General features: G+C 68.4%; 101 protein-coding genes and 2 tRNA genes (1 of these 103 cut by a window edge). 46 read left to right on the top strand and 57 right to left on the bottom strand.

Going from position 1 to position 113,011, the window contains the following annotated elements:
• Positions 1-657: the final stretch of an acyl-CoA synthetase gene (locus IEW34_RS11625; protein ID WP_188609358.1), read on the top strand. 984 nt of this gene lie to the left of the window's left edge; 657 of the gene's 1,641 nt are visible here — the last part of the coding sequence; its start codon lies off the left edge, out of view; its stop codon occupies positions 655-657.
• 169 nt (positions 658-826) lie between these two features.
• Here the strand turns inward: IEW34_RS11625 and IEW34_RS11620 are convergent, their stop codons facing one another.
• Positions 827-1,015 carry a DUF465 domain-containing protein gene (locus IEW34_RS11620; RefSeq protein WP_188609357.1) on the bottom strand — a complete coding sequence of 63 codons (189 nt, stop codon included), beginning with the start codon at positions 1,013-1,015 and terminating at the stop codon, positions 827-829.
• 361 nt (positions 1,016-1,376) lie between these two features.
• Here IEW34_RS11620 and IEW34_RS11615 point away from each other — a divergent pair, with 361 nt between their 5' ends.
• From IEW34_RS11615 to IEW34_RS11590, 6 genes are all read left to right on the top strand, one after another.
• Positions 1,377-1,592, top strand: a complete 216-nt coding sequence (locus tag IEW34_RS11615) for a YdcH family protein (protein ID WP_188609356.1) — start codon at positions 1,377-1,379, stop codon at positions 1,590-1,592.
• 255 nt (positions 1,593-1,847) lie between these two features.
• Complete coding sequence (gene purE, locus IEW34_RS11610; RefSeq protein WP_188609355.1) at positions 1,848-2,342, top strand: 5-(carboxyamino)imidazole ribonucleotide mutase; 495 nt, start codon at positions 1,848-1,850, stop codon at positions 2,340-2,342.
• Positions 2,342-3,415 carry a 5-(carboxyamino)imidazole ribonucleotide synthase gene (locus tag IEW34_RS11605; protein ID WP_188609354.1) on the top strand — a complete coding sequence of 358 codons (1,074 nt, stop codon included), beginning with the start codon at positions 2,342-2,344 and terminating at the stop codon, positions 3,413-3,415. The genes purE and IEW34_RS11605 overlap by 1 nt, the downstream gene beginning before the upstream one ends.
• A 139-nt stretch (positions 3,416-3,554) precedes the next feature.
• Positions 3,555-3,794 carry a 30S ribosomal protein S21 gene (rpsU, locus tag IEW34_RS11600; RefSeq protein WP_188609353.1) on the top strand — a complete coding sequence of 80 codons (240 nt, stop codon included), beginning with the start codon at positions 3,555-3,557 and terminating at the stop codon, positions 3,792-3,794.
• Positions 3,795-4,301: 507 nt separating this feature from the next.
• On the top strand, positions 4,302-5,117 hold the full coding sequence (locus IEW34_RS11595; RefSeq protein ID WP_244641938.1) for a tetratricopeptide repeat protein: 816 nt from the start codon (positions 4,302-4,304) through the stop codon (positions 5,115-5,117).
• 395 nt (positions 5,118-5,512) lie between these two features.
• Complete coding sequence (locus tag IEW34_RS11590) at positions 5,513-6,277, top strand: class I SAM-dependent methyltransferase (RefSeq protein ID WP_188609351.1); 765 nt, start codon at positions 5,513-5,515, stop codon at positions 6,275-6,277.
• 192 nt (positions 6,278-6,469) lie between these two features.
• Here the strand turns inward: IEW34_RS11590 and IEW34_RS11585 are convergent, their stop codons facing one another.
• From IEW34_RS11585 to IEW34_RS11540, 10 genes are all read right to left on the bottom strand, one after another.
• Complete coding sequence (locus tag IEW34_RS11585; protein ID WP_188609350.1) at positions 6,470-7,864, bottom strand: NAD(P)(+) transhydrogenase (Re/Si-specific) subunit beta; 1,395 nt, start codon at positions 7,862-7,864, stop codon at positions 6,470-6,472.
• Positions 7,865-7,869: 5 nt separating this feature from the next.
• Complete coding sequence (locus IEW34_RS11580) at positions 7,870-8,316, bottom strand: proton-translocating transhydrogenase family protein (RefSeq protein WP_188609349.1); 447 nt, start codon at positions 8,314-8,316, stop codon at positions 7,870-7,872.
• 22 nt (positions 8,317-8,338) lie between these two features.
• On the bottom strand, positions 8,339-9,517 hold the full coding sequence (locus tag IEW34_RS11575; protein ID WP_188609761.1) for a Re/Si-specific NAD(P)(+) transhydrogenase subunit alpha: 1,179 nt from the start codon (positions 9,515-9,517) through the stop codon (positions 8,339-8,341).
• A 165-nt stretch (positions 9,518-9,682) separates the two neighbouring features.
• The gene (locus IEW34_RS11570; RefSeq protein WP_188609348.1) at positions 9,683-9,838 is read right to left on the bottom strand and encodes an aa3-type cytochrome c oxidase subunit IV; all 156 of its coding nucleotides are present in this window, start codon (positions 9,836-9,838) and stop codon (positions 9,683-9,685) included.
• A 289-nt stretch (positions 9,839-10,127) separates the two neighbouring features.
• Positions 10,128-10,943, bottom strand: a complete 816-nt coding sequence (eutC, locus tag IEW34_RS11565; protein WP_188609347.1) for an ethanolamine ammonia-lyase subunit EutC — start codon at positions 10,941-10,943, stop codon at positions 10,128-10,130.
• Positions 10,940-12,328 carry an ethanolamine ammonia-lyase subunit EutB gene (locus IEW34_RS11560; RefSeq protein ID WP_188609346.1) on the bottom strand — a complete coding sequence of 463 codons (1,389 nt, stop codon included), beginning with the start codon at positions 12,326-12,328 and terminating at the stop codon, positions 10,940-10,942. Before IEW34_RS11560 ends, eutC begins: the two co-directional genes overlap by 4 nt.
• A 113-nt stretch (positions 12,329-12,441) precedes the next feature.
• Positions 12,442-13,818: an ABC1 kinase family protein gene (locus tag IEW34_RS11555; protein WP_188609345.1), complete on the bottom strand. Its 1,377-nt coding sequence runs from the start codon at positions 13,816-13,818 to the stop codon at positions 12,442-12,444.
• 176 nt (positions 13,819-13,994) lie between these two features.
• Positions 13,995-14,408, bottom strand: a complete 414-nt coding sequence (locus tag IEW34_RS11550) for a RidA family protein (RefSeq protein WP_188609344.1) — start codon at positions 14,406-14,408, stop codon at positions 13,995-13,997.
• A gap of 124 nt (positions 14,409-14,532) precedes the next feature.
• Complete coding sequence (locus IEW34_RS11545; RefSeq protein WP_188609343.1) at positions 14,533-15,048, bottom strand: hypothetical protein; 516 nt, start codon at positions 15,046-15,048, stop codon at positions 14,533-14,535.
• A gap of 16 nt (positions 15,049-15,064) precedes the next feature.
• On the bottom strand, positions 15,065-16,921 hold the full coding sequence (locus tag IEW34_RS11540; RefSeq protein WP_188609342.1) for a M3 family oligoendopeptidase: 1,857 nt from the start codon (positions 16,919-16,921) through the stop codon (positions 15,065-15,067).
• A 173-nt stretch (positions 16,922-17,094) separates the two neighbouring features.
• Between IEW34_RS11540 and IEW34_RS11535 the strand changes: the two genes are divergently transcribed.
• The 4 genes from IEW34_RS11535 (at position 17,095) to IEW34_RS11520 (ending at position 22,906) form a co-directional block, all read left to right on the top strand.
• The gene (locus IEW34_RS11535) at positions 17,095-18,132 is read left to right on the top strand and encodes a sigma 54-interacting transcriptional regulator (RefSeq protein ID WP_188609341.1); all 1,038 of its coding nucleotides are present in this window, start codon (positions 17,095-17,097) and stop codon (positions 18,130-18,132) included.
• A 185-nt stretch (positions 18,133-18,317) separates the two neighbouring features.
• A complete protein-coding gene (locus tag IEW34_RS11530) occupies positions 18,318-20,285 on the top strand; it encodes a L,D-transpeptidase family protein (protein ID WP_188609340.1) in 1,968 nt (655 codons plus the stop codon).
• A gap of 419 nt (positions 20,286-20,704) precedes the next feature.
• Positions 20,705-22,432: a peptidoglycan L,D-endopeptidase MepK gene (locus IEW34_RS11525; RefSeq protein WP_244641937.1), complete on the top strand. Its 1,728-nt coding sequence runs from the start codon at positions 20,705-20,707 to the stop codon at positions 22,430-22,432.
• 198 nt (positions 22,433-22,630) lie between these two features.
• Entirely contained in the window at positions 22,631-22,906 is a 276-nt protein-coding gene (locus IEW34_RS11520; protein ID WP_188609807.1) for a hypothetical protein, read from the top strand.
• A gap of 289 nt (positions 22,907-23,195) precedes the next feature.
• Here the strand turns inward: IEW34_RS11520 and IEW34_RS11515 are convergent, their stop codons facing one another.
• Both IEW34_RS11515 and IEW34_RS11510 read right to left on the bottom strand, forming a co-directional pair.
• Positions 23,196-23,462, bottom strand: coding sequence for a DUF2312 domain-containing protein (locus IEW34_RS11515; protein ID WP_188609338.1), 267 nt, complete (start codon positions 23,460-23,462; stop codon positions 23,196-23,198).
• Between the two features lie 247 nt (positions 23,463-23,709).
• Positions 23,710-24,015, bottom strand: a complete 306-nt coding sequence (locus IEW34_RS11510) for a DUF1244 domain-containing protein (protein ID WP_188609337.1) — start codon at positions 24,013-24,015, stop codon at positions 23,710-23,712.
• Between the two features lie 383 nt (positions 24,016-24,398).
• Here IEW34_RS11510 and IEW34_RS11505 point away from each other — a divergent pair, with 383 nt between their 5' ends.
• Positions 24,399-24,824, top strand: coding sequence for a DUF1036 domain-containing protein (locus IEW34_RS11505; RefSeq protein WP_244641971.1), 426 nt, complete (start codon positions 24,399-24,401; stop codon positions 24,822-24,824).
• A complete protein-coding gene (gene pyk, locus IEW34_RS11500; RefSeq protein WP_188609336.1) occupies positions 24,821-26,269 on the top strand; it encodes a pyruvate kinase in 1,449 nt (482 codons plus the stop codon). The genes IEW34_RS11505 and pyk overlap by 4 nt, the downstream gene beginning before the upstream one ends.
• A 282-nt stretch (positions 26,270-26,551) precedes the next feature.
• Here pyk and IEW34_RS11495 read toward each other — a convergent pair whose 3' ends face one another.
• The 4 genes from IEW34_RS11495 to cpdR form a co-directional block, all read right to left on the bottom strand.
• Entirely contained in the window at positions 26,552-27,184 is a 633-nt protein-coding gene (locus tag IEW34_RS11495; protein ID WP_244641936.1) for a tetratricopeptide repeat protein, read from the bottom strand.
• 203 nt (positions 27,185-27,387) lie between these two features.
• Complete coding sequence (ykgO, locus tag IEW34_RS11490) at positions 27,388-27,513, bottom strand: type B 50S ribosomal protein L36 (RefSeq protein WP_188609335.1); 126 nt, start codon at positions 27,511-27,513, stop codon at positions 27,388-27,390.
• A gap of 54 nt (positions 27,514-27,567) precedes the next feature.
• Positions 27,568-27,642: transfer RNA gene (locus IEW34_RS11485), tRNA-Val, on the bottom strand.
• Positions 27,643-27,927: 285 nt separating this feature from the next.
• The gene (gene cpdR, locus IEW34_RS11480) at positions 27,928-28,290 is read right to left on the bottom strand and encodes a cell cycle two-component system response regulator CpdR (RefSeq protein ID WP_188609334.1); all 363 of its coding nucleotides are present in this window, start codon (positions 28,288-28,290) and stop codon (positions 27,928-27,930) included.
• A gap of 184 nt (positions 28,291-28,474) precedes the next feature.
• Here cpdR and IEW34_RS11475 point away from each other — a divergent pair, with 184 nt between their 5' ends.
• The 3 genes from IEW34_RS11475 to IEW34_RS11465 all read left to right on the top strand — a co-directional run bounded on the left by IEW34_RS11475 (position 28,475) and on the right by IEW34_RS11465 (position 31,067).
• Positions 28,475-29,365, top strand: coding sequence for an N-formylglutamate amidohydrolase (locus tag IEW34_RS11475; RefSeq protein WP_188609333.1), 891 nt, complete (start codon positions 28,475-28,477; stop codon positions 29,363-29,365).
• Between the two features lie 321 nt (positions 29,366-29,686).
• Positions 29,687-30,478: a histidinol-phosphatase gene (hisN, locus tag IEW34_RS11470; RefSeq protein WP_188609332.1), complete on the top strand. Its 792-nt coding sequence runs from the start codon at positions 29,687-29,689 to the stop codon at positions 30,476-30,478.
• 148 nt (positions 30,479-30,626) lie between these two features.
• Positions 30,627-31,067, top strand: a complete 441-nt coding sequence (locus tag IEW34_RS11465) for a translation initiation factor 2 (RefSeq protein ID WP_188609331.1) — start codon at positions 30,627-30,629, stop codon at positions 31,065-31,067.
• On the opposite strand, the gene IEW34_RS11460 is transcribed toward IEW34_RS11465, so the two are convergent.
• Positions 31,064-32,041, bottom strand: a complete 978-nt coding sequence (locus IEW34_RS11460) for an alpha/beta fold hydrolase (RefSeq protein ID WP_373288242.1) — start codon at positions 32,039-32,041, stop codon at positions 31,064-31,066. The genes IEW34_RS11465 and IEW34_RS11460 overlap by 4 nt on opposite strands.
• Positions 32,042-32,212: 171 nt before the next feature.
• Between IEW34_RS11460 and IEW34_RS11455 the strand changes: the two genes are divergently transcribed.
• The 3 genes from IEW34_RS11455 (at position 32,213) to IEW34_RS11445 (ending at position 39,407) form a co-directional block, all read left to right on the top strand.
• A complete protein-coding gene (locus tag IEW34_RS11455; RefSeq protein ID WP_188609329.1) occupies positions 32,213-32,707 on the top strand; it encodes an Hsp20 family protein in 495 nt (164 codons plus the stop codon).
• A 450-nt stretch (positions 32,708-33,157) separates the two neighbouring features.
• A complete protein-coding gene (gene gltB / locus IEW34_RS11450; RefSeq protein WP_188609328.1) occupies positions 33,158-37,855 on the top strand; it encodes a glutamate synthase large subunit in 4,698 nt (1,565 codons plus the stop codon).
• Between the two features lie 142 nt (positions 37,856-37,997).
• Positions 37,998-39,407 (top strand): glutamate synthase subunit beta, encoded by a 1,410-nt coding sequence (locus IEW34_RS11445; protein ID WP_188609327.1) that lies wholly within the window; start codon positions 37,998-38,000, stop codon positions 39,405-39,407.
• A 30-nt stretch (positions 39,408-39,437) separates the two neighbouring features.
• On the opposite strand, the gene IEW34_RS11440 is transcribed toward IEW34_RS11445, so the two are convergent.
• Both IEW34_RS11440 and IEW34_RS11435 read right to left on the bottom strand, forming a co-directional pair.
• Positions 39,438-40,823, bottom strand: a complete 1,386-nt coding sequence (locus tag IEW34_RS11440) for an SGNH/GDSL hydrolase family protein (protein ID WP_188609326.1) — start codon at positions 40,821-40,823, stop codon at positions 39,438-39,440.
• Positions 40,824-41,015: 192 nt separating this feature from the next.
• Positions 41,016-42,158, bottom strand: a complete 1,143-nt coding sequence (locus IEW34_RS11435; RefSeq protein WP_188609325.1) for a lytic murein transglycosylase — start codon at positions 42,156-42,158, stop codon at positions 41,016-41,018.
• A 193-nt stretch (positions 42,159-42,351) separates the two neighbouring features.
• Here IEW34_RS11435 and galU point away from each other — a divergent pair, with 193 nt between their 5' ends.
• On the top strand, positions 42,352-43,230 hold the full coding sequence (gene galU, locus IEW34_RS11430; protein ID WP_188609324.1) for a UTP--glucose-1-phosphate uridylyltransferase GalU: 879 nt from the start codon (positions 42,352-42,354) through the stop codon (positions 43,228-43,230).
• A gap of 62 nt (positions 43,231-43,292) precedes the next feature.
• A complete protein-coding gene (locus IEW34_RS11425; RefSeq protein ID WP_188609323.1) occupies positions 43,293-44,300 on the top strand; it encodes a KpsF/GutQ family sugar-phosphate isomerase in 1,008 nt (335 codons plus the stop codon).
• A 141-nt stretch (positions 44,301-44,441) separates the two neighbouring features.
• On the opposite strand, the gene IEW34_RS11420 is transcribed toward IEW34_RS11425, so the two are convergent.
• The 3 genes from IEW34_RS11420 to hemH all read right to left on the bottom strand — a co-directional run bounded on the left by IEW34_RS11420 (position 44,442) and on the right by hemH (position 47,102).
• Positions 44,442-44,906 carry an NfeD family protein gene (locus IEW34_RS11420; protein WP_188609322.1) on the bottom strand — a complete coding sequence of 155 codons (465 nt, stop codon included), beginning with the start codon at positions 44,904-44,906 and terminating at the stop codon, positions 44,442-44,444.
• A gap of 30 nt (positions 44,907-44,936) precedes the next feature.
• On the bottom strand, positions 44,937-45,920 hold the full coding sequence (locus IEW34_RS11415) for an SPFH domain-containing protein (RefSeq protein ID WP_188609321.1): 984 nt from the start codon (positions 45,918-45,920) through the stop codon (positions 44,937-44,939).
• Positions 45,921-46,028: 108 nt separating this feature from the next.
• Complete coding sequence (gene hemH / locus IEW34_RS11410) at positions 46,029-47,102, bottom strand: ferrochelatase (RefSeq protein WP_188609320.1); 1,074 nt, start codon at positions 47,100-47,102, stop codon at positions 46,029-46,031.
• A 199-nt stretch (positions 47,103-47,301) separates the two neighbouring features.
• On the opposite strand from hemH, the gene IEW34_RS11405 reads away from it, so the two are divergent.
• Both IEW34_RS11405 and ung read left to right on the top strand, forming a co-directional pair.
• Positions 47,302-48,834 (top strand): bifunctional metallophosphatase/5'-nucleotidase, encoded by a 1,533-nt coding sequence (locus IEW34_RS11405; protein ID WP_188609319.1) that lies wholly within the window; start codon positions 47,302-47,304, stop codon positions 48,832-48,834.
• On the top strand, positions 48,809-49,537 hold the full coding sequence (gene ung / locus IEW34_RS11400) for a uracil-DNA glycosylase (RefSeq protein ID WP_188609318.1): 729 nt from the start codon (positions 48,809-48,811) through the stop codon (positions 49,535-49,537). The genes IEW34_RS11405 and ung overlap by 26 nt, the downstream gene beginning before the upstream one ends.
• Before the next feature lie 9 nt (positions 49,538-49,546).
• Here ung and IEW34_RS11395 read toward each other — a convergent pair whose 3' ends face one another.
• Positions 49,547-50,800: a Zn-dependent hydrolase gene (locus IEW34_RS11395; RefSeq protein WP_373288248.1), complete on the bottom strand. Its 1,254-nt coding sequence runs from the start codon at positions 50,798-50,800 to the stop codon at positions 49,547-49,549.
• Between the two features lie 8 nt (positions 50,801-50,808).
• Positions 50,809-52,095, bottom strand: a complete 1,287-nt coding sequence (locus IEW34_RS11390; protein WP_188609316.1) for an ArgE/DapE family deacylase — start codon at positions 52,093-52,095, stop codon at positions 50,809-50,811.
• Positions 52,096-52,428: 333 nt separating this feature from the next.
• Between IEW34_RS11390 and IEW34_RS11385 the strand changes: the two genes are divergently transcribed.
• The 5 genes from IEW34_RS11385 (at position 52,429) to IEW34_RS11365 (ending at position 58,213) form a co-directional block, all read left to right on the top strand.
• Positions 52,429-54,171 (top strand): alkaline phosphatase, encoded by a 1,743-nt coding sequence (locus tag IEW34_RS11385; RefSeq protein WP_188609315.1) that lies wholly within the window; start codon positions 52,429-52,431, stop codon positions 54,169-54,171.
• A 79-nt stretch (positions 54,172-54,250) separates the two neighbouring features.
• Positions 54,251-54,664: a hypothetical protein gene (locus IEW34_RS11380; protein WP_244641935.1), complete on the top strand. Its 414-nt coding sequence runs from the start codon at positions 54,251-54,253 to the stop codon at positions 54,662-54,664.
• Between the two features lie 3 nt (positions 54,665-54,667).
• Positions 54,668-55,336: an ABC transporter ATP-binding protein gene (locus tag IEW34_RS11375; RefSeq protein ID WP_188609314.1), complete on the top strand. Its 669-nt coding sequence runs from the start codon at positions 54,668-54,670 to the stop codon at positions 55,334-55,336.
• A 12-nt stretch (positions 55,337-55,348) separates the two neighbouring features.
• Positions 55,349-56,599 (top strand): FtsX-like permease family protein, encoded by a 1,251-nt coding sequence (locus IEW34_RS11370; RefSeq protein ID WP_188609313.1) that lies wholly within the window; start codon positions 55,349-55,351, stop codon positions 56,597-56,599.
• A gap of 99 nt (positions 56,600-56,698) precedes the next feature.
• Positions 56,699-58,213: an AMP-binding protein gene (locus IEW34_RS11365; protein WP_188609312.1), complete on the top strand. Its 1,515-nt coding sequence runs from the start codon at positions 56,699-56,701 to the stop codon at positions 58,211-58,213.
• Positions 58,214-58,581: 368 nt separating this feature from the next.
• On the opposite strand, the gene IEW34_RS11360 is transcribed toward IEW34_RS11365, so the two are convergent.
• The gene (locus IEW34_RS11360) at positions 58,582-59,523 is read right to left on the bottom strand and encodes a cyclase family protein (RefSeq protein WP_188609311.1); all 942 of its coding nucleotides are present in this window, start codon (positions 59,521-59,523) and stop codon (positions 58,582-58,584) included.
• Between the two features lie 222 nt (positions 59,524-59,745).
• Positions 59,746-61,068 (bottom strand): MFS family transporter, encoded by a 1,323-nt coding sequence (locus IEW34_RS11355; RefSeq protein WP_188609310.1) that lies wholly within the window; start codon positions 61,066-61,068, stop codon positions 59,746-59,748.
• Positions 61,069-61,286: 218 nt separating this feature from the next.
• Here IEW34_RS11355 and IEW34_RS11350 point away from each other — a divergent pair, with 218 nt between their 5' ends.
• Positions 61,287-61,919 (top strand): DUF1007 family protein, encoded by a 633-nt coding sequence (locus tag IEW34_RS11350; protein ID WP_244641934.1) that lies wholly within the window; start codon positions 61,287-61,289, stop codon positions 61,917-61,919.
• Positions 61,910-62,935 (top strand): nickel/cobalt transporter, encoded by a 1,026-nt coding sequence (locus IEW34_RS11345; protein ID WP_188609308.1) that lies wholly within the window; start codon positions 61,910-61,912, stop codon positions 62,933-62,935. Before IEW34_RS11350 ends, IEW34_RS11345 begins: the two co-directional genes overlap by 10 nt.
• Positions 62,936-63,070: 135 nt before the next feature.
• Here the strand turns inward: IEW34_RS11345 and IEW34_RS11340 are convergent, their stop codons facing one another.
• Positions 63,071-64,267: an amidase gene (locus tag IEW34_RS11340; RefSeq protein ID WP_188609307.1), complete on the bottom strand. Its 1,197-nt coding sequence runs from the start codon at positions 64,265-64,267 to the stop codon at positions 63,071-63,073.
• A 293-nt stretch (positions 64,268-64,560) separates the two neighbouring features.
• On the opposite strand from IEW34_RS11340, the gene IEW34_RS11335 reads away from it, so the two are divergent.
• A complete protein-coding gene (locus IEW34_RS11335) occupies positions 64,561-64,824 on the top strand; it encodes a hypothetical protein (protein WP_188609806.1) in 264 nt (87 codons plus the stop codon).
• Between the two features lie 20 nt (positions 64,825-64,844).
• Here the strand turns inward: IEW34_RS11335 and IEW34_RS11330 are convergent, their stop codons facing one another.
• From IEW34_RS11330 to IEW34_RS11310, 5 genes are all read right to left on the bottom strand, one after another.
• Entirely contained in the window at positions 64,845-65,804 is a 960-nt protein-coding gene (locus tag IEW34_RS11330; RefSeq protein WP_188609306.1) for a 2-hydroxyacid dehydrogenase, read from the bottom strand.
• 213 nt (positions 65,805-66,017) lie between these two features.
• On the bottom strand, positions 66,018-66,509 hold the full coding sequence (locus IEW34_RS11325; RefSeq protein ID WP_188609305.1) for a MarR family winged helix-turn-helix transcriptional regulator: 492 nt from the start codon (positions 66,507-66,509) through the stop codon (positions 66,018-66,020).
• Positions 66,510-66,814: 305 nt separating this feature from the next.
• Positions 66,815-67,609 carry an ABC transporter permease gene (locus tag IEW34_RS11320; protein WP_188609304.1) on the bottom strand — a complete coding sequence of 265 codons (795 nt, stop codon included), beginning with the start codon at positions 67,607-67,609 and terminating at the stop codon, positions 66,815-66,817.
• Positions 67,606-68,412 (bottom strand): ABC transporter ATP-binding protein, encoded by an 807-nt coding sequence (locus IEW34_RS11315; protein WP_188609303.1) that lies wholly within the window; start codon positions 68,410-68,412, stop codon positions 67,606-67,608. Before IEW34_RS11315 ends, IEW34_RS11320 begins: the two co-directional genes overlap by 4 nt.
• Positions 68,396-69,394 carry an ABC transporter substrate-binding protein gene (locus IEW34_RS11310; protein WP_188609302.1) on the bottom strand — a complete coding sequence of 333 codons (999 nt, stop codon included), beginning with the start codon at positions 69,392-69,394 and terminating at the stop codon, positions 68,396-68,398. Before IEW34_RS11310 ends, IEW34_RS11315 begins: the two co-directional genes overlap by 17 nt.
• Positions 69,395-69,495: 101 nt before the next feature.
• On the opposite strand from IEW34_RS11310, the gene IEW34_RS11305 reads away from it, so the two are divergent.
• The gene (locus IEW34_RS11305) at positions 69,496-70,371 is read left to right on the top strand and encodes a creatininase family protein (protein ID WP_280516278.1); all 876 of its coding nucleotides are present in this window, start codon (positions 69,496-69,498) and stop codon (positions 70,369-70,371) included.
• A 261-nt stretch (positions 70,372-70,632) separates the two neighbouring features.
• On the opposite strand, the gene IEW34_RS11300 is transcribed toward IEW34_RS11305, so the two are convergent.
• Complete coding sequence (locus tag IEW34_RS11300) at positions 70,633-72,237, bottom strand: OpgD/OpgG family glucan biosynthesis protein (RefSeq protein WP_188609301.1); 1,605 nt, start codon at positions 72,235-72,237, stop codon at positions 70,633-70,635.
• A 713-nt stretch (positions 72,238-72,950) separates the two neighbouring features.
• Here IEW34_RS11300 and IEW34_RS11295 point away from each other — a divergent pair.
• The 3 genes from IEW34_RS11295 to IEW34_RS11285 all read left to right on the top strand — a co-directional run bounded on the left by IEW34_RS11295 (position 72,951) and on the right by IEW34_RS11285 (position 76,651).
• The gene (locus IEW34_RS11295; RefSeq protein WP_188609300.1) at positions 72,951-74,096 is read left to right on the top strand and encodes a type III PLP-dependent enzyme; all 1,146 of its coding nucleotides are present in this window, start codon (positions 72,951-72,953) and stop codon (positions 74,094-74,096) included.
• 231 nt (positions 74,097-74,327) lie between these two features.
• Entirely contained in the window at positions 74,328-74,909 is a 582-nt protein-coding gene (locus tag IEW34_RS11290; protein WP_188609299.1) for a GNAT family N-acetyltransferase, read from the top strand.
• A 299-nt stretch (positions 74,910-75,208) separates the two neighbouring features.
• Positions 75,209-76,651 carry a homospermidine synthase gene (locus IEW34_RS11285; RefSeq protein WP_188609298.1) on the top strand — a complete coding sequence of 481 codons (1,443 nt, stop codon included), beginning with the start codon at positions 75,209-75,211 and terminating at the stop codon, positions 76,649-76,651.
• Positions 76,652-76,729: 78 nt separating this feature from the next.
• On the opposite strand, the gene IEW34_RS11280 is transcribed toward IEW34_RS11285, so the two are convergent.
• The 10 genes from IEW34_RS11280 to egtB form a co-directional block, all read right to left on the bottom strand.
• Positions 76,730-77,416 (bottom strand): GNAT family N-acetyltransferase, encoded by a 687-nt coding sequence (locus IEW34_RS11280; protein WP_188609297.1) that lies wholly within the window; start codon positions 77,414-77,416, stop codon positions 76,730-76,732.
• Positions 77,417-77,438: 22 nt separating this feature from the next.
• Positions 77,439-77,714 (bottom strand): hypothetical protein, encoded by a 276-nt coding sequence (locus tag IEW34_RS11275; RefSeq protein WP_188609296.1) that lies wholly within the window; start codon positions 77,712-77,714, stop codon positions 77,439-77,441.
• 10 nt (positions 77,715-77,724) lie between these two features.
• Complete coding sequence (locus IEW34_RS11270; RefSeq protein ID WP_188609295.1) at positions 77,725-78,726, bottom strand: WD40 repeat domain-containing protein; 1,002 nt, start codon at positions 78,724-78,726, stop codon at positions 77,725-77,727.
• Positions 78,727-78,808: 82 nt separating this feature from the next.
• Positions 78,809-79,771, bottom strand: a complete 963-nt coding sequence (locus tag IEW34_RS11265; protein ID WP_188609294.1) for a CobW family GTP-binding protein — start codon at positions 79,769-79,771, stop codon at positions 78,809-78,811.
• Positions 79,772-79,929: 158 nt separating this feature from the next.
• A complete protein-coding gene (locus tag IEW34_RS11260; RefSeq protein WP_188609756.1) occupies positions 79,930-80,754 on the bottom strand; it encodes a metal ABC transporter permease in 825 nt (274 codons plus the stop codon).
• Between the two features lie 62 nt (positions 80,755-80,816).
• Positions 80,817-81,617, bottom strand: coding sequence for a zinc ABC transporter ATP-binding protein AztA (aztA, locus tag IEW34_RS11255; RefSeq protein ID WP_188609293.1), 801 nt, complete (start codon positions 81,615-81,617; stop codon positions 80,817-80,819).
• A 297-nt stretch (positions 81,618-81,914) separates the two neighbouring features.
• Complete coding sequence (locus IEW34_RS11250) at positions 81,915-83,498, bottom strand: OpgD/OpgG family glucan biosynthesis protein (RefSeq protein WP_188609292.1); 1,584 nt, start codon at positions 83,496-83,498, stop codon at positions 81,915-81,917.
• Between the two features lie 220 nt (positions 83,499-83,718).
• Positions 83,719-84,918, bottom strand: coding sequence for a tellurite resistance TerB family protein (locus IEW34_RS11245; protein ID WP_188609291.1), 1,200 nt, complete (start codon positions 84,916-84,918; stop codon positions 83,719-83,721).
• A 105-nt stretch (positions 84,919-85,023) separates the two neighbouring features.
• Positions 85,024-85,998, bottom strand: coding sequence for an L-histidine N(alpha)-methyltransferase (gene egtD / locus IEW34_RS11240; protein ID WP_188609290.1), 975 nt, complete (start codon positions 85,996-85,998; stop codon positions 85,024-85,026).
• Entirely contained in the window at positions 85,995-87,266 is a 1,272-nt protein-coding gene (gene egtB / locus IEW34_RS11235; protein ID WP_188609289.1) for an ergothioneine biosynthesis protein EgtB, read from the bottom strand. Before egtB ends, egtD begins: the two co-directional genes overlap by 4 nt.
• Positions 87,267-87,793: 527 nt before the next feature.
• Between egtB and IEW34_RS11230 the strand changes: the two genes are divergently transcribed.
• Positions 87,794-88,045: a hypothetical protein gene (locus IEW34_RS11230; RefSeq protein ID WP_188609805.1), complete on the top strand. Its 252-nt coding sequence runs from the start codon at positions 87,794-87,796 to the stop codon at positions 88,043-88,045.
• On the opposite strand, the gene IEW34_RS11225 is transcribed toward IEW34_RS11230, so the two are convergent.
• Both IEW34_RS11225 and IEW34_RS11220 read right to left on the bottom strand, forming a co-directional pair.
• Positions 87,983-88,138 (bottom strand): DUF3309 family protein, encoded by a 156-nt coding sequence (locus IEW34_RS11225; protein ID WP_188609288.1) that lies wholly within the window; start codon positions 88,136-88,138, stop codon positions 87,983-87,985. The genes IEW34_RS11230 and IEW34_RS11225 overlap by 63 nt on opposite strands.
• Positions 88,139-88,446: 308 nt before the next feature.
• Entirely contained in the window at positions 88,447-88,713 is a 267-nt protein-coding gene (locus tag IEW34_RS11220) for a hypothetical protein (protein ID WP_188609287.1), read from the bottom strand.
• Between the two features lie 235 nt (positions 88,714-88,948).
• Here IEW34_RS11220 and IEW34_RS11215 point away from each other — a divergent pair, with 235 nt between their 5' ends.
• From IEW34_RS11215 to IEW34_RS11200, 4 genes are all read left to right on the top strand, one after another.
• Positions 88,949-89,803, top strand: a complete 855-nt coding sequence (locus IEW34_RS11215) for a DUF2092 domain-containing protein (protein WP_188609286.1) — start codon at positions 88,949-88,951, stop codon at positions 89,801-89,803.
• Between the two features lie 11 nt (positions 89,804-89,814).
• On the top strand, positions 89,815-90,279 hold the full coding sequence (locus IEW34_RS11210) for a DUF6515 family protein (RefSeq protein ID WP_188609285.1): 465 nt from the start codon (positions 89,815-89,817) through the stop codon (positions 90,277-90,279).
• Positions 90,280-90,439: 160 nt separating this feature from the next.
• A complete protein-coding gene (locus IEW34_RS11205) occupies positions 90,440-91,105 on the top strand; it encodes a glutathione S-transferase family protein (protein WP_188609284.1) in 666 nt (221 codons plus the stop codon).
• A 119-nt stretch (positions 91,106-91,224) separates the two neighbouring features.
• Positions 91,225-92,433, top strand: a complete 1,209-nt coding sequence (locus tag IEW34_RS11200; protein WP_188609283.1) for an ABC transporter substrate-binding protein — start codon at positions 91,225-91,227, stop codon at positions 92,431-92,433.
• 267 nt (positions 92,434-92,700) lie between these two features.
• Here the strand turns inward: IEW34_RS11200 and IEW34_RS11195 are convergent, their stop codons facing one another.
• Positions 92,701-94,434: an AMP-binding protein gene (locus IEW34_RS11195; RefSeq protein ID WP_188609282.1), complete on the bottom strand. Its 1,734-nt coding sequence runs from the start codon at positions 94,432-94,434 to the stop codon at positions 92,701-92,703.
• A 310-nt stretch (positions 94,435-94,744) separates the two neighbouring features.
• Here IEW34_RS11195 and IEW34_RS11190 point away from each other — a divergent pair, with 310 nt between their 5' ends.
• Both IEW34_RS11190 and IEW34_RS11185 read left to right on the top strand, forming a co-directional pair.
• Positions 94,745-95,317 (top strand): MarR family winged helix-turn-helix transcriptional regulator, encoded by a 573-nt coding sequence (locus IEW34_RS11190; RefSeq protein WP_210324487.1) that lies wholly within the window; start codon positions 94,745-94,747, stop codon positions 95,315-95,317.
• Positions 95,318-95,502: 185 nt separating this feature from the next.
• Positions 95,503-97,119 (top strand): AMP-binding protein, encoded by a 1,617-nt coding sequence (locus IEW34_RS11185; RefSeq protein WP_188609281.1) that lies wholly within the window; start codon positions 95,503-95,505, stop codon positions 97,117-97,119.
• Between the two features lie 18 nt (positions 97,120-97,137).
• Here the strand turns inward: IEW34_RS11185 and IEW34_RS11180 are convergent, their stop codons facing one another.
• The 4 genes from IEW34_RS11180 to IEW34_RS11165 all read right to left on the bottom strand — a co-directional run bounded on the left by IEW34_RS11180 (position 97,138) and on the right by IEW34_RS11165 (position 101,139).
• The gene (locus IEW34_RS11180) at positions 97,138-97,539 is read right to left on the bottom strand and encodes an ASCH domain-containing protein (protein ID WP_188609280.1); all 402 of its coding nucleotides are present in this window, start codon (positions 97,537-97,539) and stop codon (positions 97,138-97,140) included.
• Between the two features lie 67 nt (positions 97,540-97,606).
• A complete protein-coding gene (locus tag IEW34_RS11175) occupies positions 97,607-98,503 on the bottom strand; it encodes a polysaccharide deacetylase family protein (protein WP_244641933.1) in 897 nt (298 codons plus the stop codon).
• Between the two features lie 39 nt (positions 98,504-98,542).
• Positions 98,543-99,796 (bottom strand): MFS transporter, encoded by a 1,254-nt coding sequence (locus IEW34_RS11170; RefSeq protein WP_188609279.1) that lies wholly within the window; start codon positions 99,794-99,796, stop codon positions 98,543-98,545.
• A 122-nt stretch (positions 99,797-99,918) separates the two neighbouring features.
• Positions 99,919-101,139: an alpha/beta hydrolase family protein gene (locus tag IEW34_RS11165; protein ID WP_188609278.1), complete on the bottom strand. Its 1,221-nt coding sequence runs from the start codon at positions 101,137-101,139 to the stop codon at positions 99,919-99,921.
• A gap of 151 nt (positions 101,140-101,290) precedes the next feature.
• Between IEW34_RS11165 and IEW34_RS11160 the strand changes: the two genes are divergently transcribed.
• Positions 101,291-101,920, top strand: coding sequence for a cupin domain-containing protein (locus IEW34_RS11160; protein WP_188609277.1), 630 nt, complete (start codon positions 101,291-101,293; stop codon positions 101,918-101,920).
• Between the two features lie 63 nt (positions 101,921-101,983).
• Here IEW34_RS11160 and IEW34_RS11155 read toward each other — a convergent pair whose 3' ends face one another.
• From IEW34_RS11155 to dctP, 3 genes are all read right to left on the bottom strand, one after another.
• The gene (locus IEW34_RS11155) at positions 101,984-103,351 is read right to left on the bottom strand and encodes a TRAP transporter large permease (RefSeq protein ID WP_188609276.1); all 1,368 of its coding nucleotides are present in this window, start codon (positions 103,349-103,351) and stop codon (positions 101,984-101,986) included.
• A 3-nt stretch (positions 103,352-103,354) separates the two neighbouring features.
• Positions 103,355-104,482 carry a TRAP transporter small permease subunit gene (locus IEW34_RS11150; RefSeq protein WP_188609275.1) on the bottom strand — a complete coding sequence of 376 codons (1,128 nt, stop codon included), beginning with the start codon at positions 104,480-104,482 and terminating at the stop codon, positions 103,355-103,357.
• Between the two features lie 81 nt (positions 104,483-104,563).
• A complete protein-coding gene (dctP, locus tag IEW34_RS11145; protein ID WP_188609274.1) occupies positions 104,564-105,676 on the bottom strand; it encodes a TRAP transporter substrate-binding protein DctP in 1,113 nt (370 codons plus the stop codon).
• Positions 105,677-106,062: 386 nt separating this feature from the next.
• Here dctP and IEW34_RS11140 point away from each other — a divergent pair, with 386 nt between their 5' ends.
• The 3 genes from IEW34_RS11140 (at position 106,063) to budC (ending at position 108,706) form a co-directional block, all read left to right on the top strand.
• Positions 106,063-106,629: a histidine phosphatase family protein gene (locus IEW34_RS11140; RefSeq protein WP_188609273.1), complete on the top strand. Its 567-nt coding sequence runs from the start codon at positions 106,063-106,065 to the stop codon at positions 106,627-106,629.
• 205 nt (positions 106,630-106,834) lie between these two features.
• Positions 106,835-107,854, top strand: coding sequence for an alpha/beta fold hydrolase (locus tag IEW34_RS11135; RefSeq protein ID WP_188609272.1), 1,020 nt, complete (start codon positions 106,835-106,837; stop codon positions 107,852-107,854).
• 63 nt (positions 107,855-107,917) lie between these two features.
• Positions 107,918-108,706: a meso-2,3-butanediol dehydrogenase gene (budC, locus tag IEW34_RS11130; RefSeq protein ID WP_188609271.1), complete on the top strand. Its 789-nt coding sequence runs from the start codon at positions 107,918-107,920 to the stop codon at positions 108,704-108,706.
• A 129-nt stretch (positions 108,707-108,835) separates the two neighbouring features.
• Here the strand turns inward: budC and IEW34_RS11125 are convergent, their stop codons facing one another.
• From IEW34_RS11125 to IEW34_RS11115, 3 genes are all read right to left on the bottom strand, one after another.
• Entirely contained in the window at positions 108,836-110,902 is a 2,067-nt protein-coding gene (locus IEW34_RS11125; protein WP_188609270.1) for an elongation factor G, read from the bottom strand.
• Between the two features lie 210 nt (positions 110,903-111,112).
• Positions 111,113-112,225 carry an S-methyl-5-thioribose-1-phosphate isomerase gene (gene mtnA, locus IEW34_RS11120; protein ID WP_188609269.1) on the bottom strand — a complete coding sequence of 371 codons (1,113 nt, stop codon included), beginning with the start codon at positions 112,223-112,225 and terminating at the stop codon, positions 111,113-111,115.
• A gap of 272 nt (positions 112,226-112,497) precedes the next feature.
• Positions 112,498-112,574 (bottom strand) — tRNA-Met (locus IEW34_RS11115).
• Between the last annotated feature and the right edge of the window lie 437 nt (positions 112,575-113,011).

Here is a 113,011-nt window from a genome sequence, read left to right as displayed (position 1 = left end):
GGCCTCACCGAGACCTACGGGCCGGCGGTGGTCAACGAATGGCACGAGGCCTGGAACAGCCTTCCACCGGCGGAGCAGGCGGCCCGCAAGGCGCGCCAGGGCGTCCGCTACGCGGCACTCGACGCGCTCGACGTGGTCGATCCCGACACCATGGTTTCCGTGCCCGCCGACGGGACGACGCTTGGTGAAGTGGTCATGCGCGGCAACGTGGTGATGAAGGGCTACCTGAAGAACCCGTCGGCCACCGCCAAGGCATTCGCCGGGGGCTGGTTCCATACCGGCGATCTTGGCGTGAAGCATCCGGACGGCTACGTCCAGCTCAAGGACCGCTCGAAGGACATCATCATTTCCGGCGGCGAGAACATCTCGTCCATCGAGGTGGAGGATGCGCTCTACAAGCACCCGGCCGTGGCCAACGTCGCCGTCGTGGCCAGGCCCGACGCGAAATGGGGCGAGACGCCGTGGGCGTTCGTCGAGCTCAAGACAGGTCACAAGGCGACGGCGGAGGAGTTGATGGACTGGTGCCGCCAGCACCTGGCCCGCTACAAGTGCCCGCGCGGCATCGTCTTTGCCGACATCCCGAAGACGTCGACGGGGAAGATCCAGAAATTCAAGCTGCGGGAAACGGCCAAGGCTATGCCCACGGATGGCGGCTGATGCCGCAAGGGCGGGCGGCCGGACCGGCGCGGAGGGCACGCTATGCAAGGCGGGGCGGACGTCGATGGACGCTCGCCACGCCCGGCCACAGCTAATCCGGCCGGCTCGGCGCGGACCGGAGCGAATGCACAGCCACGCCTCTGCGGCCGGCTGCGCTCGTTCGCCAATTCTAGTGGATCGAAGCGCTCGCCGAGGTCTGGCGCAGGCGGGCAATCTGATCCTTGAGCAGCAGTTTCTTGCGCTTCAGCTCGGCCAACTTGAGATCGGGGGTTGCCGGCTGGCTGGTCGCGGCTTGGAGTTCAAGCTCGATCGCGCGATGTCGCCGTTCAAGTTCCGCGAGATGGGACTGCACACTCATAGAGGGGCCTCCTTTCGTCGGTTACGGACATGACAAATGTGACACAACGATTCGGCGCCGCAAGGGCTGTTTGAGCGCCACGCCCCCTATTCGAGGATGGAGCCGTCCGACGCGGCGACCCGGCGGGACGGAACGCGAAGCCCCTTTGCCGCATCGGCCGCGGACGCTGCCGGCGCGTCGTTCCGCCGCCGGCAACCCGGCGGTGCTTGCCGTGGATCAGGCGGCGCAGCATACTCGGCGCGCCACGAAGGCTATTGTCTGCAAGGGGCAAGCGCGCGGAAGCCGCGGCCGTCGACAGACATGCGGCCGGGTGGCGCGTTGCTGCGGTCGGCTGCGTCAGGGACGGTTTGCGGAATCCCAGATGATTCATTCCAGTGAGCCAGATATGTCGGAGCTGGCTGCCGAGCTGAGCCGTCTGAAGCAGGAGCACCGCGACCTCGACTCGGCAATCGAGGCGCTGGCATCGGCCGGCACCGGCGACCTGCTGCAGCTGCAGCGCCTGAAGAAGCGCAAGCTCGGCCTCAAGGACAGGATCATCCACCTGGAAGACCGGCTCACACCCGATATCATCGCCTGAGACCTTCCGTTGCCGGCTCCAGATTCAAAGGATGATGAGCATTTTGGCGCCATTGGAGGGGTCCATCCAAGGGCGCAGAAATGCTCGAGCGCCGAAGCGTCCGGGCATGCCGTCCGCGTCGGAATGGATCGCGCGACGATCGCAGGGCTCCGCCCGGTCGCACGCCACACGGAACCGCCGTAAATTCTTGCAGGCCAACGCTTGCGCTCGGGCCGGCGGACCTATACGAGCGCCTTTTTCCTGCGCGAGGCTTTGATGGGCACACCCAGGCCGGTGGCCATTATCATGGGCAGCCAGTCCGACTGGGCGACGATGCGGCATGCGGCGGCGACGCTCGACGAGTTCGGCATCGGACACGAGGCCCTGATCGTCTCGGCCCATCGCACGCCGGAGCGGCTGTTTGCCTTCGCCAAGGGCGCCAAGGCGGCCGGCTTCAAGGTGATCATCGCCGGTGCCGGTGGGGCCGCGCACCTGCCGGGCATGACCGCCGCCCTGACCTCGCTTCCGGTGTTCGGCGTCCCGGTCGAATCCAAGGCGCTTTCGGGCGAGGACAGCCTGCTGTCCATCGTGCAGATGCCGGCCGGCATTCCCGTCGGCACGCTGGCGATCGGCCGCGCGGGAGCGGTCAATGCCGCGCTGCTCGCCGCGGCCGTACTGGCGCTATCCGATCCGCCCCTGGCGGCGCAGCTCGAGGCGTGGCGCGCGCGCCAGAGCGAGGGCGTGGCGGAGCGCCCGGTCGACGGCCCCTGATGCTCGCCCCCGGCGCCTCCATCGGCATCCTGGGCGGCGGCCAGCTCGGTCGCATGCTCTCGATCGCCGCAGCCCGCTATGGACTCAAAACCCACGTCTTCTGCCCCGACGACGGCAGTCCCGCCTTCGACGTGGCGCACGCCCACACGGTGGCCGCCTATGAGGACGAGGTCGCGCTCGCCGCGTTCGCCGAGAGCGTCGACGTCATCACCTACGAGTTCGAGAACGTGCCGGCGGCAACGGCGGCCTTCCTGGCCGGTCGGCGCCCGCTGCGCCCTGGCCTTACGGCGTTGTCCACCGCCCAGGACCGGCTCGTGGAAAAAAGCTTCGTCGCTCAGCTCGGCATCGGCACCGCCCCGTTCGCGGCGGTCGACAGCGTCGCGGACCTCGAGGCCGCGCTCACGCGCCTCGGGCGACCGGCGGTCCTGAAGACGCGGCGCATGGGCTACGACGGCAAGGGCCAGGCGAAGATCGGCGTGGACGACGACGCGGCGGCGGCGTTCGCCGCCATCGGCTGCGCGCCGGCGATTCTCGAGGGCTTCGTGAGCTTTGCCCAGGAGATCTCGGTGATCGCGGCGTTCGGCGACGGGGGCACCTTTGCCGCCTTCGATGTCTGCGAGAACACCCACCGCGACCACATCCTCGATGTCACGCGGGCGCCCGCCACGATCGCGCCGGCCACCCGCGACGCGGCCATGGCAGCCGTGCGAGCAATCGGCGATGCGCTCGGCTATGTCGGCGTGCTGACCGTCGAGCTGTTCGTGCTCGCCGACGGTGCCACGCTGCTCGTCAACGAACTGGCGCCGCGGGTCCACAATTCCGGGCACTGGACCATCGAGGGAGCGGTGACCTCCCAGTTCGCACAGCATGTCCGGGCCATCGCCGGTTGGCCCCTGGGCGACGCCGCGAGCCTGGGGCAGGCGACGATGACCAATCTGGTCGGCGACGACATCGACGGCTGGCTCGAACTGTTGCGCGAGCCGGGGGTTCATCTGCACCTCTACGGCAAGGGCAAGGCGCGGCCCGGCCGCAAGATGGGCCATGTCACGCGGGTCACGCCGCGGCCGGCATAGGCCCGGCCCGGCGCCGCATGTCGGCTCGCTTTTTCACTATGGACAAAGCCTCTGTTTTCTGATACGCGCAACCAACGGTGCGATCTGTCGTTCGCGCCGATGACGGCCTATTCTCAACTTCAAGGCAGGACGATCGGGCGTGCAGGTACTTGTCCGTGACAATAACGTGGACCAAGCTCTTCGGGCGCTGAAGAAGAAGCTCCAGCGCGAGGGCGTCTTCCGCGAGATGAAGCTGCGCGATCACTACGAGAAGCCCTCGGAGAAGCGCGCCCGCGAGAAGGCGGAAGCGGTTCGTCGGGCTCGCAAGCTGGCGCGCAAGAAGATGCAGCGCGAGGGCCTGTTGCCGATGAAGCCCCGGCCGGTGGCGGCCGGACGCTGAGGCGTCCGCGCGTCTCACGGCAGATGGGCAGATGGTTTGAGCGGCACTTTCCGGCGACGGAAGGTGCCGTCTTGCGTTCGGCGCCTCCCACCGCGGCGCCGCGGCAACACTCGCCGCAAAATGCAACGGCAAAGGCCGGCGGCGGCGAAATTGCCACCATGCCGCCGTTGTCGCCGCTTTGTTAAGGAAACGACGGCATTAGACGGACATGGAAGCCACGTGCGCCGCGGGCCCACATGGCGAGCTATGCGCGGGGGTCGATGGCCGGTGCGGCTACGGTAGGGGTCGAGCGCATTTTGAACGCAAAGGCGCGTCAGTTGCGCGGCACCGGCAAGGTCTCGAGCGATAGCTGAGGCCGCCGGCGCACCCTCGGTCTCGCACATGGTCAGTTCCTCCCCCGAGCACCGCACGGGCGGGTGTCGTCATTGGACCACGGTGCGCCCGAGCGGGCCGGGCTGAGGGAAACTTGAAGAGGTGGCCGTGCAGGTGTGTTATCGGGGATCGGGCTTGGCGCTATCGGCGCTCGCCCTCGCGCTCGCAGTGGCCGGCTGCGACACGGTCGGCTCCGCCAGGCCGACGGCAAGCGTGGCCGAGGTCGTCAAGGGCGATCCCAAGCTCGCCGAGACCAACATCGCGTCGCTGAGCGAGGTCGTCCGCAACCATCCCAATGACGCGACGGCCTATAATACGCGCGGCGCCGCCTACGCGCGCATCGGCAATTACAGAAACGCCATCGACGATTTCGGCCAGGCGATCCGTTTGGACCCCAACGATGCCCCCGCCTACACCAACCGAGCGCTGGCGCTGCGGCAGACCGGCAACGATAGCGCCGCGCTCGCCGACTTCTCCCGTGCCATCAGCGCCGACGCCAATTATGCCCCCGCCTATATCGGCCGCGGCAACCTGCTCAGGGCGCAGGGGAATGCCGAGGGCGCCCGGACCGACCTGAACCGCGCCATCCAGCTCAATCCGGAATCGGCCGAGGCCCACCATGCGCGCGGCCTGGTCGCCCAGCGCCAGGGCCAGAGCCGCCAGGCCGTCGCCGACTTCGACGCGGCCATCGACCGCAACCCCTTTGTCGCCGCGCCCTACGCCGCACGAGGACAGAGCGAACTGGCCCTCGGCCAGTATCAGAAGGCGGTCGAAGACTTTAACGCCGCGCTCAACGTCGACAACAAGCAGAGCGAGTCGTGGGCGGGCCGCGGCGTAGCTTACGAAAAGCTCGGCGACCGTCAGGCCGCGCTCGAATCCTTCCGCAACGCGCTGTCTTTGGACCCGCGCAACCAGATCGCACGCGAAGGCGCGTCCCGCGTCGGCGGCTGACTCGGCGCGACCTCGGCGAGAAAATTCACGGGTCGCGACGGTTGCCTGGAGCGGATCGCGCCGCTCGAGAGCGATTGCGATCGGATGGAGGCCACTCGGTCAGAAGAAGCGCTACAGCTTCAAGTGAAGCATGTCCTGTTCGGATGGTTGCATCTGAGGAATGCTCCAAGGCTTGCGGCAATGGGATGAGACCACTCAATTGCACCGGAAAGCCTTAGGCCTTTGAGTCTTGGGAACCACTCAGCGATCGGTTTGTTTCCACCCCATCGCGAAGCGCCCTAGAGAATTTCCGCGTTTCTTCGAATCGCCGAAATGCTCTATCTGTTTGGTTTGTCGCATTTTCTTCACGCGAACCGGCGTCCACTTCGCTCGAAACGCTCTAGGAGCGCCGTCTCATGCCGCACGACGACGAACCCACTTCGGTGGCGCGTCTGGATGGCTTCTGCCCAGGCTGCGAACAGAAGGTCACGTTCGTCGCCAGCGGCCCCTATCTCAGAAACACCTTCAGATGCAGCAATTGCCACTCGCTGCCGCGGCACCGCGCGCTGAAGCACGTGCTGGCCTCCTACTATCCGAGTTGGCGCGACCTCGTCGTCCACGAGGCCTCGCCGGGCTGGGACATCGTCAGCCGCCGGCTGGCAAGCGAATGCGCCGCGTATACGGCGTCATACTACGACCCGGGGAAACCACGCGGCTCGATCGTCGCGGCGCCCGAGATGCCATGCGGCAGCTACCGGATCGAGAACCTCGAGAATCTGACGTTTGCCGATGAGACCTTCGATCTCGTGCTCGCCCAGGACGTCTTCGAGCACGTCTTTTTTCCAAACCTGGCGATCATGGAAGTGGCGCGGACGCTGAAGCCGGGCGGCGCCGTCATCATGACCGTGCCCATCGTGCGGCGCATGAACGCCTCGCGGCGACGCGCGGCGCTGATCAAGGGCGAGGTTCATCACCTCGTCCAGCCCCCCGACTACCACGGCGATCCCCTGAAAGACGGCGCGCTAGTGACCCTCGAGTGGGGCTACGACATCGCCGGCTACCTCAGCTACCACTCGGGACTGTCGTTCACGCTGGTCCAGGTCGACAACATCGCGCTGGGCATCCGCGCCGATTTGAACGACGTGCTGATCGGCATGAAGCAGCCGGTTCCGGCCCTATAAGCGCGGGAGACGTCGTTCAGCGTCGGCCGCGACCCTCGGAGTTGGCGAGCGACCCGGAACGCCTGGAAGCGGCCGCCAAGGCACATGCGCCCCGGCGCGCCTCGCGATCGAGTGGCTCACCCGATCGCGAAGGAAGCGCTCGAGGCCCTCACCCGACGTTGCCGCCGATCGTTGCGGCTGCCGGCGCACGACCTACAGCGACTTGATGATCTCCTCGACCATCTTCTTGGCATCTGCGAACAGCATCATCGTGTTGTCCTTGAAGAACAGCTCGTTCTCCACGCCGGCATAGCCCGAGCCCATGCCGCGCTTGATGAACAGCACGGTCTTGGCCCTCTCCACATCCAGGATCGGCATGCCGAAGATCGGCGAAGCCGGGTCGGTCTTGGCCGCCGGATTGGTCACGTCGTTGGCGCCGATGACGAAAGCGACGTCGGCCTGGGCGAATTCCGAATTGATGTCCTCGAGCTCGAACACCTCGTCGTAGGGCACGTTGGCTTCGGCCAGGAGAACGTTCATGTGCCCGGGCATGCGGCCCGCCACCGGGTGGATGGCGTATTTCACGTCGACGCCCGCTTCCTTGAGCTTTTCGGCCATCTCGCGCAGCGCATGCTGGGCCTGCGCCACAGCCATGCCGTAGCCCGGCACGATGATGACCTTCTCGGCGTTCTTCATCAGGAACGCGGCATCGTCGGCGGATCCCTGCTTGACCGGACGCTGCTCGACGGCGCCGCTGGCCACGCTGGTTTCCCCACCGAAGCCGCCGAGGATGACGGAAATGAACGAGCGGTTCATTCCCTTGCACATGATGTAGGAGAGGATCGCGCCCGACGAGCCGACCAGCGCGCCGGTGATGATCAGCGCCAGGTTGCCCAGCGTGAAGCCGATGCCCGCAGCCGCCCAACCCGAATAGGAGTTGAGCATCGACACGACGACCGGCATGTCGGCGCCGCCGATCGGGATGATGAGCGTCACACCCAGGACGAACGAGACGAGCACGATCAGCCAGAACAGGATGTGGCTTTCCGAGCCCACGAAGCCGATGATCAGCAGCAGCAGCAGCACGGCCAGTGCGATATTGAGGGCGTGCCGCGCCGGCAGCATGATCGGCTTGCCCGACATGCGGCCGTCGAGCTTGAGGAAGGCGATCACCGAGCCGGTGAAGGTCACTGCGCCGATGGCGACGCCCAGCGACATCTCGACCAGCGAGCCCCCGTGGATGAGGCCCGCCTGGCCGATGCCGAAGGCGGCCGGCGCATAGAGCGCACCGGCCGCGACGAGCACGGCGGCGAGACCGACCAGCGAATGGAAGGCAGCGACGAGCTGCGGCATCGCCGTCATCGGCACACGGCGGGCCGTGACGGCGCCGATGGTGCCGCCGATGCCGATGCCGGCAATGACCAGAACCCAGGCCCACCCCCCGGCCGGCGGCGCGCCGACCACCGTCGTGAGACCGGCGATTGCCATGCCGATCATGCCGTAGAGGTTGCCCCGGCGCGACGTGGCCGGCGACGAGAGGCCCCTGAGCGCCAGGATGAAGAGGACGCCGGCGGCGAGGTAGAGCAGCGCGGAGATATTGGCGGCCATCGCGCTCAGACCTTTTTCTTGTACATGCCGAGCATGCGCTGGGTCACGAGGAAGCCGCCGAAGATATTGATCGAGGCGAGGATGAGCGCGATGAAGCCGAAGGCGCGCGCCCATAGCGGGCCGCTGCCGAAGCCCTGGGCGACCTCGACACCGACGGCGAGCAGCGCGCCGACGACGATGACCGAGGAGATGGCGTTGGTAACGGCCATCAGGGGCGTATGCAGGGCCGGGGTCACCGACCAGACGACGTAATAGCCGACGAAGACGGCGAGCACGAAGATCGCCAGTTGGAAGACCGTCGGGTCGACGGCGCCGCCGGTGGCCTGGTGCGCGACGGTGCCCACGGCCAGGGCCGCCTGGTCGGCATAGTGCTGCGCCGCGATCGCGGCCTCGCGGGCGGCCGCCGCAGCGGCCTCGGCGTGATAGAGAAGCTCTCGCGCGGTATCCGCCATGGTTCTGTTCCCCCCTTCTCGCTCACGCGCCGGCGGCGGGCGCGGTCGCCGCTACCGGCGCCTCGGCCACCTTGGGCTGGAAATTCGGATGGACGACCTCACCGTCCCGGGTGAGCAGCGTCGCCTTAACCAGCTCGTCGTCCCACTTGACGGCCAGCGCCTTGGCGCTCTTGTCGATCATCGTCTCGGCAAAGGCATAGAGGTTCTTGGCGTAGAGCACGGACGCGGAGGCGGCGAGCCGGCCGGGCACGTTGAGGTGGCCGACGATGGTGACGCCGTTGTGCCGGACCACCTCGCCCGGCTTGGCGAGCTCGACATTGCCGCCCCGTTCCACGGCCAGATCGACGATGATCGAGCCCGGCTTCATCGATTCGACCATCGCCGCGGACACCAGCCGGGGCGCGGGACGGCCGGGAATGAGCGCTGTGGTGACGACGATGTCCTGCTTGGCGATGTGGGAAGCCACCAGCTCGGCCTGGGCGGCCTTGTAGGCGTCCGACATCTCCTTGGCATAGCCGCCGGCGGTCTCGGCCGCCTTGAACTCCTCGTTCTCGACCGCAACGAACTTGGCGCCGAGGGAGGCGACCTGCTCCTTCGCCGCGGGCCGCACGTCGGTCGCGGTGACGATGGCGCCGAGCCGGCGAGCGGTCGCGATCGCCTGCAGGCCGGCAACGCCGGCACCCATGATGAAGGCCTTGGCGGCGGGAACGGTGCCGGCGGCGGTCATCATCATCGGAAAGGCGCGACCGAACTCGGCCGCCGCATCCACCACCGCCCGGTAGCCGGCCAGGTTGGCCTGCGACGACAGCACGTCCATCACCTGCGCCCGGGTGATGCGCGGCATCAATTCCATGGCGAAGGCCGTGAGGCCCGCCTCGGCCATCGCCTTGAGCGCGGCATCCGCGCCATAGGGATCCATGGTGGCGATGACGATGGCACCCCGCTTGGTGCGCGCGATCTCGGCAGCCGCCGGCCGGCGGACCTTGAGCACGATGTCGGCGTCGGCGAGCACATCGCTGCCGGGCGCGGCCACGGTCGCTCCGGCGGCCTGATAATCGGCGTCGAGGATGCCCGAGGCGACCCCGGCGCCCGGCTCGACCACGACGTCGGCACCCAGGCCGACGAATTTCTTGACCGTGTCGGGCGTCGCCGCGACCCGCCCTTCGCCTGCTTCGGCCTCTTTCGGCACCGCGATCCGCATCGGCATTCCCTCCTGAGCGGTGCCCGAGACCGGACGGAATGTCCGAACGGCTGAGAACCGCTCTCTATTCGATTTTGAGCAGATTGCTGGCCGACACCGGGCCGTGCGGCCTCCGACGGCCCTACGCGGCGCGCAGCTCCGCCGTCGATAGTCGCAGGACGTCGATCAGACCAGGAAGAACGCCATCAAAGCGAGGATGACGATGATCGCCACGATCGTCCACTTCGAAAAGGCGATGAAGCGGTCGTAGGTGCGGTGGTGCTCGGCGTAGTCCATGTCCGGGTGGCCGTCGGCGGTGGCGGTCTGGGCGTGGTCGGCCATAGAGACGTTCCCCAAGGTCGGGCGCGCCGGGTTCCGGCTGACAGCCGGCGCTGGTGCAGGGCGCGGAAGACGGCAGCCGGAAAGCGCATGACGAGTTTCATGGGCATTTAGCCCAAGGCTTCGGCGCTGGCAATGTGTCCCGATCGGGGCAGACCGGTTTCGGCGCCGGCGCGCGATGCCGTCGGACAGCGCCCCTTCCAGGAAGCAAAGAGCTTCAGATTCAAAAGCTTATTGCGCCGCTACACGGCGTCCCGACGAGCCCGGCGGCCCCGCACAGACATGATCGCACTCACGGGGGCCGCGACAATGTGGGTGCATTTTCGGCACCCACGAGCGCCAGATCGCTCTCGTCCTTGAGCGCGACGCCGGTCAGGCGTCGCACGAACGCCTCGCGCAGCAGCCAGACCAGCCTGGTCGCCGCCGTCGTCAGCGGCAGCCCGGCCCCGTGAATGTTGGAGATGCAGTTGCGTTCGCCGTCGCTGCGGCCCACGCGCGGCGCGAAGGTCAGGTAGACGCCGAGGCTGTCGGGCGCAGAGAGACCTGGCCGTTCGCCGATCAGCACGGCGACGGCGCGCGCGCCCATCGCCTCGCCGATCGCGTCGCCCAGGGCGACGCGGGCCTGCGTGGCAACGACGACGGGCGCCGTCGTCCAGCCCTCGCGCGCGATGAGCGGCCTCAGGCAGGCGAGCAGCGGCGCCGCGTGGGCCTGGGTGGCGGCCGACGACAGGCCGTCGGCGACCACGATGGCCAGGTCGCAGCGAGGCTCCCCCGCCGGCGGAGGCTCGGGCCGGGATGAGGCCCAGGCGCGCAGCGCGGCGCGGCCGTCGTCGCTCAGCCGCCGCCCCAGGTCGGGCCGCACCAGATAGGCCGGCCGCGACGGCGCGGCGCTCGCGACGCTCAGCGTCTGGAAACCCTCAGCGCGGATCGCGGTCGCCACCTGCTCCACGTCGAGCGGAACGTGCACGGCATCGCGCGCCCGGGCATGGGCGAGGGCAAAGCGCAACGCCTCGCCGGTCGGCAGGCTCGCGCCGACCCGGCCGAGCGCGATGCGCGCCGGCGTCAGGGCCGCGAGCCTGGCCCAGGGATCGGGGACGACGGCGCTCACGCCGCCTCACCGGTGAGCCCCAGGAGCAGCGGGTGGCGGCCCGAGCGCCCCGCCAGGCGCCCGTCCTCCCCGGTGATCCCCATCTGCCGCAACCAGGCCTCGAACTCCGGGGCCCGCCGGCAGCCCACCACCTCGCGCACGTAGAGCTGGTCGTGAAAGGAGGTCGACTGGTAGTTCAGCATCACGTCGTCGGCGCCGGGAACACCCATCACGAAGGCCACGCCGGCCACCGCCAGCAAGGTCAGCAAGGTGTCCATGTCGTCCTGGTCGGCCTCGGCATGGTTGGTGTAGCAGATGTCCATCCCCAGAGGCAGGCCGAGCAGCTTGCCGCAGAAATGATCCTCCAATCCCGCGCGGATGATCTGCTTGCCGTCGTAGAGATATTCGGGGCCGATGAAGCCGACGACGGAGTTGACCAGCAGCGGCTCGAAGGCCCGCGCCACCCCGTAGGCCCGCGCCTCCAGCGTCTGCTGGTCGACGCCATGGTGCGCATCGGCCGACAGCGCCGAGCCCTGCCCCGTCTCGAAATACATGAGGTTGTCGCCGATGGTGCCGCGGCCGAGCGAGCGCCCGGCGGCCAGCCCCTCGCGCAGCACGGCCAGATCGATGCCGAAAGACCGGTTCGCCGCCTGGGTGCCGGCGATCGACTGGAACACCAGGTCGACCGGCGCGCCCGCCTCGATCAGGGCGATCGAGCTGGTCACGTGGGTCAGCACGCAGCCCTGCGTCGGGATGGCGAAACGGTGGATCACATCGTCCAGCAGCCGCAGCAGGTCGCCGAGGGCGGTGAGGTTGTCGGATGCGGGATTGATGCCGATCACCGCATCGCCGCAGCCGTAGAGAAGGCCGTCGACGATCGAGGCGGTGATGCCCGCCGCATCATCGGTCGGATGGTTGGGTTGCAGGCGCACCGCCATGGTACCGGGCAGGCCGATCGTGCTACGGAACCGCGTCGCCACCCGGCACTTGCGGGCCACCAGCACCAGGTCCTGGTTGCGCATCAGCTTGGACACCGCCGCGACCATCTCGGGCATGAGCCCCGGCGCCAGCGCTGCCAGCGCCTCGCTCGGGGCGGCATCGGACAGCAGCCAGTCGCGGAAGCCGCCGACCGTCAGGTGGGCCACCGGTGCGAACGCCGCCGCGTCATGGCCGTCGACGATCAGGCGCGTCACCTCGTCGGTCTCGTACGGAACCACCGCCTCGCTGAGGAAGCGCTTCAGCGGCACGTCGGCGAGGCACATGGCGGCGGCGACGCGCTCCTCGGCCGAGCCGGCGCCGATGCCCGCGAGGCGGTCGCCCGAGCGCAGCGGCGTCGCCTTGGCCATGAGGTCCGCTAGATCGGCAAAGACGAAGCTGCTCTGTCCTGCGCTCTGACGATAGACCATTCACTCACCCGGCTGCGGCGCCCCACATCGCGATCATGCGCTGCCGCCCCCGGCACGGGCAACGCCGATACGGCCTCAGGACAGAGACGGCGGAATCGGAGGCACCGCGCGCGCTACGCTGCGACGCCGAGGCCGGCGGCGGCCAGCGCTTCGCCCTGGCGGGCTTCAAGACGCGCGACGGAAAAGCTCTCGATCTCAGCTTCGAACAGGCGGTGGAAGTTCAGCTCGGCGCCCAGGTGCAGGAAGACGCCGCCCAGGCCGATGGCGGCCCGGTCCATGAACACGAACTCCCGCGGCACGGTGACCGGGCCCATGCGCTTCAGCGCCTGGTGCACCTGGAAGGCCTGCTTGCGTCCGTATTCGGCGGGCGCCACGCCGTCGGCGACCGTGCGCACCCGGTCCTCGAGCATGGGGCCGTAGATGAAGCGGGCCCAGATGTTCAGCACCTCGACGATCTCCCGCGACAGCTGCTTGAAGCCCCACGTCTCGTAGGCGTGCACGGTGCGCTCGCCATCGCCGTCGCGCAGGCCGACATAAAGGTCGACGACGCCGCCGACGAAGCGCGGCGGGAAGATGCGGATGCAGCCGTAGTCGAGCAGATTGATGCCGGCGGGCTCGACGACGCCGTCGCCGCGGTCGGCGTCGAACACGGTGTAATTGCCCAGGTGGGGATCGCCGTGGATCACGCCGTAGTGGCTGAAGGGATGCCACCAGGCCTTGTACATGGCCGTAGCGATGCGGTTGCGCACCGGCAGGTCAGCCTCCTTGACGCTGAGCAGCTTGCGGCCGTCCAGCCAGTCGAGCGTCAGCAGGCGGCCGGTCGACAGCGCCGGCCAGACACCGGGCACGCGTACCTGCGGGGTATCCGCCAGAATGTGCCGGTAGAGCACCGCGTGGCGAGCCTCGCGGACGTAGTCCAGCTCCTCGCGCACGCGGGCACCGATCTCCTTGGCGATCTCGCGCGTGTCGATGGCCGGGTCCATGCGCCGGTGAATGGCGAACAGCAGGTCGAGCTGGCGCAGATCCGCCTCCACCGCCGACTGCATGTCGGGGTATTGCAGCTTGCAGGCCAACAGCTCGCCGGTCTTGGCCGTGGCGCGGTGCACTTGGCCGAGGGAGGCGGCCGCCGCCGGATGCAGATCGAAGCCGGCAAAGCGGCCCTGCCAATCCGGCCCGAGCTCGGCCATCATGCGGCGCTTGACGAAGGCCGCGCCCATGGGCGGCGCATCGGCCTGCAGCTTCTGCAGCTCGGCCGCGTATTCCGGGGGCAGCACGTCGGGGATCGTCGCCATGAGCTGGGCGACCTTCATGATCGGCCCCTTGAGGCCGCCCAGGGCGCCGGCCAGGGCCGCCGCGTCGGCGCCCCGGCCGCCGGCCCCGCCCAGCATGCGTCCGGCAGCGATGCGGGCGGCGACGCCGCCCACGTTGGCACCGACGCGCGCATAGCGTGCGGCCCGGGCGGAAAAGCGGTTCGCTTCGCGGTCGGTCATCGGCGGGCTCGCGGTGGCAGGGGCCGAGCGCTCATGTGGGGGGTGCCGCGGCGCGATCCAGCGGGCCGCGGCGACAGGCGATCATCGGCCGCACGGGATCTCGCGGCCGCGGGCGGCCCACCCTGTCCGTCCGATGCGGCGCGAGCCACCCGGAAGCCGGACGGCCAGCCGCTCGCTCATGGCAGAATCGCCTCGCCCTCGATCTCGACCATCGCATGGGGGTCGACGAGACCGGAGACCTGCACCAGCGTCATCGCCGGGAAATGGCGGCCGAGCGTCGCGCCCCAGGCCTCGCCGACCGCGGCCCCGCTCCGGTTGAAAGCGGCCATGTCGGTGACGTAGGCGCGCAGCATCACCACGTGTTGCGGCTCGCCGCCGGCCGCCTTCAGCACGGCGACCAGATTTCCCATGGCGAGGCGCCATTGCGCGCCCAGGTCGAGCCCTTCCGCCACATGGGCCTCACCCGGCTGCTTGCCGAGCTGGCCGGCGATGCGCACGCTCCGCGTGCCGCTGGCGACGACCGCATGGGCGAAGCCGCGCGGCCGCGGCCAGCCCTCCGGCAGGATGGCCTGGTAGGCGATGTCGGTCATGGCGTTTCTCCCTATGGTATCGATCTGGTGGTAACGGTGCCGGCGATCGGCACCGTGGGGGATTCGGCCCAGAGGCCACGCGGGCTGGCCGGGAGCCAACCGGTCGACCCGGTCGGCTCTGGCGTCAAGGATCACGCGGGATGGGCAGGGTAACCTCGCGGGTATCCTGCGAGAAGCAGCGCGTGCCGTTCTGCGGTATAAGACGCTCGAAGCCGTCGATCAGCACGACCCGCCCGCGCCCCTGACCGTCGACGAACGCAATAGCGCCCTCGCCTTCATCGATCTCCGAGGCGGCGAATGTCCCTATGGCGATCCGTTCCATCGACACCAGGGCGATCTGCCGGCGCGCCGCCTCGGCGCCGAGCGTCTCTGGGCTCTCATAGGCGCCGATGACGCAGAGGATCTGCCAGTTACCGCCATTTATCCGGTGCAGATCGATGGCACCGGCGGCCCAGCCGCCGTCCGCGCTCGGCTTCAATTGCTGAGTGACGTACCGGTAGTCTGAATTGTGGCGGTCGTATCGCGTGCGGCTCTCGACATATGTCACCACCGCCACGTAGCCGAACCCTGCGAGCAGGAGGCAACCCAGGAGCGCGATGCCGCCCAACACCGTTCTAGCGACGAAGTCGAGCCAACTCACGGTCGCACCATGGCGGTCAGTCCATCCCCTCCAGCTCCGCGATCATGCTCTCGATCATGTTGAGGCCGATCTGCCAGAAGCCGGGATCTGTGGCGTCGAGCCCGAACGGCGCCAGGAGTTCGGAATGATGCTTGGTGCCGCCGGCCGCGAGCATGGCCAGGTAGCGCTCGGCGAAGCCGTCCTGAGCCTTCTGGTAGACGCCGTAGAGCGAGTTCACCAGGCAGTCGCCGAAGGCATAGGCATAGACGTAGAACGGCGAATGGATGAAGTGGGGAATATAGGTCCAATAGACCCCGTAGCCCTCGCCCAGGCGGATCGCCGGGCCCAGGCTCTCGGCCTGGACGCCGAGCCAGATCTCGTTCAGGCGCTCGGCCGTGAGCTCCCCCTGCTGGCGCTCGGTGTGGACGCGGCGCTCGAAGCTGTAGAAGGCGACCTGCCGCACCACGGTGTTGATCATGTCCTCCACCTTGGCCGCCAGCATCGCCTTGCGCGCGCGGGGCTCGGCCGCCTCGATGAGGCGGCGGAAGGTGAGCATCTCGCCGAACACCGAGGCGGTCTCCGCCAGCGTCAGCGGCGTCGGCGCCATCAGGGCGCCGTGCGGTGCCGCCAGCACCTGATGCACGCCGTGCCCGAGTTCGTGGGCGAGCGTCATCACGTCCCGCGGCTTGCCCTGGTAGTTGAGCAGCACGAAGGGATGGGCCGAAGGCACGGTCGGATGCGCGAAGGCGCCCGGCGCCTTGCCCGGCCGCACCGGCGCATCGATCCAGCGGCCGTCGAAGAAGCGGCGGGCAATGCCCGCCATCTGAGGCGAGAAGGCCTGATAGGCTGACAGCACCGTGTCGCGTGCCTCGTCCCAGCCGATGGCGCGCTGCTCGGTCTTCGGCAGCGGCGCATTGCGATCCCAGAACTCCAGCTGCGGCTGGCCGAACCATCTGGCCTTGAGCGCGTAGTAACGGTGCGACAGGCGCGGATAGGCGGCCTGCACCGCGGCGACCAAGGCATCGACGACCTCACGCTCGACCCGGTTGGCCAGGTGGCGGCTGTCGGCCACATCCTCGAACCCGCGCCAGCGATCTGAGATCTCCTTGTCCTTGGCGAGGGTGTTGGTGATCAGCGTGAAGACGCGCAAATTCTCCTGGAAGACCTTCGTCAGCGCCGCCGCCGCCGCCTTGCGCACGGTGCCGTCCGCGTCCTGCAGCTTGTTGAGGGTGGGCTCGAGAGTCAGTTCCTCACCGTTCACCTCGAAGCGCAGGCTCGCCATGGTCTCGTCGAACAGCCGGTTCCAGGCGCCGCGGCCGGTCACCGACTTCTCGTGGAACAAACGCTCCAGCTCGTCGTCGAGCTGGTAGGGCTTCTCCTTGCGGATATCGTCCAGCCACGGCCGCCAGTGGCCCAGCCGCTCGCCCGCCAGCAGCGTCGCGATGCGGGCGTCGTCGAGCCGGTTCAGCTCGAGCTGGAAGAACAGTAGATTGGCGCTGGCGGCGGTGATGCGCTCCTGGGCATCACCGTAGAACTTGGCCCGGGTGGGATCGGTGGTGTCGCCCGAATAGACCAGCCCGGCGTAGGACATGACCCGCCCCAGCAGATCCTCGATCGTCTCGTAGCGCCGAATCGCCGCGTCGAGGGCGTCATCGGCGTCCGCCGCTTCGGCGATCGCGCCGATGCGGCCGCGATAGTCGTCGGCGAAGCTCTTGCAGTCGGCATCGACCCGGGCGAGGGCCGCGGCGTATTCGGGAGAATCCATCGCCGGATAGAGTGCGCTCAGGTCCCATTCCGGCAGGGCGCCGATCACAGACGGGCCGGCCGCAGCGCCGGGGTGGCCGTGCGCAAAGTGCCGGCGTGCGAAGGGAGACGGGCGGGCGAACGCGGTCATCGGGCACCTCGGGACAACGGGCGGAACTGTGTACGTTGATATCGGATATGTGGTGCCGCTGCGCAAATGCAGCATCGGCTGCGTGCGGGCGCCGTCGCCGCCATTAACGTTAACACGGACTTTACCGTTCCTCTCCCAGCATGGCTCGAACCGGCACACACCCAACGAGTGACATGCCCCGCACGAGCGATGCCTTCGACGACCATGCCGCCCCGCAGCAGCTCGGCGATTTCCCGGCTCGCAGCCCGGCCATGGCCCGGGCCGTCGGCCTCGCCCGGCGTGCGGCGCGCACCGCGATGCCACTGCTGATCGAGGGCGAGCCGGGCAGCGGCAAGGAAACGCTGGCGCGGGCGGTCCATGCCGCTGGGGAGCGGCGCGCGCGGGCATTCGTCTGCGTCGACTGCGCCCGCTGCGGTGACAAGCTCGCCGACCGCTTCGCCGACGGCGGTGGCCCCGGCCGCGGCGGCGCCACGTTCTACCTGGCGGAAGCGGGGCAGCTGTCGGCCGCCGCTCAGCTGCAGCTGGTCGGGCTCCTGGAGCCACGCGCCGCACCCTCCCCCGCCGCCGGCGGCCGAGGCGCCGCGTCGCGCCAGCCATCGCCGGCCGTCCGGCTGATCGCGGCGACGAGCCGCCCGCTGATCGACCTCGTCCGCGACGGCCGTTTTCGTGAGGACCTCTACTACCGCCTGGCGGTCACCCCGATCACCGTGCCGCCGCTGCGCGAGCGGCGCGAGGACCTGATGGAGATCGCCGGCGCGCTCGTCGCATCGCTGGCAGACGATGCCGGCTGCCCCGCTCCGCGGATCGGCGAGGACGCCGCCGCCTGGCTCACGGGCCATGCATGGCCGGGCAACGTCGCACAGCTGGCGTGGATCCTCCGGCAGGCGCTCTCGCGCTGTGCCGGCGACCTTATCACCACGGCGCATCTGATCGAGGCCGCTGCGACGTCGGGGCGTGACCGGGCCCCCGGGCCGGCTGGGACGGTCGACGACGATGGAGGAGCCGATGCATCGCCGGACGGGTTCGCGCTGCTCAATGCGCACGGTGACGTGCGACGCCTCGCCGACATCGAGGCGGGCGTGATCCGCTTCGCGCTCAAGCACTACGATGGTCACATGTCGGAGATCTCCCGACGCCTCGGGATCGGACGCTCGACGCTGTACCGCAAGCTCAGGGACCTCGGCCTCGATGCCGATGCGGCGGTGCGATGACCCGCCAGGCAGCGCCCACGCCGGTGACGCCTAGAGCACAGTCGCCGGCAATTGATCGCAGGACTGAGGTCGATGCGCCTAAAGGCCTTGCACGGCCACACTCGGGCGCGCATCTCTTGCCCGCAGGCATCTGCGTGCTCTTGCGACAGGGGACCTCCATGCGTTTATCCGGCGAAACGACGCGCATGGCTGCAGCCATCCTCGCCGTCTCGCTGGCCACATCGGCCCTGGCCCTGGAGCCGTCGCCTCGGCCGAACGCGACGCATCAGGATATCGTTCGCTCGACAATCAGCGAGAGCGTGGCCGTAGGCCGCCCGGCCGCGGGCTTCGAGTTGGAGCGGCTGCTGGCCCCGGGCGCTGCTGGCACCATCCGGGCCATCCAGCACGCCCCGATGTCACTCCGCCCCCTCACCCGCTCGGCCCAGGCGGCCCCGCTGACCGGGCGCGGCGATCAGCTATCCTCCATCATCGACGCCATCGATCCGTCGACCGGCGTCGCGCCCCCTGTGCCCCTGGCCAGCCGGCCGGAGGAGCTCAAGGCACTCACGCGCCCCGCACCGCTCGGGCCGCCCGATCCGGCGAATACGACGGCCCCGGGCCTGCCGGCTCAGCGCGAGTCGGCACCGCGCGCGGCCGCATATCAGCCCCCGGCGGCCCAGCCGGCTGCACCGACACCGGCTCTCGGCGCGGAGGCCCTCGATGCGATGCTGGCCCAGAGGCTGGAGGCGCCCGACCTGCTGAGCCAGAGCCGGCTTGGGAAGGAGCAGCGCGAGGCGGTGAAGCAGTACTACCTGGCGCGCAGCGGCAAGCCACTGTGGATCGAAGGCGGCGGCTGGTCGGTCGCCGCCCGCGCGGTCATAGGTCAGTTGGAAAGGGCCTACGAGGACGGACTGGAGCCGACGGACTACGTGGTGCCGTCGATCGCGATACTGCCCCCCGCGCAGCCGGAAGCGGCGCTGGCCGAGGCGGACATCAAACTCTCCGTCGCCGCCGTGCTCTATGCGCGCGACGCGGCCGGCGGCCGGCTCGACCTGCGCAAGGTCTCAGCCCTGATCACGCCGACCCTCGCGTTGCCCGAGCCGGCACAGGTGCTCGATGCGCTGACGAGCGCCGGCGACGCGGGCCGGGTTCTGGCGGGCTACAACCCGCCGCTCGCCGGCTACCAGGCGCTCAAGCGCAAGCTGGCCGACATGCAGGCCACCCGCTCCCCGCAGCAGCCTCAGGTGCGGGTGCCGCCGGGCAAGACGCTGCGGGTCGGCATGCGCGACCCGCGGGTGCCCCTGGTCCGCGTGCGCTTCGCCCTGTCGCCGGCCGACGATCAGCTCTACGACGAGCAAGTCGCCGCCGCCGTCGCCAAGTTCCAGCAGGAGAACGGGCTGCACGCGAACGGCGTGCTCAATCGTCAGACCCTGCTCGCCATGGCCGGGGGCGACATCCCTTCGGCCGGCAACACGAGCGACATCATCGTCAACATGGAGCGCTGGCGCTGGCTGCCGCGCGATCTCGGCGCCGACTACATCTTCGTCAGCATTCCCGAATACATGGTCCGGGTCGTCAAGAGCGGCACGATCGCCTACGAGGCCCGCGTCATCGTCGGCAAGCCCGAGAGCCCGACGCCTGTCTTCTCCCACACGATGCAGTACGCCATCGTCAATCCGTCGTGGTTCGTGCCGCCGTCGATCCTCAAGAAGGAGTTCCTGCCGGGACTGGCGCGGGACCCGCACTACGCGGCCAAGCGAGGCTACGAGGTGGTGCGCCGCGGCGGCAATCTTTACGTGCGGCAGCCGCCGGGCGAGCGCAACGCGCTGGGCCACATCAAGTTCATGTTCCCCAACGACCACGCCGTCTATCTGCACGACACGCCCCAGCGCGCCCTGTTCGGCAGCGGCAGCCGCGCCTTCAGCCACGGCTGCGTGCGCGTGGACAAGCCGATGCGCTTTGCCGAGCTGGTGCTCGGCGGAGCATGGACCGAGGCCAAGATCAAATCGATGGTCGGTCGCGGCGAGCGGACCATCAACCTGCAACAGCCGTTGCCGATCCACCTGACCTATTTCACCACGGCGGTCGACGACAGTGGCAAGCTGCTCGCCCGCGACGACATCTACGGCTACGACCGGCGCATGAAGGCCGCCCTCGGCCTGACCCGCCGCTGAGGCGAGCCCGCCGGGCCAGGCCGCCTGATTCGGCACGCCGATTGAGCGCGACGGCGGGCATTATTGTGGACTGACTAAGTCCAAAACATGAACAGCGGGCAACCCCCGCGATTGCATTTACCTGCGCACGCAAACTCTTGGCTGGCCCCGGTTTGACCGCTGGACACGATTCCGCCATGGTTCTGCCGACCATTGCGCCAACATCGCGGGCTGGACGCTCGCCCCCGGCTAACGTAGCGTTAAGGGCTCTCGACAAGAATCCGGCAACCTTAGTTGCACCAAGGCGGCCTCGATCGGGGCTGCGCAAGGGACGGTCAGGCTTGCATTTGTCGACGCTTTTCAGAGCGCCAACCTCGTTTGGCCGCCGTCTCCGTTTCTGCCTGGGCTTCGGTGCGGGTGTCGCCGCACTGCTGGGCGGCGTGACGGAGACGCAGAACGCGGTCGCCAACGGCGATACGCGCACGCTGACGATCTATCACACGCACACCAAGGAAGCGGCGACGGTCACGTTCAAGCGCTATGGGTCGTACGATCGCCAGGCGCTCAAGCAGTTGTACTGGCTGCTGCGCGACTGGCGGCGCGACGAGCCGACCAACATGGATCCAAAGCTGTTCGACCTGGTCTGGGAGGTCTACCGGGAAACCGGCTCCCGCGAGGCGATCCATGTGGTGTCCGCCTATCGTTCGCCGACCACCAACGCCATGCTGCGCCGCCGCTCCCGCGCCGTCGCCGAACATAGCCAGCATATGCTCGGCAAGGCGATGGACTTCTACCTGCCGGACGTCCGGGTCGACCGCGTCCGGGCCATCGGCGTACGTCTCCAGCGCGGCGGCGTCGGCTATTATCCCACCGCCTACAATCCGTTCATCCATCTGGATGTGGCCAGCGTTCGCGCCTGGCCACGGATGACGCACGACCAGCTGGCGCAGCTCTTCCCCGACGGCAAGACCGTGCACGTCCCGTCCGACGGGCGCCCTCTGGCCGGCTACGAGCAGGCGCGGGCCGAGGTGCTCGCACGCGGCGGCACGGTGGCGGGCTATACCGCCTTCGCCGACAGCGGGGAGTCTGCCGCGCCGCGCAAGAGCTTCTGGGCGATGCTGTTCGGCGGAGCCGACGAAAGCGAGGACGTGGCCGAATCGCGGGTCGCGCCGGCGCCGCAGCCGACGCGGGTGCGTTCGGCTCGGGCTGTCGAGAAGACCGCGCAGCAGGTCGCCTACGCCCCGGCCAACGCGACCGGCGGCGACGCCGGCCTGCTCGGCTTCGTCAGCGCCAACCCTCAGCAGGCGCCCGCTCCGGCCGAGGCGGCGGGGCCTTCGCCGCGCTCGCTCGCGGCCTTGCAGCGGACGGAGACACGGCGCACGGCCGAGGCCGGACAGATCGTGGCTGAGGCCAGCCAGGACCAGCAGGCGGCCGCTGCCCCCGCTCCAGCTTCGGCGACCCCGGCCCTGGCGCCGCTGCCGGTGGCCCGCCCGGCCGCGCAGGAGCCGGAACCGGCTTCGCCGGCCCTGGCCCCGTTACCAGTGGCCCGGCCGGCGCAGGAGCCGGCCGCCCAGCCCGAACAGGCGGCCGAGCCGGTCGCCGTGGCCAGCATGCCCCTGCCGCCCCCCCGGCCGACCGACCTGGGCAGCAGCGGCGCGGCGGCATTCGCCATGGCGCCGCTGCCGCCGGTCCGGCCGACTGACGCCGGCAACGCCCACTCACGGCCGGACGATGGCTCCGCGGCCGCCCTCGCCGCCCTGGCTGCCGGCGCCGCGGCATCGGACGCCAAGCCGGGCTCGGCGCTCGCCTACGCCTCTCCGTCTGCGCCGCTCCCACCAGGCGGGCCCGTGGCCCGACCGCCCGTATCGGTGCGGCCGCTGGCTGCGGCCGCGCCGCCCCTGCCCACGCGCCTTGCCGCCGCCTACAGCAGCGCCACCTTCGCCAGCGACACCGTGCGCGCCGGCGAGCCGACGGCCAAACAGGCCAACGGGTTGACTGCGGCGGCCTTGATTGCGGCGTCCCGTCCCAACGGGAGCGCCGTGGAGGCGCCGGCCCGGTCGGCGCCCATCACCTTCTCCGGCCCGCGCACCCCGGCGACGCAGCCGCCGACGAGCATCCCGGCGATCTTGGGCGGGGACGGCGCCGCGGCTGCATTCAACGGCCGCTGAGAGCGTTCGGCACCGCAGCCGCTCCGGCCGTGTCGTGAGGCACCGAAGAGCTTCGAGCGATCGTTTGGCATCGCCTCCTCGGTCAACGCCTTCGCCTCGCGATGTTACGTATTGGTTCGCGATCAGGTGCCATCGCCCGTTCGCCAAAACATGCAGCGGCGGTTGGACCGGGCTTCTGAGCATCGTGGACGCAGGGCGATGACGCGGCGCGGCTTGGTTGCAGCGGCCATCATCACCACCGTCCTGGGCTGGGCGCCGCTGGCCTCGGTCGCACTGGCAGCTGCCATCGGCCTGCTCGCGGGTTGCCGCGGCGGCCACGGGGCGGCGCAGCCTTGCCTGGTCGCCGGCATCGACATCGGCGAGGGCCTCTATGCCATGGGCGTGACGGGCTGGCTGATGCTGGCCACGGCACCGATCGCCTTCGTATCGATCGGCCTGTGGGCGATTGTCGCCGTCCGCTCGCTCAGAGACTGACCGCGCGCGTCGCGGGCGGCCCTTTGGAACAAAGGTCCCGATCAGCTGCTCGGCTACAAATGTGACACGGTATTAAATCTAGAGCGCTTCCTGCGGTCGAATGATTTCATCCACCGCATGAAGCGCTTTGGGGGCAAAGGATCATGAGCTTTCTGCAATTGGATGTCTTCGTCCAATTGCGAGCCCTCTAGAGCATTTCCGCGTTTCTCCGAACCGCGGAAATGCTCTACTTTTTTGCTCTATCGCATTTTCTTCAGGCGAACCGGCATCCACTTCGCTCGAAAATGCTCTAGGCCATGCCGAGCGCCTGCATGTAGAGCTCGAGGATCGCCTCCTCCTCCTGGCGCTCGGCATGATCCTTCTTGCGGATGCGCAGGATGGTGCGGACGGCCTTGGCGTCGAAGCCCCGTCCCTTGAGCTCGGCAAACACTTCCTTGATGTCGCCGGCCAGGGCCGCCTTCTCCTCCTCGAGACGCTCGATCCGCTCGATGAACTGCTTCAACTCCTCGGCGGCAACGCCGGTATCGGCCATGTCGGGCACTGCGGGGTCGACCATGTCTGTGCTTCTGATCCTTGACGGCTACGCGGGCTGCGCCCGATTACGCCGATCATAGACCGCGCCAGCCGTGCCGAAATGTGGCGCCGAGGCATGCAACAGCCGGCACCGTTCGTCGCACCTTTGCTGCAAGAGCAAACGAAATCAATAGATTGACGGCTCGCCACGGATGCTCACAGGCCCCGCCCTGGGGACAAGTGGGGGCGCCATCCACAACAAATCGGGGCCGCCCCGGCGCGGCCGCCGCTCAGCCGTGCTTGCCGGCGGCAGAAAAGTCCGCCTGCTGCGCGGGCGTCGCCTCGCGCTGATGCTTCGCCTTCCATTCGTCATAGGGCATGCCATAGACGTGCGCTCGGCTCTGCTCGCGCGGCAGATCGAGCTGGCGCGCGTCGGCCGCGTCCTTCAGCCAGTTGGACAGGCAGTTGCGGCAAAAACCGGCCAAGTTCATCAGATCGATGTTCTGCACGTCCGTGCGCTCGCGCAGATGACCGACGAGACGCCGGAACGCTGCGGCTTCCAGTTCGATCATCTCGGCGTCCGTTGGTGCAGCCATCTCATCCTCCGCTATCCATGTGCCCGCGCCGGCACCCCGAGGCCGTGATCATGGTATGTGGACTTGCCGCAGCGGAGGGGCAAGATCGCAGCGTGCACCTGATTCGTGCGCAGCCCCCGCGCCTCGGCTGCCGTGCTCGCGCCTTAAGGTCCTGTTTTTCGTCACGATGCTGTCGACAAGGTCGGCCACAAGTTTGCCAACGCGAGCACCGCATGAACGAAGCGCCCTTCCGATTCCGCCCGACGGAGGTTGATCCGGACACCAGGATGCCGGCCCTGCCACCGGATTCGTGGCATGGCGGAGGAAACCCGCAACCGCAGCTGCCCCCGGCGGCTCCCGCTGCGACGGGCGCGCGTTCGGTCCGTCGCCGCCGCAGCGGCAGGCTGGGGCTGCTCGCGGCGCTGGCCCCGCTTGCCGTCGCCTTGATGCCCGCGGCGGCCCGGGCCGATCTGCGCCTGTGCAACATGACGAACAGCCGCCTGGGCGTCGCGCTGGGCTACCGCGACGCGCAGGGCTGGGTGACGGAAGGGTGGTGGAATCTGTCGGCGCGCGGCTGCGAGACCATGCTGCGCGGCCAGCTCGCCGCCCGCTTCTACTACATCTACGCCGTCGACTACGACCGCGGCGGCGAGTGGTCCGGCAAGGCCTTCATGTGCACGCGCGACCGTGAGTTCTCGGTCCGCGGCATCGACAATTGCCTGGCCCGCGGGTTCGACCGCAACGGCTTCTTCGAGGTCGACACGGGGGAGCAGAAGAGCTGGACCGTGCAGTTGACCGACAGCCCACGTTTAAGGGAAGCGCCCAAATGAGACGTCTGCGCCGTGTGAAGATCGTCGCCACGCTTGGGCCTGCATCCTCGACGCCCGAGATGATCGAGAAGCTGTTCCTCGCCGGCGCCGATCTGTTCCGCATCAACATGAGCCACACCTCGCGCGACGCGCTCAGGGAGCGGGTTGCCGACATCCGTGCCGTGGAGGCCAAGGTCGGGCGCCCGATCGGCATCCTGGCTGACCTGCAGGGCCCCAAGCTGCGCCTTGGCGTTTTCGCCGGCGACAGGGTGATGCTCGATGCGGGCGACCACTTCACGCTGGACGGCGACGCCACTCCCGGCGACCGCACGCGCGTACAGATGCCACACCCCGAAATCCTGACTGCCCTCGAGCCCGGCCATACCGTGCTGATCGACGACGGCAAGGTCGAGCTCAAGGTGATCGAGGTGCGCCGCGACGGTCACGCGGCCCAGGCGATCGCCAACGTCGTGGTCGGCGGCGCGGTGTCCAACCGCAAGGGCGTGAGCCTGCCGGATACGACGATCCCCGTGTCAGCGCTGACCGGCAAGGATCATTCCGACCTGGAGGCGGCGCTGGATGCCGGTGTCGACTGGATCGCCGTGTCGTTCGTGCAGCGGCCCGAGGACGTGGCCGAGGTCAAGAAGACGGCGCGCGGCCGGGCGATGGTGATGGCGAAGATCGAGAAGCCGCAAGCGGTGACGCGGCTCGACGAGATCTTCGAGCTGGCCGACGGGCTGATGGTGGCGCGTGGCGACCTCGGCGTCGAGATGCCGCTGGAGCAGGTGCCCGGCATCCAGAAGCGCATCACGCGCATGGGCCGGCGCCTCGGCAAACCGATCGTCGTCGCCACCCAGATGCTCGAATCGATGATATCAGCCCCCGTGCCGACGCGCGCCGAAGTGTCGGACGTGGCGACGGCGGTGTTCGAGGGCGCGGACGCGATCATGCTCTCGGCCGAGAGCGCGGCCGGCCAGTATCCGACCGAAGCGGTCGCCACCATGAACCGTATCGGCATTCAGGTGGAAAGCGACGCCAACTTCCGGACCATCATTACGGCCCAGCGCACAGAGCCCGAGCGCACCGGGGCTGACGCGATCGCGGCCGCCGCCCGCACCATTGCCGAGACCGTCGACATCAAGACGATCGTGGCCTGGACGGCATCGGGCTCGACCGGGCTGCGCATCGCCCGGGAGCGGTCGCAGACGCCCACCGTCGCGCTGACCCCGAACGTGGCGACGGCGCGCCGGCTCGCGGTGAGCTGGGGCATCCACGCGGTGGTAACCGAGGACGCCCACGACATGGACGACATGACCCAGCGCGCCTGCAGCCATGCCTGCGACGAGGGCTTCGCACAGGGTAACGAGCGCGTGCTGATCGTGGCCGGCATTCCCTTCGGCTCGCCGGGCGCAACCAACATGCTGCGCGTCGCCTTCGTCAACCCGGCGGGCACCGGCGGCCGCTGAGCGTTTGTCCCTCAGGCCGGATCGGCGGACCGGCATGCGCCGGGCGCTCTAATCGGAGCGCCGCACTAGAGAGCGTTTTCGAGCGAAGTGGACACCGGTTCGCGTGAAGAAAACGCGATGAATCAAACAGATAGAGCACTTCGGCGATTCGAAGAAACGCGGACATGCTCTAGCGATTGGAGTGCTTCGGATTGGGTTGAGAAGGCGCTCCGGAGCGCTTCTGTCCGACCGGATGAGCGACGTTCATCCGATCGGCGCGTGCCGGGCATGCGCCGGCGCGGCTCAGAGGTCGCGGCCGTCGACGTCGGGCTCCAGCCGCTTCACGCGCTCCTTGACAGCGTCCAGGAACGGATTGATGGCCAGGGCGCGGCGATAGGCATCGAGCGCGTGCTTGTCATCGTCGTTGGCGCTGAAGATGGTGCCCAGCCCGCTCAAGGCGCCGAAATGGCGCGGCTCCAGCGATAGCGTCTTCTGGATGTCGGCGACGGCGCGCTGCTGGTCGCCCATGAGCGTGAAGACCGTGGCCCGCTTGTTCCACGCCTCGGCCCAGGCGGGGCGAATGGTGACGACGCGGTCGAGCAGTTCGACAGCGAGCGGCTGGTCGCCGGCAGCCAGGGCCACGACGGCGCGCCCCATCAGCAGATCGGCCGTATCGCTGCCCGACTGCATCCAGCGCCGCTCGATCTGCCGCGTGATGCCTGCGGCCTCGTCGTCATCCTTAGCTTGCGCCAGGCGGGCGAACAGGCGATCGAGCGTCGCGCCACTGTCGGCCTCGTGCTTGCCGACCTCGGCCGGCGGCTTGGCAGCCTGAGGGGCAGGCGCCTGAGGCTCATGCTTGGATGGGGACTCGGGCCTGGATTGGGCCAGGGACGCCGATATGGCGGCGCCGAACCAGATTGCCGCCGCCGCTACCATCGACGCGCAACGAAGCAACCTCGGACGGCCGGCGGTGGCTAAAGGACGGCTCATGGGAGAACAATAGACCGGAACACGGCCGGATCCAATCCGCAACCCTGCCGGTCCGCGTGCCCATGATGCCGCGCCCTCAGGCCCGGCGTCGAAGGGCGGCATCGGCCGCCCGCGACGTGACCAGCCCGCAGCGCCGCGGCTGCCGCCGATCAGCCCTGGCGGGCCTTGTAGCGCTTCTGCGTCTTGTTGATGATGTAGACGCGGCCGCGGCGGCGCACGAGCTGGTTGTCGCGATGGCGCCCCATGAGCGACTTCAGTGAATTGCGGATCTTCATAGTCCGTTCCCCGTCCGGCACGACGACGAGAGCCGGCCGCAAACTTCGACAAGATGGTGGGCGCGACAGGGATCGAACCTGTGACCCCTACGATGTCAACGTAGTGCTCTCCCGCTGAGCTACGCGCCCTCGAGCGCTTCGCGGCCAGGTGAAACACCCAACCGCCGAGAAGCGCCCAGATTCAAAGACCTGGAGCATTTCAATGCAACCGGATGATCTCATCCAATCGCGAAATGCCTTGATGGATTGAGCCGATGGTCGATTGACCCTGGCCCATGCCACGAACTTTCAGACCGACGAGGCGGCGCCCGTTCCGAGCGCCCCGTCCGGCCACGCCCGCTGACCGAAGGCTCGGCCCGAGCGAGCGGGCGATATACCCGCTCGCTCGCGCGTGCGCAACCGGTATCGCACGAATTATGCGGCGAGGAGTTTCTCGACCTCGTTCACCAGTTCGCGCAGGTGGAAGGGCTTCGAGAGCACCTTGGCATCGCGCGGGGCCCGCGAATCGGCGTTGAGCGCCACGGCGGCGAAGCCCGTGATGAACATGACCTTGAGGTCCGGATCGAGCTCGGTGGCGCGGCGTGCGAGCTCGATACCGTCCATTTCCGGCATCACGATATCGGTCAGAAGCAGCTCGAATGGCTCCTCCCGCAAGCGGTTGTAGGCCGACAGGCCGTTGTCGAACGAGGCTACGTCGTAGCCGGCGTTCTCCAGCGCCTTCACGAGAAAGCGCCGCATGTCATTGTCGTCTTCGGCAAGGAGGATCTTGTTGGTCATCGGCTTCACGGGGCGACTGGGTCGTTCGACCATAAAGACTGCCCGCCGTAAAGAAGCTGTGAATAGGGCAAGCCAAGGCCGACGGGCGACGTGTCCGTCAGCCCATCGTCATCATGGACATCCGCCATTTTCGAAGCCAAAGTTCTCTCCCGTAGCTCTTCGGCCTGCGAGCGGTTCCCATTTGATGCAATCCCCGCCGGACTCGACGTTCGATCCGCCTTTCGTGCTCACCGAGCCGATGCGGCAATCCGTGCCGGTGGTGTTCAACGCGCCGCATGCCGGGCGCGTCTATCCGCCGAATTTTCTGGCCTCCTCACGGCTCGACCCGTTGTCGTTGCGCCGGTCCGAGGACGCGCACGTGGATCTGCTGTTCGGCCCGATCGTGCGTTTCGGCGCGCCGCTGATGAGCGCGCGCTTCCCCAGAGCCTATCTGGACGTCAATCGCGAACCTTACGAGCTCGACCCCCGCATGTTCGACGGACCGCTGCCGGCGTATGCCAACAGTCGATCGATGCGGGTCGCCGGCGGCCTCGGCACCATTCCGCGCATCGTCGCCGACGGCCACGACATCTACCGCGCCCGGCTGCCGGTAGCGGCGGCGCTGCAGCGCATCGAGCATCTCTACAAGCCTTACCACCGGGTCCTTCGGCATCTGGCGACGCGCACGCTCAGGCAGTTCGGCACCGTGGTGCTGGTCGACTGCCACTCCATGCCGTCCACCAGCCTGCCGCGCCATGAGGGACAGACCGCCGACATCGTCCTCGGCGACCGGTACGGCACCAGCTGCGACGGCCGGGTGACCGACTTGCTGGAGGCTCTGTTCAGCGCGCTGGGCTACACGGTCGCCCGCAACAAGCCCTATGCCGGCGGCTTCATCACCGAGCACTACGGCGCCCCGGCCACCTTCCGGCATGCCATTCAGGTGGAGATCAACCGGGGCCTCTACATGGATGAGCGGACGCTGGAGCCGAACGAAGGCTGGGCGACGTTGGCGGAGCACCTGACCCAGGTGTTCGGCGAGTTCGTCGCGCGGGTCGCCACTGATTCGATGCCGCGTTCGATCGCGGCCGAGTAGCCGGCGGGCACGGCCACTGTGGGCCAGGTGCGGAATGGCGCGGCCGCCCCGAACGGGGGGACGGACACCGCCCCCATAAAAAGGGCCGCACCGAAGTGCGGCCCAAGTCTAGGGAGGAAACGCCCAAGGAGGGCAGCGATCCCGTCAAGGACGGTACCGCACTGCAACAAGATGCCATCGCACCGCACAAAATGCAAGTGGCGAGATGCCGTGCCGGCCGCGTTTTCGGCATCGCGCTTCGGAAACGTTTGAACCTTCACGTCTTTTTGCTATCCACACGGGCCAGGCCCGGCGCTCGGGCACCGGCTTTGAGGACAGGCCATGACCGCGGTGGATTTCGGCGCCTTCGTCAATGAGCTCGCGGACGTGTCGGGCCGGACGATCAATCCCTTCTTCCGCTCCACGTTGATCGCCGAGAACAAGTCGTCGCACGGAGACTTCGATCCGGTGACGGAGGCGGATCGCGCCGCCGAATCGGTGATGCGGTCGATGATCCGCCGCACCTTTCCGGCCCATGGCATCGAGGGCGAGGAGTTCGACGACGAACGCCCCGACGCCGAGTATGTCTGGGTGCTCGACCCGATCGACGGGACGCGCGCCTTCATCAGCGGGCTGCCGCTGTGGGGTACGTTGATCGGGCTCAAGCACCATGGCCACCCCGCCTACGGGCTCATGCACCAGCCCTTCATCGGCGAGCGGTTTTTCGGCGACGGCGGTGAGAGCGGCTACCGGCGGGGCGACGAGCAGCGCGTCATCCGCACCCGGCGCTGTGCGGAGCTGGCCTCCGCCACCCTGGCCTCGACCTCGCCGCGGCTCTTCGAGGGCGGCGCGCTCGATGCATTTGACCGGGTGGAGCGCGCCTGCCAGCTCACCCGCTTCGGCACGGACTGCTACGCCTATTGCCTGCTCGCCGCCGGCCACATCGACCTGGTGGTCGAGGCCGGGCTCAAGGCGTGCGATATCGTGCCGCTGGTGCCGATCATCGAGGGCGCAGGGGGCGTCATCACCACCTGGGACGGGGGGCCGGTCACCGGCGGCGGCGCCGTCGTGGCGGCGGGTGACCCCCGCGTGCACGAGCAGGCGCTCGAGTTGCTCGCCCGGGGCGCCGTCTAACACGGCACGAGCCTCCATCGGCAGCGCCAGCGCGGCCGGGCGCGCGCCCGCCAGCTGCCGCTTACTGCGCAGGCTCCGCTTAACCGAAAGTCCTATCGACTCCTGGTTGCCGCGTGGCTAGGCCGCACGAGGGAATTGGGGGCATTTCATGTACAAGGTGTTTTTCGCTGCGGCTGCGGCCGCGGCGCTCGTTGGCGCGGGCTGCGGCACGGTCGTGCGCGGGACCACGGAGAAGGTCACGGTGGAGTCCAATCCGCCCGGCGCGCAGGTGGTGTCGAACATGGGCATGAGCTGCCCGGCGGCGCCCTGCATCTGGGACGTGCCACGCAAGCAGGAGTTCGTCGCCACCTTCTCGCTCGACGGCCACTACCCGGTCCAGATACCGGTGACGACGCGGCTCAGCGGCGGCGGCGCAGCGGGGCTTGCCGGCAACATCCTGATCGGCGGCGTGATCGGGGTGGGCGTCGACGCGGCAACGGGAGCGCCGCTGGATCACACGCCCAATCCGGTCATCGCCAACATGGTGCCGATCGAAAGCAGGCCGGCGGCGAAGCCGCGGCGCGGCCGCGGCACGCGCGGAGAGAGCTAACCGGCAGCCTTCGCGGCTGCCGTCGCTGGCGCGACAGTGCTGCCGGGAATGAAGGCATCGAAGGCGGCGAAGAACGCGTCGCGGATCGGTTCGCGCTCCATCAACACCTCGTGCAGCGACGCCGGGATGACGATGGCGTGGCCGCTCTTGAGGCGCGTGGCGAAGCGCTCCACGGCGAGCGTCGAGACGATCCTGTCCTCCCCGGCGCCGATAACCAGGATCGGCGTCGTGATTGCAGCGCCGAAGCGTGGCTCCGTGAGCGTCGCCATGCAGCGGAAAGCGGCGTTGAGCCATGAGATGGTGGGGTCGCCGACGGCGATGTCGGGCCGCGCGGCGGCCGCGTTGCGGGCATAGCGCACGGCATCGCCGCTCACCCGGTTGCCCGCGAACGGCTTGCGTTGAATCGAGCGGGCGCCTCCGCCCGGCACGTAGGCGGTGCCGAGCCCCACCACGTCGAGGCCCTGCGCCAGCGCGCGCGCCAGCCGCGGCATGGCGATCAGCGCGATGTCGACCATCGGCGCAATGGTCACGACCCGTGCAAAGCGATCAAATCCCTGGCTCAACGCCTGTAAAAGGACCGCACCGCCCATGGAATGGGCAAGTCCGAACAGCGGCTGCGGCCAGGCGGGCGACACGGCCTGGTCGAGCACCGCCTCCAGGTCCAGCCGGTAGAGCGAGAAGTCGTCGACATGGCCCTTGGCGGGATTGGCCAGCTCGCGCTCGGATCCGCCCTGCCCGCGCCAGTCGAAGGTCACGACCGCAAAGCCGCGGGCTAGCAGATCGCCCACCGTCTCGAAGTACTTCTCCAGGAACTCGGCCCGGCCCTGGAGGATCAAGACCGTGCCCTTGACCTCGGCCGCCCCCGCGGCGGCCGGCCAGCGCACGGCGCGCAGCACGCGGCCGTCGCCGGTCGTCACCGGCATCAACTCCGCACCGGCGGGGATCGGATTGTCGGCCGTCTCAACGAAATCCACGCGCGCCTCCAACCCCTGCGACCGGGCATTCCGGCCCCGTGACGCCAACCTTGACATCGCGTGGGCCCATTCCCAACTCAGCCGCGTGCAGGCCACACGGCTGCACATCCCGGCTGATCCGCGCTCGTCACGAGGCGGATTTTGCATGTCGCTTCACTTGGAGGATATGCCATGCGACAGTTCGATTTGTCCCCCCTCTACCGCTCCACGGTCGGTTTCGACGGCGTGTTCAACATGCTGGACAAGCTGACGGCGGTCGACAGCGCCCCTACCTATCCGCCCTACAACATCGAGCGCACGGGCGAGAACGCCTATCGCATCACGGTGGCAGTCGCTGGCTTCGCTGAGGGCGAGCTCTCCATCGAGGTCAAGGAAGGTACGCTGAGCATCCGCGGCGACAAGAGCGCCCAGACGACCGGCGACAAGGCCGAGGTCCTCTATCAGGGCATCGCCTCGCGAGCGTTCGAGCGCCGCTTCCAGCTGGCCGACCACGTGCAGGTCGTTGGAGCCGAGCTCCGCAACGGCTTGCTGCACGTCGAGCTCGTCCGTGAGATCCCGGAGGCCAAGAAGCCGCGCCAGATCCCCATCGGCGGCAAGGGCAACGGGGTGGAAGCCCCGGTCATCGACGCAAAGGTCGAGACCGTCGAGACGAAAGTCGCGGCCTGACAGCCCAACGCATCGCCGACGACCACGGAAGGCGCCCCTCGGGGCGCCTTTTTCATGCACGGGCGATGCAATGGGCGCGGGGCCGCCGCCCTTGTGCACAGTCTAGAAATCTGCCAATGTGAGGGTAGGACAGCCCTGCTGTCCATTTTTTCCCAGGGAGCGCGCGCACGCGCGCTCTCGACCTGTCGGACAGGGCGGGCCACAATGGCAGCGCAGATGAATGCGGCTGATCGAAAGAGCCTGAAACCGACTGTCCGCGTCGTGCGGACAATGGGCGCGCGCGCAGCCTGACGGCTGGCCGGGCCCGCGAGGTGCGGGCGCAGGGCCAGAGCGACCGAACCTCGACAACGCGAGTGCCGGCGGGCTTCCCCGAGGGGAGCCGGCCGGGCGATCTGGCATCGATATTGCCGTGCTTCACGGCAGTGAAAGTCTTGGCGTTCGGGGGCTGACATGCGCGACACGATCGGCGACACCGCAATTCGGAACGCTCCATCCGCGGCCCGTCGCGGCGTCGATCCGGGATTTCCGGCTCCGACGGGTCTGTACGACCCGGCGAACGAGCACGATTCGTGCGGCGTCGGCTTTGTCGCGAATATGAAGAACGAGAAGTCGCACGCGATCATCGAGCACGGGCTCGCGATCCTGCGCAATCTGGAGCACCGGGGCGCCGTCGGTGCCGACCCCAAGGCGGGCGACGGCTGTGGCCTGCTGCTGCAGATGCCGCATGAATTCTTCGCCGACGAATGTCCCAAGCTCGGCATCACGCTGCCGACGGCCGGCGACTATGCCGTCGGTCACTTCTTCATGCCGCGGGACCCGGAGGGCCGCAGGCTGATCGAGGACACCGTCGAGCGCGCCGCGGCAGCCGAAGGCCAGGTGCTGCTGGGCTGGCGCGATGTGCCGGTCGACAATTCGGACCTCGGCTACAGCGTCAAGCCGACCGAGCCGTTCCACCGCCAGGTGTTCATCGGCCGCGGCGGCGACACCGCGCCCGGCGATGACTTCGAGCGCCGGCTGTTCGTGCTGCGCAAGGTGGTCTCCAACGCGGTCAACGACCTCGGCGACGAGCGCACCAAGGGCTACTACGCCGTGTGCCTGTCCTCGCGCACGCTCGTCTACAAGGGCATGCTGCTGTCGACCCAGCTCGGTGCCTATTACCTCGATCTCAAGGACCCGCGCCTGGTCTCGGCCATCGCGCTCGTGCATCAGCGCTTCGCGACCAACACCTTCCCCACCTGGTCGCTGGCCCACCCCTACCGGATGGTCGCCCACAACGGCGAGATCAACACGCTGCGCGGCAACGTCAACTGGATGGCGGCACGGCAGGCCTCGGTCTCCTCGCCGCTGTTCGGGGAAGATATCTCGAAGCTCTGGCCGATCTCCTACGAGGGCCAGTCCGACACCGCCTGCTTCGACAACGCGCTCGAGTTCCTGGTGCGCGGGGGCTATTCGCTCGCCCATGCCATGATGATGCTGATCCCCGAGGCCTGGGCCGGCAATCCGCTCATGGACGAGGAGCGGCGCCAGTTCTACGAGTACCACGCGGCGCTGATGGAGCCGTGGGACGGTCCGGCCGCGATCGCCTTCACCGATGGCCGCCAGATCGGCGCCACGCTCGACCGCAACGGCCTGCGCCCGGCCCGCTATTTCGTGACGCGCGACGGCCTGGTCGTCATGGCCTCGGAGATGGGCGTGCTCACCTTCCCGGAGGAGGACATCGTCGAGAAGTGGCGCCTCCAGCCGGGCAGGATGCTGCTGATCGACCTGGAGAAGGGCCGCATCGTTTCCGACGACGAGATCAAGCGCGAGCTCGCCACCAGCCATCCCTACAGCGAGTGGCTGGAGCGCACGCAGATCGTGCTGGAGGACCTGCCGCCGGTGGAGGCGCGCGCACCGCGCGCGGACGTGTCGCTGCTCGATCGCCAGCAGGCCTTCGGCTACACCCAGGAAGACCTGCGCATGCTGCTGTCGCCCATGGCCATTACCGGCCAGGAGGCGGTCGGCTCCATGGGCACCGACACGCCGATCGCGCCGCTTTCGGCCAGATCCAAGCCGCTCTACACCTACTTCAAGCAGAATTTCGCCCAGGTGACCAACCCGCCGATCGACCCGATCCGCGAGGAGCTGGTCATGAGCCTGGTGTCGTTCATCGGGCCGCGGCCCAACATCCTCGACCATGAGGGCACCTCGCGCCTGAAGCGGCTCGAGGTGCGCCAGCCGATCCTGACCAACGGGGATCTGGAGAAGATCCGCAACATCGGCGCCATCGAGGATCAATTCGACACCAAGACGCTGGACACCACCTATCCGACCAAGACGGGCGCGGCGGGGATGGAGCTGGCGCTCGAGCGCCTGTGCGAGCGGGCCGAGGCGGCCGTGCGCGGCCGCTACAACATCATCGTGCTGTCGGACCGTCAGGTCGGGCCGGACCGCATCCCGATCCCCGCCCTGCTGGCGACCGCCGCGGTGCATCACCACCTCATCCGCAAGGGCCTGCGCACCTCCGTGGGCCTGGTGGTCGAGACCGGCGAGGCGCGCGAGGTGCACCACTTCGCCTGCCTGGCGGGCTACGGGGCCGAAGCGATCAACCCCTACCTCGCCTTCGACACCATCCTCGACCTGCACAGCCGTGGCGAGTTCCCGATCGAGGTCGATCGCAAGGAGGCCGTCAAGCGCTACATCAAGTCGATCGGCAAGGGCCTGCTCAAGGTGGCGTCCAAGATGGGCATCTCCACCTACCAGTCCTATTGCGGCGCCCAGATCTTCGATGCCGTCGGCCTGTCCAGCACCTTCGTCGGCCGCTATTTCACCGGCACCGCGACACCGATCGAGGGCGTGGGGCTGGCCGAGGTGGCGGAGGAGACCGCGCGGCGCCACGACGATGCCTTCGGCAACGCGCCGATCTACCTCACGGCGCTCGATGTCGGCGGTGACTACGCCTACCGCGTGCGCGGCGAGGACCACGCCTGGACCGCCGACACGGTGCGCGATCTCCAGCACGCGGTGCGTGGCAACGCGCTCGAGCGCTATCAGGCCTACGCCCAGCGCCTCAACGACCAGGACGAGCGGCTGCTGACCATCCGCGGGCTGTTCGGCATCCGCACCGCCGAGGAGGATGGGCGCGCCCCGGTGCCGCTCGACGAAGTCGAGCCGGCCAATGAGATCGTCAAGCGCTTCGCCACCGGAGCGATGTCGTTCGGCTCGATCTCCCGCGAGGCACATACCACGCTCGCCATCGCCATGAACCGCATCGGCGGCAAGTCGAACACCGGCGAGGGCGGCGAGGAGACCGATCGGTTCCGGCCGCTGGCGAACGGCGATTCCATGCGCTCGGCCATCAAGCAGGTGGCGTCCGGCCGCTTCGGCGTGACGACGGAGTATCTCGTCAACTCCGACATGATGCAGATCAAGATGGCGCAGGGCGCAAAGCCCGGCGAAGGCGGCCAGCTGCCCGGCCATAAGGTCGATGCGGTCATCGCCAAGGTGCGCCATTCGACTCCGGGCGTCGGCCTGATCTCGCCGCCGCCGCATCACGACATCTATTCGATCGAAGACCTGGCGCAGCTGATCTACGACCTGAAGAACGTCAATCCGGCGGGCGCCGTATCGGTCAAGCTGGTAGCCGAGGTGGGGGTCGGCACGGTGGCGGCGGGCGTCTCGAAGGCGCGGGCCGACCACGTGACCATAGCCGGCTTCGAAGGCGGCACCGGCGCCTCGCCGCTGACCTCGATCAAGCACGCGGGCTCGCCGTGGGAGATCGGCCTGGCGGAAACGCACCAGACGCTGGTCGCCAACCGCCTGCGCAGCCGCATCGTCGTGCAGGTGGACGGCGGCCTCAGGACCGGCCGCGACGTGGTCATCGGCGCGCTGCTGGGGGCCGACGAGTTCGGCTTCGCTACGGCGCCGCTGATCGCGGCCGGCTGCATCATGATGCGCAAGTGCCACCTGAACACCTGCCCCGTCGGCGTGGCGACTCAGGACCCGGTGCTGCGCAAGCGCTTCGTGGGCACGCCGGAGCACGTGATCAACTTCTTCTTCTTCGTGGCGGAGGAAGTGCGCGAGATCATGGCCGGGCTCGGCTACCGGACGTTCAACGAAATGGTCGGCCAGATGCAGATGCTCGACAAGCGGCGCGTCGTCGAGCACTGGAAGGCGAAGGGCCTCGACTTCTCCAAGCTGTTCCACAAGCCGCAGGAGGCAGAGGGCTACACGATCTACCGCAGCGAGACCCAGGACCATCATCTGGACCAGGTGCTCGACCGCAAGCTGATCGCCGCCGCGCAGCCGGCCCTGGAGCGGCGCGAGCCGGTCGTGATCGAACATGCGATCGGCAGCGTCGACCGCACCACCGGGGCCATGCTGTCGGGCGAGATCGCCAAGCGCTACGGCCATGCGGGCCTGCCGCCCGACACCATCACGGTGAAGCTCAAGGGAACGGCCGGCCAGTCGTTCGGCGCCTGGGTCGCGACCGGCGTCACCCTCGACCTGGAGGGCGAGGCCAACGACTATGTCGGCAAGGGGTTGTCGGGCGGGCGCATCGTGGTGCGGCCTCCGGCGAATGCGACCATCGTGCCGGAGAAGTCGATCATCGTCGGCAACACCGTGCTGTACGGCGCCATCGCCGGCGAGTGCTACTTCCACGGGGTCGCCGGCGAACGCTTTGCCGTGCGCAACTCGGGGGCCATTGCGGTCGTCGAGGGCACCGGCGACCACGGCTGCGAATACATGACCGGCGGCGTCGTCGTCGTGATCGGCCAGACCGGCCGCAACTTCGCCGCCGGCATGTCGGGCGGCATCGCCTACGTGCTGGACGAGGACGGCACCTTCGCCAAGCGCTGCAATCTCTCCATGGTCGACCTGGAGCCGGTGGCGGAGGAGGAGGAGTTGCTCGAGCGCCTGCACCACCAGGGCGGCGACCTGACCTTCAAGGGACGCATCGACGTGCTCGACAATATGTCACGGCAGGATGCGGAGCGGCTGCATCAGCTCATCACCGACCATCACCGCTATACGGGATCGGGCCGGGCGGCCGAGATCCTTCAGAACTGGACCGATTTCCTGCCGAAGTTCGTCAAGGTGATGCCGGTGGAATACCGGCGCGCGCTTGAAGAAATCGAGGTGTCGCAGCGGCGGGTTGCCGCCGAGTAGGACCGTCGGCGCGGGCGGAGCACCCGGCCCTCCGGCCGGCCGTTTCCGCCCGCGCACGCTTCTCTCCGCTTCCGCGCAGACTGGAATTCGAATAGCTAAATTGTGGCACGCACCGGATGCGTGAGAGGGGCTTTCGCAAGCAATGGGCAAGGTGACCGGCTTCATGGAGATCGATCGTCAGGACCGCAAGTATCGGCCTGCGTCGGATCGCATTCGCCATTACCAGGAATTCGTGATCCCGCTGGGCGAACAAGGCACCCGTGACCAGGCGGCGCGCTGCATGGACTGCGGCATCCCGTATTGTCACAACGGCTGTCCGGTGAACAACCAGATCCCGGACTGGAACGACCTCGTCTACCACGACAATTGGCAGGAGGCGCTGCGCAACCTCCACTCCACCAACAATTTCCCTGAGTTTACCGGCCGGATCTGCCCGGCCCCCTGCGAAGCCTCGTGCACGCTGAACCTCACCGACGCGCCGGTGACCATCAAGACGATCGAATGCGCCATCGTCGACAAGGGCTGGGCCGCAGGGTGGATCGTGCCACATCCGCCGGCGACGCGGACCGGCAAGCGGATCGCGGTCGTGGGCTCGGGCCCGGCGGGGCTCGCCTGCGCCCAGCAGCTCGCCCGTGCCGGGCATGACGTGCATGTGTTCGAGAAGCACGGCCGGGCCGGTGGCCTGCTGCGCTACGGCATCCCCGATTTCAAGATGGAGAAGCACCACATCGACCGGCGGGTGGCGCAGATGGAGGCGGAAGGCGTCACCTTCCACTACAACTGCCACGTCGGCGTCACCGTGCCGGCCCAGGAGCTGCTCGACACGCACGACGCCGTCGTCCTCGCCGGCGGTGCCGAACAGCCGCGCGATCTGCCCCTCGGCGGCCGCGAACTCGACGGCGTCCACTTCGCGATGGACTTCCTGCCGCAGCAGAACCGCCGCGAGAACGTGGACATCGGCAAGCCCATCCTCGCCTCGGGCAAGCATGTCGTCGTCATCGGCGGCGGCGATACGGGCTCGGACTGCATCGGCACCTCGGTCCGCCAGGGTGCGCTGTCGGTGACCCAGCTCGAGATCATGCCGCTGCCGCCCGAGAAGGAGAACAAGCTGATCACTTGGCCCGATTGGCCGCTGAAGCTGCGCACCTCGTCGAGCCACGAGGAAGGAGCGGCGCGCGAGTTCGCCGTCTCCACCACCCGGTTTGTCGGCGAAAGGGGCCATGTCAAAGCGGTCGCCTGCACCCGTGTCGACGCCGGCTTCAAGCCCGTGCCCGGCACCGAGTTCGAGCTCAAGGCCGATCTGGTGCTGCTCGCCATGGGCTTCATCCAGCCGGTGCACGACGGCCTGCTGAGCGAGCTGGCCGTGGGCTTCGACCCGCGCGGCAACGTCGCTGCCAACACGCGTGACTACCGCGCCTCGCGCGACAAGGTCTTCTCCGCCGGCGACATGCGGCGCGGCCAGTCGCTGGTGGTGTGGGCCATCCGCGAAGGACGCCAGTGCGCACGTTCGGTCGACGAGTTTTTGCAGGGCCGTTCGACGCTGCCGCGGTGAGCGGGAGCCGCACAGCCGCCGGCGTCCCCTCTACGACCCCTGCTTGGGCCAGCGGAAATCGTCGGCCCGGCCCGGCCGCGGGTCGACGGCGTGGCCCTCGCCGAACACACGCTCGATCAGCACCGACGCATCGCCCGTCGCTTTCGGGGCCGCCGCCAGCAGCACGCCGCCGGGGGTCACTTCGATCTCCGTCAGCGGCAGGATCGGCCCGGCCAGAGGCTTGACCGTGAGGCCCACGCTGCCGGGCGGTTCGGGCAGGGTCGTCATCTGGCGGTCGACGAGCTCCGCCGGGTCGGCCGGGTCCAGGGTCGACGGCCTGATCGGCAGGCCCGCGACCGCCGCTCTCAGGTCGAGGATGCGCCGGATCTCGACAGTGACGAAGTGAGCCAACTTACGTTCGCCGGCTTTGGTGAAATGGATGCCGTCGTTGGTACGCAGCTTGATCTTCTCGCCCGAGACATCGGGGCCGTAGGCCGAGTAGCGATTGTCAGGGTCGACAAAAGCTTCCCACACGTCGACGAACACGCCTCCCGCCCGTTCCACGAGACCGCGGTCGAGCGTATTCAGGGCCGCCATCTCGCCCGCCAGCTTGTCGTCCTTCATCGGTGGCTGGCCGGTCCAGATGACCGGGATCTTGCGGTCCACGAAGGTCTTGACCAGATCCGTGACGCGACTGCTGTAGATCTGGAGCCAACGCTCGCTGCCGGGCGTGACCACCGTCTCGCCGTCCTTGATCGGTTGGCGATCGTTGGTCCCGACCATGATCACGGCGATGCTCATCTTGTCCTGGCCGGCCAACGCCTCCTGCGCCGCCTTGGCGAGGTCGTAGGGCTCGGGCCGCGCCAGGCTGGCCTCCCCGCTGGTCCTGGCGGTGACCGCCACGTCCTGATTGTCGCTCATCGCCGCATCGAGCCCCTCGGCCAGCGACTGCCCCAGGCTGTCGCCGAAGACGACGATGAAGGTCGACGGATTGATCTTGGGTTTGACGACCTCGCGGGCCGGCCGACGCGCTGCCCGGCGTGCCTGCCCATCGAAGCGGGAGGCGTTGCGGCGAATGCTGCGCGCCCGATCGGCCTCGTCGGCGCGCTGGGATCGCAGCCGCCGATAATCCGCCCGCGGCGACGGCTCCGCCTGCAGCGGCCGGTAGTACGGGCGATGGACATAGGTGGGCCTGGTGGGGCGGGCCGGCGCCGCGGCCGGCGGCGGGGCGCCGCCGAACAGCGATTCGAAGAAGCCGCGGGGCGGCGGCGGACGCTGCGGGACCGGCGGGGGCCGGTACTGCCGCGGGGGCGGCCGGCCGGAGCGCTGGAACAATGGGCTGCGCAGGTCGCTGTCGAGCGCGCTGACAGTTGGCCCGCCCGTCACCAGGCAGGTCAACACGGCGCACAGCAAAGCAACCAGCCGACGGTGAGTCATGTCCCTCTCAAGCGGCGTCCCGCCCCGGCGCCAGAGCAGCCTTCCGCCGCTCCATTATAGCGCTTCCTGGCGTCCTGTTCAGCCCCGCGCTCATATGGCGTCGGCAACGCTCCGTTTCCATCGGCATCCCTCGCTCCGACGATCGGACCGAGCCCGTTCCTCGCGGGAGGCTCGAGACCCAAGGGAAGCGGTCTAGCGGATCGATCCGGTCGTCAGGGGTGCGGTCGGCCATGCGGCCTGCACCGGCGGCCCGCCGTAGATGCGGTCTCCCAGGTGGGCGACCCCGAGCGCATACGAAGTTGAATTGTTGTAGCGCTTGATGACGAAGAAGTTGCGCGTCACCAGGAAGGCCGGCCCCCCGGCGCCCGCCGGGCGCAGCACACTCGCCTCACCGTGCGCGGGGAACGCCTTGCCATCGGCGCGCCGGGCGCCGGCGGCCGCCCAGGCCGCGAACGAGTGCTTTGTGCCCTCGGCCGTCGGCCCCGGCGGCAGCACCACCTCGAACCCCCACGGCAGCCCGGTGATCCAGCCGTGCTTCTTGAGGTAGTTGGCCGTGGAGGCGAGCGCATCGGGCACCGAGCGCCAGATATCGCGCCTGCCGTCGCGGTCGTAGTCCACGGCGTAGACCATGAAGCTGGTCGGCATAAACTGGGTCTGGCCCATGGCGCCGGCCCAGGAACCCTGCATGTCGCCGACGGCGATGTGCCGCTCCTGCAGGATCTGGAGCGCGACCAGGAGCTCCCGCTTGAAATAGTCGCCCCGGTAGCGCTCGAAGGCGAGCGTCGCAAGAGCGCGGATGACGTAGTTCTTGCCGAAATTGCTGCCGAAGTTCGTCTCCATGCCCCAGACGCCGACGATAGCGGCACGGTCGACCCCGTAGGTGGCGGCGATCGTATTCAATGTCGACGCATATTCGGCGGCGACCTCTGCGCCCCGCTCCAGCCGGGCGGCCGTCACCGCCTTGGCGAGGTAATCTCCGGCCGGCCGCACGAACTCGGCCTGGCGGCGCGTCAGCGCGATGATCCTGGGATCGGGCCTGACGCCGGCGAACGCGGCATCGAAGGTGGCGCGCGAGATGCCCCGCGCCTGCGCCTCGGGCCACAGGTGCGCGACGAAGGCGCCGAAATCGCCTGTCGCCATCCCGGTTGCGGGTTCGACAGCGGCCGGCGCAATCGAGCCGGTTACTGCGGTCTCGCTGGGGCCGGGCAGGATCGGCGAGCCGGCGCAGCCGGCCAGGGCGCAAACGGCGAGCGCGGCGCCCGAGCGGCCAAGACGCACCGCCCGGTCCACGAACCCACGCCCGCGCCCGCCAGCAGTCCTAACCGGAGCCGTCATGATCGATCCCTCGCCATCCAGCCAGAGGACAGCTCGCCGCTTAAGAAAGCTTGAATCGATCGGCTGCAGCGCGAACGAAGCCGCCATGGAACGGAGTTTGCAGCGCAGAAAAGGCGGCCGGCTCAGCTTGACGCCCGTGCGCAGAACCTAGAGAGAGACCCGGTCTCTCGTCCCTCTAGCCGAACGAGCCTCCATGACAAAGCCGATCCGCAAAGCCGTGTTCCCCGTCGCGGGGCTCGGAACCCGCTTTCTGCCGGCCACCAAGGCGATGCCCAAGGAGATGCTGACGGTGGTGGATCGCCCCGTCATCCAGCACGTGGTCGATGAGGCCAAAGCTGCTGGCATCGAGCATTTCATCTTCGTCACCGGCCGCAACAAGGGCGTCATCGAGGACCACTTCGACAACCAGTACGAGCTCGAGCATACGCTTGCCGATCGCGGCAAGACCAAGGAGCTCGAGGCCCTGCTCAGGGATCTGCCGGGCGCCGGCCAGACCAGCTTCACCCGCCAGCAGGCGCCGCTGGGGCTCGGCCATGCCGTGTGGTGCGCCCGCGAGATCGTCGGCGACGAGCCGTTCGCGCTGCTGCTGCCCGACATGCTGCACCTGGGCGCCCGCCCATGCCTCGCCGATATGCGCGCGGCCTATGACCGGCACGGCGGTAACCTCGTCGCTGTCTACGAGGTGCCCCAGGACCAGACCCATCAATACGGCATCGTCGGCATCGAGCCTGAGCGCGACGGTGCCTATCCGATCACCGCCATGATCGAGAAGCCGAAGGCGGGCACCGCACCGTCGAACCTCGCCATCTCCGGCCGCTATATTCTGCAGCCCCGCATCTTCGACCTCCTGGCCCAGCAGGAGCGAGGCACCGGCGGCGAGATCCAGCTGACCGACGCGATGATCCAGCTGTCACGCGAGCAGGCCTTCTTCGCCACCCGCTTCGACGGGCAGATCCATGATTGCGGATCGAAGATCGGTTTCCTGATGGCCAATGTGGCCTACGCGCTCGCCCGCGAGGAACTGGCCGGCCCCTTCCGGGCCGAGCTCGAGGCCATGCTGGCGAAAGGCTGAGACCCCACAGGGATACAGCGATCTGAGGGCGTGTCGCCGAACGGCGCCGCCCGTGCTATGTGATGCGCGTGCTTCGCTCCGTCTCCATTTCGCGCCGCTCCGCCGACGCGAGCCCCGTCGCCTCCGCGCTTCGCACCGTTGGTGTCGAGCGCGCCGGCCTGGCCGCCCTGGAGGCGGCGTTTGGCAACGGCCTTGGTGAGCCGTTCGCGGCAGCTGTGCGCCTGATCGGCGCCAGCAGCGGCCGCGTCATCATCACCGGCATGGGCAAGTCCGGCCATGTTGGCCGCAAGGTCGCCGCCACCTTGTCGTCGACGGGCACGCCGACCTACTTCGTCCATCCGGCCGAAGCGAGCCACGGCGATCTCGGCATGATCCAGCCGGGCGACGTGCTGCTGGCGCTCTCCTGGTCGGGCGAGACGGCCGAGCTGTCGGACATCGTGGCCCACGCCAAGCGGTTCCGCGTGCCGCTGATCGCCCTCACGTCCAACGCGGCCTCGACGCTCGCCTGCCAGGCGGAGATCGCCCTGGTGCTGCCGGCCGTAGACGAGGCCTGCCCCAACGGGCTCGCGCCGACGACCTCCACGACGCTGCAGATCGTCGTCGGCGATGCGCTCGCGGTCGCGCTGCTGGAGGCGCGGGGCTTCTCCCGCCAGGACTTCCGCGTGCTGCACCCGGGCGGCAAGCTCGGCGCCCAGCTCAAGCATGCGCGGGAGATCATGCACACCGGCGCTCGCCTGCCGATCGTCCGGGTCGGTGCGCTGATGAGCGAGGCCGTCGGCGAGATCACCAGCAAGGGCTTCGGCTGCGTGATCGTGACGGATGCGGACGGCTGCCTCGCCGGCATCGTCACCGACGGCGATCTGCGCCGCCACTTCAAGCCCAACCTGGAAGCGGAGCGGGTCGATGGGGTGATGACGCGCAACCCCCGCACGATCGGGCCGGAGACGCTGCTCGCCAAGGCCCTGGAAATCCAGGAGACCGCGAAGATCACCGCCATCGTCGTGGTGGAGGCGGGCAAGCCGGTGGGCCTGGTGCACTACCTCGACCTCCTGCGCGCCGGCGTCGCTTAGAGCATTTCCGCGTTTCTTCGAGTCGTCGAAATGCTCTATCTGTTTGATTTGTCGCGTTTTCTTCACGCGAACCGGCGTCCACTTCGCTCGAAAACGCTCTAGAATACATGCCGATCGGGTGGAGGTCCCCCGATCACGCGCTCACGTCGGATCGGGCCCTGCTCCCGCGCGCTCCACCTCCAAGCTGACGCCGATCACCCGCAGCACACGGACCTGCTCGCCGGCGGCGGCGCTCGGCCCCATCACGCGCCAGATCGTATCGTCGACCCGGATCGTCCCGGAGCCATCGACGATCGGCGAGGCGAGCGGAAAGCACCGGCCGACCAGGGCATCGCCGCGGCGGTTGAGGAAGGGCGGCTCGGCGGCGGCCGGCACGCCACGGCCGCGGGTGAGCGCGCGCGCGGCCAGCACCGCCGCGACGGCGAAGACGCAGAACAGCAGGAGGTCGACCTGCCAGGGCGGGGCAAGGAGCAGGTCGACAACGCCCGTCGCCACCGCCGCGATGCCGAACCACACAAGGAAGGCGCCGGGCACGACCATCTCGGCGGCCATCAGCATCAGCCCGGCGAGGATGAACAGCCACGGTCCGAGAGACGGGTTCAGCATAGGAGGTGGCCAGCCATGGTCACCGCGCTCTCAGGCGCCGGTCGGCGGCACGGAACGCGGCCGGCGCGCTTGGGCGGACCCTGCGGCGCCGTCCCTTCCCTCGCCGAACACCTGCCGGGCGATCTCGGCCACGCCGCCCAGGGTACCCACGAGGCCGCCCATCTCGTAGGGCACGACGACGACGCGCTGGTTGGGCGATGCCGCGAGGGTGCGGAAGGCGTCCACGTATTTTTCAGCCACCAGGAAGTTCACCGCCGCCGGATCTCCGGCGGCGATGGCCGATGAGACAACCCCGGTGGCCAGCGCCTCCGCCTGGGCCTGGCGCTCGCGCGCCTCGGCGTCGCGGAAGGCGGCCTCCTTGCGCCCCTCGGCGGCCAGGATCTGCGCCTGTTTCTCGCCCTCGGCGCGCAGGATGGCTGCCTGGCGCAGGCCCTCGGCCTCCAGCACGTTGGCGCGCTTCTCGCGCTCGGCCCGCATCTGCCGTGTCATCGCCTCGGCGATGGCGGGCGGCGGCATGATGTCCTTGATCTCAATGCGCGTTACCTTGACGCCCCAGGGCGAGGCCGCCGCGTCCATCACCCGCAGCAGCCGCTCGTTGATGTCATCGCGGTGCGACAGCAACTGGTCGAGGTCCATCGAGCCCACCACGGTGCGGATGTTGGTCATCGTCAGGGTGAGGAGGGCTAAGGGCAGATTGGCCACCTCGTAGGAGGCGCGGGCCGCGTCGAGCACCTGGTAGAAGGCCACTGCGTCGATGCGCACGCCCGCATTGTCCTTGGTGATGGCCTCCTGGCTCGGCACGTCGAGCACCTGCTCCATCATGCTGACGCGCTGGCCGACGCGTTCCACATACGGCAGGATGAGCCCGAGCCCGGGGCCCAGGGTCCGCGCATACCGCCCGAAACGCTCGACCGTATAGGCGTAGCCTTGGGGAATGGTGCGCACTCCGGCCGCTGCCGTCACGACGACAAGCAGCACCAGCGCGATGACGACGATGTTGACGCCCAGCGGCACGGTCCCCTCCCGCGCCGCGAGCCGATTCGACCGCCACCGACGCAGATACGAGTCTGACCGATCGACGCCGCCCGGCCAAGCCACATCCCCGCCGGCAGGACGGCCGGCTTAAAGCCAGCCCTGCAGCTCGCGCAGGGTGAGGTGCCGGATCACCGCCATGCCCTCATCGCTGTCGTTGAGGCAGGGAATTGCGGCGAAGTGCTCGCCGCCGTTGTCGGTGAAGTAGCCGGCGTTCTCGACGCCGATCTCCTCCAGCGTCTCCAGGCAGTCGGCGGCGAAGCCCGGCGTTACCACGGCGAGACGCTTGACGCCGCTCCGGGCGAGCGCCTTCACCGTCTCGTCGGTGTAGGGCGTGAGCCACTCGCCCTTGCCGAAGCGCGACTGGAAGCTCATGCGCAGGCGATCCTCCGGCAGGCCCATGGCCTCACCCATCAGCCGCCAGGTCTTGACGCATTGGCAATGGTAGGGATCGCCCTTGAGGAGATACGACTTGGGCATGCCGTGAAAGGAGACCAGGATCACCTCCGGCTCGAAACTCAACGCGGCGACATGCCGTTCGAGCGAGGCGACCAGCGCGTCGATGTAGACCGGATCGTCGTGATAGGGCGGCGCCGCGCGGACCGCCGGCTGCCAGCGCATCTTCATCAGCGCGCGGAAGGCATGGTCGCAGACGGTCGCCGTCGTTGCCGCCGCGTATTGAGGATAGAGGGGCAGCAGCAGGATGCGGTCGCAGCCCTGCGCCTGGAGCGCCCGCAGGCGCTCGTTGATCGCCGGAAAGCCGTAGCGCATGGCCCAGTCGACGACGACACGCCCGTCCACGGCGGCGAGGTCGGCGGCCAGCCTCTCGGCCTGGGCCCGCGTGATCGTCTTCAACGGGCCTTCGTCGCGCTCGTCGTTCCAGATCGAGGCATAGTCGCGGCCCTTCGGCCCCGGCCGCTTGGTCAGGATGATCAGATTGAGCACCGGCCACCAGATCAGCCGCGGCGTCTCGATCACCCGCCGGTCGGACAGGAACTCCTTGAGGTAGCGCCGCATCGACCAATAGTCGGTGCCCTCGGGCGTACCGAGGTTGAGCAGCAACACACCGATGCGCCCGGTGGGCGCCGCCGGATGGTCCGCCGGCCGTGCGGCCACCTGCGGAAGGGCGGCGACCGGCGGCTCACGTTTGTCTGTGTCGTTCATCGCAAATCGGCTATGGCTCCGGCCACGGTCGGCCTCGCCTGTTTCGGGATTGAGCTCATGACCGCACTTGACCCGGCCGTCCATCCGCTTTGAAAGCCGGTGGGGGCTCGGGCTTGTTCTTGGGTCGACGGATGGCCGGGTCAAGCCCGGCCGCGACGAAGGTGTGGCTCGTCCTCATAGCGGGTATGGAGATCCGGGCATGGGTGAGGTAACGCGTCGCGGGGCGCTTGGTGCCCTCACGCTGCCGATGCTGGCGGCGGGCGGCGGGTCGGCGGCCCAGGAGGCCGCGGCACCGAAGCCGACCTTCAGCCTGCTCCTGGTGAACGACATCTACCGCATGGACGCCGAGGGTGGCCGGGGCGGCTTTTCCAAGCTCGCAGCCGTCGTGAAGGCTGAGCGTGCGCGCGGCGTGCCGATGCTGTTCTGCCACGCCGGCGATACCTTTTCGCCGTCGCTGATGTCCGGCTTCGACCACGGCGCCCACATCGTCGAACTGACCAACATGGTGGCTCCGGACGTGTTCGTACCAGGCAACCATGAGTTCGACTTCGGCCAGCAGGTCTACTTCCAGCGCATCGGAGAGCTGAAGGCCCCGGTCTTCGCCGCCAACCTGCGCGATGCCGAGGACCGGCCGCTGCCGCGCCACCACGACCGGCGAATCTACGAGCTCGGCGGCGTCAGGGTGGGCCTCGTCGGCCTCGCGCTCACCGAGACGCCGCTCCAGTCGACCCCGGGCGATCTGAAGTTCGGCCCGATCATCGATACCCTGCGGCAGCAGACGCTGGCGCTGCGCCAGGAGGGCGCCGAATTCATCGTGGCCGTCACCCATACCGACCGGGCCATGGACTTCCGTATCGTCAGGTCCAAGCTCGTCGACGTGCTGCTCACCGGGCACGACCACGACCTCGCCATCGAGTATGACGACGAGGCGGCGATGGTCGAGTCCAACCATGATGCAAATTTCGTCACCTCGGTCGATGTCTTCGTCAGACGCGCCGCCGCGGCCGAGGGCGGCGCGGCGACACTGGCCTGGTCGCCCGGCTTCCGCATCCACGACACGCTGACCGTCGAGCCCGATCCGGCGGTACTGGCCCGGGTCAGGCAGCTTGATCGGGACCTGTCGCGCGCCCTGGAGGAGCCGCTGGCCAAGCTGGGCGTCGAACTCGATAGCCGCAGCGCCAGCGTGCGCTATCGCGAGACCGCGATCGGCGACCTGTTCGCCGATGCCATCCGCGCCGCGACCGGTGCCGACGCCGCGATGCTCAACGGCGGCGGCATCCGCGGCAACCGCGTCTATCCGGCCGGCGCCACCGTCACGCGCAGGGATGTGCTGATCGAGCTGCCGTTCGGCAACAAGACGGTGGTGGTGACAGTCTCCGGCCAGCAGCTGCGTGCCGCCTTGGAGAACGGCTTCTCCCGGCTTGACAGCCGTGCCGGGCGCTTCCCGCAGGTCTCGGGGCTGAAGGTCGAGGTCGATACCGCCCGCCCGGCCGGAGCGCGCGTCGTATCGGTCGCCGTCGATGGCCGTCCGCTGGAGCCCAAGGCGACGTATACCCTCGCCACCAACGACTTCATGCTGAGGGGTGGCGACGGCTACGGCATGCTCGCCGGCACCTCCGATCCCACCGCCGACACCGGCAACCGCCTGCTCGCTAACGACGTGATGGCTTATCTGCGCAAGCTCGGCACCGTCACCATCAAAACCGATGATCGCATCGAGATCCTTCCCTGAAGCGGGCCGGAGCTACGCGGCGGCGGTCGCGGCCTTTTTGGCCGGCGGCGGCGGCTGGACGGAGCTGCCGTTCTTCGCCGGTGGCGCCGCGGCGCGCCTGGCCGCCACGCTGGATGCTCAGGCGGCGGACGGCGCCCACATCCTGCCGGGCCCCGCCGACCTGCTGCGGGCGCTGATCGCGACGCCGCTACCGGCGGTGAAGGCCGTTATCCTGGGGCAGGATCCCTATCCGACGCCGGGCGATGCGCAGGGCCTCGCCTTCTCCGTCACCCGCAGCGCCAAGCTGCCGCCGTCCCTGCGCAACATCTTCAAGGAGCTCGCCGCCGACATCGGCTGCCCGCCGCCGTCCAGCGGATCGCTGGCCCCCTGGGCCGCGCGCGGCGTGCTGCTGCTCAATACCTGCCTGACGGTGGAGGCAGGCCGCGCCGGCGCCCATCGGCGCCTCGGCTGGGAGCGGCTCGCCGACGAGGTGGTCCGCGCCGTCGCGGCGCGCGGCACACCAGCCGTCTTCATGCTGTGGGGCGCCGACGCCCGCCGCCGCGCGGCGCTGATCGACGGCACCGGCCACGGCCTCATCGAGTCGGCGCACCCTTCGCCCCTGTCGGCCCACGCAGGCTTCTTCGGCTCGCGGCCGTTCAGCCGCGCCAACGCCTGGCTCACGGCGCACGGCGCCCTGCCCATCGACTGGGAGCTGACGACGTAGATTTGCCGACTACCGATCAGCGCGAGCCACGGCTGCATGCAGCAGCACGTTCACGCCGGGGATCAACTCGTCCAAGGTAGCGTCCTCGCCGTCGTTGTGGGTGATACCGCCCCGGCAGGGCGTGAAGATCATCGCGGTCGGGCAGATGCGGGCCAGGAAATAGGCGTCGTGGCCGGCTTGGCTCGCGACATCGCGGTGGCTGTAGCCCAACGAAGCGGCCGTATCGCGCACCAGCTCCACCATCGCCTCGTCGAAGATGCGCCCACCCCAGTTCCAGCGGTCGAGGATCTCGCAGGTGCACCCGGCCCGTGCCGCCGCCTCGCCCACGGCCCGCTGCACGCGCTCGGCCATGATGCCGGCGATCACCGGGTCGTCCTGGCGCACGTCGCACACCACCTGAGCCCATTCGGAGAGGATGCCGGCCCGGTTCGGCCAGGCCTGCAGGCGCGGCGCGCTGGCCTTGCCGCCGACGTGGGCGAAATCCCAGCCGATGTCGTCGACCGCGGCGACCAGGCGCGCGCCGGCGACCAGGGCGCTGCGACGGCTCTGCATCGGCCAGGGGCCGGTGTGGGCGGTCTCGCCGCGGAACTCGACGAGCATGCCGTGCGAGGTATAGCCGTGCGTGACCACCCCGACCTGGAGTCGTTCCGCGTCGAGGATCGGGCCCTGCTCGATGTGCAGCTCCAGGTAGCTGTCGGGAACGACGCCGCCCACCGGCACCTCGCCACGATAGCCGATGCGGACGAGCTCGCCGCCCAGGGTGGCGCCGTCGTCGGCGGTGCGCCCGTACACCCAGTCGCGCTCATAGACGCCGGCAAAGCAGCCCGAGGCCACCATGGGCGGCGAGAAGCGCGCCCCCTCCTCGTTGGTCCAGTTGACGATCTCGATCGGCCGCCGCGTCACGTGGCCGAGGTCGTTCAGCGTGCGCACCAGTTCGAGCGCGCCGAGGACGCCGACGATGCCGTCGAAGCGGCCGCCGTTCGCCTGGGTGTCGAGATGGCTGCCGAGCAGCACGGGCGCCAGGTGGTCGTCGCGCCCCGCCCGCCGGCCGAAGATGTTGCCGACCTCGTCGATCCGCACGGCGAGGCCGGCGCCCCCGCACCATTCGACGAACTGGTCGCGGATCGCCTTGTCGGCGTCGCTGAGCGTCAGCCGGTTGAGGCCGTGCCGCCACGTGCCGATGGCGGCCGACCGCTCGATGGTGGACCAGAAGCGCCTTCCGTCGATGCGGGCGTTGGCAAGGGAGGACGGGCTCAAGGCGATTGCCCCCCTCAGGCCGCGGCGAGCGGGCGCACGCCGCACCAGTCGGCGACGAAGGTGGCGAGCGCCGTCGTGGTCTGCTTGAAGCTCGCCAGGTCGAGATACTCGTCGAAGCCGTGTGCCGCCGCCCCGCCGGCGCCGTAGCACAGGCTCGGAATGTCGTAGTAGCGGCCGTAGAAGCGCCCGTCGGTCACCGCCGGCAGAATCGACTCCGTGGGCTCGGCGCCGGCCACGGTGGCATGCGCCCGGCGCACCGCCGCCTCGAACTCCGATCCGGGCTCCAGTACGTAGTCGTCGGCCTGGAAGCCGTTCCAGATCACCTCCGGCGGATTGTTGGAGAGGAAGCTGTCGTTCAGCGCGGCGCGGGCGATGACGGCGGCAAGCTCCTTGCGAAACTCGGCCAGCGGTGTGCCGGGCAGGACGGCGATACGGCAATCCACCTCGCACCAGGCAGGCGTGGAGCTCGCCCAGTCGCCGCCACGGATCTTGCCCGGGTTGAACTTGATCGGATTGGCGAGCTTGGAGAACCAGGGATGGCTCTTCACCCGCTCATTCAGCTCGCGCGTGAAGGCCTGGATCGCCTGGATCAGCCCAAACGCCGACAGGATGGCGTTGGTGCCGTGCTCGCTCTCCGAGACATGCACCGGATGGCCCTGGATGCGCAGGCGAAACCACATGACCCCGACGGTGCCGCGCAGAATGGTCTGACCGGTCGGCTCCGGGATCAGGCAGGCGTCGGCGCGGTAGCCGCGCGCCAGGGTGGAGAGAGCGCCGTTGCCGGTGCACTCCTCCTCGGTGACCGTCTGCACATAGATGTCGGAAGCCGGCGCGACTCCGGCCGTGCGCAGCGCATCGAGCGCGAACACCATGGCCGTCACCCCCGACTTCATGTCATAGACGCCGCGGCCATACATGCGCCCGTTTCGGATCTCCGGCGCGTAGGGCGGGCTCGCCCACATGGCGAGCGGCCCCTCCGGCACCACGTCCACGTGGCCCTGCAAAATGAGGCTGCGCCCCTCGGGCTCGGGTGCCCGCAGCGCCGCCACCACCTGCACGGCCTGCGTATAGTCGGTGTCCATCACCGGCGAGAAGCCGGGCAGATGCGCCATGTCGACCTCAGCCAGCGTGTAACGGTCGACCGGCCAGCCACGCGCCGCGAATTCGCGGGCGATCCAATCCTGGCACGGGCCCTCCTTGCCGCGCACGCTCGGGAAGGAGACCAGCGTCTTCAGCCAGTCGAGCTGCGCGGACCAGTTCTGCTCCACGGCGGCGGCGAGATCGATCATCGGTTCGGGCATGGTCGGGCTAAACTCCAGGTCCTGGGGACGTACCAGCCGCGCGGTCGGCGCACTCATCCTCGACCGGGCGGGCAGCTGCGGCAAGACGCCGAGCGGGCGGCGGGCGCGGGCATGGACCATACCAGCCCGCGGCGTCCGCGCCGCTCCAGTCCACCGAGGTGTTCCAGATTGAGGAGGCTGGGGCAAAGTCGCATCCCAGCGGCTGCGCCGCTCGACGAGGGTCGGCCGAGTCGACGAGGAATTGGCCGAGTTGCAACCTGCGTTCCGCAGCGTCATCAGACTGACACCTGGCGGGCCTAGCTGTCGCGCTTCCCTCCTTCTGCGAGAGCTCGCATGCGTGGCCTGATCGCGGTCTTGACGGTGACGACCTGCCTCGCTTCGGCAGCCGAAGCGGCGACCATCTACCCCCTCGACCGAGCCGACATCCTGGTGCGCTCGCCCTTCGACCTCAAGGTCGAGTTCGACAAGGTGGTGAAGCCCGACGACGTCAAGGTGACCATCAACGGCAAGCCCGCCGCCGAGGTACTCGGCCGGGACCTCGAGTTCATCGAGAAAGAGGACGGCGTCGACGCATCGGCGGTGCGCCTGCGCGCCGCCCACATCGCCCAGCCCGGCGCCTACACGGTCGGGGCGACGGCTGCCGGCGACACCAAGACGGTCACCTGGAACGTCTATGCGACGCAGGCTACGCCCAAGGCCAAGAACGTCATCTTCTTCCTCGGCGACGGCATGTCGGTCGCCCACCGCACCGCCGCCCGCCTGATGTCCAAGGGCATGACCGAGGGCAAGGCCAACGGCCGCCTCCACATGGACGACCTCGACCGTATGGCCTTCATCGGCACGTCGGCGACCAACTCCATCAGCACCGACAGCGCCAATTCCATGTCGGCCTACATGACCGGCCACAAGACCGCGGTCAACGCGCTGGGCGTCTACGCCGACCGCACCAAGAGCAGCCTGGACGACCCGCGCGTGGAGACCGTGGCCGAGGCGCTGCGCCGACTGAGCAAGAAATCCATCGGCATCGTTTCCGGCGCGGAGATCGAGGACGCGACGCCGGCGGCGGTGATCGCCCATACGCGCCTGCGCTCCGACAAGCCTGATATCGCAACCCAGTTCCTCGACACGAAGCCCGAGATCATCCTGGGCGGCGGCTCGGCCTACTTCCTGCCCAAGAGCACGCCGGGCTCAAAGCGCAAGGACGACAAGGACCTCATCAAGGCCTTCCGGGACGACGGCTATGCGCTCGCCACCGACAAGGCCGAGCTCGCAGCGGCCTCCGGCACCAACACCGGCAAGATCCTGGGCCTGTTCCACACCGGCAACATGGATACGGTCCTGGACCGGGAGTTCCTGAAGAAGGGCACCGTGCCGAGGTTTCCCAACCAGCCGGGGCTCGTCGACATGACGAAGGTTGCGCTCGACCAGCTGTCGAAGAACCCGGACGGCTTCTTCCTGATGGTCGAGGGCGCGCTGATCGACAAGCAGTCCCATCCCATGGACTGGGAGCGTGCCCTGTTCGACACCATCGAGTTCGACAAGGCCGTCGGCCTCGGGCTCGAGTTCGCCAGGAAGAACCCGGACACCCTGGTCATCGTCACCTCCGACCATACCCACGGCGTGTCGCTGATCGGCACCATCGACGACGCCAAGCCCGGCACGGACATGCGCGAGAAGATCGGCGTCTACGCTGCCGCGGGCTTCCCCAATTACGAGGACAAAGACGGCGACGGTTATCCGGACCGGATCGACGTGAGCCGCCGGCTGGCGATGTTCGCGGCCGACTTCCCCGACTACTATGAGACGTTCCGCCCCAAGCTCGACGGCCCGTTCGAGCCGACGGTGCCCAAGGGCAAGCAGGAGTTCGTCGCCAACGAGGCCTACAGGGACGTGCCCGGCGCCGTGCTGCGCATCGGCAACCTGCCGCGCGAGGCCGATTCCGCCGTGCACGCCGTCGACGACGTCATTCTGCAGGCGACGGGCCCCGGCTCCGACGCTTTCAAAGGCTACATGGAGGAGAGCGACGTCTATCGTGCCATGGTCGATGCGCTGGCGCTGGCGCCACCCCGGGACTGACGCGCGGGTATCCGCGACGCGGCCGCGGCTCACGCGGGAACTCTCGCGACGTGGGCTGCTGCGCGGCGCCTCCGCAGCCGTGCTGGCGACCTCCGTCACGCCGATCCGGCCGGCGCGGGCGGCCGAGGCGACGCTCGACTTCGACGAGCTCTACGGCAAAGTGAGCCCGCTGGGGCTCACCTTCTCCGACAAGGTCAAGCAGCTGGCGGGGCGCGAGGTCACCATGCGCGGCTACATCGCCCCGCCGCTGAAGGCGGAGGCGAACTTCTTCGTCCTCACCGAGATTCCCATGTCGATCTGCCCATTCTGCTCGTCGGACGCGGATTGGCCGGACAACATCATCGTCATCTATCTCGATGGCCCGCGCACCTTCGAGCAGGCCAACAGGTTGATCCGGGCAAGCGGACGCCTGGAGGTGGGCTCCTGGACCGACCCGGAGACCGGGTTCGTCAGCCTGCTGCGGCTCGTCGGCGCCAGCTTCCGGCAGGCCTGACCCATGCCGGCGCTCCGCGTCAGCGAGCTCACCATGCGCTTTGCCGGCCTCGACCGGCCGGCGCTCGCCATCCCAGCGCTCACCCTGGATGCGGGATCCCAGGTGGCCATCACTGGCCCCTCCGGCTCCGGCAAGACCACCCTCCTCAACCTGCTGACCGGCCTGGAACGGGCGAGCGGCGGCAGCGTGTGCTGGTCCGCAACGGACCTGACGGCACTCGGCGAAAGCGCGCGCGACCGCTGGCGGGCGGCTCATGTCGGGCTGGTGATGCAGGATTTCCACCTGCTCCCCGGACTGTCTGCGATCGACAACGTGCTGCTACCGCAACGGCTGGCCCGCCTGCGCCTGCCGCAGGCGACGCGAACCGAGGCGGAGCGGCTGTTGAGGCGCGTGGGCCTCGAGCGCATCGAGCAGACCGTCGACACTCTGTCGCGCGGCCAGATGCAGCGCGTGGCCGTCGCCCGGGCGCTGGTGGCCGGTCCCGGCATCGTCGTCGCCGACGAGCCCACCGCGAGCCTCGACGCCGATGCGGGCGCAGCCGTCGCCGACCTGCTGAGCGGGCTGGCGCGCGACACCGGGGCCACCCTGATCGTCGCCAGCCACGACCCGCTGTTCGTGGGCAGGCTCGACCGGGTGCTGCGACTGGAGGCAGGGCGCATTGTGCAACCCTGAGCGGCGGGTCCCATGTTCCGGCTGATCGCCGCCGATCTGCGGCGCCAATGGCTCGGCGCGGCCGCCGTCGCGCTGCTGATCGTGCTGGCGACGGCGCTCGGCGTGGTGGTGACGCTCCAGGAGCGTGCGCTGCGGCTCGGCAGCGCGCGGGCCGCCGCGGCCTTCGATGTCGTCATCGGCGCGCCGGGCAGCGAGACCCAACTCGTCCTCTCGTCCGTCTTCCTGCAGGCGGCGCCCCTGCCGCTGTTGCCCGGCCGCGTGCTCGCCGCCCTGCTCGACGATCCAAAGGTCGCCTGGGCGGCGCCGGTCGGCTTCGGCGATTTCGCCGGCCCCTATCCGATCGTCGGCACGACCCAGTCCCTGGTCGACGGCATCGGCGGGCTCGGCGCCGGAAGCGCCTTTGCCAAGCTCGGTGAGGCCGTCGTCGGCGCGCACGTCGATCGGGCGATCGGCGAGACGATCCAGCCGATGCATGGTGAAAGCCATTGGCCGGCAAGCCTCCACCACGGCGTCACCTACCGGGTGGTGGGGCGGCTGCGCCCAACCGGGACGCCGTGGGACCGGGCCGTGCTCGTACCCATCGAGGCGGTGTGGCGGCTCCACGCGCACGGGGCGAACGCGGACGAGCATGACGGCAGAGCCGCGCCCGGCCGCGCGGCCGACGCCGCCCCTCGCCCGCCCCGCTTCGAGGTACCGATCGATCCGGCGGCGCTGACCGCGCCCGGCGCACCGGGCCTGCCGGCCATCGTCGTCAAGCCACGCACCATCGCCGACGCCTACAAACTGCGCCGGCAGTGGCGCACCGAGCGCAGCCTCGCCGTCTTTCCCGGGGAGGTGCTGACTCGCCTCTATGGCACGCTCGGCGATGCGCGCACGGTGCTGTCGCTGGTCGCCTGGGGCGCCCAGGGGCTGGTTCTCGCCGCCGTCCTGCTGGTGGTGGTGCTGCACGTGCTCCAGCGGCGCCGCCAGATCGGGGCGCTGCGCGCCTTCGGGGCCCGGCGCGAGATCATCGTGCTCCTGGTGTGGCTCGAGGCCTTTGCGATCCTCGCCGCGGGTGTCGTCGCCGGCTTCGCCGTCGGCTACGGCGCTGCACGCCTTCTCTCCGCCGGCCTCACGGCGACGAGCGGGGTTGCCCTGCCCGTGGCCTTCGCCGGCGAGGACGCGGCGAGCCTGGCCGTCCTCCTCGCCGTCGGCGCCGTGGCCGCGGCGCTGCCGGCTCTGCTGGCCTACCGCCAGTCGCCGGCCGCCGCCCTCAGAAGCTGACGGCCGACCGCTTGACGACATCGTCATGCTCTCTCTAACTCGGCCAGGATTCGCAAGGCCCGGGGAAACCTGGCCGAGAATGGTCACCGTGGAGGAAATATGCTGATCCCGATGGCAGACGTGCCGCGCTGGCATGCCGACCGCAACGGCCACGATACCGTGGCCATCATCCACGGCGACGACAGCCTGACCTGGGGCGAGCTGGAGCGGAACGCCAACCAGCGGGCGCGCGCCTTCGCCCAGATGGGCGTCAAGCCGGGCGATTTCGTCGCCGTCGGCCTGCCCAACTCGAACGTCTTCTACGAGAACACCTTCGCTATCTGGAAATGCGGCGCGACGCCCTGCTCGCTCTCGTACCGTCTGCCGAGCGGCGAGGCGGCGGCCATTCTGGAGCTGCTGCGGCCCTCGCTGGTCATCGGCGGCGAGGCCGACTGGAATGCGCCCACGAGCGTCCCCGCCGACTTCAAGCCCGAGGGCTTTTCCGACGAGCCGGTCACTGGTCCCATCGCCCGCTATTGGAAGGCGATGACCTCCGGCGGCTCGACCGGCCGGCCGAAAGTGATCGTCGACCATCAGCCCGCCGCGACCGACCCGAAGGTGCCGCCCCTCGTCATGCATGAGCAGGTGCGGCTGCTCAACCCGGGCCCGGTCTACCACAATGCGCCGTTCATCATCAGCCATTCGTCGCTGTTCGAGGGTGGCCTGCTCGTCGGCATGCCCAAGTTCGATGCGCTCGGGGCCTTACGTCTGATCGAGCGGTACCGTCTGGAATGGGTGAATTTCGTGCCGACCATGATGAGCCGCATCTGGTCGTTGCCCAGGGAGGAGCGCGAGCGCTTCGACCTCTCCAGCCTGCGCGTCGTCTTTCACATGGCGGCGCCCATGCCCGTGTGGCTCAAGGAGGCGTGGATCGACTGGCTCGGCCCGGAGCGCATCTACGAGCTCTACGGCGGCACCGAGCGGCAGGCCGCCACGGTCATTCCCGGCACCGAATGGGTAAAGCGCAAGGGCTCCGTGGGCCGCGTGGAGATCGGTGCCGCCAAGGTGGTCGGTGAGGACGGCAGCGACCTGCCCCCGGGCGAGGTCGGCGAGATCTACCTCAAGTCCGCCGAGGGCGTCGGGACGACCTATCACTACATGGGGGCGGAGCCCAAGCGCACCGCGGACGGCTGGGAATCCCTTGGCGACGTCGGCCGCATCGACACGGACGGCTACATCTGGCTGGCCGACCGGCGCTCGGACATGATCCTGCGCGGCGGCGCCAACGTCTATCCGGCCGAGGTCGAGGCGGCGCTGATGGCCCACCCCGACATTACCACCTGCGCCGTCGTCGGCCTGCCCGACCCCGATCTGGGCGCCCGCATCCACGCCATCGTGCAGCTTGCCGACGGCCAGGACGCGGACACCGTGCTGGGCTCGCTGCCGGAGTTCCTCGCCAGCCGGATCGGTCGGCCCAAGCACCCCGAGAGCTATGAGCTGGCGACCGACGCCGTGCGCGACGACGCCGGCAAGGTGCGGCGTACCGCGCTCCGCGACGAGCGCATCCGTTGGCTGGAAGACGGCCGCGAGTTCCGCCTGAGGCCGATCCCGGCAGAGGCCGCCAAGTCGGCCTAGATCATTTGTTTTGTCGCGTTTTCTTCACGCGAACCGGCATCCACTTCGCTCGAAAACGCTCTAGGAGGCAAACCCATAAAGAGGATTCCGTCGGTCGATTTGACAAAGTTGGTGCCGACGGAACCCATCTGATCCAATGGTCGCGTCGAAGAGACCGTGCCCAATGACCTGGAGCGGGATGATGGCTCGAAGAGCATCGTCCCGCTCCAGGTGGCCGTCCATGTCGAAGAGGGTTGGGCTAGAGTATTTCCGCGTTTCTTCGAATCGCCGAAATACTCTATCTATTTGATTTGTCGCGTTTTTCCTAACGCGAACCGGCGTCCACTTCGCTCGAAAACGCTCTAAGCCCGACCCCCTCCGCTGCGTTCCTACCGGATCGCGACCGGGTTGATGATCGCCTGCACGGCCCCGGTCACCCGGGGCTGGCCGAGAACGAAGAGGAATTCGTAAGCCTTGTCCTTGGCCAACTGCTCGGTATTCATGTTCTCCAGTATGTAAGTTCCCGTCTTGGCGAGTAGATGCTGGTGGACAGGAAACAGATCCTTGGTCTCGAACGGCATCACTTCGAGAGCCGAGGAGTCGGAGCCGACCGCCACAACCCCTATATCCGTCAGGTACTTCGCACCGTCGAGGCCGATTCCCGGCTCGCCGGCACTGTAGCGCTTGTCGTCCTTGCCGATCAGGCTCGTCCAGCCCGTGTGAAAGAGGACCACGTCGCCCTGGCGTATCTCCACGCCCTGCTTCTTGGCGGCCGCCTCGATCTCGGCCCGGTTGAAGGCCGTGCCTTCCTTGACCACGTCCGTGTTGTTCATCGCCGCCATATCGAGCAGCACGCCACGGGCGACCAGGGGGGGGACCTTCTCGATGCCGAGCTTCTTCAAGCCGTTGGGGTCGGCGAAGTCGGCCAGCTTGTTGCCGTTGTAATAGACATGCCCGATGCCGAGATGGCCGAGGCCGTCGAGCTGGCTGCCGACCCCGACCCAGCCCTCGATGATATCGTCGTTGTAGGTGGCCTTGTTCGGACCCAGCCCCTCGATGCCAGCCTGGCCCGGCTGCACCACCATGAGCTTGAAGCCGCGGGGCGGGAAGGCCGGCGTCTTGGAGTTGGTCTCGATGCCGAGCGGATAGGTCTTGCCGGTCTTGACGAGTTGCGCTGCCTTCACCACCAATTCCGGCGTGATGTAGTTGGCCGCGCCGATCTCGTCCGCCGGCCCCCATTTCGATTTCGTCCAGTCCGCCTCCTGCGCCATGGCCGGAGCGAAAGTGCACAGCAGCGCGATAGCGCCCCAGTAGATCGATGAGTTCCGCATGTCTCCTCCTTGGGATGGCTCTTGGCGACCAAACCCAGGCCTATTCTTGAGAGGCAGCGGCCGATATGCAAGCGGACGTGGTTGTTTTCCCTCCGGCGTAGCGCAATTGGATGCATTCACCCGATTGCGCAGAAATGGTCCAAGCCTTTGGATCTCGACCGCTTCTTCGCGATCGGGTGTTTCCACCCGATCGCGCAGCGCGCTTGGGGCGTGCGCCGCCCCTCAATCCACGTGCTCGCCCTGCAGGTAGCCGCCCTTGCGGGAGTCGCGCATCACCACGGCCACGACGAAGGCGATGGCGCACATGATGGAAACATACCAGAAGAACCAGGCTTCGGCCCCAACGCTCTTGAACAAGAGCGCCACATACTCCGCCGAGCCGCCGAACACCGCGTTGGCGAGGGCGTAGGCGAAGCCGACGCCGAGCGCCCTCACCTCCGCGGGAAACAGCTCGGCCTTCACCAGGCCGCTGATCGACGTGTAGAGGCTGATGACGGCGAGCGCGATCATGATCAGCACGAAGGCTGTCCAGGGATTGCTCACGCTGCCGAGCGCCGTCAGCAGCGGCACTGTCACCACGGTGGCAAGGCCCCCGAACAGCAGCATCGAATTGCGCCGCCCGATCCGGTCGGACAGCGCGCCGAAGGGCGGCTGCAAGCACATGTAGACGAACAGGGCCGACGTCATCACGATGTTGGCGCTACGTGTCTCCATATGCGCTGTATTGATCAGGTATTTCTGCATATAGGTGGTGAATGTATAGAAGATCAACGATCCGCCAGCGGTGAAGCCCAGCACGGTGATGAAGGCCCGCGGGTGCCGGCGCAGCAATGCCAGCAGCGAACCGGCCTCTTCGCGCTTGCGCGCCTGGTCCGTCAGGGTCTCCTCCAGGGTCCGCCGCAGGAAGAGCGCGATCACCGCCGTGGCGGCGCCGATGAAGAAGGGAATGCGCCAGCCCCAGGCGCGCATCTCCTCCGTGCTGAGGACCAGCGCGAGGATCAGGATCACCAGGGAAGCGAGCAACTGGCCGCCGATCAGCGTGACGTATTGGAACGAGCCGAAGAAGCCGCGGCGACCGGCCTTGGCCACCTCGCTCATGTAAGTCGCGCTCGTGCCGTATTCGCCGCCGACGGAGAGCCCCTGCGCCATGCGCGCCAGCAGGAGGAGCAGCGGCGCCAGCGCCCCGATGGTCGCATAGGTCGGCAGGCAGGCAATGACGAGCGAGCCCATGCACATCATCAACACGGAGATGATCATCGACCGGCGGCGCCCGTAGCGGTCGGCGATGCGGCCGAACACCCAGCCGCCGATCGGCCGCATCAAGAAGCCGATGGCGAAGACGGCCGCGCTGTTGAGCAGCTGGATGGTCGGATCGTCGGCAGGGAAGAAGGCGGGCGCGAAGTAGATGGCCGTGAACGCATAGACGTAGAAGTCGTACCACTCGACGAGATTGCCGGACGAGGCGGCAAAGATGGCGAAGACGCGCTGGCCGTCGCTGAGCGGGGCGCGGGGAAGGGCCGCATCGGCAGTCGTGGGCGTTGTCATGGGTCGAATTATCTCCGCTGGATCATCGCGCCTCGTCCGCGCATGCTAAACCCGAACATCCGTCATCCTCGGGCCTACATCTGGAGCTGGGATGCGTGGCGGCAACGCTGCGTCGCCCACAATGGGGCTGACGGCTGCAGCGCAGGCCCGCCGGCGCGGCGTGCCTCGAATTCGATCGAATTGCGAAAGAGGGTGCGCCCACTATGAGCGAGCTCGCCATGCGACTGATTCTCGGCCTTCTGCTGGTCGTTGCCCTCGCCCTGCCGGCGGCGGCCCACCCGCATGTCTGGGTGAGCGTGCGCAGCGAGATCATCTATGCACCCGGCGGCTCCATGACCGGCGTCCGCCACAGCTGGACCTTCGACAAAGCCTATTCCGCCTATTCCGTGCAGGGCCTGGACAAGAACGGCGACGGCAAGGTCACGACCGACGAGCTGGCGGAGCTCGCCAAAGTGAACACGGAGTCGCTCAACGAGTACGGTTACTTCACCCACGCCCGCGTGAACGGCAAGGAGCTCGAGTTCGCGGAACCGGCCGATACGGCGATGGAGTTCACCGACGGCCAGTTGACGCTGAGATTTCTGCTGCCGCTGAAGAAACCGCTGCCGGCCAGCCGCGCGCTGATGTTCGACGTGTCGGATCCGACCTATTTCGTCGATTTCAACTTGGCCGACGGCGCCGATCCGGTGCGCCTCGCGGGCGCTCCGGCGGGCTGCACCTTGACCGTCATGCGGCCGAAGGCCCCGGCCCCCGACGCGCGCAACCTGTCGGAGAGCTTCTTCACCGCCCTGGATCAATCATCCGATTTCGGCACCCAGTTCGCCAACAAGGCCCTCGTCGCATGTCCCTGAGTGACGGGGGTACGGCCACGCGCGCGATCGCGGCAGGCCAAAGCCGGCTGGGCCGTCGCCTCGCCGTCGCCGTGGCCGCGGTCTGCATCGTGGCCGCGGCGCTCGCGCTCATTGCCTGGGCGGCAGGCCAGGCCGCGGCCCCACCCCCGCCCAAGAGCCCGTTCGGCACCGGCTTGCGTGAGGCGGCTCCAACGGGCAGCTTCGGCGCGCTGATCCTGGCCTTGCAATCGCAGTTCTACCAGGCGCTCACCCAAGGCCTCCAGGTGATCGCCGAGACCGGGACCGGCCTGTGGACCCTGATGGGGATCGGCTTCGCCTACGGCGTCTTCCACGCCGCCGGCCCCGGGCACGGCAAGGGGGTGATCTCGGGCTATCTGCTGGCCAATGAGCAGACGCTGGCCAAAGGCTTCGTGCTCAGTCTGGCGGCGGCCGTGCTCCAGGCCCTGGTCGCCATCGCCATCGTCGCCGTGCTGGCGGTCGTGCTCAAGGCGACCGCCGCGTCGGTGAGCGCCACCGCCAACCTCATCGAGCTGGCGAGCTTCGCGCTGGTGGCCGTGGTGGGCGCCGTCCTGCTGTGGCGCAAGGCCGGCAAGTTCGTCGCGGTGAGCGCGCCTGACGGCGACACGGCCGCAGCCGACGATTGCGATCACGCCCACATGCCGTCGGCCGCCGAGGTCGCCCGCGCCGGCACGGTGCGCGCCTGGATCGGTGTCGTGCTGGCGGCGGGCACCCGTCCCTGCTCCGGCGCCATCATCTTGCTCGTCTTCGCCCTCTCCCAGAAGGCCTTTACGATCGGGGTCGCGGCGACCTTCGCCATGGCGCTCGGCACCGCCATCACCACCGGGATGGCGGCCGCGCTGGCGGTCTTCGCCAAAGGCCTGGCGCTACGGCTGGCCGGCGGACGCGGGCGCAGCGGCACCATCGCCGTCGCCGGCATCGAGGTGCTCGCCGGCGCGTTCGTCCTCGTGCTGGGCGCGGCCCTGCTGATCGGCCTCGCCTCCGCAGGCGCCGGCTAGAGCGCTTTTGAGCGAAGTGGACGCCAGTTCGCGTAAAGAAAACGCGACAATTCAGACAGATAAAGTATTTCGCAGTCGAATGAGCGCCGGCCTGCGCGGGCGCCGAGCCTTCGAACGGAGGGCGGCGCGACCGCTCTACGCGATCCGCTCGCGGGCCGCCTCCGCCACGCGGCTGGCGAGCTGGATCAGCGACCGGTCCGAGCCGGCTGGTCCGAGCAGCGACAGGCCCAAGGGGCCGCTGTCGCTCTCGATAACCGGGATGGTGACCTGCGGGAAGCCGGCTAAGCTTGCCAGGCACAGCAGCCGGACGGTCCGATTGCGGAAATCCTCGATCGCCGCGTCGGCCTCGTTCAGGAACGGCGGCGGTGCCGGCATGGTCGGCAGCACCAGGACCGTGCCCTCGCCCAGCAGCGCCGTCAGGTGCTGGCGAAAGCGCACACGCAGCGCCCGCGCCTCAGCCACGAGGGAGTCGGTCACGTCCTTGCCGAAGGCGAACCGCTCGGCCAGCGCGGGAGCCAGGGGCGGCTCCACCTCCTCGATGAAGGTGTGGTGCGCCTCCCAGGCCTCGCGCGACTGCATATGGCGGAAGGCCCAGTACAGATCGTCGATGTTGGGCGCGGCATCGGTGGTGTCATCGAGCATGCCGAGCCGCAGCTCGACGCGGCGGAGCACCCCCTCCAGCTCGGCCGCTGTCTCGGGCTTGGCCACGGCAAAGCAGCTGCGGGCGATCAGGAAGCGCGCCGCCCCCGGCAGCGAGGTGGTGTCCGGGCCGAGCAGGACGGCGCCGACCCGCGCCAGCATCTTGGCGTCGCGCGCGAACCAGCCGACCGTATCGAAGCTGCCGGCCAGCGGCTCGCACAGGCTGTTGTCGACCCGGCCGAAGGTGGGGCGAATGCCGAAGATGCCGCAGTAGGAGGCCGGGGCCCGCAGCGAGCCCCCGGTATCGGTGCCGAGCGCGAAATCGACCAGCCGGGCGGCCACGGCCACGGCGGAGCCCGAGGACGAGCCGCCGGGTATGCGCCCCGGCGCCGCGGGGTTGATCGGTGTGCCGAAATGGCAGTTGCGGCCCAGGATCGAGAAGGCGAATTCGTCCGTGTGGGTCTTGCCGGCGAAGCGCGCGCCGGCATCGAGCAACTGCTGGACGACGGGGGCGGTGGACGGCTTGATGCCGGAGGCGGCAAGTTTGAGCGGCGTGCCACAGGAGGTGGGATAGCCGGCGACGTCGATCACGTCCTTGACGGCAAAGCTCAGGCCCGACAGCGGCCCCGTCGGCGCGTGGGCGACCGCCACGGGGGGATAGGGCATGAAGGCCTTGAAGGTCTCGTGATGCATCCACCCTCGCTCTGAGCCGTTCGTGGGACCAACCCGCGTGACGCTTCGCCTGGTTCATCGACGATCCAGCGCTGCACCGCAACGAATGTCCCGCCTTCAGCCAGCCCCGTGCCGCCGCCGATGTCGTTTGTGGAGCCACCTTAGCGGAAACGCAGTGGCGCTTGAGCCGAATCGCGCGAATGTGCCCATGCGTGTCCCGCAGGGCAAGCGGCGAGACTTGCGGCTGCCGCATTGCCTTGTCATCGGGCTCGCACTTGGGCTAGTTTCCGCGCCTTCCACCGAAAGGACGTCGATTGTCGGCAGATACGGACAGCAGCCGCCCCCCGCAAGGCCGCATCAACTGGCGCAACCTGCTCACGCTGGGCTCGCTGACGTTGCTCGTCGGTACCGAGGTGATGGGCGCGGCCATCGCCGGCGGCTGGGCCATCGCCGGCCTGCTCGAGCTCGGCACGACGATCGAATACGCATTCATGGCAATCTTCGGCCTCGTCGGCCTGTGGGCCATGGTCACCTTCGTGCGCAGCGCACACAGGGTCGAGCCGGTCGTCACGCGCTGACCGCGGAGCGCCGTCACCCGTCAGGAGGGCGGCCACGGCGTCTCGGCAACGGGCGTGACGGGACCGCGCCCGGCGAACCAATTGATCAGGTTGTCGACCACCAGTTGCGACATGGCATTGCGTGTCGCAACCGAGGCCGAGCCCACGTGCGGCAGCAGCACCACGTTGTCGAGGGCGATCAGCTCGGCGGGCACATGCGGCTCGTGCGCGAAGACGTCGAGCCCCGCGGCGGCGATGGTTCCATCCTGCAAGGCCGCGACCAACGCCGGCTCGTCCACCACCGAACCGCGGCCGACGTTGATCAGAATGCCGTCGGGGCCCAGCGCCCGCAGCACCTGGGCATCGACGATGCCCCGGGTTTCGGCGCCGCCCGGCGCCACCACCACCAGCACATCCACGGCCGCGGCCAGCGCCGGTAGGGTTGGATGGTAGGTATAGACGACATCAGGCTGGCGACGGCGCCCGTAATAGGCCACCGGCACGCCGAAGGCCGCGCAGCGCGTGGCGATGGCCTTGCCGATGCGGCCGAGGCCAAGGATGCCGATGGTGCGGCCGCGCAGCGAGCCGGTGAGCGGGAACGGAGCCTTCGGCCATCGCCCCTCGCGCACGTAGCGATCGGCCTGGGGCAGGCGCCGCACCGTCGCCAGGATGAGCCCGAGCGTCAGATCCGCGACCTCGTCGGTCAGCACGTCGGGCGTGTTGGTGACGACGACGCCCTTGCGCCCCGCGTACGCGGCGTCCACGGCATCATAGCCGACGCCCAGATTGGCGATGATCTCCAGCCGCGGCAGCGCATCGATGAACGCCGCGTCCACGCTGGCACCGCCGCCGGCCACGGCGCGCGCACGGCCGGCAAGGCTGCCGAGCACCGCTTCGCGGTCGGCCGCGCCATAGCAGCGATGCACGGTGAATGCCGCCTCCAGTGCCTGTTGCGGCTCCGGCATGAGCGGACTGACTTGAACCACTTCGACCTGGGACATGGGCGCCGCCGTTACCACCGTGTTGCGGGCCGTCCGCGGAAAAGGACGGCGTCCGCCCGGACGATCGTCCTGTTCTCAAGGGGACGGCGAGCCCGGTCAAGCCGGCCTGTGGCAGCGCTGCCATGACAACCGCGGCCATGAACGACCCCACGGCCATGACCCCGCCATGACCCCGTGGCGGCCTTCGGCGCGCCAGGCGGCGCCGGCCAGCGGCTATGCGGCGGGGCTGTCCTCGAACTCGTCGTCCAACGCCTCGGCCGCCTCCTCCTCGGTCTCGGTGCCGGCGAGGTTCTTGGCGACGCGCCGCAACAGCTTGCGCAGCCGACGCCGCTCCTTGGCATCGAAGCCGTCGAGCAGTTCGTCCTCCACCTCGTCCCACAGCTGGGCGATGGAGGCGGCTCGCTGCATCCCGTCGGATGTCAGGCGCACGCGCACGACGCGCGCGTCGCCGGGCTCGGCCTGCCGCGTCACCAGCCCCTGCGCCGACAGGCGCGCCACGGTCTTGGAGGCAGTCGGGGGCTTCACCCGCAGCAGGTCGGCCAGTTCGCCCATGGTCATGGCCTCGACCTCGGACAGCGCCTGCAGCACCTGCTCCTGCCCGGGGAAGAGCCCCAGCGCCGACAGCCGCTCGCCCATGCGGGTGCGATGCAACCGCGCCGAATGGACGAGCGCCCACCCCACGCTCTTGCGAATATGGTTCTTCATCGGCTCGTCTCGCTTGATGCCCGCGGGCTGACCGAGCCCTGATCCCTGAAGCATGTCGACCCGCCCTGCTGGCCCCGTCGGGATGCGGTCGGCAAACTCCAACTGTCCGAATCCGGAGCGCTACTTCTGAACGGATGAGCCCACCCGATCGCGAAACGCTCTCGCAGCGTGCTTAGCTCGCCAATAAATTAGCTTGCCGTCGAAATAGTACTTCGCGGGCGGTGACGAGTCGATGACGCAACGCACGCGAATAACCGATGCCGCGTGCAGCATAGCCATCGTGGTCCGCCGGCTTCGGCGGCCGGCTATCCGTCGCGGGCGACGGTGCTGTCGTGCCAGCGCCGCAGCAAGACATGCGAAAGCAGCGCAAGGCTCCCATAGATCACGACGCCCGCGATGGAGATCAGCGCCAGCGCCGCGAACATGCGCGGCACGTTGAGGCGGTAGCCGGCTTCGACGATGCGGTAGGCCAGCCCCGAGCCCTGACCCGAGGAGCCCGCGGCGATCTCGGCGACAATGGCGCCGATGAGGGCAAGGCCTCCGGCGATGCGCAGGCCCACGAGGAAGCTGGGCAGGGCCGCCGGAATGCGCAGGCGCAGCAGCTCCGCCAGCCGCGAGGCGCGGTTGAGCCGGAACAGGTCGCGCAGGTTTGGATCGACGCTGGTCAGCCCGGCGAGCGTGTTCGACAACACCGGAAAGAAGGCGACGACGAAGGCGCAGGTCAGCACGGCCGCGTCGGGCGAGAGATAGATCAGCAGCAACGGTGCGATGGCGATGATCGGCGTCACCTGCAAGATGACGGCGAACGGATAGAACGACAGCGCGATCCAGCGCGACTGGGCGAAGACGACGGCGAGCGCGACACCGCCGGCAGTCGCCACGACCAGCGCCTCGAGCGTGGTGCGCAAGGTGACCCAGAGCGAGGCCGACAGGATAGGCCAATCGCTGACCAGGGTCGCAGCCACGAGGGCCGGCGCTGGCAGGATAAAGGGCGGGATGCCGTTCAGGCGCACCACCAGGTCCCACGCCAGCAGCGCGCCGGCGAACGCGAGGACCGGCATGGCCCACGACAGAATGCGCGCACCGTGGCCGAGCCTCATCGTGGCTCACTCGCCGCGGCGGCCCCGGCGACGGCGGCGAAGGCGCGGCGGCACTGCTCGGCATAGCCCGCCGTGCCGCGGAAGGCAGCGGTGCGGGGCCCCGGCGCCTCGACCACAATCTCGTCGGTGACGCGCCCGGGCCGTCCGCTCATCACGACGATGCGGTCGGCCAGATAGACGCTCTCGTAGGTGGAATGGGTGACGAAGGCAATGGTGCAGCCGAAGGCCGCCCTGAGCGCCAAGAGATCGTCGTTCAGCCTGAAGCGGGTGATCTCGTCGAGTGCGGCGAAGGGCTCGTCCATCAGCAGCAGGTGCGGCCGCGTCACCAACGCCCGCGCGAGCGACACGCGCATGCGCATGCCGCCCGAGAGCTCGCGCGGGTAGGCGCGGCCGAAGCCGGCGAGCCCGACGCGCTCGATCATCTCCTCGGCCCGGCGCCGCGCCTCCGCCCGGCCGACACCCGCCAGATCGAGCGGCAGGCGCACGTTGGCCGCCACGCGCGCCCAAGGCATCAGCGTCGGCTCCTGGAAGACGAAGCCGATTGACGCGCCGTCGGCCGCGCCGATATGGCGCTCGACCGTGCCACTGCTCGGGGCGGCGAGACCCGCCATGATGCGCAGCGCCGTCGACTTGCCGCAGCCCGATGGACCGAGCAGCGCCAGGAACTCGCCCTGGCGCACGACCAGGTCCAGCCCATCGAGGGCCTGCGTGCCGCTGGGGTAGCTCTTGCCGACGCCGATGAGGCTGATGGCCGCGGGCGCCGCAAGCGGGGTGGCCGCGGAACGGCTAGCGCCTGAGGTCAAGCCCGACACCCTTGTTCACAAAGGCGAGCGTGTAACTCCTGGTATAGGCCAGCCCCGCATCGGCCAGTCCGGACTTCACCGCAAGCTCGAAGAAGTGCTTGATCCGGGCGTCCGTCATGGCGCCGATGCCGAGCTTGAGGGCATCGCCGGAGTCGACGATGCCGTACTCCTTCATTTTGGCCAGAGAAAAGGCAAGTTGCTCGTCGGTCATGTCCGGGTTGGCCGTCTTGATCAATGCATTGGCGGCTGCCGGGTCGCCGTAGAGGTAGTTGTACCAGCCGATGATCGAGGCATTGACGAAGCGCTGCACCAGGTCGGCCTTGCCGGCGACGACGTCGGTCCGCGTCTCGATGGTGGTCGAATAGGTGTCGAAACCATAGTCGGCCAGAAGGAACACGTTGGGCCTGAAGCCGCCCTGTTTCTCCACCGCCAGCGGCTCGGAGGTGATATAACCCTCCATGGCCGACTGCGGATCGGCCAGGAACGGCGCCACGTTGAAGGTGTAGGGCCGGGTCATATCCTCCCTGAAGCCGAATGCCCCCTTCATCCACTGGAAGTAGGAGACGAGCCCCTCACGAGCGACGAACAGGCGCGCCTTCTTGAGGTCCTGCCAGGTATCGAGGCCCTGGCCGGGCCGTGACAGGATGGCCTGGGGGTCCTTCTGGAAGATGGCGGCGACCACGACCACGGGGATGTTCTCGGCCACCGCCGAGAACGGCTGCAGCAGGTTGCCGCCCATGTAGAAATCGAGGCGGCCGGCCGCGAGCATCATCCGATTGTTGCTCTGCGGGCCGCCGGGCACGATGGTGACCTCGAGGCCGTATTTGGCGTAGGTGCCGTCGGCCACCGCCTGGTAGAAGCCGCCGTGCTCCGCCTGGGCGAGCCAGTTGGTGCCGAAGGTGACCTTGTCGGCCGCGAGCGCCGCGCCAGCCCCCAACAGGAAGGCGATGCCCGCCCAAATGCCGCCCAGCCACCGGATCATATCCGAACTCTCCCGTCTGCCGCCGTGCCTTTGTCTCGCGAGACGGCTAAGCTGACAAGCCGGCAGGCACTTCGCCGCCGCATCCTTCGGAATCGCGCACCGTGGCCCAGAGCTTCCAGACCGCATCGCCCCTCGCCCCCCCGCAGCTCCGCCGCAGCCGGCTGTGGAGCGAACTGACCAGCGAGGACTTCGCCGGCCGCGAGATGGCGCGCACCGTCGCCGTGCTGCCCGTGGCGGCGATCGAACAGCACGGGCCGCATCTGCCGACCGGCACCGACACCTTCATCATGGAGGGCCACTTGGCGCGCGTGCGGGCCCTGCTGGAGGACGCCTCCGGCGACGAGGCGCCGCCCGTCGTGCTGCTGCCGACGCAGGCGATCGGCCTGTCGACGGAGCATGTCTCCTTCGCCGGCACGCTGACGCTGTCGCCGGAAACGGCGATCCGCGCCTGGCGCGAGATCGGCTACGGCATCACGCGCGCGGGCTGCCGCAAGCTGGTCATCGTGAGCTCCCACGGCGGCAACAGCCCGATCATGGACGTGGTGTCGCGGGCCCTGCGGCTCGAGGCCGGCCTGCTCGTGGTGCTGACCTCTTGGGCTCGGCTCGGCTATCCGGACGGCCTGTTCGATGCCGACGAGATCCGCCACGGCATCCACGGCGGCGAGATCGAGACCTCGCTGATGCTCGCCTTCCGGCCCGATCTCGTGCGCCTGGATCAGGCGAGCGACTTCGCGCCGCGGACGCGGACGATGGAGCAGGAGTACGGCATGCTGCGCGCCGACCGGCCGGCGGGCTTCGCCTGGCTGGCGCAGGACCTGCACGCCTCGGGCGCCGCTGGCAATGCCGCCGCCGGCACGGCCGAGAAGGGCGAGGCCGCGGCGGGCCACGCGGCCGCGGCCTTCGTCAGGCTGCTCGGCGAGGTCGCCCGCTTCGACCTGGGCGAAGCGGCCGGCAAGCCCAAGCCCGGGTTCTTTTAGGCGGGCATCGACGAGGCCCGGTTCTCCAACGCCTTGACCGGGCTTGGCCGGTCACCCATCCACCTTGAAACACACCAACAAGCCAGCCCAATCGGGCTGAAGTCGTTTGCTCGATGGATGACCGGGTCAAGCCCGGCCGTGGTGTCGGTTCTAGAGCATTTCCGCGTTTTCTCGAATCGCCAAAATGATCTATCTGTTTGATTTGTCGCGTTTTCTTCCCGCGAACCGGCGTCCACTTCGCTCGAAAACGCTCTAGACGCGCTACGCGGCGCCGTCCGCCCGCCAGGGGAAGATCCAGGTCTCGGTCAGCGCCTTGGTACCGGCGCGCAGAAAGACGCGCACGTCCACCGTCTGGCCCGGCGGCGCCTCGATGTCGATGCCGGCGCGGAAGCCTTCGGTCTTCGGGTTGGGCACGATGAAGGTGCGGATGATGCGGCCCGACGAGATCGAGGCATCGACCTGCACCTTGCTCGGATCCTTCAGCCAGTAGGGCAGCTCACCACCGTTGAAATCCACCATGAGGCGGCGGGTGTTGGGCTTGACGACCTCGGCCGAGCCCAGCGCCTTCGGCGCCGACTGGTAGCTGTTGATGGCGATGCCGCCGGGATGTAGCGCCTGCGTGTCGGTCACGGCCCTGATCGCGTAGCGGTAGACCAGCGTCTGGCCGGGCTCGGCCTGTGACTTCGGCACCCAGGCCACGACGATGTTGTCGTTGGTCTCGTCCGTGGTCGGCAGCTCGACCAGTTCCACGTGGCCTTCGCCCCACTGCCCGCGCGGCTCCACCCAGTAGCCGGGCCTGAGCTCGTAGGCGATGTCGAGATCCTCGTAATGCTCGAAGATGCGGTCGCGCTGGATCAGCCCGAAGCCCCGCACGTTGCTCTCCATGAAGGAGGAGACGGCGAGCTCCTTCGGGTTGCGGAGCGGCCGCCAGATCCATTCGCCGGTGCCGGAATGGATCAGCAGGCCGTCGGAATCGTGCACCTCCGGCCGGTAGTCGTCGATGAACCGGCGATCGTTCTCGCCGATGAAGAACATCGACGTGAGCGGCGCGATTCCGAGCTTGGCGATGGGCTTGCGCGGGAACACGGTCGCCACCGCGTCGACGACCGTCTCGTTCGCCGGGTAGATGTTGAACTGATAGGCGCCGGTCACCGACGGGCCGTCGAGCAGCGCATAGACGACGGCGCGACTCTCGCCGCCGGGCTGGACGTCGACCCAGAACTCGCGAAAGGCCGGAAACTCCTCCTGGCCGCCGATGCCGATGGCGAGGCCGCGAGCCGACAACCCGTACACCTGCCCCCGGCCCAGGAAGCGGAAATAGCTGGCGCCGAGGAATGAGATCAGCTCATCGTTGACCGTCGGATTGTTGAGCGGATAGTGCAACCGCAAGCCGGCAAAGCCTACGTTCACCGGCAGCGGCTTGTCGAACTTGTTGCGGCCGTAGTCGAACAGCTGCGCCGAGTACGGCACCGGTGTAGCGATGCCGTCGCGGACGACGTTGACGATCACCGGGCGCTGAAACAGGAAGCCCGGGTGGAACATCTGCATGCGGAACGGCGTGTTGCTGGAGGCCAGCAGCGCCTTGTCGGTGCGGAAGCGGATGTCGCGCCAGGCATCGAAGTCGAGCTTGGCCAGCGCCTCCGGCAGCGGATTGGGGCGGTCCTCGTAGGGAACCATCGACAGCTCGCGCGCTCGGCGAATCACATCGTCATAGCCGAACGGCTTGATGGCGGGGCCGGCGGGCGGCTGGGCGTCGGGACGTGCCGGGGCGTGCGTACCCTGCGCCTGGGCCGCCGCCGCACTTGCCGCGAGAGAGACGAGGGCGGCTAGGCCCTCGATGAAATGCCGTCGGGAAAGAACGCTCATCGCCTCACACGTGAATGTTAGCCGCCACCCGATATCGCGCCGCGGCCCGACTTTTGGAGGGGGAATTAAGGGACTGCAGGGGTTCGGTCCAGAGTCGGAGCGGACCGTGCGGATGCTGACGGGACGCAGGGCTGCGGCATGCCAACGCTCACGGCGACGGTAGCCCGCCGATGGTGGAATTTTTTTGACCCGAACCGCTCTTTTGCCCGAAAAACACTTGTGATGGGGTGGCACCCACACTATTAAACGCCCTGCCCAATTTCGCACGTGCCTGTGGCCGCGTGCCGGTTGGTGGGCATCCGGACAAGAGGCCGGACAGCCGCCCGAGGTTGAAGGGCCGATGGCGTGGGGTGGGACACCCCGCGAAGGTCGGCCCCGATCAAAAGATCGGACCTCAACATACAACCGGCAGCCGGAGGCGAAACCGGCGAACCCCGCTCTCCACGGGGGACGCAGCTTAAAGCAACGACGGAACGGGCTTTTTTGGTCTCGTCGACCCTCCAAAGGTCGACACCGAAGAGGCTTGTCCATCATTGCCGGGCGTGCGGAACGGGACTCTCCCTTTCCAAACCAAGGCAGCACGGTCGGTTCTAGAGAAGTCGCGCCGCAGCGTCTCCACAGCGCTCCGGTGGCGAGCTCTTACCCGCATCATGCCGAACGGCCACCGGGAGTGGGTACTCCCCGCCGTTCATCGAGCTTTTGGGGAGGGCGCCATGACGTCGCGCATCCGTGAGTTTCTGCGCAATCGCCGCGAAGACGGGCCGTGCCTGGTCGTCGACCTTGAGGTCGTGCGCGAGAACTATACGACCTTCGCCAAGGCCCTGCCGGATACGCGCATCTTCTACGCGGTGAAGGCCAATCCGGCGCCTGAGGTGCTGCGCCTGCTCGCCGGCCTTGGCTCCTGCTTCGACACCGCCTCCGTCGTGGAGATCCAGCTGGCACTCGATGCGGGCGCTGCGCCCGAGCGCATCTCCTTCGGCAATACCATCAAGAAGGAGCGCGACATTGTGCGCGCGCTCGAGCTCGGGGTGCGCCTGTTTGCCGTCGATTGCCAGGCGGAGGTGGACAAGATCGGCCGCGCCGTGGCCCAGGTCGGCGCGCGCGATGCCAAGGTGTTCTGCCGCGTGCTCTGCGACGGCGCCGGGGCCGAATGGCCGCTCTCGCGCAAGTTCGGCTGCGATCCGCAGATGGCGCCGGACGTGCTCGAGCACGCCCACCGGCTCGGCCTCGAAGCCTACGGCGTGTCATTCCACGTCGGCTCCCAGCAACGCAACACGGAGGCGTGGGACGGGGCGCTGGCGATGGCCTCATCGGTGTTCCGCGCCTGCGCGGAGCGCGGCATCTTCCTGTCCATGGTCAACCTCGGCGGCGGCTTTCCGGCGAAGTACCTGAAGCAGGTGCCGGCCGTGGGCGCCTATGGCAACTCGATCTTCCAGGCGCTGCGACGACACTTCGGCAATCGTATTCCGGAGACGATCATCGAGCCGGGCCGCGGCATGGTCGGCAACGCCGGCCTGATCCAGGCGGAGGTGGTGCTCGTCTCCAAGAAGAGCGACGAGGACCGCGTGCGCTGGGTCTACCTCGACATCGGCAAGTTCGGCGGTCTCGCCGAGACGATGGACGAGGCGATCCGCTATCCGATCCGCACGCCGCGCGACAGTGACGCGAAGGCGCCGTGCGTGCTCGCCGGTCCGACCTGCGATTCGGCCGACGTGCTCTACGAGAAGGACCCGTATTGGCTGCCGGTGAGCATCGAGATTGGCGACAAGGTGCTGATCGAGGGAACCGGCGCCTACACGACCACCTATTCGGCCGTGGCGTTCAACGGCTTTCCGCCGTTGAAGTCCTACATCATCTGATCGGACACGGGAGCATCTCGCAGCCGCAAGAGTCGGTCCAACTGCGGAAAAGTGCTTCCCGGTCTTTGAACCTGGAGCGTTTCGCGATGGGGTGATGCGCCCCATCGCGGAGCGCTCCGGCGAGCCGGCCGCCTGGCTCGTTTCCACCCATTCCTTTCCTTGTCCGGACGGCCTGCGCGGGTCACCGCGCGGGTGCGAGGGCTGCCACCTCCAGCACGAGGACGAGCGGCCATGATGTCGATCGCCGATGAGACCCTCTTCGAGGCCGCCGCGCGCGAAGCGCTGCTCGACCGCGCCATGGGTGCGGACCGCTTCGGGAAAGCGAGCGAGCGCCTGCGCGAGGACCGTCTCCCCGCCGCGGGCCTGTCCCTGGTCGCCCGCGAGAGCGGGCCCGCCGGCTCGCGTCTGGTGGGTACCGTGCGGCTGTGGCATGTGGCCGCCGGTCCGGCACGCCCCGCCCTGCTGCTCGGACCGCTCGCCGTCGAACCGGGCCGGCAGGGCGACGGCATCGGTTCGGGCCTGATGCGTGAAGCGCTGCGGCGAGCCGTCGCGAGTGGCCATGCGGCCGTCCTGCTGGTGGGCGACGCACCCTATTATGAGCGCTTCGGCTTTTCGGCGGCGCCCACCGCGGCGCTGTGGATGCCCGGCCCCTATGCACCCGAGCGGCTGCTCGCCTGCGAGCTTGTGGCCGGCGCGCTCGACGGCGCCCGCGGCCTGATCAGCGCGACCGGAGCCCGGGCGCCCATGCCCGAACTCGCGCAACTGGTGGCTGCGGCCCGCGAGGCGGAACCGGAGTTGGCTCGCGCTGCGTGAACCGCAGCGCTCCCCCACCTGACACCGGAAGAATATCCTCTGAACAGGGCGAGGCCCCCCGGGCCCCGCCCTGCTCGAACGCGTTCGGACCTAAAGCATCCCGGTCGCGCGAGCCGCAGGCTCCACCGCAATTGGGGCACTGCATTTGACGGGATGGCGCCAGCCGCCTTTGGTAGGAGCGCTTCTCCCAATGGCAAGAGAAGCGCTCCAGCTTCAAAAGCTTGGAGCTCTTCTGTCGTCCGCCCGTCGTCTAACGCCTTCACCCTTGTCAGCCGCCGTTTCGGAAGGAGAACACACCGATGACCGCGTCGTCCGAACCTTGGCCCATCCACGGCCGCATCTCCGGCCCCATCGTGATGATCGGCTTCGGCTCGATCGGGCGGGGGACCCTCCCCCTCATCGAGCGGCACTTTGAGTTCGATGCCGCGCGCCTCGTCGTCATCGACCCCTCCGACAAGGATCGCGGCCTGCTGGACGAGCGCGGCATCCGCTTCGTCCAAGCGGCACTGACCCCGGCGAACTATCGCGAGATCCTCACGCCACTGCTGACCGCGGGCGGCGGCCAGGGCTTTTGCGTCAACCTGTCGGTCGATACCGGCTCAATCTCGATCATGGAACTCTGCCGCGAGATCGGCGCCCTGTACGTCGACACGGTCAACGAGCCGTGGCTCGGCTTCTATTTCGACAAGAACCTGTCGACCGCGGACCGCTCCAACTATGCGCTGCGCGAGAAGCTGCTCGCCGCCCGCCGCGCCAGCCCGGGCGGCACGACGGCGGTGAACTGCTGCGGGGCCAACCCGGGCATGGTTTCGTGGTTCGCCAAGCGCGCTCTGCTCAATCTCGCGACCGACCTCAACATCGCGCACGAGGAGCCCAAGAGCCGCGAGGAGTGGGCCGACCTGATGCGCCGCACCGGCGTGAAGGGCATCCACATCGCCGAGCGGGACACCCAGCGCGCCAGATCGGAAAAGCCGATGCAGGTGTTCGTCAACACCTGGTCGGTCGAGGGCTTCGTCTCGGAAGGCCTGCAGCCGGCCGAGCTCGGCTGGGGCACGCATGAGCAATGGATGCCGGAGACAGGGCGCACCCACGAGCACGGCTGCGGCGCCGCGATCTATCTGCTCCAGCCCGGCGCCGACACCCGCGTGCGCAGTTGGACGCCCACGGCCAAGGCCCAGTACGGCTTCCTCGTCACCCACAACGAAGCGATCTCCATCGCCGACTACTTCACGGTGCGCGAAGGCGACAAGGTGGTCTACCGGCCGACCTGCCACTACGCCTATCACCCGTGCAACGAGGCAGTGCTGTCGCTGCACGAGATGTTCGGTCAGGCCGGGCGCGCGCAGGAGGAGCAGCACATCCTCGACGAGAACGAGATCGTCGACGGTATCGACGAACTGGGCGTGCTGCTCTACGGGCATGGCGGCAACGCCTACTGGTACGGCTCGCAGCTCTCCATCGACGAGACGCGCAAGCTGGCGCCCTACCAGAACGCCACCGGCCTCCAGGTCACCTCGGCCGTGCTCGCCGGCATGGTCTGGGCGCTCGAGAATCCGAACGCCGGCATCGTCGAGGCCGACGAGATGGATTTCCGCCGCTGCCTGGAGATCCAGCTGCCCTACCTCGGCCCGGTGATCGGCACCTACACCGATTGGACGCCGCTCGACGGCCGGCCGGGGCTGTTCCCCGACGATATCGACACCAGCGATCCCTGGCAGTTCCGCAACGTACTGGTGCGGTAAGGAGAAGGGCAAAGCCGCCTGGTCATGGCCGGGCTGAACATCGAGCCCGGCCATGATGCCGGAGCGCCGCGCGGCGGGTCAGCCGGCAGTGGTCGTCGTGAGTTCCGCCCGCACCTCGGCGAGGCCGCGGCGTTGCCGGCCCTCGGCGTCGAAGTTGTCGGGCGCGAGCCACGCCCTGAACGCTGCATCGACCGCCGGCCATTCGCCGTCCACGATCGAAAACCAGGCCGTGTCGCGGTTGGCGCCCTTCACCACCATGTGCTGGCGAAACAAGCCCTCGTAGACGAAGCCGAAACGCGCCGCAGCGCGCTTGGACGGCGCGTTGAGGTCGTTGCATTTCCATTCGAAGCGGCGATAGCCGAGCCCGAACAGGAAGGCACCACACAGGTAGATCGCCTCCGTTGCGGTCCGCGTCCGCTGCAGGCGCGGCGAATAGGTGATGAAGCCGACCTCGGCCACCCCGTGGGACGGCCGAACCTCCATCAGCCACAAGTGTCCCTTGGCGCGGCCGTCGAAAGCGTCGATCACCGCCAGCGGGACGATGTCGGTGCGCTCCACCATGGAAGCCAGCAGGCTGCGGTAGCCGTCGATCCCGTCCGGAGCCGTCAGGGGCAGATAGGCCCACACCTCGGGCGCATCCACGAGCGCCGCCCACAGCTCGTCCGCATGGCGCGCCACGTCGAGCGGCTCGAGGCGGCAATAGCGCCCCTCCAGCACGCGCCGGGACGGGAAGGGCGGCGGCTGCCAGGCTGTGAGATCCGTCATGCCCGCGCGCCTCCTCGATCGATCACGCCGGCCGCGCCTCGGCCATGGCCGCCGCGACGTCGTGTTCGGTGGTTTCGTCCATCGCCTTGGCAACCTTTAGCGCCCAGGTCCGACGGCCCGGCTGCATCACCAGGATCACCGTCTCGGTACCGGGGCAGCCCGGATCGTGACAGACGATCTCGTTGACGGCGAAGTGGACGGCCTCGTCCGCCCCGAGCGCCGTGCGCGTCCAGTCCTTGATGCGGGCGACGATCTCCGCGTCGGGCCGCGGGCGGCGTTTGAGCAGGCCGAATGCCATGGCGTCCCGATCAGGGCAGGGTCAGCAGTCCGGCCGCCCCCTCGGCGGTGCCGAACACCAGGCGCGTGCCGCGTGCGTCCCAGGCGAAGGCCGATATCGGGCCGGCGTCGTCGGGCTTGCGCGCCATCAGTTCGGCCGCATCGGTCAGCCGCACCAGCATGACGGCGCCGTCCTCGTAGCCCAGCGCCAGGATGAGCGCGCGCGGATGGAAGGCGACCTGCGAAACCTTGGCGGGACGCACGCCGCATTCGCGTGGAGGCTTGCCCATCGGCCCGTCCTTGGCCTCGAACGGCCAGATGATGGCGGCGTCGGCGCCCGACGTTGCGAGATGAAACCCGTCGTGCGACCACGAGAGGGAGCGCGGCTTGGCCGGATAGCCGGACATGCGCATGTCCTTGCGGTCGGCGAGACGCCAGCCATGCAGCGTGTTCTCCTGCATGGAAGTGATGAGGAAACGCCCGTCGGGCGAGAAGGTGACGTCGAGGTGAGAGCCCTTCCAGCTCAGCGCCTCCGGCGCTGCGTCGGTGTTGGGAAACCACAGGCTGGCACCGTTGTAATGGGCGAGCGCCAGCCGGTAGCCCTTCGGCGCAAAAGCGAGCCCGCGCACGCTCGACGGTGCCTCGATGCGCCGGACGCTGCCCTTGTCGTCACGGGCCGCGACATGCTTGCCGCAGCTCCAGGCCACGGCGCCGGGCCGCACGGCGACCGCGTCGATCCAGCGACCCTTCTCGTCGCCGATCGGTTCGACCGCGCCAGCGGCATCGATGGCCACCACGCGGCCGTCGTCGCCCCCGGTGATCAGCCGGCCGCCCTGAGCGACGGCCGCCAGGACGGCGCCGCCCGGATGCGCCTCCACGCGCCGCGTCTCGCCGGCGGACGCGAGCAGCACGCCGCCGTCGCCGAGCGCCAGCGCGGCCACGTCACCCACGAACGCGGCACCGGTGACGTGGGCACCGGCGTCGAGCGCCGTCACGTGGTCGAGGAGCGAGGTGATGGCGCTTGCCTGGGACATGGGGGCTGCTGCTGCCGGCTTCATGGTCGAACGATCACCTCTATGTCACGGGGCCGCCAGCGCCGCCAGGGCGCGGACCGGCTCACGCCGCGCAGGCGTGGAAGGCCTTCTCGATGGAAGGCCGGTCGAGATCCCGGCCGATCACCACGATCTTGGAGGTGCGCTTCTCGTCGGGCCGCCAGTCGCGCTGCAGGTCGCCTTCCAGCATCATGTGCACGCCCTGGAAGACGAAGCGCTTGGGCTCGCCCTTGAAGGCCACGATACCCTTCGAGCGCAGGATGTTCGGCCCCTCGCGCTGGGCGAGGTCGTTGATCCAGGGCAGAAAGCGGTCCGGATCGACGTCGCCGTCCAGCGTCACAGCCACCGACTGCACGTCTTCGTCGTGGTGATGGTGATGCCCCTCCTCCAGGAAGTCGGGCTCCAACGCCATGATGCGGTCGAGGTCGAAGGCATTGCGGCCGAGCACCTCGTCGATGTCGATCTTGGCCCGCTCCGTCCGGTGCAGGCGCGCATAGGGGTTGATGGCCCGGATGCGGCTCTCGACGTCGGCCAATTCGTCGGCGCTCACCAGATCCGTCTTGTTGAGCACGATGACGTCGGCGAAGGCGATCTGGTTCTTGGCCTCCGGGGCATCCTTCAGCCGCTCGGCCAGCCATTTGGCGTCGGCAACGGTGACCACCGCATCGAGCCGCGTCCGATCCGACACATCCTGGTCGACGAAGAAGGTCTGCGCCACCGGCGCGGGATCGGCGAGGCCGGTGGTCTCGACGATGATCGCGTCGAACTTGCCCTTGCGCTTCATCAGCCCGTCGATGATGCGGATCAGATCACCACGCACGGTGCAGCAGACGCAGCCGTTGTTCATCTCGAACACTTCCTCGTCGGCCCCGACGATGAGGTCGTTGTCGATGCCCACCTCGCCGAACTCGTTGACGATGACGGCGTATTTCTTGCCGTGCGGTTCGCTGAGGATGCGGTTGAGCAGCGTCGTCTTGCCGGCGCCGAGATAGCCGGTGAGCACGGTAACGGGAATCTTGTCGGTCATGGCAGCCTCCACGGCCTCGCCCGGGGCGAAACCGCCAATGCATGATGCGGATGCGGCAAACGGCACCGATGGAACTGGCGCTGATATATCGGTGCACGCCGCCGAGGGAAAAGGGTTATGCGCTCACCTCGCATGTGGGGTGCGCGGCCGGCTGCCGCTCACGCCTCCAGGTGCGGGCGGGGCAGCAGGCCGTGCAGCAAGCCGCCCGCCGGACCGACCACCAGCGAGACGACATGGAGCGCGCCGGCGGCGAGGATGATCGAGGGACCGGCCGGCAGCCCGAAATGGAACGACAGCACCAGCCCGGCCCAGCCGGCGATGAGCGCCACCACCACCGAGAGCACGATCATGCCGGTGACGTCCTCGATCCAGAAGCGGGCGGTGGCGGCGGGCAGTATCATCATCCCGATGGCGAGCAGCGTGCCGAGCGCGTGGAAGCCGGCCACCAGGTTGAGCACCAGCAGGCTCAAGAACGCCAGGTGCGTCGGCGCCCCGAGCCGGCTCACCGAGCGCAGGAAGCCTGGATCGACGCATTCCATCACCAGCGGCCGGTAGAGGACCGAGAGCGTCATCAGGGTGACCGTGGCCACGCCGCCGAGCAGCAGCAGCGTGGCGTCGTCGAGGGCGAGCACCGAACCGAACAGCACGTGCAGCAGGTCGATATTGGAACCCCTGATCGACACGATGGTCACGCCGAGCGCCAACGACAGCAGGTAGAAGGAGGCGAGCGAGGCGTCCTCCCGCAAGCTCGTGGCGCGGGCCACGGCCCCGGCGAGCAGGGCGACGGCGCAGCCGGCCACGAGGCCCCCGATGGTCATGGCCGGCAGGGACAGCCCGTAGAGCATGAAACCGATGGCGGCGCCCGGCAGCACCGCATGGGCCATGGCATCGCCGGTCAGGCTCATGCGCCGCAGCATGAGGAAGACGCCCACCGGCGCTCCCGAGAGCGCCAGGGCCACTGCGCCGACCAGGCCGCGCCGCATGAAGTCGAAGTCGGCGAAAGGAGCGATGAGCCAGCTATAGAGAACGGTCACGCGAGCCTCGGTCAGGCGGCACGGTCGCACGCCCGGGCGTGCGGATCGCTGGCCTCGATCATCCGTCGTGCCGAGAGCAGGTTCTCGGGTGTCAGCACCGACGCTGTGCGCCCCCAGGCGACGGGCTCGCGCGCAATCAGCAGCGTCTCCGGAAAGGTCTGCTCCACCGTCGCGAGGTCGTGCAGGGCAGCGATGACGGTCCGCTCCTCGCGGTGCCAGCGGTGCACGAGGTCGAGCAGGTCCGCCGTGGTCTTGGCATCGAGCGCGTTGAACGGCTCGTCGAGCACGATCAGCGCCGCGTCCTGCACCAGGAGGCGCGCAAACAGGGCGCGCTGCAGCTGGCCGCCCGAGAGCTTGCCGATCGGCCGTCGCTCGAAACCGGTGAGGCCGACCGCGGCGATGGCGTCCTCGATCCGTCCGGCCTCGCGGCGGCCGATGCGGCCGAACACGCCCACGCGATGCCAAAGCCCCATGGCGACCAGGTCGTAGACCCCGATGGGGAAGCTGCGATCGAGGTCGGACAATTGCGGAAGATAGGCGACCCGCTCGCGCGGCTGGCCGAGACGGATGCGGCCGCCCAGCGGCTTGATCAGCCCGGCGATCGATTTAAGGAGCGTCGACTTGCCGGCGCCGTTGGGGCCGACGACGGCCGTGAGGCTGCCGCCGGCAAGGGCGCCGTCGAGGTGATGCACCGCCGGATGCCGGTCATAGCCGAGGGTCACATTGTCGAAGCGAACGGCCACTGGCCCGTCCGCCGGCGCGGCCTGAACCGGCAGAACGACGACCGCCGACGCTGCCTGATCCGCGCTCATGCAGAGGCTCCGATGACGGCGCCGATAGCCGCCCACAGCGCCAGGAGCAGGAGCGCGGCCGCAACGGCCCGGTCGGCCACGGCCACGCGCAGCAACGACGGACGCGCCCGTTGGGCACGGCGGGCGACATGGGCGTGAGCGTGCGCGGTCTGAGCCATCGCCCAGTATGTAATGTTCTACTGTTGCAATTGTCCAGAGCACCGCCGTCCGATCAGATCGTCGCTTCCGATCCGGCGGGCCGGGCCGCACGTCCTTCGCCCGCCGGCCCCACGGGCGCGCAGAACGCCCGTCGGCGGGTCAGAACGGCAGGTATTGGTAGAGCCAGGTCTCGGACAGCACCTGATCGCCCAGCTTCAGGTAGCAGCGGATGTCGACCGGTTCGGTGCCGCTGACCGCGAGGTCGAACTGCGCCCGCCAGTGACCGGGCACGTTGTTCGGAACCGCCTCGGTGAAGACGTAGGAGAAGGTGCCGCGCGAGGCGGACAGCACCACCTCGGGCTTGGCGCCGAACGGCAGGTCCTTGAGCGGTCCGCCCAGAAACTCGATCATGAACTTGCGTACGCCCTTGGGGCGTGGCTGGCCCGGCACGCCGCCGTTGCCGAGGCGCGTGGCGACGCAGCGGGCAAGCGTGCTGGGAAAGGGCTCGCCGTCGACCCAATGGATCCGGTAGCGCAGCGCGTGGGACTGGCCCGCGATCGCGGGCTCCGCCGGCACCCACATGGCGACGGTGTTGTCGTGGATCTCGTCGTCGGTCGGGATCTCGATCAGTTGAACCGAGCCCTTGCCCCATTTGCCCACCGGCTCCACCCAGGCGCTGGGCCGCTTCTCGTAGAAGACGCCATCCTGGAAGTGATCGCCGTTGCGGTCCCGCTGCATCAGGCCGAAGCCGCGAGGATCCACGTCCTGGAACGCGGAAGCGCTGATGCGCGGCGGGTTGTTGAGCGGCCGCCAGATGCGCTCGCCGCTGCCGGTCCACATTGCCAGCCCGTCGGAATCGTGCACCTCCGGTCGCCAGTCGACGGCCGTCTGCTTCACCGTCTCGGAGAACCAGAACATCGAGGTGAGCGGCGCCAGACCGAAACGGAATACCGGCTTGCGCACGGTGAGGGCGGCCTCGATGTCCATCACGACCGCCGTGTCGCGGGTCATGATGAACTTGTAGGCGCCGACGACGGAGGGGCCTTCAAGCAGCGCGTAGACGGTGACCGAGGGGCCGTTGTCCTTGGGGGTCTCGAAGTAGATCTCGGTGAAATCCGGAAACTCCTCCGGCGCCTCCGCCACCGTGACGTTGATGGCGATGCCCCGGGCCGACAGGCCGTACTGGTAGAGCTCGCCGATCGCGCGGAAATAGGACGCGCCAAGGAACGCGACCCAGTCGTTCGTCCGCCACGGCTTGACCGCCTGGTCGCCGAGCCGGCTCTCCTGGAAGCGGAAACCGGCAAAGCCCGCATTCTCCTTGAGGCGTTTGGCGGGCGAGTCCGCCGGCATATCGAAGTAGCGCGGCTCGTAAACGATCTCGCGGGCCTTGCCGTCGGCCACCACGCGCATGCGCACGGGCTTCTGGAACCACTGGCCGAGGTGGAAGAACGTGACAGGGAACTGCCCCGGCCCGTCGGCGAACAACGCGTAGTCCGGGTTGAACTTGATCTTGCCGTGGGCGTCGTAATCGATCTGGTTGAGCACCGCCGGATCCGGCGACGGCGCGGGCCGGTAGGGCTGGGCCGCCATGGCACGGACGCGCGTCTTGAGCGCCTCGAAGGAGAAATCGACGGCAGGGCCGAGCTTGAGATCGGACGCCGCCAGCGCCTCGGGCGCAAACCCCGTGCTGGCCATGGCTGCGGTCGCGGCCGAGGCGGCCAGAAACAAGCGGCGATCCATCATATCGGCGTGGCTCTCCTTCATGAGGTACGGCCGGCGGACGTAGGTAGCTCCGCCGCGCCTGTCAATGCGGGTGCGGCCGCGCCGACGTATCGGCCGCCTCCGCAGCGCCCAAGCATATCACGCTCGCGGGCCGCCCGGGCCCGACAGACGACGGGCGATGCCTCGGCCGAGGCACCGCCCCTCAAGGAGATCTGGCGTAACGGCCGCCGGCCGAACCAATTCAGGCGCGGGCGCTCTGGGCGGCGGCGTCGAGGTGGGCGACCAGGGTATCGTCCAGCCCGAGCGCCTGTTTGAGGTTGCCCAGGAAGGCCGCGTTGGCGGGCGAATCCGGGTCGATGGTAATGCGCGCCGCCTCGTAGATCTGGGCCGCCTGCTCGGGCGAGGAGGCCGCGTCTGCAAGGTCCTGCACCGACGGCGGGTTGGAGAAGGCCTGGTCCAGGTAAGTCGCCGCTTCCGGGTTGAAGCCCGCCCCTTGCAACGTGCCGGCAATCTTGGCGCGCTCGCCCGGATCCACCGAGCCGTCGGCAGCCGCCGCCGCGATCATGGCGTTGATGAGGACCGTGGCGTCCTCGTGACTCAGATCCTTCGACTCGAAGCCCGAGCCGGGCGGAGCGATGGCCGGTGCCACGGCAGCCGTCGCCTGCGGCTGCGCCCCGCCCTGCCAGTTCTTCATGGCTTTGTAGGTCAGGCCGCCGATCAGCGCCGCGCCGCCAAGCTGGGCGGCATTGCTGCTGACGGTGCTGGTTGCCTTGGTGACCATCAGGCCGGCAAGCCCAGCCAGGATAGCGGCGCCCTGGGGCGTCTGCGCAAAGGAGATGGCGTTCTGCAGGATGCCGCCGGCCTTCGGACCGGCGACCTTGCTCAGGCTGTCGCCGATCGTTGCGCCGGAGTTGGCTGCCTGCGGATCGGCGGCACCGCCCTGGGCGCCCCCCAGGAGTTGGCCGAGCAAGCCGCCGAGACCGCCCGCCGCGGCGCCACCGGCCAATGCTCCTCCAAGGCCGCTGCCGCTGGCGCCGCCCTGCCCGCCGCCGAGAATCTGGCCGAGCAGACCGCCGAGACCGCCGCCGCCGGCAGCACCACCCGCACCGCCAGGAGCGCCTTGCGCGCCTGGCGTGCCCTGGCCGCCCAGCACCTGCCCGAGCAGGTCACCGAGGCCGCCGCCGGGCGGACCGCCGGCCCCGGGGCCGGCACCGGCAGCACCGCCCTGGCCGCCCGCCAGGATCTGGCCGAGCAGGCCGCCCAGTCCGGGCTGCTGACCGGGCTGGGCCGCCTGGCCGTTGGTCAGGCCGCCGAGGGCCTGATTCAGCATGTCGGCGAGGCCGCCCTGCGCCGCCGGGGTCTGCTGCTGTGCGGACTGGGACTGGCTGCCCAGAGCGCCGGCACCGACCATCGCGTCCAAAATCTGCTTGGCGTCGAACATTGCGCGTCTCCATCCCACGAGCAGTGACCTGGGGCCCTCGATCGCCCGCCTATAGGCTAGATCGGACGCACCATTGTGACAACGCGACGACGTGGCGGCCGCAGATCAGCCCCTGGTCAACATGTGCACCGAGAACAGCTGCTCGGCGTCCGTCCAGACCGCCCGGCTCGCCCAGCCGGCCTGCGCGGCCAGGGCGCGGAAGCCGTCGGGGGTGTATTTGTAGCTGTTTTCCGTATGGATGGTCTCATCGTGGCCGAAGCGCAGCCGCACGCCGGCCACCTGCACCTCCTGGGCGCGGCGGCTCGCCAAGTGCATCTCGACGCGGCTGGCCTCGGGGTTGAAGAAGGCCTTGTGCGCGAAGGCGGCGAGCTCGAAATCCGCGGCGAGCTCGCGGTTGGCGCGGGCCAGGAGATTGAGGTTGAAGGCAGCCGTGACGCCCTGCCCATCGTCGTAGGCGGCATTGAGGATCGCCGCGTCCTTCACCAGGTCGACGCCGACGATCATCGACGCGCCCGGGCCCAGGATGGAGCCCGCGTGGGCGAGGAACACCGCCGCGTCGGCGGGCTCGAAATTGCCGATCGTCGAGCCCGGGAAGAAGCCAACCAGCGGGCGGCCGGCAATGGCGGCGGGCAGCGTGAACGGCTGGGTGAAGTCGGCCGCCACCGGTGCGATGCGCAGCGCCGGATAGTCCGCCTGCAGCGCCTCCGCGCTGCTCCGCAGAAATTCGTCCGAGATATCGACCGGAACGTAGGCGTGCAGCGTCGGCAGGCGGTCCAGCAGCAGCCGAACCTTGGTGCTGGAGCCGCTGCCGAACTCCACCAGCACCGCCCCGTCGGGAACGCAGGCGGCGATACCGTCGGCCCGCGCCTCGAGGATGCCGATCTCGGTACGCGTGGGATAGTATTCCTTGAGCGCCGTGATGCGCTCGAACAGCGCGGACCCGGCCTCGTCATAGAAGTATTTGGGAGAAATCTGCTTGGGTTTGCGGATCAAGCCCTGCACCAGATCGAGGGCAAAGGCGTTGTTGACGAACGGCGGCGCCAGGCGCTGCGCGATCTCGAAGCGAGGAACGACCGTCACGCGCTGACCTCCCCGGCGGTGGCGCCATCCCGCCCGGAGGCGGCGCGGGCATACTCGGTGAGCCGCAGGCCCGTGAACTGCCACCGATGGTGAGGGTAGAAGAAGTTGCGGTAGGTCAGCCGCTCGTGGCCGTCGGGGGTCGCGACCGACGAACCTCGCAGGACGAGCTGGTTGACCATGAACTTCCCGTTGTACTCGCCCAGCGCGCCGGGCACCGGCCGGTAGCCGGGATAGGCCCCGTAGGCGCTGCGGGTCCACTGCCACACGATGCCGAAGGCATCGGGCAGCCCGCCTGCCACGGCCACCTCCCATTCCTGTTCGGTCGGCAGATCCTTACCGGCGAAGCGCGCGTAGGCATCCGCCTCGTAATAGCTGACGTGACAGACCGCCGCCGCCGGATCGATGGGCTGCATGCCGGCGAGCGTCATCTGGAACCAGCGACCGTCGACCTGGCGCCAGTAGCCGGGGGCGTCCCAGCCCTCCCGCTGCACCGTCGCCCAGCCGTCGGAGAGCCACAGCAGTGGATCGCGGTAGCCGCCGGCCTGCATGAATGCGAGCCACTCGCCGTTGGTGATCAACGGCCCGATAGCGACCGGATGGATCAGCACCTGGTGGTTCGGCGCCTCGTTGTCGAACGAGAAGCCCTGCCCCTCGTGGCCGATGCGATAGATGCCGCCGGGCACCTTCACGGCATCGCCGCCAACGGGCGCCGGCAGGCGCCACGCCGCGGCATAGACGGGATCGGTCGGGTTGTGGGCGAAGCCGTGCAGGATGTCGGTGAGCATCAGCTCTTGATGCTGCTGCTCGTGGTTGAGGCCGATCTCGATGACCGGCGCGATCGCGTCGAGCGTCGCCTCGTCGGCCTCGGCGAGGAGGCGCGCCATGGCGGCGTCCACATGGGCACGGTAGCGCCCGACCTCCGCCACGGTCGGGCGGGTGATGAGGCCGCGTCGGGGCCGCTCGTGCCGCGGGCCGGCGCTGACATAGTAGGAGTTGAAGAGGAACGCGAAGCGCTCATCGAACGGCTCGTAGCCGGGGACTTGCGGCACCAGCAGGAACTGCTCGAAGAACCAGGTGGTATGGGCCCGGTGCCATTTGGCAGGGCTGGCGTCGGCCATCGACTGTATGAGCTGGTCCTCGTCCGACAGCGGCGCCACGCGGCGCTCCGTTTCTTCCCGCACGGCCGCGTAGGCGGCGCGAGCCCAGTCCCGTAGGTTGCCGCCCCGGCCCGTCGCTGAGACGGCCGTCGAAGTGGACGCAGCTGGCATCGGGTTCTCCCTTGCGCGCGGAGACGTACGAATCACTCGATACCGTGCAACGAGGATCGCCTTGGCCGATGACGCGACAGTGAATCTGCCGCCACGACCATCATCTATCCAACCAAGGCCGTCTGTTCCGCTTATGTTCCGTCGGTCGCGTTTACCTTAAGTAGGCCGCGTGTCGGCGAGGGCAAGGGGCGGCAGAGGATGGAATTCTCCGCCGAGGGCCTCGTGCGTCGACTGCCGTCTCCGGCGTGGAACGACCGCAACGCCCAGGCCACCGGGGTCGGATTGCCACCACCCGGCCTCAGGACCGAAGGCTTGAAGAAAGCCGTCGATATTCAGCTACTTGAGAGCGCCTGCGCCGTCGCGCTTGGCCGAGCGTTCCGGGACAGCCCGCTCGTATACCGGCACGCCAGCCGCCCCCGGCGCGGGCCCGCCATCACCCACCAGGGTCAGGGCCGTGGCGAAGCCAGGCCGAAGACGATGGCGGTCGACAAATTGACCCACCGCTACGTCGATGGGCGCCGCAGTCGATGCCGAAAGCGTTGGGGATGATGCCGACGCCCGTCATCACCACGGCGAACGGCCGGCCCATGGCCATGAGCCCGATCAGCACGCTGATGGTGGATAGCACCACGGCCGACGGGGTGAGCAACGAAATCACCAGGGCCTGGCCCGGATGGTCAATGCATCTTCCAAGGCGCGGTGGCCTGGCGCAGCGTCTACAACTGTCCGACGAGCAGCAGGATCAGCACGATGACGAGCACCGCGCCCAGGATTCCTGATGGGCCATAGCCCCAGTTCTGGCTGTAGGGCCACCGCGGGACCGCGCCGACCAGAAGCAAAATAATGATGATGAGGAGGATAGTTCCGAGCACGGCCTGTCCCTTTATTCGGCTAGCCTTGGCCAGCCTTCTGTGTAAGCACGGGTCCGTTAGTGAACGTCTGCGCCAACAACGTAGCGCGACAGGGAAAGTTCCTGCTCCTCCCTAGGCTGTATGGCTTCCCGGCGGAACGACCGCCAGAGCATCTCCCCGCGAGATGGAATCACCTGATCAGAATTGCTTCAACCTTCGGAAGGTGACGTTTCGTTTGCAATCAAGTGATTCCACGTCGTCGCAACGCGCCTTTGGCGCGGAACGAACACGCGGGCGGCAAGCCTGGAGAGCGTGGATGCGCGAGACTGTCAGTCCGGCCCGCCGACGCCGCCCGGCAGCACGTCGTTGCCGAAGAGGTCGTCGCTGCCGGCCATGCCGCCGTCGAGCGGCGATTGCGTCTCGCTCTCGCGCACGTAATCGGAGCCGTTGTCCTCCTCGTCGCCCTCATCGCCGAGGTCGAGCCAGTTCTGGCCCTGGGGCGCGGGCTCCTGCTCTGCCCCGCGGCGCGTCTGCTGAGCTTCGGCAGAAACCGTTAGAGCGGCAACCAGTACGGTTCCCAGCACCATCGCGCGCATACCCGCCCCCGCTCGTCCGGTCGCTCGGCGACCAAGCCTCGTCCGCGCGCTTCCTAGCATCGGCCGGCGGCGCGAACAACGCTGGCTTCGCGGCCTCGATGCCGGTTGCCGGCATCGAGGTCCAGTCACCTAATCCATGGCGGCCGTAACCCGACTTGTGGTATGGCCGGCACCGTTGCCGCCGTGGGGCGCGGGGCGCCGGGCGGCTGATGGGCAATTGGAGGCTACCGGTTCCATGACGTCAACGTTCGTTGCCGAGCGACTTCGCCTGCTCGCGCCGCTTCTCGGCGCGCTATGCCTTGCGACATCTGCCTTGGCGCAGACCGCGGCCACGCCTGCTCCGGCCCAGCCCGCGGCTCCGCCGCAGGCGACGCCCGCCGGCCAGGCGCCGGCCACCGGGCAGACGGCCGCGCCGGCCGAGGCGCCCAAGCCGGTGATCGAGCAGAAGGCCCTCGATCTGGTCAAGGCGATGAGCGACAAGCTCGCCGCGGCCAAGACGCTGAGCGTCAGCGCCCGGGGCATGCGCGAGGTGCTCTCGACGCAGAACAACATGCTGATCTTCTTCAGCACCACGCGGGTCGAGCTTCAGCGCCCGGACCGGCTGAACGCCGTGGTGGATACCGACGGCCAGCGCATGCGCTTCGTCTATGACGGCAGGACGCTGACCGTCGCCGACACCAGCGCCAACCTGTTCAGCAAGCTCGACGCACCCGGCTCGCTCGACGAAACGCTCCAGGTGGCCGGCAAGCAGGGTATCCATCTCGCCCTGGCCGACTTCCTCTACAGCAATCCGTACAAGGCGCTGACCGACGGCCTCACCACGGCCTACGAGGTGCAGACCACCCAGCTGCACAATGCCAAGGTCAAGCACCTGGCCTTCGCCGGCAAGGGCGTGGAGTGGCAGATCTGGATCGATACGGAGACCCAGCTGCCCCATCTGCTGGCGGTCACCTACACCGATACCGAGCGCCATCCGCACTTCCTGGTCGAGCTCAGGAACTGGGAGCTGAACAAGGAGCTGCCGGCCAAGGCGTTCGAGTTCACGCCGCCCGCCAACGCCGCTCAGATCGAATTCCTGCCCGCGCGATAAGGAGGTCCCCCATGCGTCGCTTCATCCTTGCTGCGCTTTCGGCGCTATCCCTGATGGCGGTTGCAAGCCCGGCCTCGGCCTGGATCGCCGCCCATGGCGGCGGCTTCTGGCGCGGTCCCGCCGGCGGCATCCACGCCTGGCACGGCGGCTATGCGGCCGGCGGCGGCTATTGGCATGGCGGCGGATGCTGCTGGGGCGGCCCCGGCTGGGGCGGCGCCGCCGCGGCTGGCGCCGTCGGTCTCGCCGCGGGCGCGGCGATCGGCGCGGCGGCTGCCGTGCCACCGCCGCCCGTCGTCATCGCGCCGGCTCCCGTCGTGGTCGCGGCGCCGGCCGGCGCCACCTTCTACGCCCTGCCCGGCGGCTGCGAGTCCGCCACGGTGAACGGCGCCCGCTACTACAATTGTGCCGGCACCTATTATCGGCCCTACAGCTACGGGGGGCGCACCGTGTACCAGGTCGTGCCGCCGCCCTTCTAAGGCCTCCGGGGCCGGTCCTCGATCGGCAATGGAAGGGCCTCTCCCGCCATACGGCGGGCAAGGGCGGATGGATCGAAGCCATCCGCCCTTTTCGCCCGTGCGGCCTGGATCCACCGAGTCGCTGCTTCAGACGGCGGGCGGCATCGCCGAGGGGAGACGCATGCTCGTTGTCCACCACCTGGAGAACTCGCGCTCGCAGCGGGTGCTGTGGCTGCTGGAGGAGCTCGGCATTCCCTACGAGGTGAAGCGCTACGCGCGCGAAGCGTCCATGCGGGCGCCGGCGGCGCTCAAGGCGATCCATCCGCTCGGCAAATCGCCGATCGTGACCGACGGCGACCTCGTCGTGGCCGAGTCCGGTGCCATCGTCGAATATGTGCTCGACCGTTATGGCGACGGCGGGCTGCGGCCTCCGCCGGGCACGCCGGAACGGCTGCGTTACAGCTACTGGCTGCACTTCGCCGAGGGCTCGGCGATGCCGCCGCTGCTGCTCAAGCTGGTGCTCGGCCGCCTGCCGACCGCTGCGCCGGCGGTGCTGCGGCCACTGCTGCGCGTCGTCGCCGGCAAGGCGATCGCCCGCGCCGTGGAGCCGCAGTTGGCCGACCAGCGCGCATTCATGGAGGCGGAGCTCGGCCGCACCCCGTGGTTTGCCGGCGCCGACATGACCGCGGCCGACATCCAGATGAGCTTCCCCGTCGAAGCTTTCGCCGCCCGCGGCGGTCTCGACGCACGCTACCCCAACCTCACCGGCTTCCTGGCCCGCATCCATGGGCGCGACGCCTACAAGCGGGCGCTGGAGCGCGGGGGCCCCTACGCCTTGCTCAGCTGAGCAGACGGAGAAGTATCAACAGATTGACATTTACCCCCTGCCGTGGAAGCTCCCGCGATCCAGCAACGCCGCCTCGGCGGACAAGACGGCGTCCATGAGCTGAGCGAGGGGAGGACAGCATGAGGGGTTTGGTTCTGGCGGCGCTGGCGGCGCTGTCCCTGGCGGCAACACCCGGCATCGCCGCGGCACAAGCTGGCGATCCGGTCAAGATCGGCATTCTGAACGACCGCTCGTCGGTCTATTCGTCGATCACCGGGCCGGGCTCGGAGGTGGCGGCGAAGATGGCGGTCGAGGACTTCGGCGGCCAGTTGTTCGGCAAGCCCATCGAGGTGCTCGTCGCCGACCACCTGCACAAGCCCGACGTCGGTGCCGGCATCGCCCGCAAGTGGTTCGACGTCGATGGCGTCAATGCGGTGTTCGACATCTATAGCTCGGGCGTGTCCTTGGCCGTGCAGCGGCTGGCCGAAGATAAGAACAAGATCGTCGTGGTGTCGATGGCCAGCAGCCGTGACATCAGCGGAAAATCCTGCTCGCCCAACGGTATGCAGTGGGCCAACGACGGCTATTCCGTCGCCAAGCTGACCATCGACGGCAGCCGCAAGCCGGGCGCCGACAGCTGGTATTTCCTCACGGTCGACTACACCGCGGGGCATAGCATCGAAGCCGATGCCAAGAAGCTGATCGAAGCGCAGGGCGGCCAGTTCGTCGGCGCCGTCCGCTTTCCGCTGAACACGACGGACTTCAGCTCCTACCTGCTGCGCGCCCAATCCTCCGGCGCCAAGAACATCGTGCTGATCGGCGGCGGCAGCGACCTGATCAACGGCATCAAGCAGGCCGACGAGTTCGGCATCAACCAGGCCGGGCAGCGCTTCGTCCCGTTCTCGCTCACGACCGTCGACATCGTGGGGCTCGGCAACAAGGCGACGGCGGGCATGCCGCTGGTCTTCAGTTTCTACTGGGACGAATCCGACGCCACCAAGGCCTGGGCCGAGCGCTTCAAGCAACGCACTGGCAAGCTGCCGACCGACCCGCAGGCCAACGTCTACAGCGCCGTCAGCCACTATCTGAAGGCGGTCAAGGCCGCCGGCACCACGGACACGGCGGCCGTCCTCGCCAAGATGAAGGAGCTGCCGGTCGAGGACTTCTTCACCCACGGTGCCAAGGTCCGCGCCGACGGGCGGCTGATGCGCGACCTGTACTTCGCCGAGGTCAAGCAGCCTGCCGACATGAAGGGCGCCGAGGACCTGGTGAACCTCACCCGGAAGTTCACGGGCGAGCAGGCCTTCATCCCGGCCGACCAGAGCGACTGCAAAAATCTGAAGAAGTAGTCGCTGCCGCTAAGGCCGGACTTCATCGGCCATGGCGCTCACAGCTATTCTGATAGATTAGCCTCGTTCATGAGGATGGATGGTCGGGTCACGCCTGACCATCACGCTGTTGAGACGAGCAGACTTTGACCTCCAACGTCATGGCCGGGCTTGACCCGGCCAACCATCTACTTAGGAAGACACCACCTCGCCGTGAGCCGATCTGCTAAAATCTCTCGGGCCACGCCCACCGAGCGATGACCCGATCGAGACGGGCGATAATTGGCCTCACAGCTGCTGGGCCAGCTCTTCCTTCTTGACCTTGCCGGTGGTGGTCATCGGCAGGCTCTCGGCGATGCGCAGCTCCGGGATCTTGTAGACGGCAAGCCGTTCACGGCAGAACGCCGTGAGGTCGTCCGCCGACACCTTGCCGGCCTGGGCCGGATGCAGCGTGACGAACGCGACGGGGACCTGGCCGCGCACGGGATCCTCGCGGCCGATGACGCCGCTTCCGGTCACCGCCGGGTGCTGGCCGAGCACGGCCTCGATCTCCGCCGGGAACACGCTCATGCCCTTGACCTTGAGCATCTCCTTGCGGCGTCCGAGGAAATGGATCGAGCCGTCCTCGCCGATCATGCCGATATCGCCGGTGCGCAGCCAGCCGCCGACCAGGCCCTCGCGCGTGGCGTCCGGCTTGTTCCAGTAGCCCTTGAGCAGCGAGGGCGAGCGCACGCAGAGCTCGCCTTCCTCGCCCAGCGGCTTCAGCCTGTCGCTGCCGAACTCCATGATCTTGAAGACTGTGCCGGGCACCGGCAGGCCACAGAACACCTGCCGCGCCTTGAGATCGGCGTCGCCCTCCTGGAAGCCGCGGGTGAAGGTGTCGACCGAATGGGTCTCCGTCATGCCCCATGCGGCCTCGCGCAGGGTGGCGCCGGTGTGCGTCCGCCAGCCTTCGCGGAAGGAGACGTTCAACTTCTTGACGAATGAGGCGACCACGACGTCTTGCAGGGACGTCAGATCATGGTCTCCGATGCGCGGGTGCTCCATCAACTCCACCGCATTGTCGACCACCATGGCGGAGAAGGTCACCTTGTAGCGCTCGACGGCGGCCATATAGGCCTCCGGGTCCCAGCGGGCGAGCAGCACGCAGGTGCCGCCGCTGATCACGGGGATCAGAATGCCGAAGTCCTCGCCGGCCATCCAGAAGATCGGCCAGAAGTTGATGATGATGGCATCGGGACCGATGTCGGCGGTGATGGAGGTGCCGGTCGCCGCGGTATAGAGCATGTTGCGCTGGGTGTGCACGCAGCCCTTCGGCATGCCGGTGGTGCCGCCGGTGTAGTTGAGCGCGGCCACCGCATCGAGATCGGCCTCGATCTGCGGCGCCTCGCCGGTCTCCGCCACCAGCGCGGCCATCAGATCGACGACACCAGCCGGCAGCGGGCCGCGCGGCACCGTCAGCGCCGATGGCAGCGGGCCGAACGGCTCGTCGGGCAACATGTCGAGGAACGAGGTGGCGAGCACGTGGCGGACCGAGGTCTCAGCCCTGGATGCCTCGACCACCGGCAGCAGCTGGTCGTGCGTCACGAGGATCTCGGCCGCGGTGTCGTTGAGCTCGTAGATGAACTCGGCCTCGCGGAACATCGGATTGACCGGCACGTGCACGCCGCCGGCCTTCAGGATACCGTAGAAGGCGACGAAGAACTGGGGGCAGTTGGGCAGGAAGACGGCCACCCGGTCGCCCCGCTTGAACCCGTAGCGGCCCAGCAGCGCGGCGAAGCGATCGCTCAACCGGTCGAGCTCGCCGTAGCTGATCTCGCGGCCATAGAAGACGATCGCGGGCTTGGCCGGCGTGCGGCGCGCCCACTCGCGCAGATATTCGGTGATGGCGATTTCACCGAGCGGATAGCGCGCCTCGCGGGGCACATCAGCTGGCCAGCGCTGCGCCCAAAATTGCCCCACGTGGGCCAGATAGGCCGCCTCGCTCGCGGTGTAACCGGCTGCGTCTGCCTCGACCTTCATCATATCCTCCCGTCATGGCCTTGAGCCCGTGGTCGCTGCCGATCCCGGCCTTGAGCCGTATCGTCCTGGTTGTGGCCATCTTGCGCGCTCCACCGCTTGCGCGTAAGCACGACGGCCTCCTGCGGAGATCGTGGCCGCGGGACGCTGCGGCGACCGCGTCGTCAGCAAGCTGACAAGAAGCGGCTTCTGCCCGATATTTCCGCGTCCGGCCAAGCGATCGGCCGACCCAAGCTCTACGGGCGAGGGCGAGACGCGTCAATATATTGACACGTCCGCTCCTGTCCGGAGCCGCGAACAGCAAGGAGCCCTGGTGCCCCACGAGCCCACCCGCGACGACGCCGACCATGAGCTCAACAACCGGCTGTTCTTCAGGCTCGTCCAGGCCGCCAACATCTATCACCGGCAGGCCACGCGCGAGCTCAGCATCTCCGCCATCCAGGGCGTGGTGCTGGGGGCGCTGTCGCGCTACCGGGACGAGGGCATCGCCTTCTCCGCTCTCGTCGAATACCTCGCAGTCAGCCGCCAGAATTTGGATGCCGTCCTGAAGCGGATGGAGCGGCAGGGCCTGGTGGAGCGCATTGAGGGCCCGACCGACCGGCGCATCCGCATCGTGCGGTTGACCTCGGCCGGCGCCGTGGCATGGGACGATCTAAGCGCCCGCACCGTCGAGTTCTACAAGCTCGCCACGGAGACGATACCGGTCGATGCCAGGGCGGCGTTCGTCGAAGTGCTGGTCCAGGTGTCGCGTGGCCTGAAGTCGATTCGGCTGGACTCGGCCAGGAAGCCAGGCCCCCGGCCCAAGCAGGGCCGCCGACGGCCGCACGCAGGGCAGGGCGCGACCGACGCGCCACGGCAGGCGCGCGGGGCGGAGGCCGGCGACTGACCAGAAAACGGTTGTCGCTGTCGCCAAAATCCATCAATACATTGATACGATCTGCGGCTCCGCGCCGGCGGGCGGCATGACCTTGCGCCGATCGACTCCGGCCGAAGCGTAGCCGGCCGAGGCCGAGGCGAGACCGCAGTCAAGGCGGCGGTGTGCGCTCCGCAATCACGTTTCAGGAGGGAACCATGGCTGTATCCGAGCCCCGCGTGCCGGCACGCGACGACTGCGTGCTCCGCTACGTGCTGGAGAGGCGCGCGGCCGCCCATCCCGATCGCCCCTTCATCCGGCTCGGCGACGGCAGCCACATCACCTACGGCGCCTTCAGGCAGCAGACGGAGCGGGCCGCAGCGGGGCTGGCCGCTCTGGGCGTCGGGCAGGGCGACACTGTCACCGTCTGGCTGCCCAACGGCGTCGAGATGATCCGCGTGTGGTTCGCCATCAACTGGCTGGGCGCCACCTACGTGCCGATCAATGTGGCCTATCGCGGCAACCTGCTGGCACACGTGCTGGCCAATGCCGGCTCCCGCGTCATCGTCGCCAGCGTCGACCTGGTGCCGCGCCTCGCCGACGTGGACCGGGCGAGCCTTGCGACCTGCGTGGTCGTCGGCGGCAGCGCCGGCGCCATCCCCGGCCTCGCCATGCTGGACGCAGCGTCCGCCCTCGACGGTGATGCCGCCGCGATCCCCGCCCTCGCCCGGCCCATCGAGCCATGGGACGTGCAGTCGATCATCTATACGTCGGGTACCACGGGCCGCTCGAAGGGGGTGATCAGCTCCTACGCCCATCTCTTCCACATGAGCGGGCCGCAGAGCTTCCACATGCTCGACGAGACCGACAGCTTCCTGCTCTACGGCCCACTGTTCCACGTCGGCGGCACGCTGCCGGTGGTCGCATCGCTCAACCGGGGCGGCGCCGTCGGCGTTGCCGGCGAGTTCTCGACCGAGACGTTCTGGCCGGCGGTGCGCGCCACCGGCGCCACCTTCGTCATCCTGCTCGGCGTGATGACCAGCTTCATCGCCAAGCGGCCGCCCTCGCCGGAGGACCGCAACCACACCCTGAAGAAGGCGATGATGATCCCGCTCGACGAGGGCTGGGCCGCCTTCGCCGAGCGCTTCGGCGTGACGGTCTGGACCTTGTTCAACATGACCGAGATCAACGTGCCGATCGTCTCGCAGCCCAACCCGCCCAAGCTCGGCACCTGCGGGCGCCAGCGCGACGGCGTCGAGCTGCGCATCGTCGACGAGCACGACTGCGAGGTTGCCGACGGGCAGGTCGGCGAGCTGATCATCCGCACCGACGCCCCGTGGGCGCTCAACTCCGGCTATTTCAAGGACCCGGAGGCGACGGCGAAGGCCTGGCGCAACGGCTGGTTCCACACCGGCGACGCCTTCCGCCGCGACGGCGACGGCGACTATTTCTTCGTCGACCGCATGAAGGACGCCATCCGCCGTCGCGGCGAGAACATCTCCTCGTTCGAGGTCGAGGTGGAAATCCTGGCCCATCCGGCGGTGCGCGAATGCGCCGTGGTCGCCGTGCCGAACGAGACCTCCGAGGACGACGTGCTGGCGATCGTGGCGCCGACGCCGGGTGCCACCCTCGATCCGGCCGAACTGCTGGAGTTCCTCAGGCCCCGGCTCGCCCACTTCATGCTGCCGCGCTACGTGCGCGTGCTGCCGGACCTGCCGAGGACCCCCACCCAGAAGGTGGAGAAGCACGTGCTGCGCAGCGCCGGCGTCACGTCCGACGTGTGGGACCGCGAGCAGGCGGGCATCCGCGTGGCGCGCGAGAAGCTCAGGGGCTGAGACCGCAGAGCGGCCCGATCAGCCGGCCCGATCGGCGGCATCGAGGATCTCGACCAGGCAGAAGCGCTCGCACCACAGCAGCATGTGCGGCGCGAAGCCGCCGTTCCGGGTGAAATACTCCCGGTGCGCGGAGCGCCAGTAGGCGAGCGTCAGATCGCCTTCGCCTTCATCGGCGGCGAAGGCGGCGTCGACCTCGTCGAACCGCCGCCGAGTCAGCTCCACGGTCCGCAGCACGGCCCGTGGCCGTCCTGCGCCGTCTACGACGACCCAAAGCTTGCCGACCTCGCTCCCCTTCGAACCCTCGTCGGCGCTCCAGCACGTCGCCGTCTTGCGGCCGATCAGGATGAGCGCGAGCAGTTCGTCCGCGAGCTCCGGCCCGTCGCCGAAAGGAAAGCGGTCCAGGTCGTGCCACGCCACCATCGCATCGCTCCAGGCGCATAGACGCTTTGGGGTCCCCTGCCCCTGGCCCGGCCGACGGCACCCGCTATCAGCCGCCGGCGGCCCGCTCAGAGCGGTACCAGTCGAGGATCTCGGCCCCGGTCCACATGACCACGCCGTCGTGGCCGAGGATATGGTCGTAGAGCATCTCCAGATACTTGATCCGGTGGGGCACCCCAGTGAGGTAGGGATGGATCGAGATGGCCATGACCCGCGGCGCCCGGGCGCCGTCCAGGTAGAGGCGGTCGAACTGATCACGCCCGCGGCGCCAGATCTCGTCGGACGGCTGCTGCTGCACGGCACTGATGACGACGTCGTTGATCTCGACCGTGTAGGGGACGGAGACCATGGCTCCGGCCCGCGTCGCCAGCAGCACCGGCTGCTCGTCCAGCACCCAGTCGGCGACGTATTCGATGCCCGCCTCGGCCAAGAGGTCCAGAGTCTCGTCCGTCTCGGTGAGGCCGGGGCTCTCCCACCCCCGCGGCGGCCGGCCGGTGAAATCGGCGATGGCCTTGATGGTGTCGGCGATGGCGGCGCGCTGGTCGCCGACCTTGTGCATGGGCCGCTGGACGAAGCCGTGGCCCATGAACTCCCAGCCGGCGTCGCGCGCCGCCCGGCAGGCCTCCGCGTAGACCGCGCACGCGCTGCCGTTGACGGCGAAGGTCGCCTTCAGGCCACGGCTGCCCAGCACATCGAGGAAGCGCCAGAAGCCGACCCGCATGCCGTACTCGTGCCAGGCCCAATTGGGCACGTCGGGCAGCAGCGGCTGGCCCATGGGTGGCGGCAGCACGGCCCGCGGCATGGCCGCATCCGGGCTCCAGCTCTCGACGTTGACGATGGTCCAGACGGCGACGCGGGCGCCGTTCGGCAGCGCCAGCGGCGGGCGCCGGTGGATCGGCGTGTAGTCCAGACGGGCGCGGATGCTGCGGCCGATATCGTCGCTCACGCTGATCCTCCGTTGCCGCGGTTATACGGCCAAGGCCGCTCAGGCGGGGGGCCGCGCGCGCCGAACCGCCTTGGCGTCGAGGAACAGCATGGCGACGATGGCGATCAGCGGGAACAGGCACAGCTGCAGCAGGCTCGCCTGGCCCCAGCCGAACTGTGTGCGCAGCGCCGCGAACAGGTAGCCGGCAAGGCTTGCCGGCAGGTAGAGGCAGGTCACCATGATGCCCGAGGCGCGGCCGACGAAGGCCGGGCGCACGCAGCGCTGGATCAGCGAGTAGGTGTTGACGAAGACGACGCCGCTGCCGACGGCGCCGGCGACGAAGGCCAGCGCATATTGCGCCGGCGCCGATGTCGCGACGTTGAACATGAGATAGGAGTTCACGATCATCACTGAGATCGCGACGATGGCGATCCAGCGCTGGCTGACCCGGTCGGCCATGTAGCCGGCGGGAATGCCGAGCAGGGCGCCGAGCCCGAACAGGCTGGCAGCAAAACCCGCCTGGGGAATGCTCAGGCCGAGCTCTGTGCGCAGGAAGGTGGGGTAGAGGCCGAGGAAGCCATAGCCCGCAACCCCCAGGACGATGGCGCTGAGGGCGCAGATGAGGACGTTGCGGTTGAGCACGCGTGCCGGGATGTACTCGTCGGCGCCTGATGCGGCGAGGTCGAGCGGCTCGTTGCGATGCTCGGTGAAGGCGGGCGAGACCGTCAGCCGCGCCAGCACCATGATGGCGAGGCCGAGCACGCCATAGACGATCAGAGGCGTCCGCCAGTCGTTGGTCCACACCAGGAGATAGGCAGCGAGGATCGGCCCGACGAAGGAGCCGATGCCGTAGGCGAAGTTCATCGAGCCCAAGGCGACGGCGCGATTGGCCGCGAAATAGGCGCCGACGGCCGTGAACAGCGCCGCGTTCTGCATGCCCTCGCCGATCCCCGACAGGGCGCGATAGACGGCCATGTCGTAGAAGCCGACCGAGAAGGCCGACAGGATCGTCAGCACCGAATAGATCAGCATGCCGATGAGGATGACTTTCATGCGGGAGAAGCGGTCGAGCAGGTAGCCGGTCGGAATCCCGGACAGGCCGATGCCCAGGGTGAAGACGGTGGCCAGGAAGCCGCCCTGCTCGAGGGAAAAGGCATAGTGCGCGTTGACGTTGGGCAGCAGGATCGCGAACACGATCCGGTCCATGGCGTTGATCGCATAGGTCACGCCCATGATGACCAGCATGGTCATCGCCGCGCGCTGAGATAGGCGGTCCACCGGCGGCTCCGCCGCCACGGTCGATGCGATCGTCATGCTGCTCCCCATGGATGTTCCGCCGCAGGATGAGCCTGTGGGCGCATTCGCCCGCCCCGGCGGCGGCGCCCTCCGCCGCCGCCATGGCTCGGTGCGCAGGAGGCGCGCCGGCCAGGCCCGCCTCAGACCGGCCGCGCGCTGGCGCGCAAGGCGCGCTCGTCGATGCCGAAGCGCTCGACCAGCCAGTCGCCGATGATCTCCTGGCCGAGCGTCGGGTTGTCGTGCTGGCAATGGTCGGCGCCGGTCTCTTCCTCGCTGACCAGGTGGAAGGTCACGTCGACGCCCTTCGCCACCGCGTAGTCGCGTACCAACTTGGCCGCCTGCACGCCCAGGACGTCGTGGCCGCCGTGCACGATGAGGTAGGGACACTTCATACGGTCGAGCACGCCCTCCAGGCGGAAGCCGCGCACCACCTCGGGCAGCTCGCGCATGGACTTGGCCCCGGTGACCCACTTCAGGTGGTTGGCGAGCGGATGATCCTCGGGGCGCTCGCCGATCTGCGCGGCGAAATCCCAGATGGCGCCGTGCGAGATGCAGGCGGCGAGCCGCGGCTCGTAGCTGCCGGCGCGGGCGGCATAGTAGCCGCCGAGGCTTGAGCCGCAGAGCGCGATCCGCCCCATGTCGACGTCGTCGCGGGTCGCCAGATAATCGATGCAGCGGCCGATCGGCACCTCGTAGTCATGGCGGCTGATGACGCCGTGGCGCCGCAGCGTGCCGCCTTGGCCGGGGCCGTCGATCATCAGGACGGAGATGCCCCGCTGGAGCGCCCCATGCGCCTGCATGAACCACATCTCGTCCTTGATGGAATCGAGGCCGCCCATGGCGATGAGGACCGGCTGACGTCCGGCGCCGCGGGGCGAGCGCACGAAATAGGCGCACAGCGACACACCGTTCTCGTAAGGTATGTCGACGGCCTCGCCGGCCGGATCGAGGTAGGAGATGAACCGCTTCGAGCAGGTCTCCATCAGCTCGAAGGTGGGAAGCCGGCGCGGATCGTTCGGCGCCAGCCAGAATTCGGCCTGGCGATAGGAGCCGGCGGCACGCAGCCAGCAATTCTGCGCGGTCTGGATGTGGCCGCTTGCCTCGGCGCGGTCGCCGCGCTCGTGGTTCCGGCGGGCCACCCGCATCCACTCGGTGTGCCAGCTCTCCTCGTCGCCCGGCACCATGCGGGCGGCAGCCTGGAAGCACTCGCTGATCGTGCCGGCGCCTTCCTGCGTCTCTCCGAGCCCGCGCCTGAACTGGTACGACATCCAGGGATGGTCGGGCCAATGCTGCCAGCCGTACGGCTCGAAATGGGGCGCGTGGTCCTGCGCTTCGGCGTCGATCAGCATCGAGTCTGCCATCTCGGTCTCCACATCGCTGCTAGGCAGCAACTGTGTTACCTACATAGATAATCTTATTCAAGTAGCTTGAATGAAATTCCGGCCTATTTTGAGGACCAGCGATTCACGGCGGATCGCCGCTCTTCGGCCGACCGCCCGCACGGAGCCCGACATGCCTCGCCACAAGTCCTCGCCCACCGCGCCCACCGAGGAGGCGGACGAGCCGCCCGCCGACGACGTTCATATCGGCCGGCGGCTGCGTCACGCGCGGCTCACGCATCGGCTGACACTCCGCCAGCTGGCCGAGCAGGCGGAGTGCTCGGAGAGCATGCTGTCCAAGATCGAGAACGGACGCGCCTTGCCGTCGATGGCGACGCTCTATCGCGTCATCAAGGTGCTGGGTCTGACCATGGGGCAGCTGTTCACCAACGCGCATCGTCCCGCCGGCATCATCTCGCGCGCCGGCGAGCGCGCCATCCTGCCCATCCATCCGCTGCGCCCCAACAGCGACACTCGGGTCGAGCAGCTGATCCCGTACGACCCGAGCCATCTGCTGGAAGGCAGCATCCATCTCATTGCGCCGGGCGCCGGTGCGCAGACGCGCGAGGATCTGATCACGCACGAGGGCGAAGAGGTGGGCTACGTCGTCGAGGGAACGCTGGAGATCATCGTGGGCAAGGAGCGCTACACGGTCAGCGCGGGAGATTCCGCGCACTTCCGCTCGGAGATCCCGCACGGATACTTCAACCCCGGGCCGGAGCCGGCGCGCATCATCGTCATCAACACGCCGCCGACGTTCTAGCGCGGTGGCTTTGCGACATCTCGGCTTGCCCCTGATAGGGCACGCGCGCTCCGCGTTGCTCGTCTACCGGGCGTAGACGAGCCCGGGGAGCCACAAGATGATCTGCGGAAAGACGATGCAGAGCGCGACGCCGAGCGCCTGCAGGGCCATGAACTGGATGGACGCTCTGAAGATCGTGGCCATGCTGATCTCGGGCGGCGCCACGCTCTTCAGGTAGAACAGTGAATAGCCGAATGGTGGACTGAGGAACGCCATCTGCATGTTGATCATGAAGATGACTCCGTACCAGAGCGGCACGTCGGCCGCCGCGACGCCCGGAAACCCGAACACGCCGTTCCACTCCAGGCTCCGCATGATCGGCAGGAAGATCGGCACGGTCAGCAGCAGGATGCCGACCCAATCGAGGAACATGCCGAGCACGAACAGGATGGCCATCATCAGGGCCAGGATGCCGTAGGCCGGCAGGCCCGTTCCCAGGATCGAGTCCGCCACGAACTGCTGGCCGCCCTTGAGAATGAAGAAGCCGACGAACATCGTCGCGCCGAAGAAGATCCACATCACCATGGCCGTCGCCTTCAGCGTGGCCATGGCGGCGTCCTGAATGGCAAGCCAGTTCAACCGCCGCTGCAGGGCCGACACGAATAAGGCGCCGAAGGTGCCGATGCCGGCGGCCTCCACCGGCGTCGCAATGCCGAGGAAGATGATGCCGAGCACCAGGATGATGAGCAGCAGGGGCGCAATCGTGTTCCTGAGCAGCCGCAGCTTTTCGCGGAAGTCGACCCGCTCCTCCACCGGCAGCGCCGGACCGAGCTTGGGATTGATGTAGCAGCGCGCGGTGATGTAGGCGATGTACATGCCCGACAAGAGAAAACCGGGCAAGATCGACCCCACCAGCAATTCACCGAGGGATTGCTGGGCGACCACCGCGTAGACGATGGCCATGACCGAAGGCGGGATGAGAATGCCGAGCGTGCCGCCGGCCAGCAGGGCGCCGCAGGCCAGCTTCTGGTCGTAGCCGCGCTTGAGCATGGCCGGCAGCGCAATCATGCCCATGGTCACCTCGGTGGCGCCGACGACGCCAACCATGGCAGCGAGCGCTGTGCAGGCGACGACGGTCGCCGACGCGAGCCCACCCTTGAGCGCTCCGAGCCATTTGTAGACCGCGTCGAACAACTCCTCGATGATGCCGGCCTTCTCGAGCATGGCCGCCATAAAGATGAACAACGGCACCGCCGAGAGCTGGTAGTCGGTCATGAACGGAAAGATGCGCGACGGCATCATGTTCAGGACCGCCGCGTTGCCGAACAGAAACAGAAAGATGATCGCGAGGCTTCCAGTGCAGAAGGCCATCGGCAGGCCGAGCGCCAACAGGGCGCCCAGCGAGCTGAACATCAGCAGCGTCAGCCAGGCGATGTCGATGTCCCAGCCCATGGCTCAGGCACTCCCGCGCGCGAGCAGCGCGATGTCTTTGGCCAGTTTTGCGACACCTTGCAGGAACAGGAGCGCTGCACCGAGAGGCATGGTGAGCTTGATCGGCCAGTATTGGATGCCCCATTCCGTGAACGAATGCTCGTTGTTGCCGATCGAATCGAGAGCGAAGCGCCAACTCGTCCAGAACATCACGCCTGCGAATATGAAGAAGAAGACGGAGGTAACAATGTCGGCCATCGCCTTGCCGCGGGGCGAGAACCTGGCATAGAATACGTCGACCCTGACATGCTGGTCTTCGCGGTAGGCGTAAGCGCCGGCGAGCATGTACTGCATGCCGAACATCAGGAACATGCTCTCATGCACCCAGTTTGTCGGGGAATTGAAGACATATCTGGCCATCACCTCGTAGTAATAGACAAAGACCGAGATGACGGCCCAGTAGGCGACGAACTCGCCTACCCGCGTGTTGAGCAGCTCAATCTTGTCGGTGAACCATGTATGCAGTCCCAGCGTCGGATCCTCTCGCGTCCCCTGCTGCGCGACATCGGCCGGCATCGCCAGCGGATGCGGCGGGCTCCGCTCCGCGGCTTCGCACGCCTGTGCCCGGCTGACGACCCGGGGCAGCAGGACGGCGTCGATCAGCAGCATGACCGCCATCAGGATGGCCAGCCACCGCGAATGGCCTCGCGCCCGTTCGAGATTCTTCACTTCGACGGCAAATCGAGCTTCGGCGGCGCTCGCCGCCGCATTGGCCGCGGCGAGGCGGGCGGTCATGTCCGGCGTGGCGGCCTCGCCGGAGGGAATTTCGGCGCGCCTGGCGTCCCGATGCGAGGCCTCCGCCGCCGCCCGGGTGCGTGAGACATCCTCGCGCCGGTCGCCGATCACGGCGTTGGCATAGAGGATCGCCAGGAGCACCGGCACGAACACGAAGCCCCAGGCGCTGCGCACGTAGAGGCGATGAAGCCCCATGAACCCGGAGCAGAGCCAAAACAGATAGGCGACGAACAACGACGGCCCCGACGCGATGGCGCGGCGGCGCTCGCGTGCGACGAAGACCATGGCGAGAAGCGGAAACGCAATCAACGCGCCCCAATAGAGCCAATGCGGCAGCACGAAGTTCAAGCTCGGCATCGGAGCCTCGGATGGACGGAGCCGTCGCGGGAGCGGTCGGGCCCGCCGCGCTGCGGGCCCTCGCCTTGGCGGGCAAGATCTCTAGAGGTCAAGCTTTTGTCCAGCATACATGTCGGCCGTGACGTAGCCGATGCTGGGCGATTCCATCACGTCCAGCTGGGCCTTGAAGATTCGGGCTGCGTCCTTGTCCTTGTTCGCCCATTTGAACCAGATCGGCACCGCCACCTTCTGGAATTTTGGCAGGTCCTCGACCGGCAGCCGGTTGACCTCCGTTCCGGCCTTCAGGAATTTGGGCCAGGCCGCCATGTCGGCCTTCTGGATCGCGCCGTGATGAAGCGCCGAATAGGCCTCGACCTCGTTCTCCACCCACAGCTTCATCTTGGGCGAGAGCTTGTTCCAATGGTTCATACCGACGCAGAAATCCATCAGATCCACGGGCTGGTAGATCGATTCCAGACCCGGAGGCCCCATGAAGATGAACTTCGAGACCTGCGCAAAGCCGAGATCCCAGTTGACCGCAGGCCCGGTGTAGTCGGCCGCCTCGATCGTCCCCTTTTCCAGCGCGGAGAACACCTCGCCCCCGGGAAGAAGCGTCGTCTTGGCGCCGATCGCCGCAAAGCCTTCTGCGATCATGCCGCCGGGAACGCGCAGCTTTAGATCCCGGAAGTCCTCGATCGACCGGATCGGCCGCTTGGAATGGATGATATTGGGGCCGTGGTGGATCCGTCCGACATACATGATGCCCTGCTTGGCGAAGACATCGCGCGCCATCTGCAGGCCGCCATTCCCGTAAAAGAAGATGTCCCATTCATGCGGGTAGCGCAGGCCCATGAGGTACGACGACAGGAACGCCGTCGCCGGAACCTTTCCGGCCCAGTACAACGTGAATGAATTCATGGCCTCCAGAACGTTGTTCTTAACGCCGTCAAGAAGCTCGAAATCACCGACGATCTCCTTCGCGGCGAACGGCCTGAACTCCAATTCACCGCCAGTCTTTTCCTTGATCGTTCCACACCATTGCTTGAACGTCGCCAGGCCGATGCCGGCCGGCCACGACGTCTGCACCTTCCAGGTCGTCGTCTCGGCGGCTTGCGCGTTGCGGATGAATGGCGCATAGACTAGCGCCGCCCCAGCCATTGCTGCACCGCCGACGACGGCGCGACGGGTGGTCGACCTGGCTGCATATGTATTCATGGTGTCCTCCCTGCGACATCCTTGATTCCGTGAGCGGAATTCTCTTCGGACTACGTAACATTTTGAGACCGTTCCCTAGGCGGCTCAACCCGCAGTTCTTCGATTCCGTGATTGTGAAGGCCCCAAAAAGCTGACCGAATACACGGACTTGGAGGCAATTTAGACTAAAGGTGAAGATCCAAAGGCCGGGCGCGTCGCGAAGTCTTTCGAGTTGCGAACTTGGCCGGCGCGCAGGAATCCGGCACCGAACCTTCGGCCTGCTATGCGGCCGCAGACGGCCGGAGAATGCCCGATGACCCCTGGGCAGTCGCGTCATAGCCGTTGTGCTATGAAGCGGGGACGACCCGATGACCGGCGGTCACCGCGGTCGCACGGAGGGCGCTGACGTGGATGTATTTGCGATCCGGCATGGGGAAACGGCGTGGAGCCTCAGCGGCCAGCACACCGGCACCACCGATATCCCCTTGACCGACAACGGACGCCGCCTCGCCGAGCGGCTGCGGCCGGTGCTCGCCAAGGAGACGTTTGCGCTGGTACTGGTGAGCCCGATGCAGCGGGCGCGCGAGACCTGCGAGATCTCCGGCCTCGGTGCCCAGGCGGTGATCGAGCCGGACCTGCGCGAGTGGAACTACGGCGCCTACGAGGGCCGGACCACCGAAGAGATCCGGCGCGAGGCGCCCGGCTGGGAGCTGTTTGTGGACGGCTCTCCGGGCGGCGAGACCCCGGACGAGGTCGGCACGCGCGCCGACCGGGTGATCGCCCGCGCCCGGCAGGCCGGCGGCAAGGTGGCGCTATTCGCGCATGGCCACATCCTGCGCGTCGTCGGCGCCCGCTGGATCGGCTCGCCCACCGTTCTGGGCCAGCACCTTCTGCTCGGCACCGGCACCCTGTGCGTGCTCGGCTACTACCGGGAGACGCCGACGATCAACGTCTGGAACGGGCCGCTCGTCTAGAGCATTTCCGCGTTTCTTTGAATCACCGAAATGCGCTATCTGGTTGAATTCTCGCGTTTTCTTTACGCGAACCGGCGTCTACTTCGCTCGAAATCGCACTAGCTGGGCCCGAGCCGCGGCGACGCGCTCCGCGCTTCGCCACGATGCCGCCGATCTTCGGGTATCGGTTGCGCTCCCGGATTTCGCCGATGTCGAGGACCTCGTGATGTTCGCCTTGCGCTCTCTATGGCTGTCGTGCGCGCTTGCCGTCGCAGCCGCCGCCCCCGCCCTCGCGGCGGCCCCGGACGGGCCGAGCTATGGTCCGCAACTCGAGGGCTTCGCCTACCCCTATCCGCTCCAGCATTTCGCGTTCGAGTCCCAGGGCAAGCGGCTCGAGATGGGCTTCATGGACGTGCCGCCCGCCGGCCCGCCGAACGGCCGCACCGCCGTGGTCATGCACGGCAAGAACTTCTGCGCCGCCACCTGGGAGGACACCATCAAGGCCCTCAGCGCAGCGGGCTACCGGGTGATCGCGCCCGATCAGATCGGCTTCTGCACCTCGACCAAGCCCGAGAGCTACCAGTACAGCTTCCAGCAGCTGGCGACCAATACGCGCGCACTGCTGGAGAAGCTCGGTGTGCCGCGGGCGACGCTGATCGCTCATTCAACCGGCGGCATGCTGGCGACGCGCTATGCGCTTCTCTATCCCGCGCAGGTGGACCGGCTGGTACTCGTCAACCCGATCGGGCTGGAGGACTGGAAGGCGCTCGGCGTTCCCTACCGCACCGTCGACCAATGGTTCGAGCGCGAGCTCAAGCTCTCGGCCGAAGGCGTCCGCAAATACGAGCAGGCGACCTACTACGCCGGCCGCTGGAAACCCGAGTTCGACCGCTGGGTGGATATGCTGGCGGGCCTCAACAGGGGGCCCGGCCATCGCCTGGTGGCGTGGAATTCCGCCCTGATCTACGACATGATCTTCACCCAGCCGGTCTACTACGAGTTCAAGGATCTCAAGGTGCCGACGGTGCTGATGATCGGCGACGCCGACACCACGGCGATCGGCAGCGACATCGCGCCGCCCGCGGTGAAGGCGAAGCTCGGCCATTACGACGTGCTCGGCAAGGACGTGGCCCGGTTGATCCCGCAGGCGACCCTCGTCGACTTCCCCGGCCTCGGCCATGCGCCGCAGATGGAGGAGCCTGCGCGCTTCAATGATACCTTGCTGAAGGAGTTGGCCAAGAAATAGGCTGGGCTCCGGCGGCATCGGGCTGCAACAGAAGACGCACGCACAATTCAAGGGCGGGACGGCATGAGCGGTCGATTTGAGGGGCGGGTGGTGCTGATCACCGCCGCCGCGTCCGGCATCGGGCTTGCGGCAGCAACAAGGTTGTCCCGGGAAGGCGCGCGGCTGGCGTTGTCGGACCTGCGGCTCGACGCGCTGGAGGCTCGCGCCGCGGAGTTGGCGCTGCCGCGCGACCAGCTCATCTGCTCCGCCACGGACGTGCGCGACGTCCGCCAGATCGAGGCCTTCGTGGCGCAGGCGGCCGGCGCGTTCGGGCGCATCGACGTGCTGGTCAACAATGCCGGGATCGGCCGGCGAGGCCAGGTCGCGGGCCTCGCCGACGAGGACTGGCGCCAGGTCATGGACGTGACGCTGGATTCGGTCTTCTACGGCGCCCGCGCGGCGTTGCCGCACCTCACCCGGACGCGCGGCAACATCGTCAACATCGCCTCGATTTCCGGGCTCGCCGGCGACGGCGGCAACGCCGCCTACAACGCCGCCAAGGGCGCCGTGGTCAATCTGACGCGCGCCATGGCCGTCGACCACGGGCCCGATGGCGTGCGCGTCAATGCCGTGTGTCCGGGCCTGACGGTGACGCCGCTGACGCGCAAGATGCGCGAAACACCGGCGGTCATGGACCAGTTCGAGGAGCGCATTCCCCTGGCGCGCGCCGGCGAGGCCGACGAGATCGCGGCGGCGATCGCCTTCCTCGCCTCGGATGAAGCGTCCTACGTGACCGGTGTCAGTCTCGCCGTCGATGGCGGCCTCACGGCATGGACCGGCCAGCCGGTATGGCGCCCCAAGCGCAGCGCGTGAGCGGTTTCGCCCGCTCTCGCGCGGCATCCCGCGTTCGGCCGAGCCTGCTCATCCGCCCGCCCTGCCCTCTTCGGCCCTATCTCGTGCTCGCAGCCGGCGCGAAGAAGCGCGAGCGCCGCGTTCACCGCGCTACACGGCCGCCTGCCGGGCGGCCACCACCTGGTCGGCGTCGCGACCCACGAACTCCGCAAGATGGTGGAAACTCGCCTCGAAGGTCCCCACGCCGGCCGTGACCGAGCGCAGCTCGATGATCAGATCGGCCATTTCCGCCTCGGGGATCTGCGCCTCCACCACGTCCCACCCGGGCCAGCCGTCGCGCGCGTCGAAGCCGAGGATCTGGCCGCGGCGGGACGACACGATGGCGTTGACCTTGGCGGTCGCCTCCGTGGGGGCGGCAATGGAAATGGCCAGCACCGGCTCGAGCAGAACCGGCGCGCAGCGCGGCAGGGCGTCGATCATGGCGATGCGCGCCGCCTGCTGGAACGCCATGTCCGAGGAGTCCACCGTGTGGAAGGAACCGTCGGTCAGCGTGACGCGCACGTCGACGACCGGAAAGCCCAGCGGCCCCTTCCTGAGCGCTGCCTGACTGCCGGTTTCCACCGAGGAGATGTACTGGCGCGGAATGGCCCCGCCGACGATCCGCTCCTCGAACACGAAGCCTTCGCCGCGCGGCAGCGGCGCGATGTCGACGACCACGTCGCCGAATTGGCCGTGGCCGCCGGACTGCTTCTTGTGCCGGCCGCGCACCGCGGCCACGGCCTTGCGGATCGTCTCACGGTAGCCCACCTGCGGGGGCTGCGCCGACACCTCGATGCCGAACCGCGACGCCAGCCTCTCGGCCGCCACGCGCAGGTGCAGCTCGCCCTGGCCGCGCAGGATCAACCCGCCGTCGCTCGCCAGAGCGAGCGAGCGGTCCTCGTCGGCCAGCTTGCGCACCGCCGTTCCCAGCTTCACGTCGTCCTTGCGGTCGCGCGCCCGGATGGCGAGGGCCATGACCGGTCGCGGCGACGGCAAGTCGACGAGCGTCGGCGGGAGCTTGCCGAGCGACAGCGTATCGCCGGTGGCGACCGCATCGAGCCGCCCAAGCCCCACGACATCGCCGGCGATCGCCTCGGCCACCTTCTGCGTCGCCATTCCCATCAGTCGCACCAGGCCCGAAACGCGCGCCGTCTGTCCCGAAGAGGCCATCATGCTCATGCCGTCCTGCACGACGCCGTCTAGCACCCGCGCGACGGACAGCTTGCCGGCCTGGCCGGTGTGCAGCGTCTTCAGCACCTGCGCCACCGGCTGGCCCTGCGCTGCAAGGCCCAACCGCCGGGCCGTTTCGGCGACATCGGGCACTTCGTGACGGAGCGCCTTCATCAGGCGGCCGACGCCGTGGCCGTTCAGCGCCGAGCCGATAAGCACCGGCACGGCCAGGCCGTCGCGCATCTCATGGGTGAGGTCGGCAAAGACGCGCTCGCGCTCGGGCTCGATCTCCTCGACCAACTCTTCCATCAGCCGGTCGTCGTGCTCGGAGAGGCGCTCCAGCATGGCATAGCGCACCGCCCGTTCCTCCTCGGCCGCCTCGGCGGGAATCTCGGCGCTGCGCGATGGCGCGTGATCCTGGTAGAGGAAGGCCCGCTCGAGCGCGAGATCGATGAAGCCGACCGGCGACCCGTCCCGGTGAAGCGGCATATGCCGCAGCAGCAGGGGCACGGCCGAAGCTGGCTGGAGCGCGGCGATGGCCTCCTCGATGCTGCGGGTCAGCGTATCCAGCTTGTTGAGGAACAACAGCCGCGGAACGGCCTGCGCCTCCAACTCGTGCAGAACCAGCTGAAGGGCCGGTATCTTCTTGTCGTCGCCGTCCCATACCACGACCGCGGCATCCACGACGGGCAGAACCGGCTGCATCTCCGACAGGAACTCGACGGAGCCCGGACAGTCGACGAATGTGTAGGCGTCGCCCAGAAACTCGGCGCCGCCGATGTTGACCTCCGTGGTCATGCGATGGGCGCGAGCCTCGGCACTGGCATCGCCGACGCTGTTGCCGGCGCCGACGCTCCCTTGCCGCGACACGGCGCCGGCGCGCGCCAGCATCGCCTCGAGCAATGTCGTCTTGCCGCTCTGGAACGGGCCCACGATGGCAACGCACCGTGGACCCCTGCGACCTCTGCCGCCAGTGGCATCCTGGTCGCGGGTCTGGATCTCCTGCATGGCGATCACCTCCCGTATGTCGTCTTCCCTTAATCGGAGATGCTCGTCCTAAGTTTCGTGACCCGCAAGGGGTTTTGGCGGAAATCGCCAGACCGCGCGACGACCCTGCTTCGGCTCGCGCATCCCCGGCCTGGCGGCGCCGCCGCTGGCCAGAACGATGCCTGTGCCGTGGCCGTCGGGCTGCCGGCAGTCGCCGGCCCATCGCGGATATCAGCGCAAGGCACGCAGTAGAGGCGCGTCGGGATACAGCCCGGCCAAGCCATCCCGACTGGCGGGGCAGATGCCGCGCTCGGTGATCAGCCCGGTGACGTAGCGCGCCGGCGTGACATCGAAGGCCCAATTCGCCGCAGGGCTGCCCTCCGGCAGGATGGCGACCGTCTCGATGCGGCCGTCCGCAGTCCGGCCGGTGATGTGGCTCACCTCCCGCGGGTCGCGGCGCTCGATCTCGATGGTGCCGATGCCGTCGGCTAAGGTCCAGTCGATCGTCGTGTGAGGCAGCGCGACATAGAAGGGTACGCCGTTGTCATGCGCCGCCAGCGCCTTCAGGTAGGTGCCGATCTTGTTGCACACATCACCGCTCGCGGTGGTGCGATCGGTGCCGACGATGACGAGATCGACCAGCCCGTGCTGCATCAGATGGCCGCCGACATTATCGGCGATCACGGTATGCGCAACGCCGTGGCGGCCGAGCTCGAAGGCGGTGATGCTGGCCCCCTGGTTGCGAGGCCGCGTCTCATCCACCCAGACGTGGACCGGGAGGCCGCCGTCATGTGCCATATAGATCGGCGCCAGGGCCGTGCCCCAGTCGACCGTGGCCAGCCAGCCGGCGTTGCAGTGGGTCAGCACGTTGAGCCGCTCGGGCCGCCCCTTGCGCTCCCAGATCCGGTGGAACACCGCTAGGCCGTGCTCACCGATGGCGCGGCAGACCGCGACGTCATCGTCGCAGATCTCCGCGGCCCGGCGGTAGGCGGCCGCGGTTCGCTCGCCCGGCTTCAACACCGCCACGCGGGCCCGCACGTCATTCAGCGCCCAGCGCAGGTTGACGGCCGTCGGGCGCGTGGCCAGCAGGCGCTCGTAAGCGCCGGCCAACGCTGCATCGGACGGGTCGGCGCGCAAGGCCAGGGCCAAACCGAAGGCGCCGGTGGCACCGATCAGCGGCGCCCCGCGCACCTGCATGCTGGCGATGGCGTGTGCCACCTGCACCTCGCTCTCAAGCACCACCGTTCCAAAGCTATGGGGCAGCTTGGTCTGGTCGATGATGACGACGCGCCAACCATCCTCGGCCAGCCAGATAGTCCGATAGTGCTGTCCGTCGACCTTCATGGCTCACCCTTCGCGATGGAATCGCACCGGCGACAGCGCAGGACCGGCAGCAAGCTCTGACAAAGGCGGCGATCAGGCCTGTAGCGGGCCTCCTCTCGAGGTCCATACTAGCGCATTTCATCAAGATGCCGGCGTGGGGGAATCGCTGGCGCACGCCTGTGGAATGGCAGCCCAGCTTACATCAGTTGCAGTTGCCCGGCCGGAGAACGCGCGAAAGCCCCGCGGCTTGGGCTGCGGGGCTTGCTTGATGCTGATTGGTGGTGGGAATGAGTTGGTTGCGGGGGCTGGATTTGAACCAGCGACCTTCAGGTTATGAGCCTGACGAGCTACCGGGCTGCTCCACCCCGCGCCAACTATGCTGCGACTGCTGCGGCGCAGCCCGGATTTCTGGGATGCCCGCTTCGCTGTCGCTCCGCGGGATGGCTGCTCCACCCCGCGCCAACTATGCTGCGACTGTTGCGGTGCAGCCCGGATTGTTGGGTGCCCGCTTTGCTGTCGCTCCGCGGGATGGCTGCTCCACCCCGCGCCAACTATGCTGCGACTGCTGCGGTGCAGCCCGGATTGTTGGGTGCCCGCTTTGCTGCCGCTCCGCGGGATGGCTGCACCACCCTGCGTGAACTGGGATGCGACCGGTTGTGTTTCGGCCGCGGTGCGGGACTAATCAGCGTCCCGCGGATGTGCATTGCCCTAAACACGAACGCGGCGCTTGGGGGCGCCGCGTGCGTGCTCGGGGTCGTGAAGAGGGAATATGTTTCTGTCCTTGGCAGGCCCGGCGACGACCTACTC

The sequence above is a fragment of the Chelatococcus reniformis genome (assembly GCF_014640075.1).
Classification (GTDB): domain Bacteria; phylum Pseudomonadota; class Alphaproteobacteria; order Rhizobiales; family Beijerinckiaceae; genus Camelimonas; species Camelimonas reniformis.
Note: the sequence above shows the minus strand (reverse complement) of the source record. Positions and strands in the feature narration are given on the sequence as shown.

Excerpts from the sequence above, each read along its gene's own strand:
- IEW34_RS11620 (WP_188609357.1), bottom strand. The coding sequence starts at position 1,015 with ATGAGTGTGCAGTCCCATCTCGCGGAACTTGAACGGCGACATCGCGCG.
- IEW34_RS11615 (WP_188609356.1), top strand. The coding sequence starts at position 1,377 with ATGATTCATTCCAGTGAGCCAGATATGTCGGAGCTGGCTGCCGAGCTG.
- purE (WP_188609355.1), top strand. The coding sequence starts at position 1,848 with ATGGGCACACCCAGGCCGGTGGCCATTATCATGGGCAGCCAGTCCGAC.
- IEW34_RS11605 (WP_188609354.1), top strand. The coding sequence starts at position 2,342 with ATGCTCGCCCCCGGCGCCTCCATCGGCATCCTGGGCGGCGGCCAGCTC.
- IEW34_RS11590 (WP_188609351.1), top strand. The coding sequence starts at position 5,513 with ATGCCGCACGACGACGAACCCACTTCGGTGGCGCGTCTGGATGGCTTC.
- IEW34_RS11585 (WP_188609350.1), bottom strand. The coding sequence starts at position 7,864 with ATGGCCGCCAATATCTCCGCGCTGCTCTACCTCGCCGCCGGCGTCCTC.
- IEW34_RS11580 (WP_188609349.1), bottom strand. The coding sequence starts at position 8,316 with ATGGCGGATACCGCGCGAGAGCTTCTCTATCACGCCGAGGCCGCTGCG.
- IEW34_RS11575 (WP_188609761.1), bottom strand. The coding sequence starts at position 9,517 with ATGCGGATCGCGGTGCCGAAAGAGGCCGAAGCAGGCGAAGGGCGGGTC.
- IEW34_RS11570 (WP_188609348.1), bottom strand. The coding sequence starts at position 9,838 with ATGGCCGACCACGCCCAGACCGCCACCGCCGACGGCCACCCGGACATG.
- IEW34_RS11560 (WP_188609346.1), bottom strand. The coding sequence starts at position 12,328 with ATGGTCTATCGTCAGAGCGCAGGACAGAGCAGCTTCGTCTTTGCCGAT.
- IEW34_RS11555 (WP_188609345.1), bottom strand. The coding sequence starts at position 13,818 with ATGACCGACCGCGAAGCGAACCGCTTTTCCGCCCGGGCCGCACGCTAT.
- IEW34_RS11550 (WP_188609344.1), bottom strand. The coding sequence starts at position 14,408 with ATGACCGACATCGCCTACCAGGCCATCCTGCCGGAGGGCTGGCCGCGG.
- IEW34_RS11540 (WP_188609342.1), bottom strand. The coding sequence starts at position 16,921 with ATGACCGCGTTCGCCCGCCCGTCTCCCTTCGCACGCCGGCACTTTGCG.
- IEW34_RS11535 (WP_188609341.1), top strand. The coding sequence starts at position 17,095 with ATGCCCCGCACGAGCGATGCCTTCGACGACCATGCCGCCCCGCAGCAG.
- IEW34_RS11530 (WP_188609340.1), top strand. The coding sequence starts at position 18,318 with ATGGCTGCAGCCATCCTCGCCGTCTCGCTGGCCACATCGGCCCTGGCC.
- IEW34_RS11520 (WP_188609807.1), top strand. The coding sequence starts at position 22,631 with ATGACGCGGCGCGGCTTGGTTGCAGCGGCCATCATCACCACCGTCCTG.
- IEW34_RS11515 (WP_188609338.1), bottom strand. The coding sequence starts at position 23,462 with ATGGTCGACCCCGCAGTGCCCGACATGGCCGATACCGGCGTTGCCGCC.
- IEW34_RS11510 (WP_188609337.1), bottom strand. The coding sequence starts at position 24,015 with ATGGCTGCACCAACGGACGCCGAGATGATCGAACTGGAAGCCGCAGCG.
- pyk (WP_188609336.1), top strand. The coding sequence starts at position 24,821 with ATGAGACGTCTGCGCCGTGTGAAGATCGTCGCCACGCTTGGGCCTGCA.
- IEW34_RS11495 (WP_244641936.1), bottom strand. The coding sequence starts at position 27,184 with ATGGTAGCGGCGGCGGCAATCTGGTTCGGCGCCGCCATATCGGCGTCC.
- ykgO (WP_188609335.1), bottom strand. The coding sequence starts at position 27,513 with ATGAAGATCCGCAATTCACTGAAGTCGCTCATGGGGCGCCATCGCGAC.
- cpdR (WP_188609334.1), bottom strand. The coding sequence starts at position 28,290 with ATGACCAACAAGATCCTCCTTGCCGAAGACGACAATGACATGCGGCGC.
- IEW34_RS11475 (WP_188609333.1), top strand. The coding sequence starts at position 28,475 with ATGCAATCCCCGCCGGACTCGACGTTCGATCCGCCTTTCGTGCTCACC.
- hisN (WP_188609332.1), top strand. The coding sequence starts at position 29,687 with ATGACCGCGGTGGATTTCGGCGCCTTCGTCAATGAGCTCGCGGACGTG.
- IEW34_RS11465 (WP_188609331.1), top strand. The coding sequence starts at position 30,627 with ATGTACAAGGTGTTTTTCGCTGCGGCTGCGGCCGCGGCGCTCGTTGGC.
- IEW34_RS11455 (WP_188609329.1), top strand. The coding sequence starts at position 32,213 with ATGCGACAGTTCGATTTGTCCCCCCTCTACCGCTCCACGGTCGGTTTC.
- gltB (WP_188609328.1), top strand. The coding sequence starts at position 33,158 with ATGCGCGACACGATCGGCGACACCGCAATTCGGAACGCTCCATCCGCG.
- IEW34_RS11445 (WP_188609327.1), top strand. The coding sequence starts at position 37,998 with ATGGGCAAGGTGACCGGCTTCATGGAGATCGATCGTCAGGACCGCAAG.
- IEW34_RS11440 (WP_188609326.1), bottom strand. The coding sequence starts at position 40,823 with ATGACTCACCGTCGGCTGGTTGCTTTGCTGTGCGCCGTGTTGACCTGC.
- IEW34_RS11435 (WP_188609325.1), bottom strand. The coding sequence starts at position 42,158 with ATGACGGCTCCGGTTAGGACTGCTGGCGGGCGCGGGCGTGGGTTCGTG.
- galU (WP_188609324.1), top strand. The coding sequence starts at position 42,352 with ATGACAAAGCCGATCCGCAAAGCCGTGTTCCCCGTCGCGGGGCTCGGA.
- IEW34_RS11425 (WP_188609323.1), top strand. The coding sequence starts at position 43,293 with ATGCGCGTGCTTCGCTCCGTCTCCATTTCGCGCCGCTCCGCCGACGCG.
- IEW34_RS11420 (WP_188609322.1), bottom strand. The coding sequence starts at position 44,906 with ATGCTGAACCCGTCTCTCGGACCGTGGCTGTTCATCCTCGCCGGGCTG.
- hemH (WP_188609320.1), bottom strand. The coding sequence starts at position 47,102 with ATGAACGACACAGACAAACGTGAGCCGCCGGTCGCCGCCCTTCCGCAG.
- IEW34_RS11405 (WP_188609319.1), top strand. The coding sequence starts at position 47,302 with ATGGGTGAGGTAACGCGTCGCGGGGCGCTTGGTGCCCTCACGCTGCCG.
- ung (WP_188609318.1), top strand. The coding sequence starts at position 48,809 with ATGATCGCATCGAGATCCTTCCCTGAAGCGGGCCGGAGCTACGCGGCG.
- IEW34_RS11390 (WP_188609316.1), bottom strand. The coding sequence starts at position 52,095 with ATGCCCGAACCGATGATCGATCTCGCCGCCGCCGTGGAGCAGAACTGG.
- IEW34_RS11385 (WP_188609315.1), top strand. The coding sequence starts at position 52,429 with ATGCGTGGCCTGATCGCGGTCTTGACGGTGACGACCTGCCTCGCTTCG.
- IEW34_RS11375 (WP_188609314.1), top strand. The coding sequence starts at position 54,668 with ATGCCGGCGCTCCGCGTCAGCGAGCTCACCATGCGCTTTGCCGGCCTC.
- IEW34_RS11370 (WP_188609313.1), top strand. The coding sequence starts at position 55,349 with ATGTTCCGGCTGATCGCCGCCGATCTGCGGCGCCAATGGCTCGGCGCG.
- IEW34_RS11365 (WP_188609312.1), top strand. The coding sequence starts at position 56,699 with ATGCTGATCCCGATGGCAGACGTGCCGCGCTGGCATGCCGACCGCAAC.
- IEW34_RS11360 (WP_188609311.1), bottom strand. The coding sequence starts at position 59,523 with ATGCGGAACTCATCGATCTACTGGGGCGCTATCGCGCTGCTGTGCACT.
- IEW34_RS11355 (WP_188609310.1), bottom strand. The coding sequence starts at position 61,068 with ATGACAACGCCCACGACTGCCGATGCGGCCCTTCCCCGCGCCCCGCTC.
- IEW34_RS11350 (WP_244641934.1), top strand. The coding sequence starts at position 61,287 with ATGCGACTGATTCTCGGCCTTCTGCTGGTCGTTGCCCTCGCCCTGCCG.
- IEW34_RS11345 (WP_188609308.1), top strand. The coding sequence starts at position 61,910 with ATGTCCCTGAGTGACGGGGGTACGGCCACGCGCGCGATCGCGGCAGGC.
- IEW34_RS11340 (WP_188609307.1), bottom strand. The coding sequence starts at position 64,267 with ATGCATCACGAGACCTTCAAGGCCTTCATGCCCTATCCCCCCGTGGCG.
- IEW34_RS11330 (WP_188609306.1), bottom strand. The coding sequence starts at position 65,804 with ATGTCCCAGGTCGAAGTGGTTCAAGTCAGTCCGCTCATGCCGGAGCCG.
- IEW34_RS11325 (WP_188609305.1), bottom strand. The coding sequence starts at position 66,509 with ATGAAGAACCATATTCGCAAGAGCGTGGGGTGGGCGCTCGTCCATTCG.
- IEW34_RS11320 (WP_188609304.1), bottom strand. The coding sequence starts at position 67,609 with ATGAGGCTCGGCCACGGTGCGCGCATTCTGTCGTGGGCCATGCCGGTC.
- IEW34_RS11310 (WP_188609302.1), bottom strand. The coding sequence starts at position 69,394 with ATGATCCGGTGGCTGGGCGGCATTTGGGCGGGCATCGCCTTCCTGTTG.
- IEW34_RS11300 (WP_188609301.1), bottom strand. The coding sequence starts at position 72,237 with ATGAGCGTTCTTTCCCGACGGCATTTCATCGAGGGCCTAGCCGCCCTC.
- IEW34_RS11295 (WP_188609300.1), top strand. The coding sequence starts at position 72,951 with ATGACGTCGCGCATCCGTGAGTTTCTGCGCAATCGCCGCGAAGACGGG.
- IEW34_RS11290 (WP_188609299.1), top strand. The coding sequence starts at position 74,328 with ATGATGTCGATCGCCGATGAGACCCTCTTCGAGGCCGCCGCGCGCGAA.
- IEW34_RS11285 (WP_188609298.1), top strand. The coding sequence starts at position 75,209 with ATGACCGCGTCGTCCGAACCTTGGCCCATCCACGGCCGCATCTCCGGC.
- IEW34_RS11280 (WP_188609297.1), bottom strand. The coding sequence starts at position 77,416 with ATGACGGATCTCACAGCCTGGCAGCCGCCGCCCTTCCCGTCCCGGCGC.
- IEW34_RS11275 (WP_188609296.1), bottom strand. The coding sequence starts at position 77,714 with ATGGCATTCGGCCTGCTCAAACGCCGCCCGCGGCCCGACGCGGAGATC.
- IEW34_RS11270 (WP_188609295.1), bottom strand. The coding sequence starts at position 78,726 with ATGTCCCAGGCAAGCGCCATCACCTCGCTCCTCGACCACGTGACGGCG.
- IEW34_RS11265 (WP_188609294.1), bottom strand. The coding sequence starts at position 79,771 with ATGACCGACAAGATTCCCGTTACCGTGCTCACCGGCTATCTCGGCGCC.
- IEW34_RS11260 (WP_188609756.1), bottom strand. The coding sequence starts at position 80,754 with ATGCGGCGCGGCCTGGTCGGCGCAGTGGCCCTGGCGCTCTCGGGAGCG.
- aztA (WP_188609293.1), bottom strand. The coding sequence starts at position 81,617 with ATGAGCGCGGATCAGGCAGCGTCGGCGGTCGTCGTTCTGCCGGTTCAG.
- IEW34_RS11250 (WP_188609292.1), bottom strand. The coding sequence starts at position 83,498 with ATGATGGATCGCCGCTTGTTTCTGGCCGCCTCGGCCGCGACCGCAGCC.
- IEW34_RS11245 (WP_188609291.1), bottom strand. The coding sequence starts at position 84,918 with ATGTTCGACGCCAAGCAGATTTTGGACGCGATGGTCGGTGCCGGCGCT.
- egtB (WP_188609289.1), bottom strand. The coding sequence starts at position 87,266 with ATGCCAGCTGCGTCCACTTCGACGGCCGTCTCAGCGACGGGCCGGGGC.
- IEW34_RS11230 (WP_188609805.1), top strand. The coding sequence starts at position 87,794 with ATGCCGAAAGCGTTGGGGATGATGCCGACGCCCGTCATCACCACGGCG.
- IEW34_RS11220 (WP_188609287.1), bottom strand. The coding sequence starts at position 88,713 with ATGCGCGCGATGGTGCTGGGAACCGTACTGGTTGCCGCTCTAACGGTT.
- IEW34_RS11215 (WP_188609286.1), top strand. The coding sequence starts at position 88,949 with ATGACGTCAACGTTCGTTGCCGAGCGACTTCGCCTGCTCGCGCCGCTT.
- IEW34_RS11210 (WP_188609285.1), top strand. The coding sequence starts at position 89,815 with ATGCGTCGCTTCATCCTTGCTGCGCTTTCGGCGCTATCCCTGATGGCG.
- IEW34_RS11205 (WP_188609284.1), top strand. The coding sequence starts at position 90,440 with ATGCTCGTTGTCCACCACCTGGAGAACTCGCGCTCGCAGCGGGTGCTG.
- IEW34_RS11200 (WP_188609283.1), top strand. The coding sequence starts at position 91,225 with ATGAGGGGTTTGGTTCTGGCGGCGCTGGCGGCGCTGTCCCTGGCGGCA.
- IEW34_RS11195 (WP_188609282.1), bottom strand. The coding sequence starts at position 94,434 with ATGAAGGTCGAGGCAGACGCAGCCGGTTACACCGCGAGCGAGGCGGCC.
- IEW34_RS11185 (WP_188609281.1), top strand. The coding sequence starts at position 95,503 with ATGGCTGTATCCGAGCCCCGCGTGCCGGCACGCGACGACTGCGTGCTC.
- IEW34_RS11180 (WP_188609280.1), bottom strand. The coding sequence starts at position 97,539 with ATGGTGGCGTGGCACGACCTGGACCGCTTTCCTTTCGGCGACGGGCCG.
- IEW34_RS11170 (WP_188609279.1), bottom strand. The coding sequence starts at position 99,796 with ATGACGATCGCATCGACCGTGGCGGCGGAGCCGCCGGTGGACCGCCTA.
- IEW34_RS11165 (WP_188609278.1), bottom strand. The coding sequence starts at position 101,139 with ATGGCAGACTCGATGCTGATCGACGCCGAAGCGCAGGACCACGCGCCC.
- IEW34_RS11160 (WP_188609277.1), top strand. The coding sequence starts at position 101,291 with ATGCCTCGCCACAAGTCCTCGCCCACCGCGCCCACCGAGGAGGCGGAC.
- IEW34_RS11155 (WP_188609276.1), bottom strand. The coding sequence starts at position 103,351 with ATGGGCTGGGACATCGACATCGCCTGGCTGACGCTGCTGATGTTCAGC.
- IEW34_RS11150 (WP_188609275.1), bottom strand. The coding sequence starts at position 104,482 with ATGCCGAGCTTGAACTTCGTGCTGCCGCATTGGCTCTATTGGGGCGCG.
- dctP (WP_188609274.1), bottom strand. The coding sequence starts at position 105,676 with ATGAATACATATGCAGCCAGGTCGACCACCCGTCGCGCCGTCGTCGGC.
- IEW34_RS11135 (WP_188609272.1), top strand. The coding sequence starts at position 106,835 with ATGTTCGCCTTGCGCTCTCTATGGCTGTCGTGCGCGCTTGCCGTCGCA.
- budC (WP_188609271.1), top strand. The coding sequence starts at position 107,918 with ATGAGCGGTCGATTTGAGGGGCGGGTGGTGCTGATCACCGCCGCCGCG.
- IEW34_RS11125 (WP_188609270.1), bottom strand. The coding sequence starts at position 110,902 with ATGCAGGAGATCCAGACCCGCGACCAGGATGCCACTGGCGGCAGAGGT.
- mtnA (WP_188609269.1), bottom strand. The coding sequence starts at position 112,225 with ATGAAGGTCGACGGACAGCACTATCGGACTATCTGGCTGGCCGAGGAT.